General features: G+C 63.0%; 113 protein-coding genes, 4 tRNA genes and 1 pseudogene (2 of these 118 only partly in view). 62 read left to right on the top strand and 56 right to left on the bottom strand.

Features of this window, described 5'->3' with window-relative positions:
- Nucleotides 1–775, bottom strand: the start of a protein-coding gene (locus J2X15_RS17780; protein ID WP_310345348.1) for a PAS domain S-box protein. Its footprint begins 4,352 nt before the window's first position; 775 of the gene's 5,127 nt are visible here — the first part of the coding sequence; it begins with the start codon at nt 773–775; its stop codon lies off the left edge, out of view.
- A gap of 131 nt (nt 776–906) precedes the next feature.
- Here J2X15_RS17780 and J2X15_RS17785 point away from each other — a divergent pair, with 131 nt between their 5' ends.
- The 5 genes from J2X15_RS17785 to J2X15_RS17805 are packed head-to-tail and all read left to right on the top strand — an operon-like array spanning nt 907 to nt 6,097.
- Nucleotides 907–1,935, top strand: coding sequence for an ABC transporter substrate-binding protein (locus tag J2X15_RS17785; RefSeq protein WP_310345350.1), 1,029 nt, complete (start codon nt 907–909; stop codon nt 1,933–1,935).
- Nucleotides 1,936–1,938: 3 nt separating this feature from the next.
- Nucleotides 1,939–2,766: an ABC transporter ATP-binding protein gene (locus J2X15_RS17790; protein ID WP_310345351.1), complete on the top strand. Its 828-nt coding sequence runs from the start codon at nt 1,939–1,941 to the stop codon at nt 2,764–2,766.
- Between the two features lie 9 nt (nt 2,767–2,775).
- Nucleotides 2,776–3,543: an ABC transporter permease gene (locus J2X15_RS17795; protein WP_310345353.1), complete on the top strand. Its 768-nt coding sequence runs from the start codon at nt 2,776–2,778 to the stop codon at nt 3,541–3,543.
- A gap of 15 nt (nt 3,544–3,558) precedes the next feature.
- Entirely contained in the window at nt 3,559–4,389 is an 831-nt protein-coding gene (locus J2X15_RS17800; RefSeq protein WP_310345355.1) for an urease accessory protein UreD, read from the top strand.
- Nucleotides 4,390–4,429: 40 nt separating this feature from the next.
- Nucleotides 4,430–6,097 (top strand): tetratricopeptide repeat protein, encoded by a 1,668-nt coding sequence (locus J2X15_RS17805; protein WP_310345358.1) that lies wholly within the window; start codon nt 4,430–4,432, stop codon nt 6,095–6,097.
- On the opposite strand, the gene urtE is transcribed toward J2X15_RS17805, so the two are convergent.
- From urtE to J2X15_RS17835, 6 genes are all read right to left on the bottom strand, one after another.
- Nucleotides 6,094–6,786 carry an urea ABC transporter ATP-binding subunit UrtE gene (gene urtE, locus J2X15_RS17810; protein WP_310345361.1) on the bottom strand — a complete coding sequence of 231 codons (693 nt, stop codon included), beginning with the start codon at nt 6,784–6,786 and terminating at the stop codon, nt 6,094–6,096. The two genes, J2X15_RS17805 and urtE, sit on opposite strands and share 4 nt — an antisense overlap.
- 12 nt (nt 6,787–6,798) lie before the next feature.
- Complete coding sequence (gene urtD, locus J2X15_RS17815; RefSeq protein WP_310345364.1) at nt 6,799–7,680, bottom strand: urea ABC transporter ATP-binding protein UrtD; 882 nt, start codon at nt 7,678–7,680, stop codon at nt 6,799–6,801.
- Nucleotides 7,677–8,795 carry an urea ABC transporter permease subunit UrtC gene (urtC, locus tag J2X15_RS17820; RefSeq protein ID WP_310345366.1) on the bottom strand — a complete coding sequence of 373 codons (1,119 nt, stop codon included), beginning with the start codon at nt 8,793–8,795 and terminating at the stop codon, nt 7,677–7,679. The genes urtD and urtC overlap by 4 nt, the downstream gene beginning before the upstream one ends.
- Nucleotides 8,792–10,372 (bottom strand): urea ABC transporter permease subunit UrtB, encoded by a 1,581-nt coding sequence (urtB, locus tag J2X15_RS17825; RefSeq protein WP_310345368.1) that lies wholly within the window; start codon nt 10,370–10,372, stop codon nt 8,792–8,794. The genes urtC and urtB overlap by 4 nt, the downstream gene beginning before the upstream one ends.
- A gap of 96 nt (nt 10,373–10,468) precedes the next feature.
- Complete coding sequence (gene urtA, locus J2X15_RS17830; protein ID WP_310345370.1) at nt 10,469–11,743, bottom strand: urea ABC transporter substrate-binding protein; 1,275 nt, start codon at nt 11,741–11,743, stop codon at nt 10,469–10,471.
- Between the two features lie 182 nt (nt 11,744–11,925).
- Nucleotides 11,926–12,384 (bottom strand): hypothetical protein, encoded by a 459-nt coding sequence (locus J2X15_RS17835; RefSeq protein WP_310345372.1) that lies wholly within the window; start codon nt 12,382–12,384, stop codon nt 11,926–11,928.
- Between the two features lie 134 nt (nt 12,385–12,518).
- Between J2X15_RS17835 and J2X15_RS17840 the strand changes: the two genes are divergently transcribed.
- Together J2X15_RS17840 and J2X15_RS17845 are read left to right on the top strand one after the other, a co-directional pair.
- Nucleotides 12,519–13,391, top strand: coding sequence for a DUF6502 family protein (locus tag J2X15_RS17840; protein WP_310345374.1), 873 nt, complete (start codon nt 12,519–12,521; stop codon nt 13,389–13,391).
- Nucleotides 13,388–14,590, top strand: coding sequence for a DUF5666 domain-containing protein (locus tag J2X15_RS17845; protein WP_310345377.1), 1,203 nt, complete (start codon nt 13,388–13,390; stop codon nt 14,588–14,590). Before J2X15_RS17840 ends, J2X15_RS17845 begins: the two co-directional genes overlap by 4 nt.
- Nucleotides 14,591–14,644: 54 nt before the next feature.
- On the opposite strand, the gene J2X15_RS17850 is transcribed toward J2X15_RS17845, so the two are convergent.
- A complete protein-coding gene (locus J2X15_RS17850) occupies nt 14,645–15,550 on the bottom strand; it encodes a LysR family transcriptional regulator (protein WP_310345379.1) in 906 nt (301 codons plus the stop codon).
- 101 nt (nt 15,551–15,651) lie between these two features.
- Between J2X15_RS17850 and J2X15_RS17855 the strand changes: the two genes are divergently transcribed.
- Together J2X15_RS17855 and J2X15_RS17860 are read left to right on the top strand one after the other, a co-directional pair.
- The gene (locus J2X15_RS17855) at nt 15,652–16,425 is read left to right on the top strand and encodes an SDR family NAD(P)-dependent oxidoreductase (protein WP_310345382.1); all 774 of its coding nucleotides are present in this window, start codon (nt 15,652–15,654) and stop codon (nt 16,423–16,425) included.
- Nucleotides 16,426–16,463: 38 nt separating this feature from the next.
- Entirely contained in the window at nt 16,464–16,748 is a 285-nt protein-coding gene (locus tag J2X15_RS17860) for a hypothetical protein (RefSeq protein WP_310345386.1), read from the top strand.
- Nucleotides 16,749–16,751: 3 nt separating this feature from the next.
- On the opposite strand, the gene J2X15_RS17865 is transcribed toward J2X15_RS17860, so the two are convergent.
- The 10 genes from J2X15_RS17865 to J2X15_RS17910 form a co-directional block, all read right to left on the bottom strand.
- Entirely contained in the window at nt 16,752–17,555 is an 804-nt protein-coding gene (locus J2X15_RS17865; protein ID WP_310345389.1) for a DODA-type extradiol aromatic ring-opening family dioxygenase, read from the bottom strand.
- A gap of 20 nt (nt 17,556–17,575) precedes the next feature.
- The gene (locus J2X15_RS17870) at nt 17,576–18,232 is read right to left on the bottom strand and encodes an ABC transporter ATP-binding protein (RefSeq protein ID WP_310345392.1); all 657 of its coding nucleotides are present in this window, start codon (nt 18,230–18,232) and stop codon (nt 17,576–17,578) included.
- A gap of 72 nt (nt 18,233–18,304) precedes the next feature.
- Nucleotides 18,305–18,877: a YceI family protein gene (locus tag J2X15_RS17875; protein WP_310345395.1), complete on the bottom strand. Its 573-nt coding sequence runs from the start codon at nt 18,875–18,877 to the stop codon at nt 18,305–18,307.
- A 48-nt stretch (nt 18,878–18,925) separates the two neighbouring features.
- Nucleotides 18,926–19,498 carry a YceI family protein gene (locus J2X15_RS17880; protein WP_310345397.1) on the bottom strand — a complete coding sequence of 191 codons (573 nt, stop codon included), beginning with the start codon at nt 19,496–19,498 and terminating at the stop codon, nt 18,926–18,928.
- 31 nt (nt 19,499–19,529) lie between these two features.
- Nucleotides 19,530–20,108, bottom strand: a complete 579-nt coding sequence (locus J2X15_RS17885) for a cytochrome b (RefSeq protein ID WP_310345400.1) — start codon at nt 20,106–20,108, stop codon at nt 19,530–19,532.
- Nucleotides 20,109–20,230: 122 nt separating this feature from the next.
- Nucleotides 20,231–20,503 carry a VF530 family protein gene (locus tag J2X15_RS17890; protein WP_310345402.1) on the bottom strand — a complete coding sequence of 91 codons (273 nt, stop codon included), beginning with the start codon at nt 20,501–20,503 and terminating at the stop codon, nt 20,231–20,233.
- A 29-nt stretch (nt 20,504–20,532) separates the two neighbouring features.
- Nucleotides 20,533–21,378: a substrate-binding periplasmic protein gene (locus tag J2X15_RS17895; protein WP_310345403.1), complete on the bottom strand. Its 846-nt coding sequence runs from the start codon at nt 21,376–21,378 to the stop codon at nt 20,533–20,535.
- A gap of 102 nt (nt 21,379–21,480) precedes the next feature.
- On the bottom strand, nt 21,481–21,996 hold the full coding sequence (locus J2X15_RS17900; protein WP_310345405.1) for a DUF1697 domain-containing protein: 516 nt from the start codon (nt 21,994–21,996) through the stop codon (nt 21,481–21,483).
- Nucleotides 21,997–22,037: 41 nt separating this feature from the next.
- Nucleotides 22,038–23,009: a response regulator gene (locus J2X15_RS17905; RefSeq protein WP_310345407.1), complete on the bottom strand. Its 972-nt coding sequence runs from the start codon at nt 23,007–23,009 to the stop codon at nt 22,038–22,040.
- Nucleotides 22,990–26,490 carry a hybrid sensor histidine kinase/response regulator gene (locus J2X15_RS17910; protein ID WP_310345410.1) on the bottom strand — a complete coding sequence of 1,167 codons (3,501 nt, stop codon included), beginning with the start codon at nt 26,488–26,490 and terminating at the stop codon, nt 22,990–22,992. Before J2X15_RS17910 ends, J2X15_RS17905 begins: the two co-directional genes overlap by 20 nt.
- A gap of 152 nt (nt 26,491–26,642) precedes the next feature.
- Between J2X15_RS17910 and ureA the strand changes: the two genes are divergently transcribed.
- The 6 genes from ureA to J2X15_RS17940 all read left to right on the top strand — a co-directional run bounded on the left by ureA (nt 26,643) and on the right by J2X15_RS17940 (nt 31,410).
- Nucleotides 26,643–26,945 carry an urease subunit gamma gene (gene ureA / locus J2X15_RS17915; RefSeq protein WP_310345414.1) on the top strand — a complete coding sequence of 101 codons (303 nt, stop codon included), beginning with the start codon at nt 26,643–26,645 and terminating at the stop codon, nt 26,943–26,945.
- Between the two features lie 22 nt (nt 26,946–26,967).
- On the top strand, nt 26,968–27,561 hold the full coding sequence (locus J2X15_RS17920; RefSeq protein ID WP_310345417.1) for a HupE/UreJ family protein: 594 nt from the start codon (nt 26,968–26,970) through the stop codon (nt 27,559–27,561).
- A 10-nt stretch (nt 27,562–27,571) separates the two neighbouring features.
- Complete coding sequence (locus J2X15_RS17925; protein ID WP_310345421.1) at nt 27,572–27,877, top strand: urease subunit beta; 306 nt, start codon at nt 27,572–27,574, stop codon at nt 27,875–27,877.
- Between the two features lie 2 nt (nt 27,878–27,879).
- Nucleotides 27,880–29,598: an urease subunit alpha gene (gene ureC / locus J2X15_RS17930; protein WP_310345424.1), complete on the top strand. Its 1,719-nt coding sequence runs from the start codon at nt 27,880–27,882 to the stop codon at nt 29,596–29,598.
- 4 nt (nt 29,599–29,602) lie between these two features.
- Nucleotides 29,603–30,100, top strand: coding sequence for a GNAT family N-acetyltransferase (locus tag J2X15_RS17935; RefSeq protein WP_310345427.1), 498 nt, complete (start codon nt 29,603–29,605; stop codon nt 30,098–30,100).
- Between the two features lie 62 nt (nt 30,101–30,162).
- The gene (locus tag J2X15_RS17940; protein WP_310345431.1) at nt 30,163–31,410 is read left to right on the top strand and encodes a serine hydrolase domain-containing protein; all 1,248 of its coding nucleotides are present in this window, start codon (nt 30,163–30,165) and stop codon (nt 31,408–31,410) included.
- A 29-nt stretch (nt 31,411–31,439) separates the two neighbouring features.
- On the opposite strand, the gene J2X15_RS17945 is transcribed toward J2X15_RS17940, so the two are convergent.
- On the bottom strand, nt 31,440–32,756 hold the full coding sequence (locus J2X15_RS17945) for an ATP-binding protein (protein ID WP_310345433.1): 1,317 nt from the start codon (nt 32,754–32,756) through the stop codon (nt 31,440–31,442).
- A 69-nt stretch (nt 32,757–32,825) separates the two neighbouring features.
- Between J2X15_RS17945 and ureE the strand changes: the two are divergent.
- From ureE to J2X15_RS17980, 7 genes and pseudogenes are all read left to right on the top strand, one after another.
- Nucleotides 32,826–33,344, top strand: a pseudogene (ureE, locus tag J2X15_RS17950) (urease accessory protein UreE); the annotation flags it as partial.
- 9 nt (nt 33,345–33,353) lie between these two features.
- Nucleotides 33,354–34,031: an urease accessory protein UreF gene (locus tag J2X15_RS17955; RefSeq protein WP_310345437.1), complete on the top strand. Its 678-nt coding sequence runs from the start codon at nt 33,354–33,356 to the stop codon at nt 34,029–34,031.
- Nucleotides 34,032–34,089: 58 nt separating this feature from the next.
- Nucleotides 34,090–34,749, top strand: a complete 660-nt coding sequence (ureG, locus tag J2X15_RS17960; RefSeq protein WP_310345440.1) for an urease accessory protein UreG — start codon at nt 34,090–34,092, stop codon at nt 34,747–34,749.
- 120 nt (nt 34,750–34,869) lie between these two features.
- Nucleotides 34,870–34,959 (top strand) — tRNA-Ser (locus J2X15_RS17965).
- A gap of 167 nt (nt 34,960–35,126) precedes the next feature.
- A complete protein-coding gene (locus tag J2X15_RS17970; protein ID WP_310345443.1) occupies nt 35,127–35,873 on the top strand; it encodes a hypothetical protein in 747 nt (248 codons plus the stop codon).
- 30 nt (nt 35,874–35,903) lie between these two features.
- Nucleotides 35,904–37,118 (top strand): MFS transporter, encoded by a 1,215-nt coding sequence (locus J2X15_RS17975; protein WP_310345446.1) that lies wholly within the window; start codon nt 35,904–35,906, stop codon nt 37,116–37,118.
- Nucleotides 37,119–37,823 carry a type 1 glutamine amidotransferase gene (locus J2X15_RS17980; protein ID WP_310345449.1) on the top strand — a complete coding sequence of 235 codons (705 nt, stop codon included), beginning with the start codon at nt 37,119–37,121 and terminating at the stop codon, nt 37,821–37,823.
- Between the two features lie 15 nt (nt 37,824–37,838).
- Here J2X15_RS17980 and J2X15_RS17985 read toward each other — a convergent pair whose 3' ends face one another.
- The 6 genes from J2X15_RS17985 to J2X15_RS18010 are packed head-to-tail and all read right to left on the bottom strand — an operon-like array spanning nt 37,839 to nt 43,139.
- Complete coding sequence (locus J2X15_RS17985) at nt 37,839–38,522, bottom strand: CBS domain-containing protein (RefSeq protein ID WP_310345451.1); 684 nt, start codon at nt 38,520–38,522, stop codon at nt 37,839–37,841.
- A 37-nt stretch (nt 38,523–38,559) separates the two neighbouring features.
- Complete coding sequence (hemW, locus tag J2X15_RS17990) at nt 38,560–39,795, bottom strand: radical SAM family heme chaperone HemW (protein WP_310345454.1); 1,236 nt, start codon at nt 39,793–39,795, stop codon at nt 38,560–38,562.
- A gap of 6 nt (nt 39,796–39,801) precedes the next feature.
- Nucleotides 39,802–40,407 (bottom strand): RdgB/HAM1 family non-canonical purine NTP pyrophosphatase, encoded by a 606-nt coding sequence (gene rdgB, locus J2X15_RS17995; protein WP_310345455.1) that lies wholly within the window; start codon nt 40,405–40,407, stop codon nt 39,802–39,804.
- A gap of 39 nt (nt 40,408–40,446) precedes the next feature.
- A complete protein-coding gene (gene rph / locus J2X15_RS18000; RefSeq protein ID WP_310345457.1) occupies nt 40,447–41,178 on the bottom strand; it encodes a ribonuclease PH in 732 nt (243 codons plus the stop codon).
- A 39-nt stretch (nt 41,179–41,217) separates the two neighbouring features.
- Nucleotides 41,218–42,135 carry a PP2C family protein-serine/threonine phosphatase gene (locus tag J2X15_RS18005; RefSeq protein ID WP_310345459.1) on the bottom strand — a complete coding sequence of 306 codons (918 nt, stop codon included), beginning with the start codon at nt 42,133–42,135 and terminating at the stop codon, nt 41,218–41,220.
- Nucleotides 42,132–43,139: a serine/threonine protein kinase gene (locus J2X15_RS18010; protein ID WP_310345464.1), complete on the bottom strand. Its 1,008-nt coding sequence runs from the start codon at nt 43,137–43,139 to the stop codon at nt 42,132–42,134. Before J2X15_RS18010 ends, J2X15_RS18005 begins: the two co-directional genes overlap by 4 nt.
- Nucleotides 43,140–43,218: 79 nt before the next feature.
- On the opposite strand from J2X15_RS18010, the gene J2X15_RS18015 reads away from it, so the two are divergent.
- The 4 genes from J2X15_RS18015 (at nt 43,219) to J2X15_RS18030 (ending at nt 47,343) form a co-directional block, all read left to right on the top strand.
- Nucleotides 43,219–44,136, top strand: coding sequence for a YicC/YloC family endoribonuclease (locus tag J2X15_RS18015; protein ID WP_310345467.1), 918 nt, complete (start codon nt 43,219–43,221; stop codon nt 44,134–44,136).
- 38 nt (nt 44,137–44,174) lie between these two features.
- Entirely contained in the window at nt 44,175–44,795 is a 621-nt protein-coding gene (gene gmk, locus J2X15_RS18020) for a guanylate kinase (protein ID WP_310345470.1), read from the top strand.
- Nucleotides 44,796–44,812: 17 nt separating this feature from the next.
- A complete protein-coding gene (gene rpoZ, locus J2X15_RS18025) occupies nt 44,813–45,016 on the top strand; it encodes a DNA-directed RNA polymerase subunit omega (RefSeq protein WP_310345473.1) in 204 nt (67 codons plus the stop codon).
- Nucleotides 45,017–45,102: 86 nt separating this feature from the next.
- On the top strand, nt 45,103–47,343 hold the full coding sequence (locus J2X15_RS18030) for a RelA/SpoT family protein (RefSeq protein ID WP_310345476.1): 2,241 nt from the start codon (nt 45,103–45,105) through the stop codon (nt 47,341–47,343).
- Here J2X15_RS18030 and greB read toward each other — a convergent pair.
- The 8 genes from greB to J2X15_RS18070 form a co-directional block, all read right to left on the bottom strand.
- Nucleotides 47,340–47,903, bottom strand: a complete 564-nt coding sequence (greB, locus tag J2X15_RS18035) for a transcription elongation factor GreB (protein ID WP_310345480.1) — start codon at nt 47,901–47,903, stop codon at nt 47,340–47,342. The genes J2X15_RS18030 and greB overlap by 4 nt on opposite strands.
- An 87-nt stretch (nt 47,904–47,990) precedes the next feature.
- On the bottom strand, nt 47,991–48,812 hold the full coding sequence (locus J2X15_RS18040) for a diguanylate cyclase domain-containing protein (RefSeq protein ID WP_310345484.1): 822 nt from the start codon (nt 48,810–48,812) through the stop codon (nt 47,991–47,993).
- Between the two features lie 125 nt (nt 48,813–48,937).
- Nucleotides 48,938–49,014: transfer RNA gene (locus J2X15_RS18045), tRNA-Arg, on the bottom strand.
- A gap of 95 nt (nt 49,015–49,109) precedes the next feature.
- Nucleotides 49,110–49,988, bottom strand: coding sequence for a beta-keto acid cleavage family enzyme (locus J2X15_RS18050; protein WP_310345487.1), 879 nt, complete (start codon nt 49,986–49,988; stop codon nt 49,110–49,112).
- Entirely contained in the window at nt 49,985–51,955 is a 1,971-nt protein-coding gene (locus J2X15_RS18055; protein WP_310345489.1) for an acetyl/propionyl/methylcrotonyl-CoA carboxylase subunit alpha, read from the bottom strand. The genes J2X15_RS18050 and J2X15_RS18055 overlap by 4 nt, the downstream gene beginning before the upstream one ends.
- Complete coding sequence (locus J2X15_RS18060; RefSeq protein ID WP_310345491.1) at nt 51,952–52,791, bottom strand: enoyl-CoA hydratase/isomerase family protein; 840 nt, start codon at nt 52,789–52,791, stop codon at nt 51,952–51,954. The genes J2X15_RS18055 and J2X15_RS18060 overlap by 4 nt, the downstream gene beginning before the upstream one ends.
- Before the next feature lie 15 nt (nt 52,792–52,806).
- Nucleotides 52,807–53,958, bottom strand: coding sequence for an acyl-CoA dehydrogenase family protein (locus J2X15_RS18065; RefSeq protein WP_310345494.1), 1,152 nt, complete (start codon nt 53,956–53,958; stop codon nt 52,807–52,809).
- Nucleotides 53,959–53,992: 34 nt separating this feature from the next.
- Complete coding sequence (locus tag J2X15_RS18070) at nt 53,993–55,603, bottom strand: acyl-CoA carboxylase subunit beta (RefSeq protein WP_310345497.1); 1,611 nt, start codon at nt 55,601–55,603, stop codon at nt 53,993–53,995.
- Between the two features lie 155 nt (nt 55,604–55,758).
- Here J2X15_RS18070 and J2X15_RS18075 point away from each other — a divergent pair, with 155 nt between their 5' ends.
- Nucleotides 55,759–56,055, top strand: coding sequence for an SCP2 sterol-binding domain-containing protein (locus J2X15_RS18075; protein ID WP_310345500.1), 297 nt, complete (start codon nt 55,759–55,761; stop codon nt 56,053–56,055).
- Nucleotides 56,056–56,059: 4 nt separating this feature from the next.
- Entirely contained in the window at nt 56,060–56,518 is a 459-nt protein-coding gene (locus J2X15_RS18080; RefSeq protein ID WP_310345502.1) for a MerR family transcriptional regulator, read from the top strand.
- A gap of 81 nt (nt 56,519–56,599) precedes the next feature.
- On the opposite strand, the gene J2X15_RS18085 is transcribed toward J2X15_RS18080, so the two are convergent.
- The 4 genes from J2X15_RS18085 to hrcA form a co-directional block, all read right to left on the bottom strand.
- Nucleotides 56,600–58,672 (bottom strand): AsmA family protein, encoded by a 2,073-nt coding sequence (locus tag J2X15_RS18085; RefSeq protein WP_310345505.1) that lies wholly within the window; start codon nt 58,670–58,672, stop codon nt 56,600–56,602.
- Between the two features lie 82 nt (nt 58,673–58,754).
- Entirely contained in the window at nt 58,755–59,918 is a 1,164-nt protein-coding gene (cfa, locus tag J2X15_RS18090) for a cyclopropane fatty acyl phospholipid synthase (protein ID WP_310345508.1), read from the bottom strand.
- A gap of 185 nt (nt 59,919–60,103) precedes the next feature.
- Nucleotides 60,104–60,180: transfer RNA gene (locus J2X15_RS18095), tRNA-Ile, on the bottom strand.
- 34 nt (nt 60,181–60,214) lie between these two features.
- Complete coding sequence (gene hrcA, locus J2X15_RS18100) at nt 60,215–61,219, bottom strand: heat-inducible transcriptional repressor HrcA (protein WP_105261210.1); 1,005 nt, start codon at nt 61,217–61,219, stop codon at nt 60,215–60,217.
- A gap of 39 nt (nt 61,220–61,258) precedes the next feature.
- Between hrcA and J2X15_RS18105 the strand changes: the two genes are divergently transcribed.
- From J2X15_RS18105 to rapZ, 3 genes are read left to right on the top strand one after another with little or no spacing between them, the layout of a single operon-like run.
- Nucleotides 61,259–62,155, top strand: coding sequence for an NAD kinase (locus tag J2X15_RS18105; protein WP_310345514.1), 897 nt, complete (start codon nt 61,259–61,261; stop codon nt 62,153–62,155).
- Between the two features lie 16 nt (nt 62,156–62,171).
- Nucleotides 62,172–63,821 (top strand): DNA repair protein RecN, encoded by a 1,650-nt coding sequence (recN, locus tag J2X15_RS18110; RefSeq protein WP_310345517.1) that lies wholly within the window; start codon nt 62,172–62,174, stop codon nt 63,819–63,821.
- Entirely contained in the window at nt 63,822–64,715 is an 894-nt protein-coding gene (gene rapZ / locus J2X15_RS18115; RefSeq protein WP_310345519.1) for an RNase adapter RapZ, read from the top strand.
- On the opposite strand, the gene mutY is transcribed toward rapZ, so the two are convergent.
- The 3 genes from mutY to mutM are packed head-to-tail and all read right to left on the bottom strand — an operon-like array spanning nt 64,707 to nt 68,596.
- Entirely contained in the window at nt 64,707–65,750 is a 1,044-nt protein-coding gene (gene mutY, locus J2X15_RS18120; RefSeq protein ID WP_310345522.1) for an A/G-specific adenine glycosylase, read from the bottom strand. The genes rapZ and mutY overlap by 9 nt on opposite strands.
- Before the next feature lie 2 nt (nt 65,751–65,752).
- Complete coding sequence (locus J2X15_RS18125) at nt 65,753–67,726, bottom strand: dynamin family protein (RefSeq protein ID WP_310345526.1); 1,974 nt, start codon at nt 67,724–67,726, stop codon at nt 65,753–65,755.
- 54 nt (nt 67,727–67,780) lie between these two features.
- The gene (gene mutM / locus J2X15_RS18130) at nt 67,781–68,596 is read right to left on the bottom strand and encodes a bifunctional DNA-formamidopyrimidine glycosylase/DNA-(apurinic or apyrimidinic site) lyase (protein ID WP_310345529.1); all 816 of its coding nucleotides are present in this window, start codon (nt 68,594–68,596) and stop codon (nt 67,781–67,783) included.
- Between the two features lie 38 nt (nt 68,597–68,634).
- On the opposite strand from mutM, the gene J2X15_RS18135 reads away from it, so the two are divergent.
- From J2X15_RS18135 to J2X15_RS18170, 8 genes are all read left to right on the top strand, one after another.
- Nucleotides 68,635–70,374, top strand: coding sequence for a tetratricopeptide repeat protein (locus tag J2X15_RS18135; RefSeq protein ID WP_310345530.1), 1,740 nt, complete (start codon nt 68,635–68,637; stop codon nt 70,372–70,374).
- On the top strand, nt 70,371–70,877 hold the full coding sequence (locus J2X15_RS18140) for a lipoprotein insertase outer membrane protein LolB (RefSeq protein ID WP_310345532.1): 507 nt from the start codon (nt 70,371–70,373) through the stop codon (nt 70,875–70,877). The genes J2X15_RS18135 and J2X15_RS18140 overlap by 4 nt, the downstream gene beginning before the upstream one ends.
- Nucleotides 70,878–70,911: 34 nt before the next feature.
- Entirely contained in the window at nt 70,912–71,772 is an 861-nt protein-coding gene (gene ispE / locus J2X15_RS18145; protein ID WP_310345536.1) for a 4-(cytidine 5'-diphospho)-2-C-methyl-D-erythritol kinase, read from the top strand.
- Between the two features lie 39 nt (nt 71,773–71,811).
- Nucleotides 71,812–71,888 (top strand) — tRNA-Gln (locus J2X15_RS18150).
- 78 nt (nt 71,889–71,966) lie between these two features.
- The gene (locus J2X15_RS18155; protein ID WP_310345540.1) at nt 71,967–72,941 is read left to right on the top strand and encodes a ribose-phosphate pyrophosphokinase; all 975 of its coding nucleotides are present in this window, start codon (nt 71,967–71,969) and stop codon (nt 72,939–72,941) included.
- Nucleotides 72,942–73,039: 98 nt separating this feature from the next.
- Nucleotides 73,040–73,669 (top strand): 50S ribosomal protein L25/general stress protein Ctc, encoded by a 630-nt coding sequence (locus J2X15_RS18160; protein WP_310345543.1) that lies wholly within the window; start codon nt 73,040–73,042, stop codon nt 73,667–73,669.
- Between the two features lie 94 nt (nt 73,670–73,763).
- On the top strand, nt 73,764–74,414 hold the full coding sequence (gene pth, locus J2X15_RS18165) for an aminoacyl-tRNA hydrolase (RefSeq protein ID WP_310345545.1): 651 nt from the start codon (nt 73,764–73,766) through the stop codon (nt 74,412–74,414).
- Complete coding sequence (locus tag J2X15_RS18170) at nt 74,411–74,785, top strand: hypothetical protein (protein ID WP_310345548.1); 375 nt, start codon at nt 74,411–74,413, stop codon at nt 74,783–74,785. Before pth ends, J2X15_RS18170 begins: the two co-directional genes overlap by 4 nt.
- 3 nt (nt 74,786–74,788) lie before the next feature.
- Here the strand turns inward: J2X15_RS18170 and J2X15_RS18175 are convergent, their stop codons facing one another.
- Genes J2X15_RS18175 through J2X15_RS18200 form a run of 6 tightly spaced genes read right to left on the bottom strand, consistent with a single transcriptional unit; the run spans nt 74,789 to nt 79,520 of the window.
- The gene (locus J2X15_RS18175) at nt 74,789–75,040 is read right to left on the bottom strand and encodes a YfhL family 4Fe-4S dicluster ferredoxin (protein WP_310345550.1); all 252 of its coding nucleotides are present in this window, start codon (nt 75,038–75,040) and stop codon (nt 74,789–74,791) included.
- A gap of 38 nt (nt 75,041–75,078) precedes the next feature.
- Nucleotides 75,079–75,525, bottom strand: a complete 447-nt coding sequence (locus tag J2X15_RS18180) for a universal stress protein (RefSeq protein ID WP_310345553.1) — start codon at nt 75,523–75,525, stop codon at nt 75,079–75,081.
- Between the two features lie 15 nt (nt 75,526–75,540).
- Nucleotides 75,541–76,029, bottom strand: coding sequence for a pantetheine-phosphate adenylyltransferase (gene coaD, locus J2X15_RS18185; RefSeq protein ID WP_310345556.1), 489 nt, complete (start codon nt 76,027–76,029; stop codon nt 75,541–75,543).
- 25 nt (nt 76,030–76,054) lie between these two features.
- Entirely contained in the window at nt 76,055–76,684 is a 630-nt protein-coding gene (gene rsmD / locus J2X15_RS18190; protein WP_310345558.1) for a 16S rRNA (guanine(966)-N(2))-methyltransferase RsmD, read from the bottom strand.
- Nucleotides 76,685–76,693: 9 nt separating this feature from the next.
- Nucleotides 76,694–78,049, bottom strand: a complete 1,356-nt coding sequence (locus J2X15_RS18195; protein WP_310345560.1) for a M16 family metallopeptidase — start codon at nt 78,047–78,049, stop codon at nt 76,694–76,696.
- Nucleotides 78,050–78,065: 16 nt separating this feature from the next.
- Nucleotides 78,066–79,520 carry a M16 family metallopeptidase gene (locus J2X15_RS18200; protein ID WP_310345562.1) on the bottom strand — a complete coding sequence of 485 codons (1,455 nt, stop codon included), beginning with the start codon at nt 79,518–79,520 and terminating at the stop codon, nt 78,066–78,068.
- 29 nt (nt 79,521–79,549) lie between these two features.
- Between J2X15_RS18200 and ftsY the strand changes: the two genes are divergently transcribed.
- From ftsY to J2X15_RS18235, 7 genes are all read left to right on the top strand, one after another.
- Entirely contained in the window at nt 79,550–80,617 is a 1,068-nt protein-coding gene (gene ftsY / locus J2X15_RS18205) for a signal recognition particle-docking protein FtsY (RefSeq protein ID WP_310345565.1), read from the top strand.
- Between the two features lie 2 nt (nt 80,618–80,619).
- Entirely contained in the window at nt 80,620–81,813 is a 1,194-nt protein-coding gene (locus tag J2X15_RS18210; RefSeq protein ID WP_310345568.1) for an ABC transporter substrate-binding protein, read from the top strand.
- Nucleotides 81,814–81,828: 15 nt separating this feature from the next.
- The gene (locus tag J2X15_RS18215; protein ID WP_310345570.1) at nt 81,829–83,274 is read left to right on the top strand and encodes a cache domain-containing protein; all 1,446 of its coding nucleotides are present in this window, start codon (nt 81,829–81,831) and stop codon (nt 83,272–83,274) included.
- Nucleotides 83,271–84,386: an SMP-30/gluconolactonase/LRE family protein gene (locus J2X15_RS18220; protein ID WP_310345573.1), complete on the top strand. Its 1,116-nt coding sequence runs from the start codon at nt 83,271–83,273 to the stop codon at nt 84,384–84,386. The genes J2X15_RS18215 and J2X15_RS18220 overlap by 4 nt, the downstream gene beginning before the upstream one ends.
- Nucleotides 84,383–85,114, top strand: a complete 732-nt coding sequence (locus J2X15_RS18225; protein ID WP_310345576.1) for a hypothetical protein — start codon at nt 84,383–84,385, stop codon at nt 85,112–85,114. The genes J2X15_RS18220 and J2X15_RS18225 overlap by 4 nt, the downstream gene beginning before the upstream one ends.
- 61 nt (nt 85,115–85,175) lie before the next feature.
- Entirely contained in the window at nt 85,176–85,853 is a 678-nt protein-coding gene (locus tag J2X15_RS18230) for an alpha/beta hydrolase (protein WP_310345579.1), read from the top strand.
- Nucleotides 85,850–87,118 carry an Hsp70 family protein gene (locus J2X15_RS18235; protein WP_310345581.1) on the top strand — a complete coding sequence of 423 codons (1,269 nt, stop codon included), beginning with the start codon at nt 85,850–85,852 and terminating at the stop codon, nt 87,116–87,118. Before J2X15_RS18230 ends, J2X15_RS18235 begins: the two co-directional genes overlap by 4 nt.
- Nucleotides 87,119–87,137: 19 nt before the next feature.
- Here the strand turns inward: J2X15_RS18235 and J2X15_RS18240 are convergent, their stop codons facing one another.
- From J2X15_RS18240 to J2X15_RS18260, 5 genes are all read right to left on the bottom strand, one after another.
- Nucleotides 87,138–87,356, bottom strand: coding sequence for a DUF2835 family protein (locus J2X15_RS18240; protein WP_310345582.1), 219 nt, complete (start codon nt 87,354–87,356; stop codon nt 87,138–87,140).
- Between the two features lie 184 nt (nt 87,357–87,540).
- Nucleotides 87,541–87,996: a DUF3429 domain-containing protein gene (locus J2X15_RS18245; protein ID WP_310345583.1), complete on the bottom strand. Its 456-nt coding sequence runs from the start codon at nt 87,994–87,996 to the stop codon at nt 87,541–87,543.
- Between the two features lie 113 nt (nt 87,997–88,109).
- Nucleotides 88,110–88,424, bottom strand: coding sequence for a hypothetical protein (locus tag J2X15_RS18250; protein ID WP_310345584.1), 315 nt, complete (start codon nt 88,422–88,424; stop codon nt 88,110–88,112).
- 147 nt (nt 88,425–88,571) lie between these two features.
- Nucleotides 88,572–88,964 (bottom strand): BON domain-containing protein, encoded by a 393-nt coding sequence (locus J2X15_RS18255; RefSeq protein ID WP_310345586.1) that lies wholly within the window; start codon nt 88,962–88,964, stop codon nt 88,572–88,574.
- Nucleotides 88,965–89,167: 203 nt separating this feature from the next.
- Nucleotides 89,168–90,322 carry a zinc-binding metallopeptidase family protein gene (locus J2X15_RS18260; protein ID WP_310345588.1) on the bottom strand — a complete coding sequence of 385 codons (1,155 nt, stop codon included), beginning with the start codon at nt 90,320–90,322 and terminating at the stop codon, nt 89,168–89,170.
- A 327-nt stretch (nt 90,323–90,649) separates the two neighbouring features.
- Between J2X15_RS18260 and J2X15_RS18265 the strand changes: the two genes are divergently transcribed.
- Nucleotides 90,650–92,059, top strand: a complete 1,410-nt coding sequence (locus J2X15_RS18265; protein WP_310345590.1) for a DHA2 family efflux MFS transporter permease subunit — start codon at nt 90,650–90,652, stop codon at nt 92,057–92,059.
- 13 nt (nt 92,060–92,072) lie between these two features.
- On the opposite strand, the gene J2X15_RS18270 is transcribed toward J2X15_RS18265, so the two are convergent.
- Nucleotides 92,073–92,348, bottom strand: a complete 276-nt coding sequence (locus tag J2X15_RS18270; RefSeq protein WP_310345591.1) for a hypothetical protein — start codon at nt 92,346–92,348, stop codon at nt 92,073–92,075.
- A 136-nt stretch (nt 92,349–92,484) separates the two neighbouring features.
- Between J2X15_RS18270 and J2X15_RS18275 the strand changes: the two genes are divergently transcribed.
- Entirely contained in the window at nt 92,485–92,805 is a 321-nt protein-coding gene (locus J2X15_RS18275) for a plasmid stabilization protein (protein ID WP_310345592.1), read from the top strand.
- Between the two features lie 31 nt (nt 92,806–92,836).
- On the opposite strand, the gene J2X15_RS18280 is transcribed toward J2X15_RS18275, so the two are convergent.
- The 3 genes from J2X15_RS18280 to J2X15_RS18290 all read right to left on the bottom strand — a co-directional run bounded on the left by J2X15_RS18280 (nt 92,837) and on the right by J2X15_RS18290 (nt 94,831).
- Nucleotides 92,837–93,340: a pyridoxamine 5'-phosphate oxidase family protein gene (locus tag J2X15_RS18280; RefSeq protein ID WP_310345593.1), complete on the bottom strand. Its 504-nt coding sequence runs from the start codon at nt 93,338–93,340 to the stop codon at nt 92,837–92,839.
- Nucleotides 93,341–93,586: 246 nt separating this feature from the next.
- The gene (locus J2X15_RS18285) at nt 93,587–94,351 is read right to left on the bottom strand and encodes an N-acetylmuramoyl-L-alanine amidase family protein (RefSeq protein WP_310345594.1); all 765 of its coding nucleotides are present in this window, start codon (nt 94,349–94,351) and stop codon (nt 93,587–93,589) included.
- Nucleotides 94,352–94,378: 27 nt separating this feature from the next.
- Complete coding sequence (locus tag J2X15_RS18290; protein ID WP_310345596.1) at nt 94,379–94,831, bottom strand: lysozyme inhibitor LprI family protein; 453 nt, start codon at nt 94,829–94,831, stop codon at nt 94,379–94,381.
- A 139-nt stretch (nt 94,832–94,970) separates the two neighbouring features.
- On the opposite strand from J2X15_RS18290, the gene J2X15_RS18295 reads away from it, so the two are divergent.
- The 5 genes from J2X15_RS18295 (at nt 94,971) to J2X15_RS18315 (ending at nt 98,846) form a co-directional block, all read left to right on the top strand.
- Complete coding sequence (locus J2X15_RS18295; RefSeq protein ID WP_310345599.1) at nt 94,971–96,065, top strand: hypothetical protein; 1,095 nt, start codon at nt 94,971–94,973, stop codon at nt 96,063–96,065.
- A gap of 185 nt (nt 96,066–96,250) precedes the next feature.
- On the top strand, nt 96,251–97,183 hold the full coding sequence (locus J2X15_RS18300) for a class I SAM-dependent methyltransferase (RefSeq protein WP_310345601.1): 933 nt from the start codon (nt 96,251–96,253) through the stop codon (nt 97,181–97,183).
- A 6-nt stretch (nt 97,184–97,189) separates the two neighbouring features.
- On the top strand, nt 97,190–97,870 hold the full coding sequence (locus J2X15_RS18305; protein WP_310345604.1) for a hypothetical protein: 681 nt from the start codon (nt 97,190–97,192) through the stop codon (nt 97,868–97,870).
- Between the two features lie 9 nt (nt 97,871–97,879).
- Nucleotides 97,880–98,125 (top strand): hypothetical protein, encoded by a 246-nt coding sequence (locus J2X15_RS18310; protein WP_310345608.1) that lies wholly within the window; start codon nt 97,880–97,882, stop codon nt 98,123–98,125.
- Nucleotides 98,126–98,192: 67 nt separating this feature from the next.
- Nucleotides 98,193–98,846 (top strand): peroxiredoxin, encoded by a 654-nt coding sequence (locus J2X15_RS18315; protein WP_310345610.1) that lies wholly within the window; start codon nt 98,193–98,195, stop codon nt 98,844–98,846.
- A 9-nt stretch (nt 98,847–98,855) separates the two neighbouring features.
- Here J2X15_RS18315 and J2X15_RS18320 read toward each other — a convergent pair whose 3' ends face one another.
- Nucleotides 98,856–99,815, bottom strand: a complete 960-nt coding sequence (locus J2X15_RS18320) for a phytanoyl-CoA dioxygenase family protein (protein ID WP_310345613.1) — start codon at nt 99,813–99,815, stop codon at nt 98,856–98,858.
- 124 nt (nt 99,816–99,939) lie between these two features.
- On the opposite strand from J2X15_RS18320, the gene J2X15_RS18325 reads away from it, so the two are divergent.
- From J2X15_RS18325 to J2X15_RS18365, 9 genes are all read left to right on the top strand, one after another.
- Nucleotides 99,940–100,803: an AraC family transcriptional regulator gene (locus J2X15_RS18325; RefSeq protein ID WP_310345616.1), complete on the top strand. Its 864-nt coding sequence runs from the start codon at nt 99,940–99,942 to the stop codon at nt 100,801–100,803.
- An 81-nt stretch (nt 100,804–100,884) separates the two neighbouring features.
- Nucleotides 100,885–102,540 (top strand): ABC transporter permease family protein, encoded by a 1,656-nt coding sequence (locus J2X15_RS18330; protein ID WP_310345619.1) that lies wholly within the window; start codon nt 100,885–100,887, stop codon nt 102,538–102,540.
- Nucleotides 102,541–102,576: 36 nt separating this feature from the next.
- Entirely contained in the window at nt 102,577–102,978 is a 402-nt protein-coding gene (locus J2X15_RS18335) for a Rieske (2Fe-2S) protein (protein WP_310345621.1), read from the top strand.
- Nucleotides 102,975–103,604 (top strand): ATP-binding cassette domain-containing protein, encoded by a 630-nt coding sequence (locus tag J2X15_RS18340; protein WP_310345624.1) that lies wholly within the window; start codon nt 102,975–102,977, stop codon nt 103,602–103,604. Before J2X15_RS18335 ends, J2X15_RS18340 begins: the two co-directional genes overlap by 4 nt.
- A gap of 48 nt (nt 103,605–103,652) precedes the next feature.
- Nucleotides 103,653–104,258: a CDP-alcohol phosphatidyltransferase family protein gene (locus tag J2X15_RS18345; protein WP_310345626.1), complete on the top strand. Its 606-nt coding sequence runs from the start codon at nt 103,653–103,655 to the stop codon at nt 104,256–104,258.
- Entirely contained in the window at nt 104,255–106,438 is a 2,184-nt protein-coding gene (locus tag J2X15_RS18350; protein WP_310345628.1) for an FAD-dependent oxidoreductase, read from the top strand. The genes J2X15_RS18345 and J2X15_RS18350 overlap by 4 nt, the downstream gene beginning before the upstream one ends.
- The gene (gene selD / locus J2X15_RS18355; protein ID WP_310345630.1) at nt 106,439–108,727 is read left to right on the top strand and encodes a selenide, water dikinase SelD; all 2,289 of its coding nucleotides are present in this window, start codon (nt 106,439–106,441) and stop codon (nt 108,725–108,727) included. It abuts the gene before it with no gap.
- A gap of 12 nt (nt 108,728–108,739) precedes the next feature.
- Nucleotides 108,740–109,867, top strand: coding sequence for an FAD-dependent oxidoreductase (locus tag J2X15_RS18360; RefSeq protein ID WP_310345633.1), 1,128 nt, complete (start codon nt 108,740–108,742; stop codon nt 109,865–109,867).
- A 135-nt stretch (nt 109,868–110,002) separates the two neighbouring features.
- Nucleotides 110,003–110,914 carry the 5' portion of a mechanosensitive ion channel family protein gene (locus J2X15_RS18365; protein WP_310345636.1) on the top strand. The gene runs 717 nt beyond the window's last position, so the window shows 912 of its 1,629 coding nt (coding positions 1–912); the start codon lies at nt 110,003–110,005; its stop codon lies off the right edge, out of view.

The following is a 110,914-nucleotide window of genomic DNA, read 5'->3' on the forward strand; positions in this document are numbered from 1 at the left end:
GGTAGCGGTAGTCACGGTCAAGTGCCCAAACGCTCACGTCGGATGCGCTTTCCATCACAGAATGCAGCAGATTGCTTTGGGCACGGTAGCGCGCTTCGCGCTCCTGATCCGTCGACGTCAATTCCTTGTTCTGGTGGTTCGACACCACGTAAGAAAGCACGGCGTCATGAACTTGGTGCGAAAGCAGCAGCATCAACCCCAGATAAACCAGCGCGATCAAAGTCATGCTGTGCTGGTCAAATAAAAATAACCACAGAGCAACTGGCAACAAAGAAGACAGCATGAATGCGCTGGATGCCTGTGGGATCGATGCCATGGTCGCGCTGGCAAATGCGCTGACCCCCGCAATCACGAAGACCAGCAGAAGGGTGGTTTGATCCCGCGGCGACTCGGGGAAGCAAAAGACAGTGAGCCCCCAGCACAACCCCGTGGCGGCCGCCCCGATCACGTAGCCAGTGATCCACTTGTTCGGTTCGGCGCTGGCGCTTGGGCCCAGCTTCAAAAAGCGACGGGCGAACAGGTAGCGAACCCCCAGGATCGACCACAGGACAAAAAGCCAGGTCAGTAGCCCCTGCCGGGCAACGGCCGGCCACAAGGCGACCACCACTAGCGATGACACCAGCAGACTGGAAACTATAGAAAGCGTTACCCGTTGGTACGCCATACGCAGCCGCGTCAGGACCAGATGCCCGACGTCACTTTGCATGCTTGCGCTGATCATCCATTCATCCTCTGTATTGCTGAGTCTTCGGGCTGTTTTGATCAGTCGGTTCAAAAGTCGCCAAAATGTTCAAACTTAGCATGCCCCTGAAGATTGTAGGGGTCAAGTTTTTTATGAAGAGATGCCCCTGAATTGGGCATCCTTCTTGCGTGTTAACTTCTGTCTGTTGAACCCAAGGAACCTTCATGAAAAAGCGCTATTTCTTGCACGCCGTGGCCCTCGCGGCAGCTGCCCTGACAGCCGGCACGGCCCTGGCCCAGGTCACCCCCATCAAGTTCCAGCTGGACTGGCGCTTTGAAGGCCCCGCGGCTTTGTTCCTCACCCCCGCCGCCAAGGGCTATTTCAAGGACGCCAAGCTCGACGTCACCATTGATGCGGGCAACGGCTCCGGCGGCACCGTGACCCGTGTGGCATCGGGTGCTTACGACATGGGCTTTGCCGACCTGGCAGCGCTCATGGAATTCCACGCCAACAACGCCGATGCACCCAACAAGCCTGTGGCCATCATGATGGTCTACAACGACACGCCCGCATCCGTCATGGCTCTGAAAAAGTCGGGCATCAAGAGCCCAGCGGACCTGAATGGCAAGAAGCTAGGTGCTCCGGTGTTTGATGCCGGCCGCCGCGCCTTCCCTATCTTTGCCAAGGCCAACAACATCAGCGGCGTGCAGTGGACCGCCATGGACCCGCCCCTGCGTGAAACCATGCTGGCCCGCGGCGACGTGGACGCCATCACCGGCTTCACCTTCACCTCACTGCTGAACCTGGAAGCCCGTGGCGTCAAAGCTACAGACGTGGTGGTGCTACCCTACCCTGACTATGGCGTGAAGCTGTATGGCAACGCCATCATTGCCTCGCCCAAGATTCTGAAAGAAAACCCCGCCGCGGTGAAAGCCTTCCTGGCCGCGTTTGCCAAAGGCATGAAGGATGTGATTGGCAACCCCGCCGCGGCCATTGAGGACGTGAAGGCCCGTGACGGCATCATCAACACCGAACTCGAAACCCGCCGCCTGAAGCTGGCCATCGACACCGCCATCAACAGCGCCAATGCACGCGCCGAAGGCTTTGGCCAGATCAACGGCCCCCGCCTGTCCTTGATGGCCTCACAGGTATCGGACGCGTTCAACACCAAGAGCCGCGTGAACCCCGACGTGGTGTGGAACGGCAGCTTCCTTCCCTCCAAAGCGGCCCTGGATGTCCTGCCTAAGAAATAAGTCATGAGCGCATCCGTCTCCCCCTGGTTTGTCGATTTTCAGGATGTATGGCTGGCCTACAACGAGGAGTTGCTCAAGCAGAGTCACTTCGCGGTCGAGGCCATCGACCTGAAGGTGCGCAAGGGCGAATTCATTGCCATCGTCGGCCCTTCGGGGTGTGGCAAGTCCACCTTCATGAAGCTCACTACCGGCCTGAAGATGCCGTCCATGGGCAAGATCCTGATCGACAACCAGCCGGTGACGGGGCCACTCAAAATTTCGGGCATGGCGTTTCAGGCACCCTCGCTGCTGCCGTGGCGCACCACGGTAGACAACGTGCTGCTGCCACTGGAAATCGTGGAGCCCTACCGCAGCAGCTTCAAGGCCAAGCGCAAGGAATACGAAGAACGCGCCCGCAAGCTGTTGCAAAAGGTAGGCCTGGCGGGTTACGAAGACAAATTCCCCTGGCAGCTCTCGGGTGGCATGCAGCAGCGCGCCAGCATCTGCCGCGCGCTGATCCACGAGCCCAAGATGCTGCTGCTAGACGAGCCCTTTGGCGCGCTAGATGCGTTCACGCGCGAGGAGCTGTGGTGCATCCTGCGCGACCTGTGGACCGAGCAGCAATTCAACGTGATTCTGGTCACGCACGATCTGCGTGAATCCGTATTTTTGGCCGACACGGTGTATGTGATGAGCAAGAGCCCAGGCCGCTTTGTGGTGAAGAAAGAGATTGAGCTGCCGCGCCCGCGCGACCTGGAGATCACCTACACCAAAGAATTTACCGACATCGTGCACGAGCTGCGCGGGCACATTGGTGCCATGCGCAAGACTGGCGCTGCCATTCACCAATAAAGCCTCTCCATGAACCATAAAAAAGTAGAACAATGGTCGCCTTGGTTGCTCTTGGTGACCGTGGTCGTGCTGTGGCAAATCCTGTGCTCGGCCTTTGATGTGTCTGAATTCATCTTCCCCAGCCCCTGGCGCATCTGGACCCAGTTCTGGGAATTCAAAGGCATCATCGCGGCCCATGCTTGGCGCACGTACTGGGTCACCATGGCTGGGTTCGGTATCGCCATCGTGGTTGGTGTCATGCTGGGTTTTTTGATTGGCAGCTCGCGCCTGGCGTATGCCGCGGTGTACCCGCTCATGACGGCCTTCAACGCCCTGCCCAAGGCGGCTTTTGTGCCCATCCTCGTGGTGTGGTTTGGCATTGGTGTGGGCCCGGCCATCCTCACCGCTTTCCTCATCAGCTTCTTCCCCATCATGGTCAACATCGCCACCGGCCTGGCCACGCTGGAGCCGGAACTGGAAGACGTGCTACGCGTGTTGGGTGCCAAGCGATGGGACGTGCTGGTGAAGGTCGGCCTGCCGCGCTCCATGCCCTACTTCTACGGCTCGCTCAAGGTCGCCATCACGCTGGCCTTTGTGGGCACCACGGTGTCCGAAATGACCGCCGCCAACGAAGGCATTGGCTACCTGCTGATCAGCGCGGGCTCGGCCATGCAGATGGGCCTGGCGTTCTCGGGTCTGGTCGTGGTCGGGGCCATGGCCATGGTGATGTACGAGCTGTTCAGCGCGATTGAAAAACACACCACCGGCTGGGCACACCGCGGCTCGCAAAACACATGATGGTGGCGCACTAGGATGGTGTGGCACGCCCAGCTCGATCTGCGCTACCGTCTGGAGTCGGGTCGCACTGTGGCCCGCCATGTGCACAACGGCCCGCTGCGCATTCTGCAAAGCCTGTACCCCGAGGGCGACGCCACCTGCCATAACGTGTTGGTCCACCCCCCTGGCGGTCTGGTCGGTGGAGACACGCTGTCCATCACCGTGCATGCCGAGGCCGGTTCGCACGCCCTCATCACCACGCCCGGGGCCACTCGTTTCTACCGGTCGGAGGGCCCTTGGGCCACGCAGCACAGCCGTCTGACGCTGGACGACGGTGCGCGCCTGGAATGGTTGCCCCTGGAGGCCATCTGCTACGACGCCTGCCAGGCCCGCAACCAGCTGCAGCTGCAGCTGGCCCCCAGCGCCGAATGCATGGGCTGGGACATCACCGCGCTGGGCCTGCCCCATGCGAATCTGCCGTTCACGCGGGGCCAGCTGGAGCAACACATCGAGATCCCCGACGTCTGGCTGGAGCGCGGGCGCATTGACGCACAAGACCAGCGCCTGATGCAAAGCCCTGCCGGGCTGGACGGCCAACGCTGCCTGGCAACCCTATTTTTTGCCAGCGGCAGCCCGCTAACACGACCGCGTAAGGAAGCCTTGCTGGACATTGCGCGGCACGCCACCGAAGGCCACCCGTTGGCACGCAGCGTGGGCACCACCAGCCCCAACCCGCGCGTGGTGGTGGTGCGCGCCCTGGCCCCCACGGTAGAACCCGCCATGCAGCTGCTGCGCGGCATCCGCCGCGCCTGGCGCGCCGAGGCCTGGGCGCTCAGCGCCGCAGACCCCAGAATCTGGTCCATGTGACAGCGCCCATTCCGGGTGCACTGCGCCCATAATGGGAGCGATGGCAGAGCTAGATACTGACTTTTCTGAATGCACCGCCCTGGTCGTGGATGGCAACCCTACGTCGCGTTCCATCTTGGTATCGCAGTTGCGGGACTTTGGTGTTGCCACCGTGGCCCAGGCGGCCCGCCCGATCGATGCGCGCAAGCAACTGGAATACCGGGGCTTTGACTTTGTGCTGTGTGAACAGCACTTCGCCACCGATGAAATGTCGGGCCAGGACCTGCTGGACGACCTGCGGCGCAACCAGCTGTTGCCGTTCTCCACCATCTTCATCATGATCACCGGCGAGGCCACCTACGCCAAGGTGGCCGAGGCGGCCGAGTCCGCGCTGGACGGCTACCTGCTCAAGCCCCACAAAGCCATCCACCTGGGCGAACGCCTGGCTGCGGCGCGCACCCGCAAGGTCTCGCTGCAGGGCATTTTCAGCGCCATCGAGGAAGAGCGCTTTGAAGAAGCTGCCGCCATGTGCATGGACCGTTTCGAGTCCCGCGGCCAGTTCTGGCTGTACGCCGCCCGCGTGGGCGCCGAACTGCTGCTGCGCCTAGGGCGCCATGGCGAAGCACAGGTGCTGTACAAGGCCGTGATTGCGGCCAAAACCCTGCCCTGGGCGCGCCTGGGCGTGGCCCGCGCGCAGCTGGAGGCAGGCAATATCAACCAGGCCACGGGCACGCTGGAAAACCTCATCAACGACGACCCCAGCTACGCCGATGCCTATGACGTGATGGCCCGCGCCTACTTCGAGCTGGGCCGTTTTGACAAGGCGTTGGAGACCTACAAGATGGCCTCCACCCTGACACCGGCCTCCGTGAGCCGCGTGCAAAACCTGGCCATGATGACCTACTACTCAGGCAACCACGAAGATGCCGAGCGCCTGCTGGACAAGACGGTGCGCCTGGGTATCGAGTCCAAGATGTTCGACAGCCAGAGCCTGGTGCTGCTGGCCTTCACGCGCCTGGAGAGCAACGACCGCAAAGGATTGCAGCGCTGCCAGGATGATTTTTTGCGGCTCATCGACAAGGACCCGGACAACGTGCGGCTGCTACGCCTGTCGGCCGTGGTGGATGTGCTCAGCCTGATCCAACAGCAGCAGTTTGGGCCCTCGCTGAACGCGGTGCGGGACATGGCCCGGGCCGTGCAGACACCGCAGTTTGACTTTGAGTCCGCCAGTAACCTGGTCACCCTGGTGTCCCACCTGGCGCGCAAGGCCATCCAGCTCGATGAGGTGGCCTCCGTGGTAGAGGCCCTCGCCAAGCGCTTCTGCAGCAACCGCTCCATCACGGAGCTGCTGGCCGCCAGTGCACTGGCCTACCCCCCGTACCAGGCCGTCATCCGTACGGCCCAAACCCAGGTGCTGGAGTACACCGAAGCGGCCATGACGCTCAGCCTGGCTGGCGACCCCACCGCTGCGGTCAAAAACCTGATCTTGCATGGCAAGGAAACCATGAACGCGCGTCTGGCCGAGAACGCCTACCAGCTGCTGCAAAAACACAGCGGCAAGGTCAAGGAAGAGGCGCATTTGCAGGGCCTGGTCAACGAGTTGCGGGTCTTGTGCGGCCCGGTCATCAGCCGCGCATCGCTAGGCGAGCAGCGGCGACAGGCCGGTGGCCTGGCGCTGCGCACGGGCAAGCGGGTACCACCCGAAGCGCCTCCGCCTATCCTTACCTAGATGGCCACGAGGGCACGCACGCCGTCAATTTCCATGTTGTCGCCCTTGCCGCGTGCCAACACCGCACCCCGCTCCATCACCACGTAGTCGTCAGCCAAGTCCTGGGCAAAGTCGTAGTACTGCTCCACCAGCACGATGGCCATGTCGCCGCGGTCCGCCAGCATGCGAATCACGCGACCGATGTCCTTGATGATGCTGGGCTGGATGCCTTCGGTGGGCTCATCCAAAATCAGCACCTTCGGGCCAGCCGCCAAAGCACGTGCAATGGCCAGCTGCTGCTGCTGTCCGCCTGAGAGGTCGCCCCCACGGCGGTTCAACATTTGTTTGAGCACCGGAAACAGCTCAAACAACTCGGGCGGGATGGGCGTGCCGGCGCTCCTGTAGGCCAAGCCCATGCGCAGGTTTTCTTCCACCGTCAGGCGCGCAAAGATTTCGCGGCCCTGCGGCACAAAGCCCAGGCCCAAGCGCGCCCGCTCGTAGGGCGTGAGCTTCTGGATGGGCTTGCCATCGAACTCGATGCTGCCGGACTTGATGGGCACCAGACCCATCATGGACTTGAGCAACGTAGTCTTGCCCACACCGTTGCGGCCCAGGACGACCGTGACCTTGCCGATTTCGGCCTCCAGGCTCACATCGCGCAGGATGTGGGAGCCGCCGTAGTACTGGTTGACGTTTTGAATCTTCAACATAGCGGTGCAGCCTTAGCGGCCTAAATAAACTTCAATGACGCGTTCGTCCGACTGCACCTGGTCCAGCGTGCCTTGCGCCAGCACCGAGCCGTCGCACAGCACGGTGACGATGTCGCTGATGGTGCGGATAAAGCTCATGTCGTGCTCCACCACCATCAAGGAGTGCTTGCCCTTGAGCGTGAGGAACAGCTCGGCCGTGCGCTCGGTTTCTTCGTCGGTCATACCGGCCACGGGCTCGTCCAGCAACAGCAGCTTGGGGTCTTGCATGAGCAGCATGCCGATCTCCAGCCATTGCTTTTGCCCATGGCTCAGGTTGCCCGCCAAGCGGCCCACGCTATCGGCCAGGTGGATGGTGTGCAGTACCTCGGCCAGACGGTCGCTCTGCGCCGAGTCCAGCTTGAAGAACATCGAGGCCTTCACGCCTTTGTTGGTCTTCAGCGCCAGCTCCAGGTTTTCAAACACGGTGAGCTGCTCGAACACCGTGGGCTTCTGGAACTTGCGGCCAATGCCCAGCTGTGCAATCTCGGCTTCCTTGAAGCGCAGCAAGTCAATGGTGCTGCCAAAGAACACGGTGCCCGAGTCAGGCCGTGTCTTGCCGGTGATGATGTCCATCATCGTGGTCTTGCCCGCGCCGTTGGGCCCGATGATGCAGCGCAGCTCGCCAGGTGCAATGTCCAGCGACAGCTTGTTGATGGCCTTGAAACCATCAAAGCTCACGCTCACGTCTTCCAGATACAGGATGCGGCCGTGGGTGACATCCACCTCGCCGGCCTTGGCCACGCGCGAAAAGCCCGCCGCGCGGCCACCCGATTCGGTTTGGCCGGACTGGGCCGCCAGCGCGGCCATATGTTCTTGCACGCGCTTGGCGCCTTGTTCCAACAGGTCGGGAGTCATGCTTTGCCCCCCTTGAGTTTCTTGATCAAGCCCACCACCCCATCAGGAAGGAACAGGGTCACACCGATGAACAGCGCGCCCAGAAAGTACAACCAGAACTCGGGGTAGGTCACGGTCAGCCAGCTCTTGGCACCGTTGACAATAAAGGCCCCCACCACCGGGCCAATCAGCGTGGCCCGCCCACCGACTGCAGCCCAGATGGCGATCTCGATCGAGTTAGCAGGGCTCATTTCGCTGGGGTTGATGATGCCCACTTGCGGCACATAGAGCGCGCCGGCCACGCCGCACATCATGGCCGAGATGACCCAGATGGTGAGCTTGTAGCCAATCGGGTTGTAGCCGCTGAACATCACACGGGTTTCCGCATCGCGCACGGCCTGCAGCACACGGCCAAACTTGCTGTTCACCAGCCAGCGTGCCATCAGGAAAAAACCTAAGAGCGTGGCGGCCGTCAACACAAACAGTGTCATGCGCATGCTGGTGGTGGCAATGGGGATGTCCAGAATGCGCTTGAAATCGGTGAAGCCGTTGTTGCCGCCAAAACCGGTCTCGTTGCGGAAGAACAGCAACATGGCCGCAAACGTCATGGCCTGGGTGATGATGGAGAAGTACACGCCCTTGATGCGTGAACGGAATGCGAAGAAGCCGAAGATCAGCGCCACCAGGCCGGGCACCAGCACCACAAACAGTAGCGTGGCAACAAAGCTGCCCGAGAAGGTCCAGTGCCAGGGCAGGGTCTTCCAGTCCAGAAACACCATGAAGTCCGGCAAGGCACTCTTGTAGTTGCCGTCCAGGCCGATCTGGCGCATGAGGTACATGCCCATGGCGTAGCCACCCAGCGCAAAGAACACGCCGTGGCCCAGACTGAGAATGCCGGTGTAGCCCCAGATCAGGTCCATGGCCAGCGCGCAGATGGCGTAGCACATGATCTTGGCCACCAGGCCCACTGCAAAGTCGCTCAGGTGGAACACACTGCCCACCGGCACCAGCAGGTTGAGCACCGGCACCAGCGCGCACAGCACGACCAGGGCACCCAGCCAAGCACCCCAGCCGCTGCGGCTCAGCAGGGGTTGGGGCGACGGTAGAACGAGAGTAGGAACGGGGGAGGTACTCATGCTTCTGCGCTCCGGCCCTTCATGGCAAAGATGCCTTGGGGACGTTTCTGGATAAAAATAATGATGAAGACCAGCACGGCGATCTTGGCCAGCACGGCACCGGTCCAGCCTTCCAGGAATTTGTTGAGCACACCCAGACCCAGCGCGGCATACACCGTGCCAGCCAACTGGCCCACCCCACCCAGCACCACCACCATGAACGAGTCCACGATGTAGCCCTGCCCCAGGTCAGGCCCCACGTTGCCCACCTGGCTCAGCGCGCAACCGGCCAGGCCCGCAATGCCGCTGCCCAGCGCAAACGCATAGGTGTCGATGCGCGCCGTGTTCACGCCCATGCACGAGGCAATGGGGCGGTTCTGCGTGACGCCGCGCACAAACAGGCCCAGCCGGGTTTTCTCAATCAAAAACCACACGCCCAGCAACACCGCAAAGGCAAAGCCCACGATGACCAGGCGGTTGTAGGGCAGGGACAAGTTGCCCATGACCTGCACGCCACCACTCATCCAGCTGGGGTTTTCTACGCCCACGTTCTGCGCGCCAAAGATCGTGCGCACCAGCTGCATCAGCATCAGGCTGATGCCCCAGGTGGCCAACAGGGTTTCCAGCGGCCGGCCGTAGAGGAAGCGAATCACCCCGCGCTCCAGCGCTGCACCCACCAGGGCCGAGGCCATGAAAGCCACGGGCAAGGATGCCAGCAGGTACCAATCAAACGCACCGGGCAGGTATTTCTGGAACAGGCCCTGCACCACGTAGGTCGCGTAAGCGCCAATCATCATGAGTTCGCCATGGGCCATGTTGATCACGCCCATCAGCCCATAGGTAATGGCCAGGCCCAGCGCCACCAGCAGCAGAATGCTGCCCAGGCTGATGCCGCTGAAGATGGCGCCCAGGCGGTCGCCCCAGGCCAGGCGCGATTCCAGCGCGCGCAGGCTCTTGTATAGCGCCGCTTTCACCGCACCGTCAGTCTCGACCGCCAGGCGCTCCACCAGCAGCGTCTTGGTGGCGGCCAGCGCACTCTCGCCCAGCGAGCCGGCGGCCTCCAGGCGCTTGGCCGTGTCGGTGCTGCCCAGCAGCGCGGCTGCGCGCAGCAGGGTGATTTGTTCCTTGATGTCGGGCACGGTCTCGGCGGCCAGCGCCTTCTCGATCAGTGGCAGCTTGCTCTCGTCCACCTCGCCCTGCAGGGTCTTCACCGCATCGCGGCGCACTTTCACATCGGTAGAGAGCAGCTTCACCGCGGCCAGCGCGGTGTCCAGCTCACCGCGCATGCGGTTGTTGTTCATCACATCTTCGGCACTGTCGGTCAGCACTACTTCGGCGTTGGTCACGGGGTCCACGCCCATGCCATCCACCACCAACACGGGGCGGTCGCCCATCACCTTCACGGCGTCGTCAGCCAGCGCCTGCAAAAAGCGCACGGTGTTGGCATCGGCACCTGCCACGGCGGCGCGCAGGGCTTCGATGCGCGCATCGCCCTCGCCCACTGCCATGGCTTTTGCCTCGTTGGCCGTCAGCGCCTGGGCGCGGGTAGCTATCAAAACAATAGCGATGGCCAGCACATGAAATAGTCGTTTTGGCATACGCCAACTTCTCCGGGTAAATAAAACAAGCCGCCACGGCCCGAACAGGCAGTGGCGGCTTTGGCTAAACAAACTTAGCCTCTTCCTGCCTTCGCCTTACTTCTTGACAGGCTCATCAGGCTTGACGTCATTGCCTTCGATGTAGGGAGACCATGGCTTGGCTTTCACAGGGCCGGGCGTCTTCCACACCACGTTGAACTGACCATCGGCTTTGACTTCACCGATGAACACCGACTTGTGCAAATGGTGGTTTTTTTCGTCCATCTTGGAAACGATGCCACTTGGTGCCTTGAAGGTCTGTCCAGACATTGCAGCAATGACCTTGTCCACGTCGGTGGACTTGGCTTTCTCCACCGCTTGCTTCCACATGTTGATACCGATGTAGGTCGCTTCCATCGGGTCGTTGGTCAGAGGCTTGTCTTTGTGACCGGCGATGCCCTTGGCCTTGGCGTAGTCAGACCACTTCTTGATGAACTCGGTGTTGGTCGGGTTCTTGATCGACATGAAGTAGTTCCAGGCAGCCAGATGGCCCACCAGCGGCTTGGTGTCCACGCCGCGCAGCTCTTCTTCACCCACGGAGAAGGCAACGACTGGTACGTCCTTGGCCTTCAGGCCGGCGTTGCCGAGTTCCTTGTAGAAAGGCACGTTGGAGTCACCGTTGATGGTGGACACCACAGCGGTCTTGCCACCAGCGGAGAACTTCTTGATGTCAGCCACGATGGTTTGGTAATCGCTGTGGCCAAACGGTGTGTACTTCTCGTCAATATCCGTGTCCTTCACACCCTTGCTGTGCAGGTAGGCGCGCAGGATCTTGTTGGTGGTACGGGGGTACACGTAGTCGGTGCCCAGCAACACCCAACGCTTGGCGCCGCCGCCTTCTTTGCTCATCAGGTAGTCCACAGCGGGAATGGCCTGCTGGTTAGGCGCTGCACCGGTGTAGAACACGTTTTTGGACAGCTCTTCACCTTCGTACTGCACGGGGTAGAACAGCAAGCCGTTCAATTCTTCCAGCACTGGCAAAGCGGATTTGCGCGATACCGACGTCCAGCAGCCGAAGATCACGGCAACCTTGTCTTGCGTCAGCAGTTGCTTGGTTTTTTCAGCAAACAGGGGCCAGTTGGACGCGGGGTCGACCACCACAGGCTCCAGCTTCTTGCCGAGCACGCCACCTTTGGCGTTGATTTCGTCAATGGCCATCAGCACCGTGTCTTTCAACACGGTTTCCGAAATGGCCATGGTGCCGGACAGGCTGTGCAGGATACCGACCTTGATGGTGTCTGCGGCGAACGCAGGCACGGCGGCCAAGGTGGTCAGGGCGACGGCAGCGGTAAGTGCCTTCAGGGTAAAACGGCGAGAGTTCTGGCGTTGCATGTGGGCTTCTCCGAGGGTTAAAAATCGACTCACGTCCCGCAGAACCATCCTTTTGAAGACGCTCTGCGGTCCGATGGGTCAACTGTAGAGATGCCCCTGAAATGCGGAAATACGCCTAGTGGCGTACACCCTGTGCACGCCCCGCCCCGCAGGGGCGCGATGGCCCCTGCATAGGCCCCACTTTACTGGGTCGTCGTTGTTGTGGTAGCGGTGGAATCAGCCGCGGTGGTGGTTGTGCTCACGGTAGTGTCGGTCGCAGTGCTATCTGCTGGCGCTGCAGGTGGCAGATCACCAGGGCCGCGGCGCATGTGCAGGGGCTCATCCCCACGAACACGTGGCTCACGCGGCGCATCGGATGCCTGCTGGGTGCCGGATTCAAGTCCATTGGACTCTGCCCCTTGCTCGCGTCCCATGGGCTTGGGGGGCTCCTGACGAACCGACGTTGCCGCAGTATTGGTCGTGGTGGTCGATCCAGCAGCAGTGGTGGTGGCCGTTGCGCTGGTCGCGGTGCTGGCGGAAGCACTGCTGCTATTCGTGGGACTGTTGGCCGGACCACCTCTGTGGGCCATGGCGGGCGAGGCCAGCACACCGATCAGTACGGCGATGGATGAGGCAATGGCAGGTTTGTAGAACGATTTCATGGTTATTTCCTTTGGTTAAAAAGTTTTAAACTTGCGTGTGATTTTTTCCCACGCAAACGAACTATAAGTGGGAAATTTTCCCTCGTCAAGAATTTTGTGTAAATTTTTCCCACAAATACGTTACATTTCTTTCTATGGACTCCGTTAACGCTCCTTCAGCCAGCCCTACACCTGCCTTGGTACGGGCGCTACGGCGCGTGCTGCGGCCACTGGTCCGATTGATGATGGCGCAGGGCATGACCTATCCCTACCTCACGGAATTGCTTAAGAGCATCTTTGTGGATGTGGCCGAAGCCGAATTTCGGTTGGACACCAAGCCTCCCACCGACAGCCGCATCAGCGTGATGACGGGCGTGCACCGCAAGGACGTGAGCCGCTTGCGAACAGAGCTCAGAGAGACCTCAGACGGCATGCCTGATGTGGTGTCCCTGGGCGCTCAGCTAGTAGCCTTGTGGCTGGGCACCCCCCGCTACCTGGACAACGACGGCAACCCCCTGCCACTACCGCGATTTGCCAGCGAGGGCGGGGAGCAGTCTTTTGAAACTCTGGTTGCCAGCGTGAACAGCGATATCCGGTCGCGAGTGGTGCTTGACGAGTGGCTGCGTCTGGGCGTGGCCCATCTGGACGACAGCAGTCACGTATGCCTGAATACCAGTGCCTTTGTGCCAAGTGCAGGCTTTGACGAAAAAGCTTTCTATTTGGGCCACAACCTGCACGACCATGCTGCCGCAGCCACACGCAACCTGCTGGGCCTTCAGCCGCCATTTCTGGAACGCAGCGTGCAATACGACGCGCTTAGTCTGGAATCCATCGCGCAGCTAAGCGCCCAGACGCGCGAAGCCGGCATGAAGGCCCTCCTGGACATCAACCAGTCCGCGTTGGAGCTCGAACGCCAGGATGCACAGCGCCAGGTGGCGCGCCAGCGCATGACCTTTGGTGTGTACTTTTATACCGAGCCAGCGGAGTCCGTCGATATCGGTGCGGCTCCCACGACACCACAACCATGAGACGAACGTTAAATCTACTGCTGCGCGACATGCTGCTGGCTGCCGTGTGCATGCTGGCGCTGCCGGGACTTGCGGCGAATGTATGTGGCCATGGCGACTCTCTACTCAACCCCCAGGCGATCGCTCCGGGCCTGGGCGGTACCGGCAATCTGGCGATCCGGCCGGGCATTGGCGGCACAGGGAATTTGGCACTGGAGCCCGGCATAGGTGGTACCGGCATTGTGGGTGTAATCACTGGATTCGCCAGCATCTGCGTCAATGGTGTAGAGGTGCATTACGACGATGCAACACCCATCAGCGACAACGGGATCGCAATCCGCGCAGGGGTGCTCGAAGTGGGACAACTCGTAGTGGTCCAGGCCCTGGGGAATGGGGACGAGCTGCAGGCGCGGCGTGTTGCACTGCTGCACTTGGCGGAGGGCCCCGTGGACGAGGTGGACATGGTGCGCGGCGAACTCCGCATCCTGGGTCAAACAGCGCACTGGTCTGCCAGACCGGATCAATGGGCCTCCATGCGGCCCGGTGCCTGGGTGCGGGTCAGTGGCTACCGCCTGGGGAATGGAGAACTGCTGACCACCCATTTACAGCCGGCCTCTGCCCAAGCTCAGGTGCAGTTGACCGGCGTTGCAGAGGTACGCGGAGGCAACATCCGCATCGGAACAGCGGTGATCAGTACCTCCGCGTTGGGCTTCTGGGAGGTGCTGCGCACTTGGTGGGCCGCCGCCGGCGGCAAGGAGTTGCATGTTCAGGGCGAGTGGAATGGGGAACGCATCCTCGCCAACAATGTGCGCATTCAACCCACACGTGCGCTGCTGGGAACCATGGGCAGGGTCGTGCTGGAAGGTTATGCCCGGAATGCCGGCAACGACCACATCGACCTGGGCCAAGGCGCCATCGCCTTGGGTGGTACGGTCAGTGCCGCACAACGCGAGGCTTTGCTACGTGACCCTGAACAACGCATTCGGGTGTTTGGCAGCGTCGACGCGTCAGGTCATTGGATTGCCGAGCGCATTGAAATCCGTGACACCCCGGCGGCCCACGTTGGCAGAGCATCAGGCCCAGCCACGGGCGGTCCTGGGGACCCGCGCAATGGCACGGCCCCATCGCCTGGAAGCATGCCAGAACCCATGGGCACAACAGAGACCGCCAAATCGCCGGGCGAGCCGAGCGGTTCGAGCGGAAAACCACGCGCCAAGTGATTCACTGCTATTTTTGTAGCACACAAGTCAATCAGTGAGAGGACTTAGGGGGTTTTAGTCACGAACATAGTCACCCACCACCTCGGCCAGCCAATCCATCACCACGCGCACGCGCTTGGACAGGTTGCGCCGATGGGCGTACAGCAGGGTCTGCGGCATGGGCGGCGCCACATGCTGGGGCAGCACTTCCACAAGCAGCCCTTGTTTGAGCAGCAGGTGTACGCCCACCGTCGGCGCCTGGATGATGCCTAACCCGGCCAGACAGGCAGCGGTATAGGCACCCGCGTTGTTTACGGTGATGGCGCCCTGCATGGGCAGGCTGCGCATCTCACCATTCTCGGAGTAATCGAAGCCACCGGGCTTGGCGCCCAGGGTGCTGGCGTAGTGCACCAGATGGTGCTGCGCCAAATCGGCCAGCGTATGCGGCGTGCCATGCGTCTGCAGGTAGGACGGGCTGGCCACATTCACCATGCGCAGCGGCGGCAGCGGGCGCGCGATCAGGCCACTGTCCCCCACCGGGCCCACGCGCAGCACACAGTCAAAGCCCTCGCGCACCAGGTCCACCCGGCGCTCGGTGCTGCTGATCTCCAGCTCCAGCAGCGGGTGTTGGGCCAGCAGCTCGGGAAGGCGCGGGATGATGGCATTGCGTGCCATCACCGTACTCATGTCGATGCGCACCCTGCCCCGCAGGTTCTGCGCGCCCTGCTGCTGGAACATGGTTTGCACCTCTTCCACATCGGCCAACAGATCCTTGCAGCGCTCATAAAACGCCTGGCCATCCTGTGTGGGCTGCACCTTGCGTGTGGTGCGGTGCAAGAGGCGGGTGCCCAGCTCGGCCTCCAACTGCTGCACGGCGGTGGACACACTGGCCTTGGGCAGACCCAGCGCGTCGGCCGCCTGCGTGAAGCTGGCCAGCTCGGCCACGCGGGTGAAGATCAACATGCGGTCCAGAGTGCTCATTGTTTAATTATTACGAACAAACCAATCAATATCTAGATATTTATCAAATCAAAACCGCTCAATAGACTCGCTTCCATCACCAACCCACGAAGGAAGTCTCCATGTCTACCACCCCCTCCTCCACCCCCATCGCGCTCGTCACCGGCGGCAGCCGCGGCCTGGGCAAAAACACCGCATTGCACATTGCCAAGAACGGCAGCGACGTCATCCTCACCTACCGTAGCCAGGCCGCCGAGGCACAAGCGGTGGTCGCTGAAATCACGGCACTGGGCCGCCGCGCCGTGGCGCTGCAACTCGACACCGGCGACAGCGCCAGCTTTGCGGCCTTTGCAGAGCAAGTGAAGGCCGCACTGGCCACTACCTGGCAACGTGAACGTTTCGACCACCTGGTGAACAACGCCGGTGTGGGCATCCACGCCAGCCTGATGGAGACCACCGAGACCCAGTTCGACACGCTGATGAACATCCACCTGAAGGGCGTGTTCTTTCTCACCCAAAAGCTGCTGCCCCTGATGAACGACGGCGGACGCATCGTCAACCTCTCCAGCGGACTGGCCCGTTTTGCTTTACCTGGCTACGCGGCCTACGGCGCCATGAAAGGTGCGATTGAAACGCTGACCCGCTACATGGCCAAGGAACTGGGCCCGCGCGGCATTGCGGTGAATGTGGTGGCCCCCGGCGCGATTGAGACCGACTTTGGCGGCGGCGCCGTGCGCGACAACGCGCAGCTCAACGCCTTTGTGGCCGCCAACACCGCGCTAGGCCGCACCGGCGTGCCGGACGACATTGGCGCCATGATCGCCTCGCTGCTGACACCCGCCAACCGCTGGGTCAACGCCCAGCGCATCGAGGCGTCGGGCGGCATGTTCCTGTAAGCGCCCGCTGCTACCATGGCCTCCTCCGAGGAGACCTTATGCACACTGGCCCTGCCCCCACCCCTTCAACCCGCATCCAGCGCTGCCTTGCCGGGCTGGTCTGCGGCTTAGCTCTCACCTTGTTGGGCGGTTGCGCCGATGTGCACTGGGAGCGCGCGTTTTACGACGGCTTCCAGCGCTGCCCACCAGGCCGCGGCGCACAGAACGAGTCCTGCGGCAAAGGTCCGGCATATGACCGCTACGAGCAGGAACGGGAGCGCCTGCAATCGGACAAACCCAAGCCCGCTGCCGACAGCAACCCCATCGAAGAAAAGCAGCTCTAGGGCTTAGGCTGCGTCGAAGCGGAAGCTGGACGCGGTGACGCCGCCGAAGATTGCGTCCTCATGGTAGACGCAGGTCGCGGTGTCGGCCTCAGCCGCCCCCAGCGCCACCATCAGCGGCAACAGGTGCTCTTCACGCGGATGGCACAGGCGGGCCGCAGGGGCCTGTTCCCAGTCCAACAGGTACTGGGTGCGTTGTGCAGGCGGGGCGACCAGCGCAGCTTGCAGCCAATCGTCAAACGCCTTGGAAGGTGCCTTGGCCTGCGGACCAAAGGCGCGCAGGTTGTGATAACTCAGGCCACTGCCCACGATGAGCACGCCTTCGTCACGCAGCGGTGCCAGGGCACGGCCCAGCGCCAGATGTTCGGCCGGGTCCAGCCCGGTGCGCAGAGACATTTGCAACACCGGCATCTGGGCCTCGGGGTACATCACGGCCAGTGGCACAAAGGTGCCGTGGTCGTAGCCACGCTGGCTGTCCAGCGCCGCGGGCAGGCCTACGGCCTCCAACAACCCCTGCACGCGCCGCGCCAGCGCAGGCGCACCTGGTGCGGGATAGACGATTTGGTAAGTGTGGGGCGGAAAGCCACCGTAGTCGTACACCATGCCGGGCGCAGGGCTGCTGCCCAGCGTGAAGGCACGGCCCTCCCAGTGCGCGGTGACCATCAAGACGGCCTTGGGTGTTTGGCCCAGTTGGCGTGGAATGTCGGACAGCGACTGGGCCAGCGGTTGCATGGCCGCGGCCATCTCCGGCATATAGGGCCAGGGGCCACCACCGTGTGAGATGAAGTAGGTAGGAAGGCGTTGGGACATGGTGGGTCTCCTTCAAAAATTCAATCGCCCAGATCGATGGTCTGGGCCAGCGGCACTTCGAAAGGCGCCTCGTAATCGGCCACTACCCAGGCACGGCGCGGGTGGGCAGCAGCCTCTTGCAACAGCGCCAGCACACAACGGATGGACGCCTTGTCCAGCGCCGCAAACGGCTCGTCCAACAGCGTGAGCATGGCCCCCGAGGCCAGTGCCGCGGCCAACCACACCTTGCGCTTGGAGCCGGTGGACAGCATGTACATCGGTTTCTCACGGTGCGGCATCAGCCCCAGCGCATCGGTCATGTCGGCCAGCAGCGCATCGTCCCAATCCGGGTACCGTGCGGCGGTGGTTTGGAAAAATTGGGTGGCACTGACTTGGTCAAACGCCCCACTGCGCGGATCCATCCACGCCACCTGCTGGCGGTAGGCCGCGGGCTGGGCATGCAAAGACACGCCACCCAGCTGCAGGCTGCTGCCTGGTGCCAACAGATCACCCGCCAGCAAGCGCAGCAGGCTGGTCTTGCCCCGTCCCTCGCCACCGCCTAGCCAGGTCACGCCCGGCGGAATCTGCAGCTGCGCAGGCAGCGGCAACCACTGCCCAGCGAAACCAAAGCGCAGGTCCTGCGCCTGCAACACGCAGGGCGTGGCATCGGGCGAAGTGGGATGGGCGAAGAAGGTCATGACGCAAGACGGAAAGAATGCATAAAAAAAGCCAGCCACAAGGGCTGGCTTGTGGCTGGCGCCGCGCAGGACTTACTGCTTGACGGCTTCCAGTGCAATGGTAATCGTCACATCGTCACCCACGTAAGGTGCGTACTTGCCAGCATTGAACTCAGTGCGCTTAATGGTGGTGGTGGCTTCCGCGCCAATCACGTCCTTCTTCATCATGGGGTGGACGGTGGACACAAAGTTCACGATCTTCAGAGTCGCAGGCTTGGTCACGCCCTTGATGGTCAGGTTGCCTTCCACGCTGGCAGGCTTGTCGCCATCAAACACCACCTTGGTGGACTTGAAGGTGGCGGTGGGGAACTTGGCAGTGTCCAAGAAGTCTTCGCCCTGGATGTGGCCGTTGAAGGCTGTGAACCCGGTGTCCACAGCCTTCATGTCGATCACCACGTCCACAGAACCGGTCTTGGCAGCCTTGTCAAAGGTCACGGTGCCAGTGGTGTTGTTGAAGCGGCTTTGTTGCGTGGACAGACCCAGATGGCTGTACGAGAAGCGGGGGAAGGTGTGCGAGGGGTCCAGGTTGTAGGTCGCGGACTCGGCGCTGGCAGCACCGGCGAAAGCAGACAGCGCCAGGGCGGCAGCGATGAAGGATGTACGCATGGAAAACTCCTGATTTGCGGGATGGTTGAAAAAGAAACGAAAGGAAACTTAGAGCTTGCCCACGCCAGTCAACGCGAGCTTGAATTTGACCTGCACGTCGTCGGCCACCATGGAGGTGTCGGCCCACTCGTTCTCGCCAATCTTGAAGGCCAGGCGCTTGAGCGGGAACGTACCGGTGACGGTGGTGGTAGGGCCGCTTTGGGCCAGCGCCACAGGCACCACCACGTCGCGGCTGGCACCCTTGATGCTGAGCTTGCCGCTTACCTCAAACTTGCCGCCGCCCAAGCCTTTGACGGCCGTGGACTGGAAGGTCGCTTGCGGGAACTTGGCGGTGTTGAACCAGTTGGGGCGTGGCAGTTCGGCGTCGCTCTCGGGCACTCCCAGCGTGGCGCTGGCGATGTCAACCGTGAACGCGATCTTGCTGGTGTCGGGCTTGGCGGGGTCGAACGCAATCTGTGCATCAAACTTCTTGAAGCGGCCTTCCACGGGCACGCCCATCTGCTTGCTCACAAAGACGATTTCGCTTTGGGCGGGCACCAGCTTTTGCTCGGCAAACGCGGCAGATGCGCCCAGCGCGGAAACAGCCAATACAGCGGATAGGAGTAGTCGAGAGGTGTTCATACAGGTTCCAGAAAACAAAGGAAAAAGCGACTCAACCGCGGCCAGGCAGCATGCGGTGAATCAGGCCGTCGCGGTCAAACCACTGGTGCTTGAAGGCGGCGGCGGCATGCACCACCGCCAGTGCCACCAGCGCAAAGGCGCTGATCTCATGCCAGGGCTTGATGAGCTCGGACAGGGCCTTGTCGGCTGGCACAAAGTCGGGCAAGGGCAGTACGCCAAACGCCACGATGGGGAAGCCTGCGGCCGAGCTGTAGGCCCAGCCAATCAAGGGCACGGCAAAAAACAGCGCGTAGAGCGCGTAGTGGGTGGCGTTGTGCGCCCAGTGCTGCCAGGTTGGCATGGCCTGGGCGATGCTGTCAGGCAGCGCGGGTGGGCGGTGCGTGAGGCGCCACAGCAGGCGCAACACCGACAGCATCAACAGGGTGATACCCGCCCACTTGTGCCAGTTGTACAGCTTCAGGCGCATGGGCGAGAACGGCAAATCTGCCATGTACAGGCCCACACCGAACAGGCCAAAAATTGCCAGCCCCAGCACCCAATGCAGCACGATAGCCGTGAGGCTGTAACGCTGAATTGCGGGGACGTCGTTGGAAGTGGAGGAGATTGCCATGCCCCTGAGTCTAGAGGGCATTGGTTTTTTAATTTTGAATTGGATTGACGATCAATTCCAAAATATTTGAATGAAAAAGTTCCCGTACCAGTCCGAATGGGCAGGCACGGGCCGATGAGCGGTCAGGGTTTGTAGCCTGAGCGGCGCATCTCACGCAACATGAACAGATACAGGCCCTCTACCTTCTCGCGCGCCCAGGGTGTTTTGCGCAAAAACTTGAGGCTGGAGCCCACGCTGGGCTCAAAGGTAAAACAGCGCACGGGAATGCGCTCACCCAGTCCATCCCAGCCATAGCAATCGGCCAGCTCGGTCACGATGGCTTCCAGCGTCTTGCCGTGCAGGGGGTTGTTGGCTTGCTTGGTGACGGGGGCTGGTTTGGGCGAATCGGTGCTCATGCGGGGATTGTCGCAGTGTCAGCATCCATTCATGGCAAATCAGGATTCGTCTTGCGCACATCAGGGCCAGCGAGGTATTTGTTGAATATCGCGTCGTAGGTCCCGTCTTTTTTCATCGACCGGAGCGCCAGGTTGTAGGCACTGATGACCTTGGCGTAATCCTTCTTGTTGGTAAACGCCAGATAGCTGGGTATGGCCGCGATGGCCGGGGACAATTCCTTGATCGATCCGGCGAGACCGAGCGTTCTGGCCGAATCGAGCGCCACGTGGCGATACGACGGGACCACGTCAACACGATCAACCAGAAGTTTTTTAATACTGGCCGACACGTTATTGGCGACATCCACTTTTTTGAACACCCCTTTTTCCAAAGCCGAATCAAGACGGGGGCCATAGCTGGTTTGGTTGATGATCCCAATGCGCAGCTCTGAAAGCTTGTTCAAATCGCCATCAAAGGTAATGGCCGAGTCTTTGCGAACAAAGAATGCCTGCACCTGGGTGATCAAAACTTCTTCTGCGTAGGTCAAAAACTCCTGACGCTCGCGTGTCTGGTACACCGAAAAAATGCCATCGATCCGGCCCGCCTTGACTTCAGCAAGGCAACGCGCCCAAGGCATGATGGCAATCTCAACCGAATAACCAGTTCGCTTGAATACTTCATTGACGACGTCGACCAGCAGTCCGACTTGTTTTCCGTTTTCAACGTAGGCCGTCGGAACACTGTCTGCGGCAGCCAGGACCAGCGTTTGTGCATGGGCCGCAGAAATGCCCATCGGCGCAAGACATGTCAACCATAGGCCGCGCCACAACCATGGCAACACCAAGCGTTTTATTGTCCTGATGGCAGATTGAGAAAAGAAACGAATTGCACCCATTTGCTTCTTCTAATGAGGTAACGGAAGGACATATATCCAGCCGCATGAGTCCTCGCATGGTACGCTGGAACGTCGGCAAAAACACACCCCAGCCGCTACCCCTCAGGCGGCCGCACACTTTTTCACGCTCTCCCAGGTCCGTGTGGTGATGTTGCTCCCAAAGGTTTTTTCAATGAGGCGCATAAATACCGGCCCCGTGTCGCCGGGGACATAGGCCGAAAAGACTTCTCGGCCCAGCGCGCTCACAATCTGCGCATCTTCGAGTACCACCGGCAGCCTGAACACGGCCTGCGGGGCTTCGCGCAGAAAGCTCACCACGCGCTTAGCCTGTGGTGGCAACGCAGCGGCGGCATACGGGTCGGTCTGCAGCAGTTGCTCCAGGGCACTGACCGGGCGAACGAGAGTGTAGAAGCTGCGGCCCAGCGCCTGCTGCATGGCGGCTTCGGCCTTGCGCTCCAGAGCCGCCTCCGAAGTGTTGCGTGCATCGAACACCACATTGCCGCTGGAGAGCACGGTTTTGACGTTGGTGAAACCTGCCGCCTCAAACGCCCGCTTCAACTCGGGCATCTTGGCATTCATGGGGCTGACCCCGCGCAGGAAGGCGACGTATCTGGGCATGCGGGTGAAGGTGTTTGCGGCCCATTCTAGGCGTTCATCGACTACCCCTCAAACTGCGGATGCAACTGCCGTATGCGTGACATCGCCATGCCTGCCGCGGCCGTGCGCGTCTCCACACCCAGCTTCACAAACACGCGCTCCAGGTGTTTCTTCACAGTCATGGGGCTGCTGCCCAGGATGTCGCCAATGTCTTTGTTCGTCTTGCCCTTGACGACCCAGTAGAGCACCTCGGCCTCCTTGGCCGTGAGCTTGAAGGACAGGCTCATGGCCTCAATGACGGCGGTGTCAGAGACCTCACGCATGACGATGAGCCAATCACCACCCGTATCACTGTCCCCAATCTGTTGGTGCAGGCGGAAGGTCAGGCGCTTGGGGCCACGCTCCAGGCTCAGTTTTGCGGGCTCGCCACCGCGCTCCAGCGTTTGCACGCAGCCCTGCAGCCAAGTGCGCAACTCGGGTGGGGTCTGAGGTGCGTGGGTGCCGCAGTAGCGCTCCAGCAGGTCCCGCGCCAGCGGGGTTTGCCACATCAGGGCGCCGTCGGCCGCGCGCACGGTGATGGTGGCGTAGCCAAAGGCGTCCAGCGCGTTGCGCGTCTGGCGCCGCTCGCGCGCGCCGGCCAGGTGCACGCCCATGCGCGCCAGCACTTCCTTGGGCTTGATGGGCTTGGTCACATAGTCCACGCCGCCACTCTCCAGCGCAGCCACCAGGTACTCGGTCTCGGTCAGCCCGGTCATGAAGATGATGGGGATGTGCGTGGTGTGCGGTGCGGCTTTGAGGCGGCGCGCCACTTCAAATCCATCCATGCCGGGCATCATCGCGTCCAGCAAGATCACATCGGGCAGGCCCTGGGTGGCACGCTGCAGCGCGGCCTCGCCCGAGGTGGCGATGAGCACGGTGTAGCCGGACTCGTCCAGCGCATCGTGCAGCACCGACAGGTTATCGGGCACATCGTCCACGATCAACACCACGTCGCTGTTGGCGCGGTCCAGGGAGTCAATGGGTGGGGCTTGCATCCAGCGCTTTCTGTAGTTGGGCGGCAATGGACTCGAACTGGTACTGCCGCGCCAGCGCCGCCATGGACTGGGTGAACGCAGCACATTCGGGGTGGGCCGCATCGATCGCGTCCAGCTTGTTCATGATGCCGCGGTAAAAGCCCAACCGCACCAGCTCCTGCAAGGCCAAGCATTCTTCGCGCGGGGGCAGCACCGCAGGCGCAGCGGCCAGTGGCACGGGCGCTGCGCGTACCGGGCTCGCAGCCACGTCCTGCCACTGCAGCGCCAGTCGCCGCTCCAGCCAGTCCAGCAGCTCGGAGTGCCGCACGGGCTTGACGATGAAATCTTCGGGCGGCAGGCCCAGCCCGTTGTCCAGCCCGCGGTCAAACGCATTGGCCGACACGATGGCGACCTGCGGCTGCGCGCCACCCAGCGCGGGGTTGGCGCGGATGCGGCGCAGGGTCTCCCAGCCGTCAATGCCGGGCATGGCCAGGTCCAGCAGCACCACATCGGGCTGCAGGCCGGCGGCCAGCAGGTCCAGGCAGTCATGGCCGCTGGCCGCAGTGCGCACCTCAAAGCCCAAGGGCTGCAACAGGCTGACCAGCAGCTCGCGGTCGGCCTCTTCGTTGTCCACCACCAGCACCTTGCGGCGTGTGCCCAGGTAGCCAAGCCGCGGCTTGCGCGTGACCACGGCAGCAGCGGTGTCCGCAGCACCCGCCGGCAAATGCAGCTCAGGCAGGAACAGCCGGACCTGGAACACCGAACCTTCGCCCAGTGCCGTGGTGGCCGACAGCTCGCCGCCCATCAGATCGGTCAGCATCTTGGCAATCGTCAGGCCCAGGCCGGAACCTGCCGTACCGCCCGCCGCGCTGGCGCCGCGCGTGAAGGGCTCAAAGATGCGGTCCAAGTCCTCTTGCGCCATGCCAGGGCCTGTGTCGCGCACCTCCACCTGGGCCATCTCGCGCGCATAGCGCAGGCGCAGCGTTACGCTGCCCTGCTGCGTGAACTTGATGGCATTGCCCAGGAGGTTGAAGAAAATCTGGCGCACGCGCTTCTCATCAGCCCGCACCCATTCGGGAATGGTGCCCTGCACCTCGAAATGGAACTGCAGGCCCTTGGCCGCGGCCTGCAGTTCAAACATGCCCGCCATCTCATGCATGCCGCTGGCGAACTGCATGGGTTTCACATTCAGCGTGAGCTTGCCGCTCTCAATGTGGGCCATGTCCAGCGTGCCCTCGATGAGCGACAGCAAATGCTCCCCACCGCGCTTGATGACACTCACCGCCTGTTTGCGGTGCGCAGGGATGGACGCGTCTTCGCCCATGAGCTGCGCGTAGCCGAGGATGCTGTTGAGTGGGGTGCGCAGTTCGTGGCTGATGGCGCTGATGTAGCGACTCTTGGCCTGGTTGGCGGCTTCGGCGGCTTGCTTGGCGCGCTCGGCCAACAGCTTGGCGTCTTGCAAGGCTTCGTCGGTCTGGCGGTGCGATTCGATTTCACGCATCAGCAAATGGGTTTGCCGGTTCGACTCTTCCTGCGCCACCTGCCGGCTCTTGTGCGCCAGCACCAGCCACCACGCCACGATGCCCGACATCAGCATCAGCGCGGCAAATGCCTTGGTAAAGCCCGAGCGCAGCGCAGCCTGCAATGCGGCCTGATGCTCCGTCATGGCGGCCAATGCGCCCAGTTCCTGCGTGTAGAACATGCCAAACACGGTGGCCAACAGCGGCACGATGATGAGCATGAGCAGAATGAAATGGCCCAGCCCCGTGTCCAGAAATGGCCACACCGGCTTGGGCAGCAGCCAGCGCAGCGCGGCCGACCACTGGGTGGACAGGTTGGCGTGCGGTTTGCAGACATCGCCACAGCGCGCGTCCAGCGTGCAGCACAGCGAGCAGATGGGGCCTTGGTAGGCCGGGCAGTGGGCCATGTCGGGGCCCTCGTACTCGCGCTCGCAAATGACGCAGCGGCGCACGGCCAGGCGTGCGTAGCTGCCTTGGCTGGATGCATCGGTGGGCTGGCGGGCCAGGTAGTACTTGCCCTTGGTCAACCAAGCGATCAAAGGTGCTGTGACCATGGCGGTGACCAGCGCCACCACCGCGGAGAACGCCTTGGCCAGTTCGCCAAAAAATCCCAGGTAGGCCGCGATAGAGAGGCCAGACGCCAGCGCCATGGCGCCTACGCCCACGGGGTTGATGTCAAACAGATAGGCCCGCTTGAACTCGATGCCCTTGGGTGACAGGCCCAGCGGCTTGTTGATCACCAGGTCGGCCACCACGGCCATGATCCAGGCGATGGCGATGTTGGAGTACAGCCCCAGCACATCACCCAGCGCCTGGAACACATTCATCTCCATGAGCATGAAGGCAATCACGCTGTTGAACAGCACCCACACCACACGCCCCGGGTGGCTATGGGTCAGGCGCGAGAAGAAGTTGCTCCAGGCCAGCGAGCCGGCATAGGCATTGGTCACATTGATCTTGAGCTGCGACACCACCACAAACACCGCCGTGGCCGCCACCGCCCAGCCCAGCGTGGGAAACACGTACTCATAGGCCGCCAGGTACATCTGGTTCGGGTCCACCGCGCGGTCTATGGGCACGCTGTGCTGGATGGCCAGGTAGGCCAGGTAGGCGCCACCCAGCATCTTGATGACACCCAGAATCACCCAGCCCGGCCCGCCCACCAGCACCCCCAGCCACCAACTGCGGCGATTGGCCGCGGTTTGCGCGGGCATGAAACGCAGGTAGTCAGCCTGCTCCCCCATTTGGGTAATCAGGGCGATACCCACCGTCAATGCCGCACCAAACAAGTGCAAATTAAAGACACCACCCCGCCCAAGCTCACCACCATAGTGCGTTATGCCACTAAACACGGCCGGGTCGCGCACCAAAACAAAGCCAAACGGCACCACCAGCATCACCAGCCAGAGCGGCTGGGTCCAGATCTGCAGCCGGCTAATGGTGGACACGCCGTGGGTGACCAGGGGAATGACGACCAGCGCGCAGATCAGGTAACCCCAGGTGGGCGGTATGTCCAGCGCCAGCTCCAGCGCATAGGCCATGACGGCGGCCTCCAACGCGAAGAAGATGAAGGTAAACGATGCATAGATGAGCGAGGTGAGCGTGGAGCCGATGTAGCCAAAGCCTGCGCCACGGGTCAGCAGGTCCATGTCCACCCCGTAGCGCGCAGCGTAGACGCTGATGGGTAAGCCCGCCAGAAAGATCACCAGCCCTGTGGCCAGAATGGCCCACAGCGCGTTGACAAAGCCGTACTGCACCAGCAGCGTAGCGCCCACGGCCTCCAGAATCAGGAAGGACGAGGCGCCAAACGCCGTATTGGCCACCCGGAAGGTCGACCACTTGCGGAAGCGCTGCGGGGCGTAACGCAGCGCGTAATCCTCCATGGTCTCGCTGGCCACCCAGTTGTTGTAGTCGCGGCGAATTTTCACCACCCGCTGGGCGGGGGCTTCGGCAGGCAGCGGCAAGGGTGGAGGGGTGTGCACGGCACTTGGGGTGCAGATTTCATGCCACACGCGCCTGGGCCACCCTGTGGCCGCCACGCCACTGCGTCATTTGGCGTATGGACACCCACAGGGGCACGCGGATTGCTTACAGTGCAGTGTCCCGATTACCGAACAGCCACCATAAGACCGCCATGGAACTTACTCCCAGAGAAAAAGACAAGCTGCTCATCTTCACCGCCGGCCTGTTGGCCGAACGGCGCAAGGCCCGCGGCCTGAAGCTCAACTACCCCGAAGCCATCGCCCTGATCAGCTGCGCCGTGATGGAGGGCGCCCGCGACGGCAAGACCGTGGCCCAACTCATGAGCGAAGGCCGCGCGGTGCTGACCCGCGACGATGTCATGGACGGCATCGCCGAGATGATTCCCGACATCCAGGTGGAAGCCACCTTCCCTGACGGTACCAAGCTGGTCACCGTCCACCAACCCATCATCTGACCCCCCAGCCCACGGAGACCGTATGCGACCCTCGTTAAAAAATGCTCTTCTTTTGATAGCTGCTTGCGCAATATCTACGGGGGCTAGCGCCCATACAGGCCATGGAACTGCGAGTTTCATGGAAGGTCTGGCGCATCCCTTTGGTCTGGACCACCTGCTGGCCATGCTGGCTGTGGGCGTCTGGTCGGTGAGCGCCCCGCCCGCCCAGAAGACCTGGCAAGGCCCCGCAACCTTTCTGCTGGCGCTGATGGCAAGCGCCGTGCTGGGCGCCAGCGGCGTGACGCTGCCTTTCCTGGAGCATGCCATCGCGTTGTCCGTGGTGCTGTTTGGCGCCATGCTGATCGTCGCTGCCAAGCCCATGCCCAAAGCCTTGGGCCTGGGGTTGATCGCCGCGGCTGCCGCGCTGCACGGCCTGGCCCATGGCGCCGAAACACCGGCGACCGGCTTTGCCGGATACGCCGCTGGCTTCCTGCTGACCACCGCTGCGCTGCACCTGGGTGGTGTAAGCCTGGGCCTCGCCATACGCCGCTGGCTGGCTGCGCGCAGCGCCGTGGCGCTGGGCGGTCTGGGCACGCTGCTGGGCTTCGCCGGCGTCTACCTCTTCAACCACGTCTGAGGGCCGCAGCATGACCCCCGGCGAAATTCTTTGCGACGAGGGCGAGCACGCCCTCAACACCGGCCGCCGCACGCTCACGGTGGTCGTGCAGAACACGGCGGACCGCCCCATCCAGGTCGGCTCGCACTACCACTTTGCCGAGACCAATGGCGCGCTGGGTTTTGACCGCGCGGCCGCGCAAGGCATGCGCCTCAACATCCCGTCGGGCTCGGCCGTGCGCTTTGAGCCTGGGCAGCAACGCACCGTGGAACTGGTGGACCTGGCCGGTGAGCGCGTGGTCTATGGCTTTCGCGGCCTCGTACAAGGAAAGCTCTGACTATGGCAACGATTGGACGCCGCGCCTACGCGGAAATTTTTGGCCCCACCACGGGTGACCGCGTGCGCCTGGCCGACACCGGCCTGCTCATCGAGGTGGAGAAGGACTACACGCTGGCGGCAGGCGCCTATGGCGAAGAGGTGAAGTTCGGCGGCGGCAAGACCATCCGCGACGGCATGGCGCAGTCGCAAAAGACGCGTGCCGAAGGCGCCGTGGACTGCGTGATGACCAACGCGCTGATCCTGGACCACTGGGGCATCGTCAAGGCCGACATCGGTTTGAAGGGCGGGCGCATCGTCGCCATCGGCAAGGCCGGCAACCCCGACACCCAACCCGGCGTGGACATCATCATCGGCCCCGGCACCGAAGTCATCAGCTGCGAGGGCAACATCGTCACCGCGGGCGGTATCGACAGCCACATCCACTTCATCTGCCCGCAGCAGATTGAAGAGGCACTGGCCAGCGGCGTGACCACCATGCTGGGCGGCGGCACCGGCCCGGCTACCGGCACCTTTGCCACCACCTGCACGCCCGGCCCCTGGAACATTGAGCGCATGCTGCAGGCGGCCGACGCCTTCCCCATGAACCTGGGCTTTCTGGGCAAGGGCAATGCGAGCCTGCCCGCCGCGCTGCACGAGCAAATCAACGCGGGCGTGATTGGTCTCAAGCTGCACGAAGACTGGGGCACCACGCCCAGCGCCATCAGCAACTGCCTGGACGTGGCCGACGAAACAGACACGCAGGTCGCCATCCACTCCGACACGCTCAATGAATCGGGCTTTGTGGAGGACACCATTGCCGCCACCAAGGGCCGCGGCCTGTGCGCTTTCCACACCGAAGGTGCGGGCGGTGGCCACGCACCCGACATCCTGCGTGTAGTGGGCCAGAACAACTTCCTGCCCAGCTCCACCAACCCCACCATGCCCTATACGCAGAACACACTGGACGAGCATGTGGACATGCTGATGGTCTGCCACCACCTGGACGCGGGCATTGCCGAAGATCTGGCCTTTGCCGAGAGCCGCATCCGCAAGGAAACTATCGCGGCCGAAGACATCCTGCACGACATGGGCGCCATCAGCATGATGAGCAGCGACAGCCAGGCCATGGGCCGGGTGGGCGAGGTCATCATCCGCACCTGGCAGACCGCCGACAAGATGAAATCGCAACGCGGCACGCTGCCCGAAGACTCCGTGCGCAACGACAATTTCCGCGCCAAGCGCTACATCGCCAAGTACACCATCAACCCGGCCATTGCCCACGGCATCAGCCACGAGGTGGGAAGCATCGAAGTCGGCAAGTGGGCCGACCTGGTGGTGTGGAAGCCGGCCTTCTTCGGCGTCAAACCCGCGCTTATCCTCAAGGGTGGCTTCATCGCCTTTGCGGCCATGGGCGACCCCAACGCCTCCATCCCCACACCGCAGCCCGTGCACTACCGGCCCATGTTCGGCGCCTTTGGTGGCGCGCTGCACAAGGGCTCGTTCACCTTCGTGTCGCAGGCCGGTCTGAATGCCGGCGTGAAAGAGCGCTTTGGCCTGGCAAAGAACGTGGCCGCGGTGAAAAACATCCGCGGCGTACGCAAGCAGCACATGGTGCACAACAGCTACCTGCCCACCATGGAGATCGACGCGCAGACCTACACCGTGCGTGCCGACGGCCAGCTGCTGACCTGCGAACCTGCGGTCAAGCTGCCCATGGCGCAGCGCTACTTCCTGTTCTGAGTGCATGCAGCCAAAGCCATTGCATATCCGGCTGGATGACCTGAGCGACCCGCGCATTGCCCGTTTCCTGGAGGAGCACCTGCAGGACATGCGCGCCACCTCGCCACCCGAGAGCGTGCATGCGCTGAACCTGGACAAGCTGCGCGACCCCAGCGTGCACTTCTGGTCGGCCTGGTTGCCCGCAGACGACACGCCAGGTGGCAGCGATGGCGTGCTGGTGGGCACTGGCGCCATCAAACGCCTGGATGCGCGCCATGCGGAACTCAAGTCCATGCGCACCACCAGCGTGTTTCGCGGCCAGGGTTTTGCCAAACAAGTCCTGCTGCACATCCTGGCCCAGGCACGTGCGCTGGGGTTTACGCGCATGAGCCTGGAAACTGGCACCCAGCCCTTCTTTGCACCGGCCCACCAGCTCTACCTGGCACAGGGTTTCGAACCCTGTGGGCCTTTTGGCAGCTACACGCTGGACCCCAACAGCCGCTACCTGACGCGGGCGTTGTAGCGCGCAGGGCCCTGCGGCCCGTTGCGCCACAATCAGCCATCTTCCCTGCCTCGCCATCGACCATGCATTTGCGACACCACACTTGGCCCATCTTTGCTGCCGCGTTGGTCTGCGGCGCAAGCCTTGCCGCCCCCGACGAAGACCTGCTGGGCAAAGCCGCAGGCTACCCCGTGGCCCCCCGGCTGGGCCAGGCGTTTCAGGAGGCCTACCGTGTGGGCTCCTTCAGCGCCATGGACACACTGTCGCCCCACTGCATGCTGGAGCCTTCGGCCCAGCCACAGCCGCTACCCAAGGCCGCCAGTGAGCCCGCCTTCCGCTACCAGTTTGACGGCAAGACGCTGACGCTGGACGACTACATGCAGCGCCAGCGCGCCACGGCTGTGCTGGTTTTGCACGACGGGCAGATCGTGGCAGAGCGCAGCAACTACGACCGCAAGCCCGAACACCGCCTGCTGTCCAATTCCATGGCCAAAACCATCGTGGCGCTGGGCTTTGGCAAGGCGCTGGAGGAAGGCCGCATCCGCTCGCTGGAAGACACCGCCGCCACCTATGAACCCAAGCTGGCCGGAACGCTCTATGGCGAAACCAAGATCATCAACCTGATGCGCATGGCCTCGGGTGCCAAGTTTGTCGAAGATTATTCGGGCAAGGACGACCTGGCCCGCTTCAACCAGACCACGCGCACACAGGGCAACGCAGCAGGCGCCCAGGTCATCACAGAGCGTGTGGCGCCAGAGGGCACGCTGTTCAACTACGCCAGCGCCGAGACGCAGATGCTGGGTCTGGTGCTGCGCGGAGCCACGGGCCAGAGCCTGTGCCAGTACATCGGCGAGAAGGTCTGGCAACCGTTGGGCGCCGAGTCCGCCGCCACCTGGCTGACGAATGCCGTGGACCAGACCGAGCTGGCGGCGGGCAACTTCAACGCCACCGTGCACGACTACGCCCGCCTGGGCCTGATGCTGGCCAATGACGGGCAGCGCGATGGCAAGGCCATCATCGCCCGCGACTACCTGCTGCGCATGACCGAAGCCAGTCAGCAGCCCCTGGCCTTTCGCCCCGGCACCATGCAGAACAAGGGCAGCACCTACATGGGCTACGGCCTGCAGACCTGGTTGCTACCGGGCAGCCACCGTCGTTTTGTGTTGCTGGGCATTTACGGCCAAGCCATCATGGTGGACCCGGACCTCAAGCTCGTCGTCGTGCACATGGCGGTGGCCAAGGACGCTTCGGGCGACGCCAGCGGCACCCGCATGGGCCAGGAACGCAATGCACTGTGGCGCGGCATCGTTGCTGCGTACGGCACTTGGTAAGGAATAGTCGCGCTTCAGCAGGCCGACAACTACGTCCCTTCAGCCCATTTGATGGGCAAGTTCACTCTGAAAGAACTGCCCTTTCCAGGTTCGCTGGATACATCGATGCTGCCGTGATGACGTTGAATAATCCCGTAGGAAAGCGACAAGCCAAGCCCCGTTCCTTTGCCCACGGGTTTTGTCGTGTAGAACGGATCGAAAATCCGCGGCAAATGCTCCTTGGAAATGCCACTCCCGGTATCACTCACTTCCACCCAGACCTGTTGCTGGTTGATGCCAGTGCGCACCGTGATCGTGCCATGATCCTCAATCGCATGGGCGGCATTAACAATGAGGTTCATGAAAACCTGGTTGAGCTGAGAGGGCATGCATTCGATCTCGGGAATGCCCGCATATTCTTTGACTACTTCCGCTTTGTACTTGATCTCATTTCTCGCCATGTTGAGCGTGCTGTCCAAGCCACGCTCCAAATTCGCCCACTGCCTCTCGGATTCGTCCACATGCGAAAAATTCTTGAGGTCCTGGACAATGCGCTTGACCCTTTGCATGCCGTCCATGGATTCGGCCAGCAGAGTGACAACGTCCTTGCGTAAAAAGGAGATGTCAATTTCCTGCTTCAGCTTGTCAAGGTCGGCCAGGGTTTCCGCCTTCAATTCACCCTCTCGAGCTTCATAGGCGGACAACATTTGGAAGAGCTCCTCCACATAGCGCTGTAAGCTGCCCAGGTTGGAATTGACGAAACCGATGGGGTTGTTGATTTCATGGGCCACGCCGGCAGCCAACTGGCCGAGGGAAGCCATTTTTTCCGATTGCAAGAGTTGCTCTTGCGCCTGAAAGAGTTTCGCGTTGACCTCGGTAAGTTCCTTGTTGCGGTTCAGCAACTCGGCGTCGATTCGTTTTCGTTCTGTGATGTCCCGCGCGAGGCCCACAAGCCCGATCACGTTTCCTTGCGGATCACGCAGATGTACTTTCGTAGTCTCCAACCATCCTGGCTCACCCGTGCTCAAATTCGGCACAAACTGTTCACACGCAATCAATGATTCGCCAGAGTGGATCAACGCCTGTTCAACCGCAAAATACTCGGATGCCAATTCCTTGGAGTAAAAGTCGAAATCTGTTTTCCCGATCATCTCTTCCGGCGTGCTTTTGCCCATCAGGTTGGCCACAGCTTTGTTGGCCAAAATGAATCGGCCTTGCGTGTCTTTCGCGTAGATCCGATCAGGCATGATGCCAATGAGGGTACGAAACACCAAGCCCTGAATGTCCTGCGATGCGTCAGTTGGGCCGCGCTCACTGTCGGTTGGCTCCATATGTCGGCTCCCATCGTGAATTTTGTCCGTCGTCATGGAATACCTCTCGTCCATTGCATTGTGCAGTTAATCTCTATAACCACCATCTCCGCCATCGACAAGCCCATGTTTCAAGTCTCCAAATGCATTCCCCAAGGCCAGGGCCTGGCCGCAGTACTGCTCAAACGCGCCGCCACCGTCGAACTCGACTGGGACGTGCGCCAGAAAAGCCGCTTTGACGCCATGGATTCCCAAGGCCGCACGCTGGGCGTGTTTCTGCCACGCGGTACCGCCGTGCGCGGCGGTGATGTGCTGGTAGCCGAAGACGGCTCACTGATCCAGGTGATCGCGGCACCACAGGCCGTGCTGAAGATCACGCACTGCAACGCACACGGCACCCCATTTGACCTGATCCGCGCGGCCTACCACCTGGGCAACCGCCATGTGCCCATCGAGCTCAAGCCCGACCACCTGAAGATCGAACCCGACCATGTGCTGGCCGACATGCTGCGCGCCATGCACCTGATCGTGAACGCGGTGGATGAGGCTTTTGAGCCTGAGAACGGCGCCTACGCCACAGGCGGACATACGGGTGGCCATGGCCACAGCCACGCGCATGACCACGACCACGACAATCACCACCACTGAACCGCCATGCTTGATTCGAGCCTGATGCAACTGATGTGGCTGGCCTCACCGGCCTTGCCCATTGGCGGGTTTTCTTACTCAGAATGCCTGGAAGCCGCCGTAGACACTGCGCGAGCCGCTACAGAAAGTGAAGCATCTGTCTGGCTGGTGGACCAGCTGCACCTGACGCTGGCGCGCTCGGACCTGCCCGCCGTGGCCCAGGCCATTACTGCCTGGCGCGCCGACGATATGCCGCGCGTGGCCCAACTCAACGCCTGGGTGCTGCAGACAAGGGAGAGCGCAGAACTGCGCGCCCAGACCGAGCAAATGGGCAAGAGCCTGCTGGAATGGCTGAAGAACCACACCACGGCCACGCCTGCGCAAATTGCCGTGCTGGCGGGGCAGGAGCCCACCTATCCCATCGCCTACGCGCTGGCGGCCAGTGCCACGCAAGCCCCGGTACGCGAATGCCTGCTGGCCTACGCTTTTGGCTGGGCCGAGAATATGACCCAGGCCGCCATCAAATCAGTTCCCTTGGGCCAAAGCGCTGGCCAGCGCATCCTGTCCGCGCTGACCGCTGCTATTCCTGCTGCCATCGACCATGCGCTGGCGCTGGACGACGACAGTCGCCAGGCTTTCTCCCCCATGCTGGCCATCCTGAGCAGCCAGCATGAAGTGCAGTACTCACGCCTTTTTAGATCGTAATCTGCCTCTAGCCCCCGTATCCATTGCGCAAGCAGCTCCTTTATTAATAGCAACCACCATGTCCAACCTACACCACATCGCCAACCGCACCAAGAACCTTCCCCCCCTGCGCGTGGGCATAGGTGGCCCGGTGGGCTCCGGCAAGACCACACTCTTGGAGATGCTGTGCAAAGCGATGCGCGAACAGTACGACCTGGTCGCCATCACCAACGACATCTACACCAAGGAAGACCAGCGCCTGCTGACAGTGAGCGGTGCCTTGCCAGCCGAACGCATCATGGGCGTGGAAACCGGCGGCTGCCCGCACACCGCCATCCGAGAAGACTGCTCCATCAACCTGGAAGCCATTGACCGCATGCTGGTGGACTTTCCCAACGCCGACATCGTGTTTGTGGAAAGCGGCGGCGACAACCTGGCCGCCACCTTCAGCCCCGAGCTCAGCGACCTGACCATTTACGTGATCGACGTGGCGGCGGGCGAGAAGATTCCACGCAAAGGCGGCCCCGGCATCACCAAGAGTGACCTCTTCGTGATCAATAAGACCGATTTGGCCCCCCACGTAGGGGCCAACCTGGACGTGATGCGCAGCGACACCGAACGCATGCGCAACACCGCCAAGGGCATGAAACCTTTTGTCATGACCAACCTGAAAGACCTGACCGGCCTGCAAGACGTGATCGCCTTCATCGAAACCCGCGGCATGCTCAAGGCCGCTTGAAGGCCACGGCTTCACCGCCGGGCCGCCCCAAGGTGAAGCGCGGCCCCCTTGGGGGGCAGAGAGCACACGCAGTGCACGAACGTGGGGGCCATTGGCGGCGCAGTTAGAATACGCAGCTCTGGAAGCTTGGCCGAGCGGTTTAAGGCACCGGTCTTGAAAACCGGCGAGGGTTTATCCCCTCCGTGAGTTCGAATCTCACAGCTTCCGCCACACCCTCCGCGCCAGCCATTCATACGGCAAACAGCCCCACTGGTCGCCAATTCCTACCCCCTCCAGCAAAAAATTCCGCCTGAAATAGCCCGGACTTCCTATACTTATTTACGGACAGCGCCAGCAAAATAGGGCCATAGTCTGTGAACTGACTAAGGAGGAACGGTATGACACTTCCGACCAGCCGTACGGCGCGGCACCTTACCTTCACCCTCCTCGGCCTGTGCGCAGCACTGGCAGCCTCTTCTGCGTGGGCGCAACCCGACTGCGATCACACGTGCGCCATTCGATTGGACGCGCGCGGCGGTATCAGATACTTGGGCGGCTCATTGCAGGTGCGTCCCTTCTCTACAACCGACAGCCTCGCGATCAGCAACTCCTCCTACCGCGATGCGACCGGGCTGAGCGCTGACTGGCGTTATCCGATAGACGGCGGCAACCAGCTCTCTCTGGGCGGAACCACCAGCAACCGGGCCCAATACCCCACGCTGGGAGGTCAAAACCAAGCCACGCAAACCAATACCTTGTCGGTAGGCTGGCTCACTGCTTTAGGAGACGGCAGCACCCTCTTCAGTCTGACTGCGGCAGGGGGGATGGAATTGGCCCCCAGCGGGCGGGAGGACGGTGACAAACAGTTTTTTGGTCCCCGCGCACTGCTCCAGCGCAGCTTCAATGACCGGTGGGGCGCCTACGTCACCTTTGGGGCTACGCGTGCCAGGTATGTGGGCACCAACAGCCTGTACGGCTTTGCGCGAGAAGAATCCCTCTATGACCTGTCCCTGGGGGTCACCTGGGCGGTGAGCAAGGGCATTTCGGTACGGCCCCAACTGAGCTATATGCGCAACATTAGCAATGCCGAGCTATACGGCTACGACAAATCGGACGCCTCCATCAAAGTTCGCCTGGACTACTGACTACCCTTGGCCGGGGATAATTGGGCGTCCATGACCCAAGAAGCCCCGCGACTCTCCCAACAAAGCGCTTTCATTCGTTACTGGCTGGCCCGGCTGGCGGGCATCATGGGCAACCAAATGCTCATGGTAGCGGTGGCATGGCATATGTATGACCTGACCTCCAGCCCCTGGGATTTGGGTCTGGTCGGTCTCTTCCAGTTCGTTCCCGCCCTGGTCATGACCTTGCCCGCCGGCCATCTGGCAGACCGGCTGCACCGTGGCCGCATTTTTGCGGCCTGCATGTTGGTGCAGGCGCTGGTGGGCGCCACGTTGGTCAGCGCCACAGCGGGGCACTTTGCGTCGCGCGAACTGATCCTCGGCATCTCGGTGGTACTGGGCTTGACGCGCGCCTTTCAGATGCCCGCACAACAGGCCCTGGTGCCGCTGCTGGTGCCGCCCAGCTTGCTGGCGCAGGCGGTGGCACTCAGCTCCACGGGCATGGAGATCGCGGTCATCAGTGGTCCGGCCTTGGGCGGTTTGCTGTACGTCACGGGTGCCATCCATGTCTACATTTGCTGCACCGTGCTCATGCTCACCGCGGGGCTGCTGATATTGGCCGTGCGCTACGAACACCGGCCCTCGCACCTGGCGGCCACCTGGGCGTCGCTGTTTGCGGGCGTGGCCTTTGTCTGGCAGCGCAAGCTGATTCTGGGCGCCACCTCGCTCGATTTGTTTGCTGTGCTACTGGGCGGTGCCACGGCGTTGCTGCCCATTTATGCACGCGACATCCTGCACACCGGCCCCGTGGGCCTGGGCCTGCTACGCGGTGCACCCGCCGTGGGTGCGCTGCTCATGTCGCTGGCCGTAGCCCGCTGGCCACTGCGCCGCTATGTGGGCAAGCGGCTGCTGATTGCGGTGGGCATCTTTGGCTTGGCCACAGTGGTCTTTGGGCTGTCGCAGTACTTCTGGCTCTCGCTCATGGCCCTGGCTGTCACAGGGGCGGCCGACTGTATCAGCGTGGTGACCCGCAGCACGCTGGTACAGCTGGAAACGCCGGATGAGATGCGCGGCCGCGTTTCGGCGGTCAACTCGATTTTCATTGGGGCCTCCAACCAGTTGGGCGAATTTGAATCGGGTGCCACAGCGGCTTTGTTCGGGCCGGTGGGCTCGGTGGTCGTCGGCGGTGTGGGGACGGTGCTGGTGGCAGGCCTGTGGTTCAAGCTGTTCCCCGCGCTGGCCCAGCGCGACCGCATGGAAAAGGACTGAATGCCGCCTGTTGCCATCGTCCAGCACCTGGCCGACGACGGCCCTGCGTTCTTTGCCACGTGGTTGCAAACCCGTGGCATTCCCTTCACCCAGCACCGCATGCACCTGGGCGAGGCCTTGCCAGCCGACATCCTCGCCCATTCCGGCCTATGCATCTTGGGTGGCGCCATGAGCGCCAATGACCCGCTGCCTTACTACCCACGCTTGCTCGAACAGATTCGCCAAGCCATGGCTACCGATATTCCCGTCATCGGTCATTGCTTGGGTGGCCAGCTCATGAGCCGCGCGCTGGGCGGCACAGTGCAGGCAGCCGAGCAGACCGAGATTGGCTGGACCGACCTGGAGCTTGCCGACCCCGAAGGTGTGACGTGGGTGGGCCCGCACAGCCCTCTGCGCCAGTTCCAATGGCACAGTGAATCCTTCAGCATCCCCGCTGGCGCCATGCCGCTGCTGCGAGGTGCGTGGTGTGCCAACCAGGCCTTTGTGGTCAACGATATGCATCTGGGCATGCAGTTCCATTGCGAAGTGGACGAAGCCAAATTGCTGGAATGGCTGCGGGATGGCGCAGACCTCATGCTCCGTACCTCTGGCCCCGCGGTGCAAACGCCGCAAGCAATCCTGCGCACACTGCAGCAGGATCTCGCCCACAGCCAGGCGATTGCCAGTAGCCTCTATGCACGCTGGGCGCAAGGCCTGCGCCGCTGAGCCAACAGGCCGCTCTCAGGTCCACAGGTCCAACGGCGGGTCGGCCACCACGGCACGCAGGATGTCGGAGCGCGAGACAAACCCGGTCACCATGCCTTGCTCATCCACCACGGGCAGGCCAGGCAAGCCGGTGTCCAACAGTACGCGCGCCACGCGGCGGATATCGGTGTCCTCGGCCACGCTGGGCACGGGCGTCCACATCAAGTCCACCACGCTTTGTGCCAGCAGCGCCCGCCACACCAGTGGGTGGCTGTCGGCCTTGGGCAGGCGGTCCGGGCGCATCAGCTCGGCCCGTGACAGTAACCCCACCAGCACCCCAGCTACAGAGACCACAGGCGCCTGCCCAATGCCATGCTGGCCCAGCAGCGCCCAGGCTTGCTCTACGTTGAAACTGTCGGGCACGGTGACCACTTTGGCGCTCATGATGGCATCTACCCGCGTCAGCGGCTGGCGTGGCAGCTCCGGTTTGCGCACCTCTTCGTAGGCGGCCAATGCACTGCGGTGGGCGAGGTCGGTGGGGGGCTCTGCGGGCGGTGCGGCCAGCAGGTCGCCAAAGTGGGAGGGGCCGTGGTCCTGCGCGTCCTGTTCGATGGGGGCAACGCTGCGCGTGCGTGCCAAACCAGTGGTGGCGCCCACGCGCCGCAGTTCTTCCAGCGTGCCGCGAAATACCCGCCCTGCCGTGCCGTAGACCGAAAACATGGCGTTCCCCTTGTGTTGCCTTGCCGCAGCGTGGGGCCTATTCTTGCAGGAAAAGTTCCTGCAAGTCACTCAAAAAGTCAAAGCCCCGCACCGTAGGCCGCACGCGCGCAAAGTCGCGTTCGATCAGGCCCTTGCGCTCGGCTTCCTGCAGGCCCGCCTCGATGGCCGTGATGGCCAGACCGGTTCGCTCGGTAAAGTCGCGCAGACCAAAACCATTGCGCAGGCGCAGCGCGTTGAGCATGTACTCAAACGGCAGGTCGGCGCGCGCCACCTCGTTGTCCTGCGCCAGTGCGTTGCCGGCCAGCGCCTGCTGCATGTAGCGCGCCGGGTCGCGAAACCGCACCTGGCGCACCACGCGGTGGGCAAAACTGAGCTTGCTGTGGGCACCTGCGCCAATGCCCAGATAGTCGCCAAACTGCCAGTAGTTGAGGTTGTGAAAACAGCGGTGCGCGGGCCTGGCGTAGGCCGACACCTCGTAGCGCTCCAGTCCCGCCACCCCCGTCAGCTCGGTGATGTGGTCCAGCATGGCGTAGGCCGTGTCGTCCTCGGGAATCTGCGGCGGGAACTTGGCGAAGTAGGTGTTGGGCTCGATGGTCAGGTGGTAGATGGAGATGTGCGGCGGCGCGAACTGCAGTGCGAGCTTCACATCGGCGTCGAGTTGCTCCAGCGTCTGGCCGGGCAGCGCATACATGATGTCCAGATTGAAGGTACCGAAGGACTGTGCCGCCTCTTCGACCGCGGCCAGGGCCTGGGCACGGTCATGTACCCGGCCCAGGGCCCTCAGGTGGTCGTCGTTGAAACTCTGCACGCCGATGGACAGGCGGGTGACACCGGCACTGCGGAAGGCCTTGAAACGGTCCTTCTCAAACGTGCCGGGGTTGGCCTCCATGGTGATCTCGCAGTTGGCCTCCAACCGCAGACGGGCTCGGATGTCGGCCAGCAAGCGATCGATGGACTGCGGCGAGAACAGGCTGGGCGTGCCGCCCCCAATGAAAATACTGTGCACCGTGCGACCCCAGATCAGCGGTAGCGCGGCTTCCAGGTCGGCAATCACGGCATCGATGTAGCGCTGCTCCGGCAGGCCTTGCGCACTCTGCTCATGGGAGTTGAAGTCGCAATACGGGCATTTCTTCAGGCACCAGGGCAGATGCACATACAGCGACAGAGGCGGCAGCGCAGCCAGTTGCAACGTGCCGGGGCGCATGTAGTGCTGGATGTCATGCTGTACGGCGGCTTCTGCAGCACCCTCATTGACCGGCGTGATGGGGATCATGGCCGCTCAGGCCCCCAGCCAGTTGCTGCGGATCAGCGCTACCATGGCCTGCGCCGCACGGCCACGGTGGCTGTGGGCGTTTTTTACTTCCACGGGCAGTTGGGCAAAGGTTTGGCCAAACTCGGGAATCCACATCACCGGGTCAAAACCAAAGCCGTTGGAGCCCAGCCGCTCCCGCGCCACCTCACCCACCACACGGCCCACCGCAATCAACGGCTCGGGGTCTTCGGGCGAGCGCACCGCCACTAGCGTGCTGACCATGGCCGCGCGGCGGTTCTCAATGCCCTGCATCTGCTCCAGTAGAGCGGTGACGTTGTTGTCGTCGCCCTTGGCATAGCCGTGCTGGGTGGCGTAGTAGGCCGTGTCCACGCCCGGCAAACCACCAAAGGCGTCTATGCACAGGCCCGCATCGTCTGCCAACGCGGGCAAACCGGTGTGCTGCGCCGCATTGCGTGCCTTGGTCAGCGCGTTTTCCACAAAGGTGCGGTAGGGCTCAGGTGCCTCGGGCACGCCCAAGTCACCCTGGCGCACCAGCGTGCAGCCCAGCGCGCCAAACATGGCCTGCAGTTCGACCAGCTTGCCCTGGTTGTTGGATGCGAGAACAATTTTCATGAAATTCGCCTCTAGCCCCCGTCACTATTGCGCAAGCAGCTATTCATTTGATAGTGCTTGCTGCTGCAACGCCATCAACTCGGTGACGCCTTTTTCCGCCAGGCCCAGCAGTTGGTCCATCTCGGCGCGGGTGAACGCCACGCCTTCGGCCGTGCCCTGCACTTCCACAAAGTGGCCGGCACCCGTCATCACCACATTCATGTCGGTGTCGCAGGCCGAGTCTTCGGTGTATTCCAGATCCAGCAGCGGCGTGCCCTGCACGATACCCACGCTGATGGCGGCCACAGCGGCAGTGATCGGTGACTCGGCGATCTTGCCGGCCTTCAGCAAGCCGTTCACCGCATCCTGCGCCGCCACAAAGGCCCCGGTGATGGCGGCCGTGCGGGTACCGCCGTCGGCCTGGATCACATCGCAGTCCAGCTGGATGGTGCGTTCGCCCAGCTTCTTCAAATCAAAGATGGCGCGTAGCGAGCGGCCAATGAGGCGCTGGATTTCCTGCGTGCGCCCGCTTTGCTTGCCTTTGGCAGCTTCACGGTCGTTGCGGCTGTGGGTGGCGCGCGGCAACATGCCGTACTCAGCGGTCACCCAGCCTTCACCACTGCCACGCTTGTGCGGCGGCACGCGCTCTTCCACCGACGCGGTGCAGAGCACCTTGGTGTTGCCAAACTCGATAAGCACCGAGCCTTCGGCGTGCATGGTGTAGTGGCGGGTAATGCGCACCGGGCGCAAAGCGTTGGCTGCGCGCGCACCGCTGCGAACGAAATCAGTCATGGCAGTCCTTCAGGAAATGGCAATGCCGCAGCGCAGGCCTCAGGCCTTGCGTGCAGCGGAACGGCGAATCGCCTCGTTGATTTCGGCAATGGAGCGTTCGATGGCCGCATCGTCCAGGTCGTCGACATCGGAGTCCAGCCAGCCGGCCTGCACTGTAGAGGCAAACACACCGTCCTCGATGTTGTCGGTGGAGATGCTGCCGCGCGTGGATTCGAAGCTGTCAGGGGTTTCCCACTCCATGGCGATCAAGGTCACGTTGTCGCAATGCGGACCGCCATTGACCAGCGCCATTTCCACCAGATCGGGGGCCGCCACAGGCACGGGCTTCTGCGCCATCTGGTAGACGATGTTGGAATCATCCACCGTGCCCCAGAGTCCGTCGGAACACAGCATCATGCGGTCGCCCTGCTGCAGCGGCACCGGGCCGGTGATGTCAAACACGGGTTTGGTCGGTGACCCCAGGCAGGTGTAGAGCACGTTGCGGTTGAACACCGCGGCCGCAGACGCCAAAGGGCGTTCCTCGCCTTCGCGCTGCTCCATGTACGAATGGTCCCGCGTGCGGGCCAGCAGTTCGCCCTGGCGCACAAAGTACAGGCGCGAATCGCCACAGTGCACCCAGTGCGCAGAACCGTGCTGCACCACAGCTGCCACCAGCGTCGTGCGCGGTGTATCGGCCAGGTGCTTCTCAGCCGCATAACGCAGAATTTGCCGGTGCGCGGCCATCACCGCACGGTGAAAGAACGCATTCACGTCCTCAATCTCGGGCGAGGCTTCCTTTTGATACAGCGCAGAGATGACCTGCAAGGCCATCTGCGCGGCGACCTCGCCCTCAGGGTGCCCACCCATGCCGTCGGCCAGCAAAAACAGGCCCGACGACTTGGTATAGCAATACCCCATGCGGTCTTCGTTTTTTTCGCGGCCGCCCTTGCGGCTGATCTGGAAGACAGAAAATTTCATTTGGGTTTGCCCGAGGCGGCCACGGCGCCCTGGACTGTTTTCTTGGTGTCGGCCACCATGGAGTCAAACTGCATGCGCACTTTCTCGCCCACGGTGAGCTTGGTGTAACGGCGCTCGCCCTCGCGGGACAACTCCTTCTGCAAGGCGAACACCGACTGCGGACGCGACAACGGGTCCAGCGACATGCACCACTCCACCACCTCAATCAGGTTGTCAGAGTACACGCCGCGCAGGCGCGCCAGCGCCGTGGTGATCCGGTCTTTTTCCAGGCGCTGCGGTGCCTCATTGGGCGGGTAGCCCTGCATGCAGGCGTAGATACAGGCGCCAATGGCGTAGATATCGGTCCATGGGCCCATGGAGGCATCGCGCCGGTACATCTCGGGGGCGGCAAAGCCGGGCGTGTACATGGGACGGATGAAGTTGCCTTCTTTGCTCAGCACTTCGCGCGCGGCGCCAAAGTCGATGAGAACCGAGCGGTTGTCGTCGGTAATAAAAATGTTGGCCGGTTTAATGTCCAAGTGCAGCATCTTGTGCTGGTGCACGATACGCAGCCCGCGCAGGATCTCGTCAAACAGCGAGCGGATGGTGGATTCGCGGAACACCTTGCTCTTCTTCAGGTCGCGCGCGGTGACGATGAAGTCCTGCAGGGCTGCGCCCTCCAGGTAGTTCATCACCATGTAGACGGTTTCGTTCTCACGAAAGAAGTTCAGCACGCTCACCACCGAAGGGTGGGAAATTTGTGCCAGCGAACGGCCTTCTTCAAAAAAGCTTTTCAGGCCCAGGCGGTACAGCGAGAGTTTTTCGGGCTGGACCTGGGGCAACAGCTCGCCCGGTGCGCGGCTGGCCAGCGACGACGGCAGGTATTCCTTGACGGCCACCTGCTGGCCTTCCGAATCGAGCGCCAAGTACACCAGCCCAAATCCCCCGGCGGCAACCTTGCGAATGATGCGATAGCCGCCAATGATGGTCTCGGGGGGAAGGGGCGCTGGCTTGACCTTTGACATAAATTGCGGGGTATGGGCTCGTCGGTTGCATGGGAACCGGGTTATTCTCGGGGCCGTTTCAACGCAGCGAGAACCCGTGATGCCAGTTTACAGCATGACTGGCTATGCCAGTGCCCAGCACAGCACAGCCACCAGCGCCTCGGAAAGCGAGCCCAAAAACCAGCCCATCACCCAGCTCGGGTTGGAGATCCGCTCGGTCAACAGCCGCTTCCTGGACCTCACGTTCCGCCTGCCCGAGGACCTGCGTCAATTCGAACCGGCCCTGCGCGAACTGCTGGGCGCCAAGCTCAAACGCGGCAAGATTGAAGTACGCGCCTCGGTGGAAACGACCAGTGCCAGCAATATCCCCGACCCCACGCCCAAGCTGCTGCAACGCCTGAACGCCGCGCAAGACAGCATCCGCGCGTGGCTGCCCAACGCCAACCCGCTCAGCGTGGCCGACGTGATCCGCCTGGCCGCCGCCGAGCAAGGCAGCCAGCGCGACTGGAGCGCCGATGTGATGCCGCTGGCAGAAAAAACGCTGAAGGAACTGCTGACCGCCCGCCAGCGCGAAGGTGCTCGCCTAGCCACCATGCTGCTGAGCCACATCACCCAGCTGCGCACCCTGGCCGAACAGGCCGGTCCGCTGGTGCCCAAGCTGGTGGAGCAGCAGCGCATACGCTTTATGGAGCGCTGGAAAGAGGCCATGGCCCTGACCGATGGCGCCACCCTGCCCGAAGCGGCCCAAGACCGCGCACTGACCGAGGCCACCGCTTTTGCCATCCGCATCGATGTGGCAGAAGAAATCACCCGCGTGAACTCTCACCTGGACGAGCTGGAGCGCCTGATCAAAAAAGGCGGTGAGATCGGCAAACGGCTGGACTTTTTGATCCAGGAGCTGCACCGCGAGGCCAACACCATGGGCTCAAAATCAGCGGCACTGGAGCTGACGCATATCTCGGTGGACATGAAGGTGTTGATCGAGCAAATGCGCGAGCAGGTTCAGAACTTAGAATAAGGCGACTTCAGCCACCCGCTTTATCGGAGCCAATGTCAATGGACTACCCCGGAAATCTCTTTGTCGTCGCAGCCCCCAGCGGGGCGGGTAAGTCCAGCCTGTGCAAGGCGCTGCTGGAGCTGGATTCGCGGCTGCAGCCCTCGGTATCGCACACCACGCGCCCACCGCGCGGCCAGGAAAAACATGGTCGCGAGTACTTCTTCGTCTCCCAGCCAGAGTTTGACGCCATGGTGGCTGGCGATGCCTTTGTCGAGTGGGCCCATGTGCACAGCCAGCGCTACGGCACCTCGAAAAAGGCCATTGAAGACCGCATGGCTCAGGGCGCAGACGTGATCCTGGAAATCGACTTCCAGGGTGCGGTGCAGATCAAAAATGTGTTTGCCAATGCCATCTGCATCTTCATCCTGCCCCCCAGTTGGGAAGAGCTGCGCTCACGGCTGGAACGCCGCGGCGAGGACTCGCCCGAGGTGATCGACATGCGCATGAAAAACGCCCAGATCGAGGTCGCCCAGGTCGCGAAATTCGACTTCGTTATAATCAATGAGTTATTCGACCGTGCGCTTTTTGACCTGAAAGCCATCGTCCACTCTCAGCGGCTCAAGATTTCGGCACAGCGCCGCGCCCGTGCCGAGACATTCCAAGCGCTGAACATCCTGTAGTTTTCCCGGAGATTTCCATGGCCCGCATCACTGTTGAAGACTGCCTCGAGCAGATCCCCAATCGCTTCCAACTGGTTCTGGCAGCCACCTACCGTGCGCGCATGCTGAGCCAAGGCCACACTGCCAAGATCGAAAGCAAGAACAAGCCTGGCGTGACTGCCCTGCGCGAAATCGCCGCTGGCAAAATCGGCATCGAGATGCTGAAAAAAGTGCCTCTCTGAGCTTTCGCTCCTTCAAAAAAGCACCGCTTGCGGTGCTTTTTTTCGTCTGTACAGCAGCGCTCTGATCTGCACGCTACATTTACGCCATGGGTAGCACTCCACATCTCACATCCCCCGCCGCGGCTGCCAACGCAGTAGCTGCCAGTTTTGCCGGACTAACGGCCAAGCTGGACTACCTGAGCCCCAGCGACGTGGAACAGGTGCGCCTGGCCTACCGGTTTGCCGACGAGGCCCACCTGGGCCAGATGCGCAACAACGGTGAGCCCTACATCACCCACCCGATTGCCGTGGCCGCCCAATGCGCCGAATGGAAACTCGATGCGCAGGCCCTGATGTCCGCCCTGCTACACGATGCCATCGAAGACTGCGGTGTCACCAAGACCGAGTTGATCGAGAAATTTGGCTCCCCCGTGGCCGAGCTGGTGGATGGCCTGACCAAGCTGGACAAGCTGCAGTTCAACACCCGCGAAGAAAACCAGGCCGAGTCCTTCCGCAAGATGCTGTTGGCCATGGCGCGCGATGTGCGTGTCATCCTGATCAAGCTGGCCGACCGTTCGCACAATATGCGCACACTGTCGGACATGCCGCGTGCCAAGTGGGGGCGCATTGCCTCCGAGACGCTGGACATTTACGCCCCCATTGCCCACCGCCTAGGCCTGAATCAGACCTACCGCGAGCTGCAGGATCTCTCGTTTCGCCACCTACGGCCTTGGCGCTATTCCATTTTGGCCAAGGCCGTGGCCAAGGCGCGCAGCCGCCGGCGCGACCTGATCCAGAAGGTGCAAAAAGAAGTCGAGACCGTGTTTGCCACCGCCAACATGCCGGTGCGCATCGCGGGCCGCGAGAAGACGCTGTACTCCATCTACAAGAAAATGGATGACAAGCACTTGAGCTTTGCCCAAGTCACCGACATTTACGGCTTCCGGGTGCTGGTACCCAATGTGACCGACTGCTACACGGCTCTGGGCCTGCTGCACCAGCTCTACAAGCCTGTGCCCGGCAAGTTCAAGGACCACATTGCCATTGCCAAGGTCAATGGCTACCAGTCGCTGCACACCACGCTGGTCGGCCCGGCCGGCATCAACGTGGAATTCCAGATGCGTACCGAGGCCATGCACGTGGTGGCCGAATCGGGCGTAGCCGCCCACTGGCTGTACAAGGTCAACAACCCCGAAGATGCGTCGAACGACCGCCTGGGCACCAAGTGGCTGCAGTCCCTGCTGGACATTCAGGACGAAACACGCGATGCGGCCGAGTTCTGGGACCACGTGAAAGTGGACCTGTTTCCCGACGCGGTCTATGTGTTCACCCCCAAGAGCCAGATCATGGCGTTGCCCCGCGGTGCTACGGTGGTGGACTTTGCCTACGCCATCCACAGCAATGTGGGCGATCGCACGACGGCCGCGCGCATCAATGGCGAACAGGTGCCTCTGCGCACCGAGCTAAAGAACGGCGATGTGGTGGAGGTAGTCACAGCCCCAGTGTCCACACCCAACCCGGCCTGGCTGGGCTTTGTGCGTACGGGGCGTGCACGTTCCAAGATCCGCCACCACCTCAAGACGATGGCGCAAACGGAGTCCGAAAGCCTGGGCAGCAAGCTGCTGACCCAGGCCCTGCGCGCCGAAGGCATCGAAGGCTTCCCCGATGACGACCCCAGCTACAGCGCGCTGTGGGACAAGCTGCTGCGCTTCACCGGTAACAGGACACGCGAGGAGCTGCTAACCGATATCGGCCTGGGCAAACGCATTGCCAATATCGTGGCCAAGCGCCTGGTAACCCTGCTGGCCGACACCGGAGAGCGCCCCGACGCGCTGCTGCTCACGCGCGAGCGCTTCACAGCGCACGAATCCACCTCGCTGGGCTCCATCACACTGGATGGCAGCGAAAATGCTTCGGTGCAGTTTGCGCCCTGCTGCCGCCCCATCCCCGGTGATGCCATCGTTGGCTATTTGGGCCGTGGCGAGGGCTTGGTGGTGCACCGGGAAGAGTGCCAGGTGGCGCGCAAGCTGCAGAACAAGGACAGTGAGCGCTTCATTGGCGTGGAATGGTCCGATGAGCCGATCCGCCCGTTTAAAACCGGCGTGGTGGTGACCGTGAACAATGGCAAGGGCGTGCTGGCCAAAGTGGCTGCAGCGTTAGCATCGGCCGAGGCCGACATCCTGCACATCGACATGGGGCAGGACGGCGTGCAGGACGCCTCGGACTTGCGGTTTTTGGTGGCCGTGCGCGATACGGCGCACCTGGAGACCGCATTGCGCAACCTGCGCCGTACGCCCTCGGTATTGCGCGCAGAACGCAGCAGCAACACAGCAACCAACAACAGTTAGCTGGATGCAGGTGCCGGGTAGACCACCCGCAGCACCTCAATGTCGCCCACGCGGTCGGGCATCACCAGCTTGAGTTCATCGCCTACGCGCGCCTTGAGCAGGGTGCGGGCGACGGGGGAGATCCAGCTCACCTCACCCAACGCGCTGTTGGCCTCGTCAATGCCTTTGATAGTGACGGTGCGCTCCACGTCCTGGTCATCCACATACGTAACCGTGGCGCCAAAGAACACCTGGTCGTTGCCATGGTGCACGGTGGGGTCGGTTACTTCGGCAATTTCCAGGCGCTTGGTCAAAAAGCGGATGCGGCGGTCAATCTCGCGCAAGCGCTTTTTGCCATACAGGTAGTCGCCATTCTCGGAGCGGTCACCATTGCTGGCCGCCCAGTGCACTACTTCCACGATCTTGGGGCGCTCGTTGTCGATCAGGTCGAGTAACTCGTCGCGCAGTACGGCATAGCCTTGGGGGGTGATGTAGTTTTTGCCACCCGACGGCAGCGCAGGCAGTTGCAGCTCCTCGTCGTCGGTGCCCGTGTCAGACTCTTTGGTAAAGGCCTTGCTCATGATTCCGTTCAATGCAATCCACGGCACTCCGCGGCTGGTTTCATTCTATCGATGACAGCCTGTGCATTGCGACGGATCCATGCCCTGTTACTTGGCAAATGCGTAGCCCGTGCGGTCACGCTTGGCCGCATACATCGCGGCATCTGCCTCTTTGATGAGTGCATCCGCTGTTACCCCGTTTCTGGGAAACAGTGAAATACCAATACTCGTCAGCACACTGATGTTGCCGGTACTGAGCTGGCATGGAAGCTGGACCCGATGGATGGTTTTTTGGGCGAGATTGGCAACGGTCTGCTCATCTGCTGCCCCCATCAACAGGTACAAAAACTCATCGCCACCCAGCCGACTGACGGTGTCGTCATTCCGCGTGTTTTCCTTAAGTCGCTCTGCGATCGTCTTCAACACCACATCGCCCACATCGTGTCCATAAGTGTCATTGACTTGCTTGAAGCCATCGAGGTCCAGAAACATGACGGCCAACGCCAAGTCGTGCCGCCGCGCCTGTGCCAAGCTATGCTCCAGGCGGTCGTTGAAAAGTGTGCGGTTCGGCAACCCCGTCAGAGAGTCGTGCAGGGCCGCGTAGCGCGCCACTTCTTCCTGCTGGGTGACCAAAGCCAGCTCCGCATCGAGGGCCTTGCGCTCCTTGATCTCGCCTTCCAGCGCCTGGGTGACCAGAACCAACTTGTCCGACGCGTCTTGCACCTTTTCTTCCACGGCTTGGCTCTGCGCCAGGGCCTGCTTGACCTCTTGGGACTGGGCCTGCGCACTTTGCTGTCCCAACACGGAATTGAGGGTGGACAACGCCAAGGCGCTCTCGTCTACCAACGCCTGCACATGCTCCGCCTGACCCAACACGGCGCTGAGAGAGTCGCTGGGTATGGCGGGCTGCGGCGCAGAGGAAGGGGTCATGGGGGCTTACCTGAACGGAACGTACCCCAGCCTAGCGCTTCGACAAGGATCAGACTGTGCGGCGGCGCACACAATGTGCAGAAACGAAAAAACCCTAGAACATTGCTGTTCTAGGGTTTCACGTTTGGTGCGGCTGGCAGGAATTGAACCCACGACCCCTTGGTTCGTAGCCAAGTACTCTATCCAACTGAGCTACAGCCGCTAAGCTTCGTATTCTAGCACGAAGTTTTTTGGGCTTTCTGGAAAACCCGTAGAAACTTTTGCAACCCCGCTTCCCGGGGGCGCTAGCCCCCAAGTTTACGCGCTGCGCAGGCCCAGCACACTGCGCGCCTCCGTCGGGCTGGCGATGGCACGGCCCGCACGCTGGGCGCAGATTGCCAGTTCGGTAATGAGCGCGCCGTTGCCTGCTGCACGCTCACCGTTGGGCAAATAGAAGGTGTCTTCCAGACCTGTGCGCAACATGCCGCCCAGCTCGGCCGTCTTCTGGTGCACGGGCCAGATCTCGGTGCGGCCGATCAGCGTGGTCTGCCAGACGCTGTCCGCGGCCATGTACTTGGGCAGCAGCGACAGCAGATCCGCATCGCACGGCATGCCGGAGGCCACGCCCATCACCAGGTTGTACTCGGCCCGGCCCATGGCGGGCTTGAGCATGCCGTTCTTCAGGTACATGGTGACCGAGCGCACGATGCCCACGTCAAAACACTCAAACTCGGGGTGCGTGCCCGCCTCCTCCATCACGTCGAGAAACTGCTGCACCTTGGCCACCGGGTTGTCGAACACCATGGGCGGCCAGGCCCAGCTGCCGTCCTCCTTGAGCTTGAGGTAGTTCAGGCTGCCTGCATTGCAGGCCGCGATCTCGGGCTTGACGCGGCGGATGCAGGCGAGCGGGCCGCTGATGTCCTTGCCCACCACACCCGTGGTCAGGTTGATGATGACGCCGGGACAGGCTTCGCGGATGGCGTTGACGATGCTTTCGGCCACATCTGGGTCCCACGAGGGCATGTGGCCCATGCCTTCTTCCTGGCTGCGCATGTGGATGTGCATGATGCTGGCCCCGGCGTTGAAGGCGTCGCGCGCCTCGGCGGCCATTTGCGCCGGGGTGACAGGCACGGGATGCTGCTTGGGGTTGGTGAGCACGCCGGTCAGCGCGCAGGTGAGTATGGCTTTGTCCATCATGCGTCCTTCTTGATCTCAAGTTCAACCAACAGTGCACCGGATTCCACCTGGTCGCCCGCCTTGGCGTGCACGGCCTTCACCGTGCCCGCGTTTTCGGCACACAGCCACATTTCCATCTTCATGGCTTCCACGCAAACAAGCTGCTGGCCCTCCTGCACCTCGTCGCCCGGTACCACTAGCACCTGGGTGACCTTGCCCGCTACCGGGGAGCGGGCACGGCTCGCGTCCTTGAGTGCATCGGCATTCGGGAAAGCTGACACCTCGGTAAACACATGGCAGTGGCCTGCGTGGGCGAGGTGCAAGTCGGCGCCTACAAACACCGCGATGGCGGTCTGCGCAACGCCGGTGATTTCGAGCCGCAGCACTCCTTCGGCAAACTGCAGCACGCGTGCAAATGTGGTGTGCCCATCCATCGTGACTGCCACCGCACCTTGGCGGTCTGGCAGCACGCGCACCGCACGCACCATGTCACCCGTCTGCAGCTGAAAGCCGTAGGCTGCCACGCTGTTGGCGCGCCAGCCTTCCGCGGGATCTTTGCCATGCTGCATCGCCGATGCCACGGCCGCCACCGTCCAGGCTGCATCGCTAGCCATAGGCGCCTGCAACAGCGGCTCACCCTGCTCCAGCCACTGGTCGATCAGCGTGGTGGTCATCTCGGCTTTGCGGAAGGCCGGGTGGTCCACCAAGTCGCTCAGGAAGCGGCCGTTGTTCTTCAGGCCCAGCAAGGGCGTGTTGGCCAGCGCGGCACGCAGACGGCGGATAGCATCGTCCCGGTCGCGGCCATGCACGATGATCTTGGCGACCATGGGGTCGTAGAAGGACGAGATCACACTACCCTGGCGAATACCGTCATCAATACGGACGCCGTCGTACAAGGCCCGCTCAGGCTGCCACCAGGCCACGGTGCCGGTCTGTGGTGCAAAGCCGGTGTAGGGGTCTTCCACATACAGGCGTGCCTCGATGGCGTGACCTGTCAGCGTGATGTCTTCCTGCCTCGCGGGCAGCACATCGCCGGCTGCTACCTGCAGCTGCCACTCCACCAGGTCATAGCCGGTGACGCATTCGGTCACCGGGTGCTCCACCTGCAGGCGCGTGTTCATCTCCAGAAAGTAGTGGTTGCGCTTGTCATCGACGATGAACTCCACCGTGCCCGCGCCCCGGTAACCCACGGCCAGTGCAGCGGCCACGGCGTCCTGACCCATGGCAGCACGCATCGCGGGGCTGACCACGGGCGACGGTGCTTCTTCAATCACCTTCTGGCGGCGGCGCTGGGCGGTGCAATCACGCTCGCCCAGGTAGACCGCATTGCCATGCGCGTCGGCAAATACCTGGATCTCGATGTGGCGACCGTTGTCGATCAACCGCTCCAACATCAGCGTGCCATCGCCAAACGCGCTGGTCGCTTCACGGCGTGCGCCATCAATGCCCTGCTGCAACTCGGCATCGCTGCGTACCAGACGCATGCCACGCCCGCCGCCACCGGCTACGGCTTTCACTAGCAACGGGTAGCCCAGCTTCTTGGCCTCGGCTGTCAATGCCACGTCGCTCTGGTCCCCGCCCAAGTAGCCGGGCGCACACGGCACACCCGCTTCCAGCATGCGACGTTTGGCCAGGGCCTTGTCGCCCATGGCTGTGATGGCGCTGGCAGGTGGACCAATGAACACCACGCCCGCATCGGCGCAGGCCTGCGCAAACGCGGCGTTCTCGCTGAGGAAGCCATAGCCAGGATGCAGCGCATCAGCACCCGTTTTGCGCGCGGCGTCCAGAATCGCGTCGATCTTCAGATAGGACTGCGCGGCGGGCGAAGGTCCGATATAGACGGCCTCGTCGGCCAGAGCCACATGCGGTGCGTCGCGGTCGACATCGCTGTACACGGCCACGGTGGCGTAGCCCAGCTTGCGCGCAGTACGAATCACACGGCAAGCAATCTCTCCGCGATTGGCGATCAGGATTTTGGAGAAGCTCATGTCACGGCCCACGTGGGTTTGCGTTTCTGGATAAAGGCGGCCATGCCCTCTTGCCCCTCGGGGCCTTGAGCGGCGCGGGAGAAGATGTCGGCGGCTTCATCTACCAAATCAGCCGCAGCGGTAAAGCGTGCCTTGCACATCAGCGCCTTGGTGGCAGCCAGTGCGCCGGGTGCGCAGGCCAGGATGTCGGTTAGCACCTTGTCCAACGCGGTGGCTATGCCTTCGCTGCTTGTCACTTCATGCACCAGCCCCACGGCGAGTGCGCCCGCCGCATCAAGCCGGCCACCGGTGACGGCCAGGCGCTTGGCCTGCGAATAGCCCAGGCGCTCCACCAAAAAAGGCGCAATCTGCGCAGGCACCACACCCAGCGAGGTCTCGGGCAAACGGAAGGCCGCGGTGTCGCTGGCAATCGCCACGTCGGCCACACAGGCCAGGCCAAAGCCGCCGCCCATGACTGTGCCCTCCAGCACCGCCACCACGGCCAACGGGGTGTTGGCATAGGCCGCGCACAGGTGGCCAAAGGCGGCGTTCACCTCCGCAATCGGGTCGGGCGCACCTTCTGCGCGTTGCATGGCGCGCATGCGTGCACCGGCCATGTCTTTCAAGTCGGCCCCGGCGCTGAAGTGCCCGCCCTCGCCGCGCAGCACCACCACGCGCACCGCGTCCGGCCCGCCCGCCGTGGCCTCCGCCGCGTGCAGCACCTGCTGCAGCTCAGCCACCATCTGTTGCGACATCGCGTTGCGCACCTCGGGTCTATTCAAGTAAATATGCAGGCTAGCTCCCGTGGACACTGCGCGAACAGCTCCTAATTGCATAGCATCGATGGCGTGTTGCATGGCGTACCCCTGGGCTCAGGCCTTTCCCGGCAACGTACCTTCGAGCTTGCAGATGATGCCCAGCATGATCTCGTCGGCGCCGCCACCGATCGAGATGAGGCGACTGTCGCGGTAGGCCTGCGAGATGGGGTTGTCCGCCGTGAAGCCCATGCCGCCCCAATATTGCAAACACGAATCTGCCACTTCCCGCGAGAGCCGCCCGGCCTTGAGCTTGGCCATGGATGCCAGCTTGGTCACGTCCTTGCCACCTATATACGACTCCACCGCGCGGTAAGTCAGCGCACGAAGGCACTCCACCTCGGTGCGCAACTCGGCCAGGCGGAAGTGCACCACCTGGTTGTTCAGAATCGGCTGGCCAAAGGTTTTGCGCTCGCGCGTGTAGGCAATGGTCTGGTCGATCAGGTTGTCCAGCGAACGCAAGCTGCCGGCGGCGCCATACAAGCGCTCTTCCTGGAACTGCAGCATCTGCAGCGTGAAGCCCATGCCTTCCTGGCCGATGAGGTTGCGCTGCGGCACGCGCACGTTGTCAAAGAACAGCTGCGCCGTGTCGCTGCTGTGCATGCCGATCTTTTCGATCTTCTGGCGTGTGATGCCGGGCGCGTCCATGGGCACAATGATGAGCGACTTGTTCTTGTGCACCGCGCCTTCGCTCGTGTTGGCCAGCAGGCAGCACCAGTCGGCCTGCATGCCATTGGTGATCCACATCTTGGAGCCGTTGATGACGTAGTCGCCTCCATCCTTGCGCGCCGTGGTCTTGAGTGCGGCCACGTCGGAGCCTCCGCCCGCCTCGCTCACCCCAATGCAGCCCACCATGTCACCCGCAATGGCGGGGGCCAGATACATGGCGCGCAGCTCATCGCTGCCAAAACGGGCCAGTGCGGGCGTGCACATATCGGTCTGCACGCCAATGGCCATGGGCACACCGCCCACATTGCAGTCGCCCAGCGCCTCGGCCGACACCATGGAATAGCTGAAGTCCAGCCCCATGCCGCCAAACTCTGTGGGGTACTTGATACCCAAGAGGCCCAGGTCGCCCATCTTCTTGAAGAGTTCGTGCGCCGGGAAGATGCCGGCCTTTTCCCATTCGGCGGTGAAGGGGTTGATCTCGTTGGCGACGAACTTGCGCACCGTGTCAGAGATCTGGGTGTGTTCAGGGGTGAATTTCATGGATGTCTTCTCGGGTCATTTTTAGGGGGAGTGATCAGAAGCGCGCCACACCAAAGGTGTTGGCGCGCAGCGTGCGCTGGTCGGCCTCGGCGGCCAGCGCCAGGCACAGGCCCAACAGGCGGCGCGTGTCGCGCGGATCGATGATTCCGTCGTCCCACAGGCGGGCGGTGCCAAACAGGGCCGCACTCTCTTTGTCCAGCCGCAGGCGCAGGCCGTCGGACATGGCCTTGAGGGCGTCTTCATTCACCTCGGCACCCATGCGCTCCACCTTGGCGCGGTTCACGATGTCCATGACCTTGGCCGCTTGCGCACCGCCCATCACCGCGGTGCGCGCCGTGGGCCAGCTGAAGATGAAACGCGGATCAAAGCCGCGCCCGCACATGCCGTAGTTGCCCGCACCAAAGGAGCCACCCAGCACGACGGTGAATTTGGGCACGCGAGCATTGGCCACAGCCTGGATCATCTTGCTGCCGTGCTTGATGGCGCCGCCGCGCTCTGCCACCGAGCCCACCATATAGCCCGTGGTGTTCTGCAAAAAAATCAGCGGTGTGCCGCTCTGGTCACACAGCTGGATGAACTGCGCCGCCTTGGTGGAGCCAGCGGGTTGAATCGGCCCGTTGTTGCCCAGGATGCCCACCAGCCGCCCCTCCATGCGCGCGTGGCCACACATCATCTCGGGCGCGTAACTGGCCTTGAATTCCAGAAAGTCCGAGCCATCCACCAGGCGTGCAATCACCTCGCGCACGTCATAGGGCTCACGCTCGTCGGCAGGGACGATGCCCATGAGTTCCTGCTCGTCAAACAGCGGCGCGGCGAACGGTGCGGCCGTGGGCGCGGTGTCCCAGTTCAGCTTGTCCATGAGCTCGCGCGTCATGGCGATGGCGTGGGCGTCGTCCTCGGTCAGATACTCGCCCAGGCCGGTAACCTGGGCGTGCATTTCGGCGCCGCCCAGCTCGTCGTCCGTGCAGTCTTCGCCCATAGCGGCCTTCACCAGCGGCGGACCCGCCAGGTAAATGCTGCTGCGCCCGCGCACCAGCACCACGTAGTCCGACAGGCCAGGCAGATAGGCGCCGCCCGCCGTGGACGAGCCGTGCACCACCGCGATCTGCGGAATGCCTGCGGCCGACATGCGCGCCTGGTTGGCAAAGCTGCGCCCGCCTTCCACAAAAATCTCGGCCTGGTACATGAGGTTGGCGCCACCGCTCTCCACGAGGTAGATGACGGGCAGCTTGTTCTCCAGCGCAATCTCCTGCGCGCGCAGTGCCTTCTTCAGGCCCATGGGCGCCACAGTGCCACCCTTCACCGCGCTGTCGCTGGCGGAGATAAGACAGCGCCGCCCCGCCACCACGCCAATGCCGACGATAGAGCCACCACCCAGCACGGCCTTCTTGCCATCGTCGTCGTGCATGTTCAGCCCGGCCAGGCGGCTCAGCTCCAGAAAAGGGCTGCCGCGGTCCAGCAGGCGGGCCACGCGTTCACGTGGCAGCAGCTGGTTGCGCTTCTCAAACTTTTCGCGCTTGGACTCGGACTCGGCAATCACCAGCCCCTCCAGGCGCTGCACCTCGCCCAGCAGCTCGGCCATGCGCTGGGCGTTGGCCGCAAAGCTGGCCGAGCGGGGGTTGATCTTCGAGCGGAGAGCGGGCATGGCAACGGGTCCTTCAAACGTCTTGCGGCATTAGAGGCCATGGTGACGTTAACGTCAATCTGTTGCCGTATAGGTATTTTCACTATGCTTTACGGTATGCTGCCCGGATACCATCCAGCCCGAACCCCTTTCTCCAACCTGCATAAGGAAACGCCATGTCCCTCGCCTCTGCAACCGAAGCCATCCGCGCCAAAGTGGGCGCCGACAGTGGCCTCAACGCCACCCTGAAGTTCGACATGGGCGCCGACGGCGTCATCGTGATCGACGGTGCCAGCACGCCCAACAGCGTGGGCAACGACAACACCGACGCCGACTGCACTGTGGGCATCACGCTGGAGAACCTGAAGGCACTCATCGACGGCGACCTGGAGCCCGCCACCGGCTTCATGGCCGGCAAGCTCAAGGTCAGCGGCGACATGGGCGTAGCCATGCGCCTGCAACGTGTCATTTGAGCCCGTGGCCACCGACGCAGCGGTGGCAGACGCGCAGGCGTTTGTCGCCTCCCACCGCGACGAGGGCACGGCCGAGCTGTTCGGGATCACCGAGTTGTGCCGGGAGTTCGGCATCACGCTGCGCGCGCTGCGCTTTTATGAAGACAAGGGCCTGTTGGCGCCCCGCCGGGTCAACGGCGCGCGCGTCTACACCCGGCGTGACCGCGCACGGCTGACGCTCATCCTGCGTGCCAAGGCCATTGGCTCACCGCTGGCCGAGATCAAACGCTACCTGGATTTGTATGGCGACCACGGCGAAGGCCGCACCCAGCAGCTGCAGTACGTCATAGCCCGTACCGATGCCGAAATTGCCGACCTGGAAAAAAAGCGCGCCCAGATTGACGCCACGCTGGCCGAGTTGCGGGTGATCAACACCAGTTGCCGCGGCCACCTGGCTGAGCGCGAGCGCACGGGGAAGAATTAAGCCAAATTAGCCTCTAGCCCCCGTAGACATTGCGCAAGCAGCTCCTAAAACAGGAGCGCACTGCGCAATCCACCAATCGGCTTACTTGCCCAGCAAGCCCTTGAACAAGTCCTTGGCCTTGTCCTTCACGGCCTCTTCGGCCTTGGCCTTGATCTCCTGCTTCTTCTCTTCCACCTTGGCCTTGGTGGCGTCTTCCAGCATGGCGCCGAATTCGATCTTGTAGCTCAGAGCTTCAAAGGGGCCAGTCAGGCGCACGGGCACGGTCAGTCCTTTGAGGTCGCCCAAATCCTTGCCGCCCTGGCCTTCGCCGCTGGCCACCACCGCGGCCTTGGCCAGGTAGTTCATCTGGCCGACGCCCACGTCAATGTCGCCCGCGCCGCCCAGGCGGATGAAGGGGGACTTCATCGCCAGGTCCTCGTTGTGGGCCACGCCATTGGCAATCTTGAAGCTGCCGGTCAGCTCCGAGAAGTCGGTCTTCTGGCTCGCGTTGGCGGCTTGCGTGCTGTCCGCCTGACCCAGCTTGGCTTTCAGGTCGCGCAGGCTCTGCGCCAGGTTGATGCCCTTGATGGCGCCATCTTTGAGCGCCAGCGATGCGCTGCCGCCCAGCGCCTTCTTCATCGCCGTGACCGTGTCGCCATGGGTGCTGACGTCCAGCGTCACATTGCCGCGGCCTTCCAGCAGGTCCTTGGCCACCAGGTCTTTCATCAACGGGTTGATGCTCACGCCCACCAGGGCTTGCTTGATGGCCACCGCGTTGCCATTGGCGTTCACCGACAGGCTACCACTGGTGCTGCCCTCGTACAGGTTCAGCGACAAGGGCGCCACCTCCAGCTTGCCACCGGCCAGGGCCAGCTTGGCGTTGATCTTTTCCAGCTTCAGGTTGGACACCTGCAGCGCGCCGATGCGAATGGTGCCGTTCACCGTGTGGCCCTTGAGCGCGCTCAGGTCAATCGGCGCCTCTTTGGCCACAGCCGCCTCTTTAGCGGCCACCGTGGTGGGGGCGGGCTTGGGCGGCAGGTATTTATCCACGTTCAGCTTGTCCACGTCCAGGTCAAACGCCAGCACCAGCGGCGCAAACTTGGCCACCTTCACGCTGGTGGCGATCTTGGATTCGTCAAACTGCGTGGCCAGCTCCAGCGCTGCGGTCTGCTGCTGCGCGTCCACCTTCAGGCTGCCGTTGATGGGCAGGGTCACGCTCTTCATAGGCATGCTGGGGTGGGCCAGGTCCAAGCTGCCGCTCAGCTTGGCCAGCGCCACACTTTGCCCGGCCACGTTCACCGCCACGGGCGAACTCAGCTGGCCCTTCACGGCCGCATCGCCCGCCTTGGCATCCAGCTTCAGTGCCAGGCTGGCAATCTTCAGCGCGTCGGCATTGCCCTCCACGCCGTTCAGCACCAGGTTCACCGTCGCATTGCGGTCCGCCCCCTTTAGCGTGGCCGAGAGCGTGATGGCCTCACCACCCGACTTTTCAGGCGACAGGCTCAGCTTGGGCGCGTCCAGCGTGAGCGCAAACGCATCGGCACCACTCTGGCCCTTGGCCGACAGACTGAGCTTATCCACTGCAGCAGTCTTCTTGCCCGTGTCAGCCAGCACATGGCCGGTGGATAGGCTGAGGTTCGACAGCGCCGTTGTACTGCCCGCCTTCTCGTCGCGCCAGGTGAGCTGGGCATTGGCAATGCGAATGCTGTCAATGTCCACCTGCAGGGGGGCTGCTGGCTTGGCGGGTTCTGCGGGCTTGCCGATCTCCGGCGCTGTGGGTTCGCCCAGCAGGTCGGCAATGTTCAGCGTGCCGTCTTTTTTCTTCACCAGAGTGACCTTCAGGCCCTCTATATCCAGCGCACTCACCTGCACCTGCTTGCTCAGCAGCGGCATCAGCGCCACAGAAATACGGGCCGAGTCCAGCGCGGCGAATTCGGTTTTGCTGGCGTGCTCGGACAACGTCACCCCGTTGAGCTGAATGCCCAGGTTGGGCCAGACCGAGAGCTTGGGCTGGCCCACGATCACCAGCGTGCGCTGTTTTTGCTCCAGCACCGTGCGGCTAATCTCGGCCTTGATCTTGTCGCCGTCAAACAGGGCGTAGAGCACGCCCACCGCCAATACCACCAAACCCAGCAGCGCGGCGGCTGCAATACCCACTATGCGAAGCACCTTCATGAAACTCCCTTTTTGTGTTTCTTGCCCAGAGGCCTAATAGATGCGAGCCATTCTAGAGGGCCATCGTTGCAGCACACCCCCATCAGGACGCCAGCCGCGGGTACACCCCAGAGCGCCCCGGCTTGGACAGCACCCACTGCCACACCTGGATGTCGCGCGCGCGGAAGGCGCCCGCGCAGCACAGCAGGTAGTAGCGCCACATGCGGCGGAAGCGTTCGTCCAGCTGGCTTGCAAACCGCGGCCAGGCCTGGGCAAAGTTGTGGTGCCAGGCCATCAGCGTGCGGTCGTAGTCGGCGCCAAAGTTGTGCAGGTCTTCCATCACAAAGCGGTCTTCGCAGGCACGCCCCACCTGCGCAACGGTGGGCAGCTCGCCATTGGGGAAGATGTAACGGTGCATCCACGGGTCGGTGCCATGGCCGTGCTCGTTGCGGCCTATGGTGTGCAGCAAAAACAGGCCATCGTCCGCCAGACAGCGTTGCGCCACATCCATGTAGGTGGCGTAGTTCTTGTGGCCCACATGCTCAAACATGCCAATGCTCACGATGCGGTCAAAGCGCTCGTTCAGCGTACGGTAGTCGGCCAGGCGAAATTCGATGGGCAAGCCCGCGCAACGCTGCTGTCCCAGCGCCATCTGCTCGGCCGAGATGGTGACACCCACGCACTGCACGCCATAGCGCTCGGCCGCAAACTGCATGAAGCTGCCCCAGCCACAGCCAATGTCGAGCACGCGCATGCCCGGCGCCAGGCCCAGCTTGCGGCACACCAGGTCCAGCTTGTGCTCCTGCGCTGCGTCCAGCGTGCCCGCGTTTTGCCAGAAGGCGCAGGTGTAGGTCATGCGCCGGTCCAGCATGGCAGCGTAAAAGTCATTGCCCAGGTCGTAGTGGGCGCGGCCCACCTCCCAGGCGCGGTCCTCCGTCTGCAGGTTAAACCAGCGCGCCCGCAGGTGGTGCCAGGCCACCGCCCACAGCCGCACACGCGAAGGAATATCGGCGCGCAGCAGGCGGTCAAAAAACTGGTCCAGGTGGTCACAGTCCCACCAACCGTCCATGTACGACTCGCCCAGCCCCAGGCTACCCTGCGCCAGGATGCGCTCGGCCACGCCCGCGCGGCGCAGCCGCATGTCCCAGGGTCGGGAGCCGTCAAGCTGAATACCGGCTTCGCTCAGCAGCGATTCCAGGTACCGATACGCCGCGCTGTGGCCTGCACCGGCCTCGCGCGGAAGACTTTGAATGCTTTGGGGTTCCATCCTTCACGTCCTCCTCTGCCCAGATGGTGAAAGGAAACCCTATTGAAAAACGTGCGGTGCCGCACAGTCCAATTGATTTTGGGGGTGGGGGGATATAGATTTTGGTTATGGCCGCTGCGGTTCCACAGAGCCTCCAGAAACAGAAAAGCCCGCAGTCCAGATAACTGCGGGCCTGGCATATGAATTGGTAGGGCGTCACGGACTTGAACCGTGGACCAAAGGATTATGAGTCCTCTGCTCTAACCAACTGAGCTAACGCCCCAAACCAATCCATGATTGTACCGGGCCGCGCAGGCCTATTTGTGGTGGCTTAGCGCGTTGCTCACCAGCTTGGAGGTGATGTCCACGATCTGGATCATGCGGTCGTAGGCCATGCGTGTGGGGCCGATGACGCCCAGCGTGCCCACCACCTTGCCGTCCACCTCGTACGGGCTGCTGACGATGGACAGGTCTTCAAACGGTACCACCTGGCTCTCGCCGCCAATGAAGATGCGCACGCCTTCGGCCTGGCCGGTCACGTCCAGCAAGCGCATGAGTTGGGCTTTTTGCTCGAACAAATCAAACGCGCGGCGCAGGTGGCCCATGTCGCTGGAAAAGTCGGACACTGAGAGCAGGTTGCGTTCGCCCGAGATCACCACTTCGTCTTGCGACTCATTGATGGCCTCGGAGCTGGCGTGCACGGCGGCCTGCATCAGCGTGGCAATCTCGCCGCGCAGGCTGTCCACCTCGTTTTGCAGGCGCTTGCGCACTTCTTCGATCTCCAGCCCGGCATAGTGGGTGTTCAAGAAGTTGGCGCCCTCCACCAGTTGGCTTTGGGCGTAGTCCACCTCGGTGTAGATGACGCGGTTTTGCACATCGCCATCGGGCGAGACGATGATGACCAGCAGGCGCTTCTCCGACAGGCGCAAGAACTCGATGTGGCGAAACGCCGAGGTGCGGCGCGGCGAGATGACCACACCCACAAACTGCGACAGGTTGGACAGCAGGTTGGCCGCATTGGACAGCACGCGCTGCGGCTGGTCGGGCGCCAGGCTGTGCGCCTGGAACTGGCCGGGCTGCACGGTGAGCATGGTGTCCACGAAGAGGCGGTAGCCGCGCGCGGTGGGGATGCGCCCAGCCGAGGTGTGGGGGCTGACGATGAGGCCCAGCTCTTCCAGGTCCGACATGACGTTGCGGATGGTGGCGGGCGAGAGCTCCAGGCCCGAGGCCTTGGACAAAGTGCGGCTGCCAACGGGCTGTCCATCGGCGATGTAGCGCTCTACCAGCGCTTTCAACAACAACTTGGAACGATCATCGAGCATCGGTCCATTCTAGTGATCTATTTGGTGTCTAATTTGCGGATGTTGTCCAAATTCCGACAGGTCGCGCTCATTGGCAAGTACCAATCCACGGGGGCCCGCGCCGTCGGTGCCTCATCGCGCGAGTCGCTGGATGCGATAGCCCATTTCCTGATGGACCAGGGCTGCGAAATCGTCATCGAGGCCAACACCGCCGCCAACACCGATCTGACCGGCTACACCACCATGGACGTAGCCGGCATTGGCGCCAGCTGCGACCTGGCATTGGTGGTGGGCGGAGACGGCACCATGCTGGGCATAGGCCGCCAATTGGCGCAGTACAAGGTGCCGCTGATCGGCATCAACCAGGGGCGGCTGGGGTTCATTACCGACATCCGCTTCGAGCAATACAAAACCACCCTGCTGCCCATGCTGGCCGGCCACTACGAGCTGGACGACCGCAGCCTGATGCATGCCCGTGTGATGCGCGACGGGCACTGCGTGTTCTCGGCGCTGGCCATGAACGATGTGGTGGTGAACCGCGGCGCCACCTCCGGCATGGTGGAGCTGCGCGTGGAGGTGGATGGCAACTTTGTGTCCAACCAGCGGGCGGACGGCCTGATCATCGCCACCCCCACGGGCTCCACGGCCTATTCCATGTCAGCCGGCGGGCCGTTGCTGCACCCCGCCATTCCCGGCTGGGTGATGGTGCCGATTGCCCCACATACATTATCAAATCGGCCGATAGTCCTCTCCAACACTGCGCGGATAGCTATCGAAATCGTAGCAGGACGCGATGCCAGTGCCAACTTTGACATGCAGAGCCTGGCCAGCCTGATGCACGGCGACCGCATTGAGGTGACGCTGTCGGAGCACCGGGTGCGCTTCTTGCACCCCAAGGGCTGGACCTACTTTGACACCCTGCGCCAGAAAATGCATTGGAATGAAGGCGTGGCCTGAAGCCACGTGGTGAGATATGGCACTCAAACGGATTGTTCTTAGAGACTTTGTGATCGTCAGCGAGCTGGAGCTGGACCTGGAGTCCGGCTTCTCGGTGCTGACGGGCGAAACCGGCGCGGGCAAGTCCATCCTGATCGACGCGCTGCAGCTGGTGACCGGCGCGCGCGCCGACACCGGCGTGATCCGCGAGGGCGCCGCCCGCACCGATGTGTCGGCCGAATTCGACACCGCCCCTGGCGTGCAGACCATCTTGGACGACGCCGGCTTTGAGGGCGGCGACACCCTGCTGCTGCGCCGCACGGTGGACACGCAGGGCAAAAGCCGCGCCTGGGTCAACGGCAGCCCCGCCACCGCCCAGCAGCTGCGCGCCATTGGCGAACAGCTGCTGGACATCCACGGCCAGCACGCCTGGCAAAGCCTGACCCGGCCCGAGGCCGTGCGCGGCCTGCTGGACGCCTACGCCAAGGTGAACACCGCGACGCTGACCCAGCTGTGGGCCGCCTGGCGCCACACCCAAGCCGCACTGGCCCAAGCCACCGAGGCACAAGACTCCTTGCAGCGCGAACGCGAACGCCTGGCTTGGCAAATTGGCGAGGTGGACAAGCTGGCGCCCCAGCCTCATGAGTGGGACGAGCTCAACACCAGCCACAGCCGCCTGTCCAACGGCCAAGCCCTGCTGGATGCGGCCGAAGGCGCGGTCACCTTGCTGGAAGACGACGACAGCAGCGCCCTGCGCCCGCTGCACGCTGCCCTGCAGCTGCTGCAGGCCCAGGCGCACCTGGAAGCCGAATTCAAAGACCCCGTGGAGGCGCTGACCTCCGCCCTGGCGCAGGTGGAAGACGCGGTGCACACCCTGCGCAGCTACGCCCGCCGCACCGAGCTGGACCCCGAACGCCTGGCCGAACTGGACCAGCGCATGGCACTGTGGGTGGGCCTGGCGCGCCGCTACAAGCGCCCACCCGAAGAGCTGGTGGACGTGCTGGCCGCGTGGAAGACCGAGTTGACCGCGCTGGACGCCGCCGCCGACCTGGAAGGCCTGCAGGCCGCCGAACGCAAGGCCCAGGCCGCCTACCTGGCCGAGGCCAAGAGCATTTCCAAACACCGCACCAAGGCCGCCCCCCTGCTGGCCCAAAGCATCACCCAGGCCATGCAAGGCCTGGGCATGCAGGGCGGGCAGTTTCAGGTGGCGCTGGAGCCGCTGGCCCAGCCGCAGCAAAGCGGGCTGGAGGACGTGCAGTTTCTGGCCGCGGGCCACGCCGGCAGCACACCGCGCCCCGTGGGCAAGGTGGCATCGGGTGGCGAGCTGTCGCGCATGGCGCTGGCCATTGCGGTCACTACCAGCCAGCTGGGCACTGCGCAAACGCTGATTTTTGACGAGGTGGATTCCGGGGTGGGCGGCGCTGTAGCCGAGACCGTGGGCCGCCTCATGCAGCAGCTGGGCACCGACCGCCAGGTGCTGGCCGTAACCCACCTGCCGCAGGTGGCCGCCTGTGCGGACCACCACCTGGTGGTCTCCAAAACCCTGCAGGGCAAGGCCACGCTGAGCACCGTGGCCACCGTGCACAGCGAACAGCGCGTGGGCGAGATTGCCCGCATGCTGGGTGGCGAAAAACTCTCCAGCACCACCCTGGCCCACGCCAAGGAAATGCTGCAGGCGGGAAGCTGAATGGCCACCGCCAACACCATGGAGATCGTGCTGATCACCGGCATGTCCGGCTCTGGCAAATCGGTGGCGCTGAATGCGCTGGAAGACGCGGGCTTTTACTGCGTGGACAACCTGCCGCCAGAGCTGCTGCTGCCGTTTGTGGAGCTGGAGCAAAAACACCAGGCCCAGCGCGTGGCCATTGCCATGGATGTGCGCAGCGCCACATCCCTGCCCCTGGTGCCACAGCAGTTGCAGGCCTTACGCCAGCTGGGCGTGGTGGTGAAGTCGCTGTTTCTGGACGCCACCACCGACACACTGGTGCGCCGCTATTCAGAAACCCGGCGCAAACACCCGCTTTCCAAGGTCGAAGCCGCGGGGGACGAGCGCCGTGCGCTGGTCGACGCGATCGAGCTGGAGCGCGAGCTGCTGGCCGACCTGCGCGAGCAGGCCCATGTGATTGACTCCAGCATCATCCGCCCGTCGCAGTTGCAGGGTTACGTCAAAGAACTGATCGCCTCACCCGGCGGGCAACTCACGCTGGTGTTCGAGTCGTTTGCGTTCAAGCGCGGTGTGCCGACGGATGCGGACTACATGTTCGACGTGCGCATGCTGCCCAACCCGCACTACGACCCCGAGCTGAAGCACCTGACCGGGCGCGACCAGCCGGTCATCGACTTCCTGAAAGCGCAGGCCGATGTGGACCTGATGCTGAACCACATCAGCCAGTTTCTGGAAAGCTGGCTGGACGCCCTGGTGCGCGACCACCGCAGCTATGTGACAGTGGCCATTGGCTGCACCGGCGGGCAGCACCGGTCTGTGTACCTGGTGGAGCAGCTGGCCAAACGCTTTGGCAGCAGCTGGAGCACGCTCAAGCGCCACCGCGAGATGGATGCACTTCAGTCCGGCTTAGGCTGATTTTTCCAGCAGCTTGCGCACCGGCGCAGGCAAGCCCGCCGCGGCCCACTCGGCCGGCAAAAACCAGGCACCCGCTCCTAAATTTATAGCTACTTGCGCAATGTCTACGCGGGCTGCATGCATAAAAAGGTCTTTGTGTGTGAGTACATGGGTGAACACGGGCAGCATCTCCACACCCTTGGCCATCTGCGCTGGCAGCGCCGCGCGCAAGGCTTCTTCGCTGTCAAACAGCGGAAAGCACTGCAGCCCCGCCCAGACACCGGGCGTGGGCCGCTTGGCCAGCCACACCGCACCATCGGAGCGCTGCGCCCACAGCAGCCACAGGCTTTGGCTGCTGCGCTTGAGCTTGCGGGTGCGCACGGGGTAGCGTTCGGGGTCGCCCGCCCTGGCGGCGGCGCAGTGGCTCAGCACGGGGCAAAGCAGGCAGCTGGGCTTTTTGGGGCTGCACACGGTGGCGCCCAAATCCATCATGCCCTGGGTATAGCGCGGCATGTCGGCCACCGCATGTTTGGCGGCGGGCAGCAGGCCGGTGGCCGCATCCCAGAGTTTCTTCTCGTTGGCAGAAGACGCCAGATCGGCATCAAAACCCAGCACGCGGGTGACCACGCGCTTCACGTTCGCATCCAGAATCGCCACGCGCTCGCCAAAGCACAGCGAGGCAATGGCCGCGGCGGTAGACCGGCCTATGCCGGGCAGCGTGGTCAACGTGGCCGCGTCGCGCGGGAACTGGCCACCGTGCAACTCCACCACCAGCTGCGCGCAGCGGTGCAGGTTGCGGGCGCGGCTGTAATAGCCGAGACCGCTCCACAGACCCATCACCTCGTCGCTGCTGGCCGCGGCCAAGTCGGCCACCGTGGGGCAGCGCTCCAGAAATCTGGCGAAGTAGCCCATGACCGTGACCACCTGCGTTTGCTGCAACATGATCTCGGACAGCCACACGCGGTAGGGGTCTTGGGTGTTTTGCCAAGGCAGCGTGTTGCGGCCATGCTGGCGCTGCCACGCCACCACCTGCGTGGCAAAGTTGCTGTCAGCCACGCTCAGGCGACGGCGACGTCTGCTGCGGCAGCAGCCACCGCCAACAGCTTGGCAGCGTCTTGGGCGGCAATCAGGTAGGCAGTCAGTTCGGACAGCTTGGCGTCCAGTTGGTCCAGCGCCGTTTCCTGTTGCTGGATCTCGCCAATGCGGTCATCCAAGCCACCCGCGGCCTGCGAGATGCGGTCGATGGCTTCAATGCGACGGGCAAAGTTGCGACGGCGCTCGCGCAGCTGGGCGTCCAGTTGGGCCGCAGCCGACTTGCTCCACAGCTCCACATCGGCGAGCGCGTTTTCGTGCACCGAGCGCAAGCGTGTGGACAGCGCGCGCACCAGCCGATCGGAGAACTCGGGCTGGGCCAGCTTGAAGGCATTACCCACACCCAGGTACTGCAAGTGGTTGCGTTCAATCGTGTCCAGCTCGGCCATGAAGCGGCCCATGTCGGGCTCACCCGGCGCCTGCAGCGAAAAACCATATTCGCCGTTGAGCAGCTTGAAGCTGGCCACCAGCATGGACTGGATTTCGGCGCACAGGGTTTGCACTTTTTGCAGGTTGCCGCGCAGGCGGTCAAAGGTGTCGCCATAGGCGCGCTTCACGCCCAGCTTCAGGCCCTTTTGCATCAGCGTGTCGGTCAGCTGCGCCATTTCTTTCTTCAGCGCGCCTGAGCCCAGAATGCCAAACACCTCACGCAGCAGGCGCAGGTGCACCGAGCGCACTGCGTGGATCTTGGCACCACCCTGGTCAAACTCAGCCTGCTCTTGCGAGATGCGGTTGCGCATGTGCTTGATGACGGTGGCGTTCTTGCCCTGCAAGCCCTTGAGCTCCATCATCTGCTCGGTCAAATCGCGCTTGCGGATATTGATGACGCGGCCGGTCTCCACGCGCAGGCCCGTGATGCCATCGGCCATGGCCGAGCCCAAAATCTTCTGGCGCTTGCCCATCATGCCGCGGCCCAGCACGTCTTCGAGCACGGGCAGGCAGCTGCGCTTGAGCAGCTCGTCGTCTTCGGTCACCTTGGCCACCAGGCCCTTTTGGGCAGACACGGCAATCACCTTGTCTTTGGGCAGGCCCAAAATCTCGGCGGTGCTGGCCTTCTGGCGCTCGATCTGGGCCTGGATTTGCGCGGGCGTGCTCAGCGCGTCCCACAGCGTGTCAATCTTGTTCAGTACCACCAGGCGCGCGTCGGGGTCGGTGGACTCGGTGATCAGGTGTTCGCGCCAGATGGCCAGGTCGGACTTGGTAACTCCGGTGTCGGCGCCCAGCATGAACACCACAGCATGCGCCTGCGGAATCAGACTCACGGTCAGTTCGGGTTCGGCGCCAATGGCGTTCAGCCCTGGCGTATCCAGAATCACCAAGCCCTGCTTGAGCAGCGGATGGGCAATGTTGATCAGGGCGTGGCGCCACTTGGGCACTTCCACCATGCCCTGGGCGTCGACCATGGGGTTGTCTTCAGGGGCCTGGGTGTGCCAGAAGCCCAGAGCGCGGGCTTCGTCCTGCGTGACCTTGCGGGTCTCGGCCACTTTTTCCAAGGCCTTGGCCAGTTGTTGGGGGTTGTTCACATCGAGATCGATGCGGGTCCACTTCTCGGGCGCCATGCGCCATTCCATGAGCGCTTGCGGTTGCAGGCGTGTCTCAATCGGCAGCAGGCGCAGGCAGGGTGGCACATCGGCGTCGTAACCCATTTCGGTGGGGCACATGGTGGTGCGGCCAGCGCTGGCCGGCATGATGCGTCGGCCATACCCTGCGAAGAACAGGGCGTTGATCATCTCGGACTTGCCGCGCGAGAACTCAGCCACAAAGGCCACCATCACCTTGTCGGAGCGCACTTGTGCTTCCAGGCGGCGCAGGCGCTCTTCCACCGCGGCGTCCAGCAGCTCGTGGTCTTTCATCCACTCGGCCAGCAGTTTCAGCCGCAATGCGAACTCGCGCCGCCACGTGCCGTGCTGGTCAAACTGATCGTTAAATGAAGTAGCCAAGAGCAGGAGTCCCCCGTGAATAGTTCAATATAGCATCGCCAGCGGCCGCACCCCTCAGGGTTTTTGGCAAGTTGGGCAGAAAAACGTGGACCGTTGGCCCTGTCGGATCGACTTGATGGGCGTCGTGCAGACCCGGCAGGGCTGGCCCTCGCGGCCATAGACCGTAGCCTCCAATTGGAAGTAACCGCTCTCTCCTTGGGCATTGGAAAAATCGCGCAGTGTGCTGCCGCCCTTGGCCACGGCACGCGCCAGCACATCCTGAATGGCGCCATGCAGCTTTTTAAGCCGTGGCTTACTCACCTTGCTGGACGCCGTGGTGGGCCGGATTTGGGCCAAAAACAGCGCCTCGGACGCATAGATATTGCCCACGCCCACGACCACCTCACCGGCCAGCAGCACCTGCTTGATGGGCGCCTTGCGCTGCGCCATGCCCTGCTGAAACGCCAGCAGGTCAAAGCCGCCGTCCAGCGGCTCCATGCCCAGGTGACCCAGCAGTTTTTGTGCGACCGGGTCGGTCTCGCCAGCGGCGAACACCACAGCGCCAAAGCGGCGCGGATCGTTCAGGCGCAAGGTGCCGCGGGTGGTGACCAGGTCAAAGTGGTCATGTACGCCGGGCGGTGGCATACGCCCCCCAAAGGCCACGCTGCCCGACATGCCCAGATGCACTAGCAACAGGCCGGCGTCAAGATCCAGAAGTAAATATTTACCGCGGCGGCGCACCTGCAATACACGCTGGCCCACCAGGTGATCGGGGTCGCACTGCAGCGGCCAGCGCAAGGGCTTGCCCACATGCACCGCCTGCACCTGCGCGCCCGCAATGCGGTCGGCAAAACTCAGGCGCGTGACTTCAACTTCGGGCAATTCAGGCATGGGGCCTCAGCTTCATGATGTTGGATTATTATGGTCTGATGACAAGCCCCAAACGCCTCATCTCCGCGACCCTGTTGGCGGCCTGTATCGGCCTGTGCGGCACCGCCTTTGCGGCCGAGCCCGACGAGCCCAAAAACTCCGACCTGAATCGCGAGCTTTTTTACCAATTGTTACTGAGTGAGATCTACGCCAACAGCGGTGAAATCGGCGATGCCTACCTGGGCATGCTGGACGCCGCGCGCAAGGCAAACTCGGCCAAGCTGTACGAACGCGCCGTTGAAATGGCGCTGCGCGCCCGCAGTGGCGAGTCCGCGCTGGATGCGGCACGCGCCTGGCAACGGGCCTTTCCAGCCTCCAAAGACGCCAACCGCTATGTGCTGCAAATCCTGCTGGGCCTGAACCGCGTGAGCGACACGCTGGAGCCGCTCAAGAAAGAACTGGTAGGCACCACGGGCAAGGAACGCATCACCGCCATCGACCTGCTGCCCCGCTATTTCAGCCGCGTGACCGACAAACCGCTGGCCGCCAACATCGTCGAACAGGTCTTGGCAACCGACCTCACATCGCCCGAAACCGGCCCTGCCGCCTGGTCGGCCGTGGGCCTGCTGCGCCTGAATGCAGGCAGCGTGCCCGGCGGACTGGAAGCAGCCCAGCGCGGCGCCGCCCTGAATGCCCGCGCCGAAGAGCCTGCGGTGCTGGCACTGAACCTGATGGAAGCCAAGTCCCCCGGCGCCGAGGCCCTGGTGCAGCGCTACTTGGCAGGCCAGCCTCTGCCTGAGGTGCGCATGGCCTATGCGCGCCGCTTGATCGACACCATGCGCTACTCCGAGGCGCTGGTACAGATGCAGACCCTGAACACACAAGCCCCCAGCTTTGCCGATGCCTGGCTGGTGCGTGGTTCGCTGGAGCTGCAGGACCGCAACAACGTCGCGGCCGAAAGTTCGCTCAAGCAGTACACCCAGTTGGTGGCCCCCAATGAAGCGCCCGCGGCGGATGGCAACGAGACTTCACGTGGCATGGTGCAAGCCTATTTGCTGCTGGCCCAGATTGCCGAGCAACGCGGCCAGCTGGACGAGGCCAATGCCTACCTGCAGCGCATCAACAGCCCGCAGGATACGCTCAAGGTACTGACCCGCCGCGCCATGATTTTGGCGGGCCAAGGCAAGATGGCCGAGGCGCGCGCCCTGATCCGCTCCGCACCCGAGACCCAGGCCGAGGATGCACGCGCCAAGATTTCCGCCGAAGTGCAGCTGCTGCGCGACCACAAGCAACTGGACACCGCCTACCAGGTGCTGGCCGCTGCGCTCAAGCAATATCCCGACGACACCAACCTGATGTACGACCAGGCCATGATTGCTGAGAAGCTGGGCAAGCTGGACGACATGGAAAAGTTGCTGCGCCAGGTGATTGCTGCCAGCCCCGACTACCACCACGCCTACAACGCACTGGGCTACTCGCTGGCTGATCGCAATGTGCGGCTGCCCGAGGCGCGCAAGCTGATCGAGAAGGCGCTGGAGTTTGCGCCCAATGACCCGTTCATCGTGGACAGCCTGGCGTGGGTAGAGTTCCGCAGCGGCAATGCCGCCGAGGCGAAGCGCCTGCTGGAGCAAGCCTATGCCAGCCGCCAGGACGCCGAGATTGCGGCCCACCTGGGCGAGGTGCTGTGGTCCCTGGGCCAGCGTGACCAAGCCAACACCATCTGGGGCCAGGCGCTGCAGCAGCAAAAAGACAACGAAACCCTGCAGGAAACCGTGCGCCGCTTGCGTGCCAAACCATGAGGGAACTGCTGCGCCGACTCGGCCTGCTGCTCAGCCTGTTGATTGCTACGCTTTTCATAGCTGCTTGCGCAACTACCACGCGGGCTAGCGCTGACTTTGCATCCCAAACCCGATGGGAAGGTCGTCTGGCGCTCAAGGTCTACGCCACGCCAGTGCAGGCGTTTGCATCCAACTTTGCGCTAGAAGGCAATGGCGAGGCCGGCAGCCTGTCGCTGCACACGCCGCTGGGCAGCACACTCGCGCTCATGCAATGGGCGCCGGGCGTCGCCAAGCTCACCACCACGGGCGAGCCACAGTCCTTCGATTCGCTGCAGGCTCTGGTGCTGCATGCCACGGGCGCCGAACTGCCCGTGGCCGCACTGTTTGACTGGCTGCAAGGCACGCCCACCGCCGCCCCTGGCTGGGAAGTTGACCTGAGCCAGCTGCCCGAGGGCCGGCTGAACGCGCAGCGCAAGGCAGCAGAGCTGCCCGCGGTGGACCTGAAAATCATTCTGCAAAACTGAGCCGGCGCTGCCCCGCGCCGATAATGCCGCCACCATGCAGTCGCTCTACGACATCCCCGCCCCCGCCAAGCTGAACCTGTTTTTGCACATCACCGGGCGGCGGCACGATGGCTACCACCTGCTGCAGTCGGCCTTCATGCTCATTGACTGGTGCGACACCCTGCACTTTTCACTGCGCAGCGATGGCCAGATCAGCCGCGAAGACCTGAATGTGCCGTTGCCCGCAGACGACCTGAACGTACGTGCCGCCCGCGCACTACAGCAAGCCACGGGCTGCACGCAAGGCGTGCACATTGGCGTCCTCAAATCCATTCCGGCACAGGCCGGCATGGGCGGTGGCTCATCGGATGCGGCTTCCACCTTGCTGGCGCTGAACCGTCTGTGGGGCCTGAAACTATCGGTACAGCAGCTCTCGGCCATCGGGCTGGCGCTGGGGGCGGATGTGCCGTTCTTCCTGAGCGGGCGCCACGGCTGGGTCGAGGGCATCGGCGAAAAAATCACGCCACTAGCACTGCCGGAGTCGCGCTGGGCAGTAGTGAAACCGGATGCTGGACTCGAAACTAAATTGATTTTTTCTGACCCAGAGTTGAAACGCGATTCAGAACCAGCTATAATCACAGGCTTCGCTGCAGACGCACTCGGAAAGACATTTAGTTTTGGCCGAAACGACTTGCAAGCCGTTGCCCAGAAGCTGTGCCCCGGTGTGAATCAAGCCCTTCAGTGGCTCGATGACAAGGGTTTAAGTGGCAGGATGACAGGCTCTGGAAGCGCGGTATTTGCGCACTTGCAGCACGACATCGATGTGAATGACGCGCCAATCGCGTTTCAGGTCAAGTTGTGCAGCAGTTTGGATGTTCATCCCCTGTTAGGGTGGGCAGACAGCGACGAAAAATGAAGGTTTAGCGGTGGGCAGCATTGCGCTGTCAACCTGTGTAGGGGAGTCGCCAAGTTGGTTAAGGCACTGGATTTTGATTCCAGCATGCGAAGGTTCGAATCCTTCTTCCCCTGCCAAATTGCTGTTCGGGCCGGTCCCGCTTCAGCATGCGCATAGTGACGACATAAACCCAAATTCTCTTCGCTGGATTCCACATGCAGGCCTTCACTCCCCCTGATTTCATGGTTTTCACTGGCAATGCCAATCCTGGCATGGCTGCTGACATTGCCAAGCACTTGGGCATCTCCCTGGGCGCCGCCACCGTGGGCCGCTTCTCGGACGGTGAAGTCACCGTAGAGATCAACCAGAACGTGCGTGCGCGTGATGTGTTCGTGGTGCAAAGCACCTGCGCACCCACCAACGAGAATTTGATGGAATTGCTGATCATGGTGGATGCGCTCAAGCGCGCATCGGCCGAGCGCATCAGCGCCGTGATTCCTTACTTTGGTTATGCGCGGCAAGACCGTCGCCCCCGCTCCAGCCGCGTGCCCATCACGGCCAAGGTGGTAGCCAACATGCTGCAGACCGTGGGCGTGGCCCGCGTGCTGACCATGGACTTGCATGCCGACCAGATCCAGGGCTTTTTTGACATCCCGGTGGACAACATTTATGCGTCCCCCGTGCTGCTGGGCGATCTGCGCCAGAAGAATTACGAAGACCTGATCGTGGTCTCTCCCGACGTGGGTGGTGTGGTGCGTGCCCGTGCGCTGGCCAAGCAGCTGAATTGCGACCTGGCCATCATCGACAAGCGCCGCCCCAAGGCCAACGTGTCCGAAGTGATGCACGTGATCGGCGAGATCGAGGGCCGCAACTGCGTGATCATGGACGACATGATCGACACCGCAGGCACGCTGGTGAAAGCCGCCGAGGTGCTGAAGGCCCGTGGCGCCAAGAAGGTCTATGCGTATTGCACGCACCCCATCTTCTCCGGCCCCGCCATTGAACGTATTTCCAGCGGCGACGCGCTGGACGAAGTGGTGGTGACCAACACCATTCCTTTGAGCGCTGCCGCTGCGCAGTGCACCAAGATTCGCCAACTCTCTGTGGCACCGCTGATTGGGGACACCATCCAGCGCATCGCCCGTGGAGAGTCGGTCATGAGTTTGTTCTCGGATCAAGACAGCCTTTGATCGGGACAAAAAGCCGACGCCGCTGACCCACAGGGTTGGCAGGCGTCTTTTTAAATCGGAGTCACACTGGTCGCGGTGGACTCTTACTGGAGTTAGATATGAAATTTGTCGCTTTTGAGCGCGCTAAGCAGGGCACGGGTGCGAGCCGCCGTCTCCGCATCACTGGCCGTACCCCCGGCATCGTTTACGGCGGTTCCGCCGAGCCCTTGTTGGTCGAACTGGACCACAACGCTCTGTGGCACGCCATCAAGAAGGAAGCGTTCCACGCCTCCATCTTGGACATGGAATTCGCTGGCAAAGAAAGCAAGGTTCTGTTGCGCAACGTGCAAATGCACCCCTTCAAGCAACTGATCCTGCACATTGACTTCCAACGCGTGGAAGCCAACACCAAGCTCAGCATGAAGGTGCCTTTGCACTTCAGCGGTGAAGAAAACTCTCCCGCCGCCAAAGTGGACGCTTGCCTGATCAACCACGTCGTGACCGACCTGGAAGTGGCTTGCCTGCCTGCCGATCTGCCCGAGTTCATCGCCGTGGACCTGTCCGGTCTGGTAAAGGGCAAGTCTCTGCACGCTGCGGATCTGACTTTGCCCAAGGGCGTGACTGTCGTCACCCACGGCAAGGCAAACCCCGTGATCGTGGCCGTGGTGGCTCCGGTGGAAGAAGTGGCTGCTCCCGTAGCCGCTGCCCCCGCTGCTGACGCCAAGGGCAAGGGCAAAGGCAAGAAGTAATTCTTCTGCCCTGCGCTAGTTCGCTGCAAACGGCCCACTTCGGTGGGCCGTTTGCTTTTCGGCTCCCCGCTTTTTGTAAGCCATAATTTTCCCGATGATCAAACTGTTTGTTGGCCTGGGTAACCCCGGCCCCGAATACGACGCCACCCGCCACAACGCGGGCTTCTGGTGGGTGGATGCGCTAGCGCGCGAGCTCAAGGTATCGCTCTCCATGGACCGGGGCTACCACGGCCTCATGGCGCGCACCACGGTGCAGGGCAACACGGTGTGGCTGCTGGAGCCACAAACCTTTATGAACCTCTCGGGCAAGTCGGTAGGGGCCTTGGCGCGCTTCTTCAAAATCCAACCCGATGAGATTCTGGTGGCGCACGACGAGCTAGACATTGTCCCGGGAGAGGTCAAGCTCAAATTCGGCGGCAGCCATGCGGGCCACAACGGCCTGCGCGACATCCATGCCCAGCTGGGCACCGGCGACTACTGGCGCCTGCGCCTGGGCGTGGGCCACCCCGGCGTGAAGTCGGAGGTGGTGAACTGGGTGCTGAAGAAACCCTCGCTGGACCACCGCATTGCGATCGACCAGTGCATCGACCGCTCTATGAAGGCCCTGCCCCACCTGCTGGCCGGCGAGATGGACAAGGCCACCATGCTGATCCACACCAGCAAACCACCGCGCCCCAAGCCGCAACGGCCGGTGGCCGAGGCTACGGTTGTCCCTGCAGAACCACCACCCCGGAGTGACGCATGACCTTTTTCTTTAAATACGCTCTCGTTTTGATAGCTGCCAGCGCACTGTCCACGGGGGCTATGGCCCAAAGAGTCTACAAATGTGGTTCCAGCTACAGCCAGATCCCCTGCCCGGGCGGTGTGGCCCTGCAGGCCGGGGACGGCCGCACGGCAGCGCAGCGGGCCGCTGCCGACAAGACCACGCGGGAACAAGCGGCCCAGGCCAAAGAACTGGAAAAAATCCGCCAGAAGGACGACGCTCAGGCCACAGCGGTCAGCAAGCCTGCCAAGGCCGAGGCCAAGCCGGTGAAAGACAAGGCCGCTACGGCCAAGAAGAAAAGCAAGGAACCCGAGTACTTCACCGCCAAGGGGGTGGCAGAACCCAAAAAGTAAGTGCTAGACCGTGCCCTGCAGGCGGCGGTACTTCTGCCACAGCGTTTCTTTGTCTTCAATAAAGTTGGGGTTCACGGGAATACAGGCCACAGGGCACACCTGCACGCACTGGGGCTCGTCAAAATGGCCCACGCACTCGGTGCACTTGTGGGGGTCGATCTCGTAGATCTGCTCGCCCAGATAAATCGCCTCGTTCGGGCACTCGGGCTCGCACACATCGCAGTTGATGCATTCGTCGGTAATTAACAGTGCCACGGCAGTTCACGCTCCATGGCCCAATTATCGCCGCTGGGCTAAGAACCCTCTTCCTCTTGTGGGGGTTTGACGATGACCACGGGCACCCCGCTGGCGTGCAGCACCTCGTTGGACACCGACCCCAGCATGGCACTGCGCGCCGCGCTGGCGCCCCGAGCGCCCATGACGATCATCTCGCAGCCAAAGCGCTCGCAAATATCGATCAGCGTGTGCGCCGGGTCGCCCTTGGCCACCTCGCACTCGTAGTCCACGCCGTCCGCATCGAGCAGCCCCATGGCGGTGGACAGGGCGTCCATGCCGGCTTCGGCGCTCACGCGGTCAATCATCTCGGGGTCGTGGGCCACCAGCAGCTCATAGAGGCTGGCGGGCTCCTGCACATTGGCCAGCACGGCGGATATCAGCAATCCGTCCGCTCGCAATCGCAGTGCATGGCGCACCGCTTCCAATGACAACTCCGATCCATCGACTGGCAGCAGAATCTTCATGGCAGCCTCCTCAGGTTAGGGGCGTAACTTGTCCATCAATCGCGTGTGGACCACCGGCGCCACAAACTGGGTCACATCCCCCTTCAATGTGGCGATCTCGCGCACCAGCGTACTCGAGATGAACTGAAAACGCGAATCGGGTGTCAAAAACACGGTTTCCACCTCGGGCGCCAGCGCCTTGTTCATGCCTGCTAGCTGGGCTTCGTAGTCAAAGTCGGTGACCGAGCGCACGCCGCGCACCATGACGCCTGCGCCATGCAGCACCGCAAAGTCGCGCACCAGGCCGGTAAAGCTTTCCACGCGCACGTTGTCCAGCGGCTGGAACACCTCGCGCACCGCGTCCAGGCGTTCGTCCAGTGTGAACATCGTCTTCTTGTGGTGGGCCGCGGCCACGGCCACGATGACGGTGCCAAACAGGCGGGCCGATCGGCGTATCAGGTCCTGGTGGCCCAGGGTGATGGGGTCAAAGGTGCCGGGAAACACAGCGATCACGGACTTGCTCATGGGCGCTCCAGAAAGAGGTCTGAAATTATGCGGCGGCCAGCGCCAGCAAATGGGCGTGCACGGCGCCGGCCTTCAGGTAGCGGTGCACCACCAGCCCCATGGGACTCAGCAGCTCGTCGGTCCACTTGGTGGGCGACTCCAGGTAGACCAGACCGTCCGGGGCCAGCGCACGCGCGCAGGCGCCCAGCGCGGGCTCGAACAGCGGGGCGTCAAACGGCGGGTCGATGAAGATCACGTCCAGGCTGGCGGGTGCAGCCTGGCGGATGGCGGAGACGCCATCACCGCGCAGCACATGCACGGCCGTAGCCTGCAACTGGGTCTGCGTCTTCTTGAGCTGCTCCACCAATGCGCTGTCCTGCTCCACCACCAGCACATCCTTGGCACCGCGCGACGCGGCCTCAAAGCCCAGTACGCCGGTGCCGGCAAAGGCGTCCAGGCAGCGCAGACCGGTCAGGTCCTGGTTGAGCCAGTTGAACAGGGTCTCGCGCACGCGGTCGGGCGTGGGCCGCAGGCCAGGCTTGTCGGCAACTTTCAGCTTGGTGCGCTTCCACAGCCCACCAATGATGCGGATCTCGTGGGTCTGGATGGCGCGGGGGCGCGGCGGGCGCTTGGGCGCACCTGTGGCACTGCGCGAAGGAGAGGGTTTGGCTTTCATGCAGGGAGCTTAACGCAGCCCGGCCTCCTCCGCCCCCAGCACCACGGTGGCCAGGGTGTCGGGCTGCACTTTGCGGGCAAAGGCCGCGCGCACATCGGCCACTGTGAGCTTGTCCACCTGCTGCGTCCAGGTATCCAGGTAGTTCAGCGGCAGGCCGTTCCAGGCGATGTTGGCCACGTTGTCCAGTAGCTTCTTGTTGCTGTCCAGGCGCAGCGCAAAGCCGCCGATCAGGTTGTCCTTGGCGGCCTGCAGCTCCTTCTCGGTCGGGCCCTGCTCCACAAACTTGGCCAGCACCTCGCGCACAAGACTCAGCGCCTGCGTAGTCTGGTCCGGCCGGGTTTGCAGACCGATGGTGAACGCGCCTGCATGCAGGCCGGGCGAGAAGTAGCTGTACACGCTGTAGGTCAGGCCACGCTTCTCGCGCACCTCTTCGGTCAGGCGTGCGGTGAATCCACCACCGCCCAGAATGTGGTTGCCCACGGTGAGCGCGAAAAAGTCCGGGTCATTGCGCTTGTAGCCCGGCTGGCCCAGCAGTACCTGGGCCTGGGCCGAAGCAAAGGCAATGCGTTGCTCAGACGCCTGGGTCAGCGGCTGTACTTCTGGCACGTCAGGCTGTGGCGTACAGGCGGTCTTGGGCAGGCGCGACAGCAGGCGGGTCACCAGTGCATCGGCCTGCGTGCGGGTCAGCGCCCCCACGATGCTCACGCGTGCGTCACAGGCGCGCACGGCGCGGGCGTGCAGCGCGCGCAGGTCCTCCACGCCGATGCGCAGTAGGCTCTCTTCGGTCATCTCCCAGCCGTAGGGGTGGCTGCCGTACACCGCACGGTTAAAGGCGCGCCCGGCCAGCGTGGCGGGCCGCGTGTTGGCCTCTTTCAGGCTGGCAATCATCTTGGGCCGGTCGCGCAGCCAGGGCGCTTCGGGAAACGACGGCTCCCCCAGTTGGCGCGCCGCCAGCACCACGGCTTTGTCCAGCAGGTCCGGATAAGTCAGCGAGCGCAGAGAAAAGCTCATGCGGTCGCTGCCCGCGGCGCCGCCAAACGAGGCTCCCAGGTCGGCCCAGGCCTCAGACAGCGCATGCTCATCCAGCGCAGGCTCGGTGGCCGTAGCACGTACACCATTCGCTGTCATGGAGGCCATGAGGTTGGCCAGCCCCGGCTTGTCGGCCGGGTCGCGGCGCCCGCCGGCGTCCAGATCGATCTGCACATCCACCATGGGAATGGCAGGGCTCTCCACCAGGTAGACACGCACGCCGCCGGGCTGCGTCCAGTGCTGGATGGGGATGCCCGCCCAGGCAGAATTTATAAAAAACAGGGCTGTAGCCCCCGTCAACATTGCGCGAGCAGCTACTGATTTGATAGTAATCATGGTATGGGTCCGTGGCTTAGTGGCGAGAACCGGCCACAAGCTGGCGGGGTTTGCGGGTCTTGTCCACGGGCTGGGGCAAGAGCGTGGCCACGGTGAGGGCGTCATCGCCAAAGTATTTGGCCGCCACAGCCTGTACCTGGGCTGCCGTCACGGTGCGCAGGCGCTCCAGCAGGCGCTGGTCGCTGCCCAGCGGGTAGCCGTTGATCCAGTTCACGCCCAACAGGCGCGCCTGGTTGAACACGCTGTCCTGCTTGTACACCTCGCCCGCCACCCAGCGGTTTTTCACACGGGCCAGCTCGGCCTCGGTGATGCCGTCCTTGGCGACCAGGGCCACCTGCGCGCGCAGGGCCTTCTCCACCTCGGCTGTGGTCTTGCCCGCGGCGGGCACGCCCGAGAGCGTGAACAGCTGCGGGCCGCTGCGGGCGGTGAGGCCGTAGTAGGCACCCACGTCATCGGCCACGGGGTTGGCCTCCAGCGTCAGCGCACGCGGCAGGCGCGCACCGTCGTAGCCACTGAGCACGGCGGACAACACGGTCAGCGCCATCGCCTCTTCGCTGGCAGCGTCGGGCTCGTTGGAGCCGCTGGCGGCCAGCCCCTCGGCCGACAGGCCCGGCACCTTGAACGCCAGCGCCACATAGGCCTGCTCGGCCGGTGCCTTGAAGTCCAGCCGGCGCTGGCCCAGTTGCTCAGGCTCCTCGCGCGGCTTGCGGGCCGGGGTGGAGCGGGTGGGCAAGCCTCCGTAGTATTTTTCGGCCAGGGCCCGCACCTGGTCCACATCCACATCGCCGGCCACCACCACGGCGGCATTGTTGGCGATGTACCAGCGGCGGTAGAAGTCACGTGCGTCGCGCGCCGTCATCGCGTCCAGGTCGCTCATCCAGCCCACCACGGGGCGGCGGTAGGGTGCGGCCTGGTAGACCATGGCGTCCATGGCCTCATGCAAGCGGGCGTGGGGGTTGTCCTCGGTGCGCATGCGACGCTCTTCCTTCACCACCTCCAGCTCTTTGGCGAACACCTCGTCGCTCCACTGGTTGTTGGCAAACCGGTCCGACTCCAGGCGCATCACGTCTTCGAGCTTGTTCGCCGGAATCTGCTGGTAAAAGCCCGTGTAGTCCTTGGCCGTGAAGGCGTTTTCACGCCCGCCCAGCGCGGCCACCTGGCGCGAGAAGTCACCCGCCTTCACAGTGGGTGTACCCTTGAACATCATGTGTTCCAGCACATGGGCCACACCGCTGGTACCGTCCACCTCGTCCATGGATCCCACGCGCACCCACAGCATGTGCACGGCCGTAGGGGCGCGCCGGTCGGGTTTGACGATCAGCGTCATGCCGCTCTTGAGCGTGAATTGCTGGACCCCTGCGGGCTCTGCCGCCAGAGCGGCGGAGGGCAAAAGAGGGAGGGAGAAAAAGGCCAGAAGGACCGCGCCAACAGCGACAAAGCGCTGTCCCGGCCAGGGGAATGGGTGTTTCATAGAATGGTGTGATTCTAAGAACGCCCCAAATGTTCAGCTTTTTCAAGAAAAAAACTCCCCCCTCCGCTCCCGCAGTGGCGCCCGCCGCTGCCCCCGCCCCGTTTGACGCCCCTGCAGAGGCCCTGCCCGCAGGCTCCCTGATAGGCAGCGCGCTGGTCGCACCCATCGCCATTCCCGAACCCAGTGCCACGCCGCCCGAGCGGCAAAAGTGGCTAGACAAGCTCAAGGCTGGCCTGGGCAAAACGGCCAGCAGCATCTCGGGCGTGTTTGGCGGCAGCCAGATCGACGAAGCGCTGTACGAAGACCTGGAGGGCGCGCTGCTGATGGCCGATGCCGGTGTGGCCGCCACCGAGCACCTGACCAACGCGCTGCGCAAGAAGGTGAAGGCCAGTGGCGTAACGCACCCCATCGCTCTCAAAAACATCCTGATCGCCGAGTTGACCGAGCTGCTGCAGCCACTGCAAAAGCCGTTGGTCATTGGGCAGCAGCAGCCCACCGTCATCATGGTGGCCGGCGTGAACGGCGCGGGCAAGACCACCAGCATCGGCAAGCTCACCAAGCACCTGGCCGACAGCAACGCCAGCGTGCTGCTGGCCGCGGCCGACACTTTCCGTGCTGCGGCGCGCGAGCAGCTCACCGTCTGGGCCGACCGCAACACGGTGGAGATCGTCAGCCAGGAAGGCGGCGACCCCGCGGCCGTGAGCTTTGACGCGGTGACAGCCGGCAAGGCGCGCAAGAAAGATGTGGTCCTCATCGACACTGCAGGCCGCCTGCCCACGCAGCTGCACCTGATGGAAGAGCTCAAAAAAATCAAGCGCGTGATCGCCAAAGCCGATGGCACGGCCCCGCACGAAGTGCTGCTGGTCATCGACGGCAACACGGGCCAGAACGCCGTGGCCCAGGTCAAGGCCTTTGACGATGCGCTGGGCCTGACGGGCCTGATCGTCACCAAGCTGGACGGCACCGCCAAGGGCGGTGTGCTGGCCGCCATCGCGCGCGAACGGCCTATCCCCGTGTACTTTATTGGCGTGGGTGAAAAGCTGGATGAGCTGGAGACCTTCAACGCGCGGGAGTTTGCGCAGGCTTTGTTGGCATAACCATGAACATCACACGCCGCCACCTGCTGGCACTTTCCACTTCATCGTTCGCGGCCCCCGCCTTCGCCCAAACCACCCCTGCCTGGAGCGCCATCGAAGCCAAGGCCAAGGGCCAGACGGTGTACTTCAATGCCTGGGGTGGGGCCGAGACCATCAACGCCTACATCCAATGGGCGGCCGGCGAGGTGGAGAAGCGCTTTGGCGTGAAGGTGGAGCATGTGAAGGTGACAGACACGGCCGATGTGGTGAAGCGCGTGCGCAACGAGAAGGCTGCGGGCAAGGCCAATGGCACGGTCGACCTGGTGTGGATCAATGGGGAAAACTTTCTGACCATGAAACGCGAGGGCCTGCTGTTTGGCCCGTTTGCGGAAGGCCTGCCTTCATACGCGCTGGTGGATGTGCACGGCAAGCCCACCACGCGCCTGGACTTCTCAGAACCCACGGAAGGGCTGGAAGCGCCCTGGGGCATGGCCCAGCTGACCTTCATGGCCGACAGCAAGCGCACGCCCAAGCCTCCGCGCAGCCTGGCCGAGCTGCTGGCCTTTGCCAAAGCCAACCCCGGCCGCGTGACCTACCCGCGCCCGCCCAACTTTCACGGCACCACGTTTTTGAAACAGCTGCTGGTGGACAGCAGCGAGTACCGCAGCACCTTTTACAAGCCGGTGGCCATGGAGTCATTTGCCAAGGCCACGACGCCGCTGTGGGCCACGCTGGACCAGTTGCACCCCCACCTGTGGCGTGCGGGCAAACAGTTTCCGCAAAACGCCGAGGCCATGCGGCAGATGCTGGCTGACGGTGAACTGCAGCTGGCACTGACCTTCAACCCCAACGATGCGGCCAACGAAATCGCCGCCAACCGGCTTCCTGCCAGCGTGACCAGCTACCAATTCAATAGCGGCACGATTGGCAACACGCACTTTGTCGCCATTCCCGTGAACGCATCTGCCAAGGAAGGCGCGCAGGTGTTTGCCAACTTCCTGCTCAGCGCCGAGGCGCAGGCGCGCAAGGCCGACATTGCCGTCTGGGGCGACCCGACGGTGCTGGCGCTGGACAAGCTGAGTAACGCAGAACGCGCGCGCTTTGCCGCCAAGCCCTTGCCCGGCCAAGTGGAGAAGAGCGCCCCCGCCATCCCCGAACCGCACGGCAGCTGGGTGGAACCGATCGAGAAGGAATGGGCCCGGCGCTACGGCGCTTAGCCCACAATGGCGGTCATGTCCGATACCGTCCCTTTCCAGGAGCCGCCGGCTCCCTCGGCCCGGCAACTGCAGCGGCGCCACACCCTTACGCTCACCGCCATCGTGGCCGTGCTCACGCTGGCCATGCTGGCCTTTGGCTGGAGTGTGTATGCGCGCCAGCGCAGCACGCTGTGGTGGGGCCTGAGCACCCAGGGCGAGCAACTGCAGCTGGCGCTGAACACCAGCCTGGACGTGGCACGCACCCATGTGGCGGCCATGCGCCAGTCAACCGAACGCAACCTGCGCCAGCCCGCGCTGGCCGATGCGAGCCTGGCCGACCGCGTGGAGCGGCGCAACCTGGCCCCCCTGCGCGATGCGCCCTGGGACCGGTTGCCGCAAGACCTGGTGAAAGACGTGGGCGCGGTGCATGTGGACCCGTCCTCCGGTGCCGACTACCGGCGTGACCTGACCGGCCCCCTAGGTGCCCTGGCGCAAGTGACCGCCGCACACGCCCAACACAAAGGCTTGCTGTGGAGCTATTTTTACGACGCCCAAAAGCAATGGCGCTGGGTCTTCCCCTCGCAGTCGCGTGACGAGGTGCTGACGGCCACCGGCAAGCCCGACATGGGGGCCGCGCTGCGCGTGCTGTGGGACGCCGCTGGCACCACGCCGCTGGAAACCGCTGGCCCCGCCAGCAACCCACAAAAAGAACTGGTGTGGACGGCACCACACACCGAGCCGCTGAAAAAAGTGTCGGTGGTGTCGGTGCTGGCGCCGGTCTACAGCGGCAATGGCTATGTGGGCGTGGTGGGCACCGATCTGGCGCTCAGCACGCTCAGCGATGTGCTGGTGCAGCACCCGCTGCAGCTGGGCCACGCCTGGGTGGTCGATGGGCAAGGCCGTGTGCTGGCCAGCAGCAATCCCAAGGCGCAGGACGCATTGCCCGCAGGCCCCTACACGGCGGATACCGGCTGGCTGCGATTTGCGCTGCGCGGCACCGACTGGGCGCTGCTGGTGCAAGCCCCGTCTGCCCTGATAAGCCGCCAGGCCTTGACCCAGATGCTGCCCTTCATCGGCCTGGGTATCGTGGCCCTGCTGGCGCTGGCGGGCAGCTGCCTGTGGCTGGGCCAGCGCTTCACCCAGCCCGCGTTGCAGCTGGCCGACTATGTGCAACAGACCGACGGCCCCAACATCAAGCGCGCGCCACCGGTGCCCCTACTTTGGAAGCCCTGGTTTGACCGTGTGACCCGCCAGGCCTTGCAACGGCGGGAGCAGATGCTGGGCGTGCACCAGCGCACCACCCAGCTGGAGGCCCAGGTGGCCCAGCAAGTGGCCGCCTTGCACACCGCCACCGCCGAACACGAAGCCCAGCTCAACGCCCGGTCCGCGGAATTGCGCGGGGTCTATGCGCAGCTCAGCGCGGCGCTGGCCGACCTGCAAGCCACCCAGAGCGCACATAAAAAAACGGGAGACACGCCATGAAAAAAGCCATGCCGGGCGTTGTCGCCCTGCTGGCGTTGGGCGCCCTCTACCTGCTGGTCTGGCCCGTGCCGATTGCCCCGCTGGCGTGGGATGCCCCTAACGCACCGGGCTACACGGGCCCGCATGCCGTCAACACCAAGCTGGCCAACCTGCAGATGATCGACCTGAAGGGTGAAGTGGGCCCCGAACACATCCAGTTCGGGCCGGACGGCAAGCTCTACACCACCGTGGCCAGCGGCAACATCCTGCGCATGAACGCCGATGGCTCTGACCAACAGGTGTTTGTCAACACCGGCGGACGCGTGCTGGGCTTTGACTTTGATGCCAAGGGCAATCTGATTGCCGCGGACGCCATGAGGGGGCTGCTCTCCATCGCGCCCGATGCCAGGATCACGCTGCTGAGCGAGAACGTGAATGGTGACCCGATTCGCTACGCGGACGCCGTGGTGGTGGCCAAGAGCGGCAAGATGTACCTCAGCGATGCCTCGGCCCGCTTTGCCCCCAAAGACTGGGGCGGCACCTTTGAGGCCAGTGTGCTGGACATTCTGGAGCAGGCTGCCACTGGCCGCATTCTCGAATTTGACCCCGCCACACGGACCACGCGCGTGGTGGCCAAGGGCATCAGCTTTGCCAACGGTGTGGCGCTGAGCCAGGACGAAAAAAGCCTGTTTGTGAACGAGACCGGCAAATACCGCGTTTGGAAAATTGCTGTCACTGCGAACAATCTGGACTTGGGCACACTGGCCCACGAGCCCAGCGCGCAAGCCAGCGTGCTGCTGGACAACCTGCCGGGCTACCCCGACAACCTGATGCGCGGCCTGAACGGCAAGATCTGGCTGGGCCTGGCGAAACCGCGCAACCCCACCATTGACAAGCTGGCGCAAAAGCCCTGGCTGCGCAGCCTGACGCTGCGCCTGCCGCGCGCACTGTGGCCTATCCCCAAGGCCTACGGCCATGTGATCGCGTTCACCGAAGATGGCAAGGTGGTGGCCGACCTGCAAGACCCCAGCGGGGCCTACCCCGAAACCACTGCCGTCACCGAAACCAACGACCGGCTGTATGTGCAAAGCCTGCACGCGCATGGCCTGGGCTGGCTGGCCGCCCCCCAGTGACCGTGCTGCGGCGCGCCACGCTGGGCCTGGCCATGGCGGTCTTGCTACCCGTGGCGCATGCCCAAGCCCCCAAGCCCGCGCAGCCCATGCACCACCAGAACATCCATGACGCGGCTGTCGCCGAGGTGCTGCGTTTCTATGCCCCCTTTGGCAACCCCCTGGATACAGCACGCTGGCGCGTGTCCATCGAAGACTTTGAGTGGCAGGACGCGGTGTACCGCATCGACGTGGCGGTGGATGAGTACCCTACCCTGGTGCCATGGAAGTCTGCCTACGTGATGGCCCATCGCATCTGGATGACGGCCACTGGCCGCGTCGTGCAGACCGAACCGATCTACGACCGCCCGAACTTGGCGAATGGTGGGCGCTCGGACGCCGTGCCTGCGAGTCGGCGCGGCTTCTACCCGGGCAATGCCCAATTTGCAGCACAACTGGATTTTCTGCACACCGCCCTGAAGCTGGCGGGGACTATCGAAGCCCCCATGGACCGGCCCTTGCCGGGCACCGTGCTGCGCTTCCGGTTCCCCTTGGGCACGCAAGACCTGGCATCTGGCCGGGCCGAGGTGGTGGAGACGGAAACCCACTACCAAATCCACATGCTGCCACCGCAAGATGCCACAAACACCGCGCTGGGCCACGGCTATCAGCTGCACTTTCGGGTGCACAAAGGCACGGGCCAGGTAGCAGACCCACAATTGATTCTGGTGATGCCCCCAGCGCTGATGTAGGCGCGGGCCTGCTTTCGCGGACAATCCCTATCCCGCACCGCATTGTTGACCTGACCCCGCCATGACCGCCCTCCTCCCCCGCATCGAACTCGAATCCGCCCCCAACCCCACCGCCGCCGTCATCTGGCTGCACGGCCTGGGGGCCGATGGCAATGACTTTGCGGGTCTGGTGCCCGAGCTGGACCTGGCGAGTTGCCAGCCCATCCGCTTCGTCTTTCCCCACGCACCCAGCATTCCCATCACCATCAACGGCGGCTATGTGATGCCTGCCTGGTACGACCTGTATGGCATGGACCTGGTGAGCAAACAGGACGACCGCGGCATTCAGAAGTCCGAATGGGCGATCAACGCCTTGATCGAGAACGAAGTGGTGCGCGGCATTCCGTATGAGCGCATCGTGCTGGCCGGCTTCAGCCAGGGCTGCGCCATGGCACTGCACACGGCCTTGCGCCTGCCCCACAAAATTGCCGGTGTGATGGCCTTGTCTGGCTACCTGCCGCTGGCAGACCGCTTTCCGTCGGAGCGCCACGCGGCCAACGCGCGCACACCCATCTTCATGGCGCATGGCACCCAAGACCCCGTGGTCGTCATCCAGCGCGGCGAGGAGTCGCGCGACGCACTGGTCAAGCTGGGCCACCCCGTGCAGTGGCACACCTACCCCATGCCGCACAGCGTGCACCCCCGTGAGATTGCAGACATCTCCGCCTTCCTCACCCAGGTGCTGGGCATCGCCGCGTGAGCGGGGAGCAGAGTCGCCCCCTCGTTCTGGGCATTGACTTCGGCACCTCCAACTCCGCCGCTGCACTGATAGACGCCAGCGGCGTGCTGCAGGTGATTCCGCTGGACGGGACCCGGGCCGAGATGCCCACGGCCCTGTTCTTTGCCAGCGAGACACACACCGTGCTCTACGGCGCCGCCGCCATGCAGGCCTACCTGAACGGTACCGAAGGCCGCCTGCTGCGCTCGCTGAAAAGCCTGCTGGGCAGCCGCCTGATGGACGAATACACGGCCGTAGGCGACAAGAGCATCCGCTTCTTTGACATCGTGGTGCTGTTTTTCAAGGAACTCAAACGCCGCTGTGAAGCCCATGTGGGCCAGCCCCTGACCCATGCCGTGCTGGGTCGCCCCGTGCACTTTGTGGACGACGATGCCGAACGCGACCTGCTGGCACAAGAGACCCTGGGCCGCGCTGCGCTGGAAGCTGGCTTCACCCACATCGCCTACCAGATGGAGCCCATTGCCGCGGCGCTGGACTATGAGCAGCGCGTGGTGCAGGAAACCACGGCGCTGGTGGTGGACATTGGCGGCGGCACATCGGACTTCACCGTCATCCGCCTCAACCCCGTACGCAGCACGCAGAGCGACCGCAGCGCCGACATCCTGGCCACCACGGGCGTGCACATCGGCGGTACCGACTTTGACCGCTTACTTGACCTGGGCACCGTGATGCCCCACCTGGGCTACAAGCACGTGGGCACGGGCGGGCGCATTGTGCCCAACAGCGTGTTCTTCGACCTGAGCACCTGGCACCTGATCCACCAGGCCTACACGCGCAAGGCACTGCACTTTGCCAAAGAGCTGTGGACCGACTACACCGACCAGACCCTGCACCGCCGCCTGATGGACGCGCTGGAAGAACAGCATGGCCACCGCATGCTGGCGGGCGTGGAGGCGGCCAAGATCGCCTGCTCCATCAGCGGGGACAGCGCCTTGGTGGACCTGGCCTTTCTGGACCACACGCTCACCCTCACCATCGATGCGCACAGCATGGAGCTGGCCCTGCACACGTCCATCGCCCAAGTGGTGCGATGCGCGCAAGACTGCGTGGCCGCCGCGGGCCTGCAGGGCGTGGATGCGGTGTACCTGACGGGCGGCTCATCCGCACTGCGCACGCTGATCGAAGCGCTGCGCCAGGCCATGCCGCAGGCCTCGCTGGTGGAAGGCAACCGCTTTGGTGGCGTGGCCGCCGGACTGGCCTGGGCGGGGGCCGTACAGCAGTTTTAGCTTGCTACTTTTTTAGTAGCTACTGGCGCAAGAGCCGTGACCCTTTGCCTTCGTCGTCACACGTCAACACAAAGCTGCCATGGATACCCCGGCCCGTCACAAATGGCGTGAGCAGCGTGGCGGGGAACTGGATGGTGCGGCCATCTTGGCATCTGGCCAGGACATTTCTCACTTCACCCCGGTAGTACTGGAGATAGTCCTGGGCCGAAATGCTGAGTCCGAATTCGAAGCGGCGCATGGTGGACCGGTCTACTCAATGGCCTAGCCGATCCAGCCATGAGAGATCACAGCAGTTTGAAAACATGTCGCTCATGAAATACACCAGCACACCACAGAAAAGCACGGAGAGCGCGCAGGCAACGAGCAATCGGCCAAACCGTGGCGTGATGTCTTTCGGTGCATCGGTATTTTGACCATCCATTTCAACGTCCCCAATAAGTGCCCAGCGCCATACACACGCATGCAACCACAGTGATTTGAAATCGCAGAGGCAAGTACCAGGGCGGCAAAAATCCGTCATTGTGCAGCCGCGTGTCCTGCCAATAGTGCGTTGCAAATCCGAGGATCAGTACATAGCCGGTGGCCACACCGTCAAACATCAGCGCCACCCACGCCACCAGAGCAGGGACCACGCTCCAGATCAGGACAGCGTCCCGTTGCTTGTCAGGGATACCGGGTATCGCCAATGCAAAGCCCCAGTGCAACGCCCCCACAAATGTGAGGATGACCGAACCGTAAGAAAACAGCCCCTGGCTCCAGAAGACCACATTGTTTTTGTCCACCGCTGTTGCAACAGTCAACAGCACAAAGGGCAGCAAACCGCCGTAGCCCAGCCAGGCAATGGTTCGTATCACGGGAGGTGGAATGGGAGATGCCAATGGGGAACCCTCTGTCGTCTGGGGGACTGTAGCAGTTGCGATATCCCATAAAAAAGAGGCCATCCAAAGGATGGCCTCTTGAACCGGCGCTACGGGAGCGCGCGGGTGTCGGATTACTGTTTGGCAGGCGCTGGAGCGGCAGCTTTGGCAGCCTGGGCTTCAGCACGTTTGGCTTTCTTGGCTGCGCGTTCAGCCTTCTTGGCTTCACGCTTGGCTTTGGCCTCTTCCAGCTTGGCCGCCTTGGCGTCTGCACTGGCCTTGGGTGCGGCTACCGGTGTCTCTTTCGTCGCATCTGGTGTCTTGGTGGCCGCAGGGGTTGCGGCAGCAGCTGTTGCTGCAGGTGCTGCAGGTTTTGCAGCTGGCGCTTGTGCGGAAGCACCCAACGCAGAGATGACCAAGGCAGTAGCGATGAGAGATTGTTTCAACATAGAGACTTTTCGATGCATGGCGATATTGCCATGCACCCTTAACCCCAAGGGCCTCGCCCCGGTTTACCCCGTCTTGGTAAACCTTTGTAAAGCGCCCACATAACGGACCCGCAGCGGCTGCGCACCGCTGCAATGTCCATCACTGGTTTAGCTGGCAGTTTTTACGGAGAGACCGGATACATCCACACTGTGGACGCCCTGCACACCCTCTGCGATCTTCTGCACCAGATCTGCCGCATCTTGCGTGGGCAATGTGCCCTTCAGCGATACGACACCGCTCTTGGTGGTGACGCTGACCTTGAACGCCTTGGCGGCGCTGTTCGCCAGTATTTCGGATTTGACCTTGGTGGTGATCCAGCTATCGGAAACGGCCTTCTCGACCTTGGTCTCAGCTTTTTCGATCTTCTCCGTGGTGGTGGTCGGCTCGTTGGTGGCGGCATAAGCCACGGCTGCACAAGCCATGAGTGCCACCGCAGCCAAGGCGGGGCGCAAGAGATTGCCGTAGGGGGAAAAAGTGCGGGGAGATGTAGAAATTGACATGGTGTGCCCTCAGTCAGATTGAAAATGCATGGTCAAGACCAAGTGAATGGGCTCGGCATGCAGCGGAATCCCAAGAATGCCGCAGCGGGCTTGGCGCTTCGGTGCGCACACGCACACACGGGGCCATCTGCGCAGCATCAAGTGTGAAAAAACGTAACCTTCGAGCCGCTCACGGCGCGCACCAGCACGGGTAGATCGCGCGTTCATGGGACAGGAGACTCGCCAAACGCCCGGATAAACCGGTGCACAAAATGCAATTTGGTGATGGCAGACTTGCTGAGCACAAAGGGATAGAAGTCGGGCAGCCCCATGCCCAGCGAAAACTCGTTGAGTACGCTGGTCAACCCGACCCATGCGTTGAAGAACGCCAGAAACTCCGTATCCACCGCGTCATCCTCGCCAGCCAAGCGGTACAGCACATCCGTTTCGAACGGGTCTTTCAACAGATCCACCTGATCGTGCGCCATGCCGGCGCCCACGGCGGTATCCAGGGTATCCACCATGTGCAGGTAGTGCGCCCAGGTTTCGGCCCAGTCTTCCCACGGATGGGAACTGGCGTAGGCGCTGACACTGTTGTCCGCCCAGGCGGGGTCGGGGCCATTCGCATAGTGCTGTTGCAGCGCCGCTGCGTAGTCCTGCTGCTCGTCGCCAAATAGCGCACGAAAGGGCTCGTGCCACAGGCTTCCCTCCAGCAGGCGACTCCAGTAATAGTGGCCCGACTCATGCCGCACATGCCCGAGCACAGTGCGGTACGGCTCATGCATGGCAGACCGGATGGCTTCGCGCGCCGCATCGTCCGCCTCATTGACGTTGACGGTGATGATGCCGTCCCGGTGGCCCGTGGTCACCGGCAGAGGTACCGCGTCGACCAGGAGGTCGAACGCGAGTCCCCTTGCGGGGTCCTCATCAATGCGGGAGGCCACCGGCAGGCCCAAGGCAATCAATGACGAAACCAGCCTGCGCTTGGCAACCTCTACCGCGTGCCACAGCGGCACGTTCTCCGCAACGCTCTGGTCCGGAACCATGCGGTTGAGTCGGCAGCACCGGCACAACGTCTGCTGCGTCCCCTGCGACACCGGGATAAGCCAGTTGCACTGCGGTGCCAGGCTGAAGTTGGCACAGCGGCGGTAGTCACCAGTCTCTGCAGACGCGGCAACGGCACGCCAGTTGCCCACCTCGTCCAGCGCCTCCAATGACAGGATGGTGGCCGTGTCAGGCTCATAACCCAGCGCCCTGCCGCAGTGCAAACACAGATGGTTGCGAAAAAAGACTGGATACCCGCACTGGCACTGGCCGATGCGGTGTGTCAGGGGCTGCCGGTGCCCGGATGCTGTGTCCTGCGGACGTACCATTTCCATGGCGGGATGCTATCCAGACGGGGGGCGTTCGTCCGTGCGCTCGCGCACGGTGGTCAGGGGGTGGCGGGCACAGGCATGGCAAAGACGTTCACCCGGCTTCCATCCGGGTCCCGCAAAAGTAGCGAGCGGTTGCCCCAGGGCATGACCGTCGCGGGCATCACGATTTCCGTGCGCACTTCAGGGGCGACGCAATGGCGACGCGGGACCAGCAAAAGGCTCAGAAGACGCTCGGATCTGGACATGCAGGGATGATATTCCCGGCACGACACGGCTATTCGCCCGGGTGTATTCTCGAACGGCCCCCCGTCAAAACCTGCAAAGAGCTACATGGACACTGCTACCGTCAAACGCTACCTGCCATGGGTGGTAGCCACTACGCTCTTCATGGAGCAACTGGACTCCACCATCGTCAACACGGCGGTGCCGGCCATGGCAGCGAGCCTGAATGTGTCGCCACTCAGCCTCAAGGGGGTGGTAGCGAGCTACATACTGAGCTTGGCGGTGGGCATTCCCATCAGCGGATGGATGGCAGACAAATTCGGAACCCGCAAAGTGTTTGCTTGGGCGGTGGCCATCTTCACCGTGTCCTCGATTCTGTGTGGCCTGTCGGTGAACGTTCCGATGCTGATCGCGGCACGCATTCTGCAGGGCATTGGTGCCGCCATGATGATGCCCGTAGGACGGCTCACCATCATTCGCACCTTTGCCAAGTCCGAACTTCTGGTGGCGATGAATTTTGTGGTGATACCCGCCTTGATCGGACCACTGCTCGGCCCCACCATTGGCGGACTCATAGTTCACTGGCTGTCCTGGCGGGACATCTTCTTTGTCAATGTCCCCGTCGGTCTGGTTGCGTTGTGGTTGATCCATCGCTACATGCCGGACTACCGTGACCCCCACCGCGGATCGCTAGACGTTATCGGCCTGCTGCTCTTCAGCTCGGGGACCGCACTGTTGTCCTGGGTGCTGGAGGTGTTTGGCGAACACCAAATTGACGGCGCCACGGCGTCTTTGCTGGTGGTGATTTCGGTTGTCCTGTTGTTGGGCTATGGTTTTCATGCGGGGCACACCAAGTTCCCGCTGCTGCGCCTCACGCTATTCAGGGTGCGCACCTTCCGGATCTCCGTGCTTGGTGGGTTTGTGACCCGGCTCGGCCTGGGAGGCATGCCGTTCTTGTTGCCCCTGCTGTACCAGGTGGGTCTGGGCCTATCCGCCTGGGAATCGGGTCTTTTGATGATGCCTGCGGCGGTGGCGGCCATGGGCATGAAGCTCGTGGCGTCCAAAGTGCTGGCGCGCTTTGGCTACCGCCAGGTGCTCATCGTCAACACGGTATGTATTGGCCTCACCGTGTCCATGTTTTCAGGGGTCGCGGCCAGTACGCCGCTGTGGCTGATTGCCTGTCTGGGTTTGGCCCAGGGCTTCTTCAATTCCCTGCAATTCACCAGCATGAACTCCATGGCCTATGCCGACATCGAGGCCAAGGACTCCAGCATGGCCAGCACCATTGGCAGTTCCATGCAACAACTTTCCATGAGCTTTGGCTTGGCCTGCGGCTCCCTGGTGACAGGGTGGTACCTGGGTAACGTACCGCAAACTGACAGGCTGGCGGTAACTGGCGCATTGCACCACGCGTTCCTGACGCTGGGTGCCATCACCATCGTCTCGTCGCTGTCCTTCTGGGCGTTGAAGGCGGGTGACGGGGATGCAGTGAGCCAGGGGTCCACGCCATCGACCTGACAGCCCCCAGCGCTCAGCGGTCCTTGTTGGTGATGATGCGGTCGTTCTTGCGTGGCCGACCCGCGCGCCCGGCCTTGGACCAATCGTAGTCCTGCCCATCGGGCGTCTTCCCGTCGACGATGGTGTCCACACCGGGCTTACCGGCGTGCTGCGGGTTTTCGCTGACCATCGTCACAAAGCTGTGGCCGGCATCGCGCTTTTCTTTGGTGATCTGGAGCGCCTGGACGAGCTCCGTGGTCTCCTGCCCATGCACCTGCTGCGCTTCGTCGGTCCAGTAAATCTTGAACATTGGCTCTCTTTCGTGTTGAGGCCTCGCATCCTACCTGCCAACAGGGTCACGGGCTTGGCGACAGCGTGCGGCTGCGCACCAACAAGACGCGTTTGCCCAGATCCAATGGCACCACTGACACCCTGGAGGAGCCCTCATGCCCAAATCTACCTGGAGCGCCAAACGCGAACGTCAATACTTGCACGTCAAGGAAAGCCTGTTGGCCCGTGGCAAACCGGTACCTTTGGCCAAGGAAATCGCTGCGCGCGTGGTCAACAAGGAGCGCGCCCAACATGGCGAATCAATTGAGGCCAGTCCCTCGTCCGTCAACGACATGTCTTCTTCGCGGCGCGGGGGCTTGCGCTCACACCGAGGCGCCGGTGGGCGGACGGTGCAGCAGCTTCGCAATGAAGCACGCCAACGCGGCATCAAGGGACGCTCCCGCATGAACAAGGCGCAGCTGGAACAAGCCCTGTAGGCCTGACCGGCGCGAACTGCGCCGCACGGTCTCAGGGGCTTTCGAGCAGGTCGATAGTTCCGTGTTCGCCCATGCCTATGGGTTTGCTGGCAACGACGGAGGCCGCCATTGCGAACAGGCGCACCATCTTGCTGTGGCCAGAATCCCAGTATTCGGCCGTCTGCGCCTGGATCTTCAGCAACGCAAGGTTGGGGGATTTCTCTCCGTCCGGAAACCAGGGCTTCATGAGCGGCGACCACAACGCATGCACCAGCGAGCGGTCTTCGCTCACCTCGCCATGGCCGGCGATAGACACGTAGGTGGAGTCCTCTTCATCGGAGAAGCTCAGATTCACCCGATCCAGCTCATTCACCGTGGTGGAGTTCGTGTCGGCAAAGAGCCAGAACACGCCCTCGCTGTCCATCTTCAGAACAGACATGGGGCGGCTTACCAGCCGGTCATCCGCATCAATGCTGGTGAGCATGGCAATATGCATGCCTTCAATCAGGTCGCGAATCTTCTGCAAATCTGGCGCGGTTTGGGGATCAATTTTCATGCTTCACTCCTGTTCCGTGAGAATCCCCTATGAAGGGTTGATCAGTGAAGCTCCATCGTGCGTCGCCCGGCCCTCACGGTCTGTGTTCTGTCCAACACAGCGCGCGGGCACGCCACCGACACTCACAGCCACTGTTTACCCCCTTGCAAGCTCAAGTCGGACCGGTGGCCTTACAACTATTAATTTGTAGCCGCAAGCCCAGTCTGCATATGGGCTAGAAGGCAATGCGGCGTTTGAGCAGGAACGTCAGTGCTGGAATCTTTCGGCGGCGGCCACAATCGCCTGCACGATGGCGTCTTGCTTGGCGTTGTCGGCGACGTACTTTTCGTCCTCCGCGTCCACGATCACACCTACCTCCAGTAACACCGCGGGCACCGTGGTTTTTCGCAAAACCAATAGCTCGTCAAATTTGTAAATGCCCAATTTGGCATCGAGCAGTTCGCGGTTTTCACCTGCAATAGGTTCGGCGTGGTGCAGCGTGGGATGGCGACCCAGCGCGAGCAATTCCTGCCCCAGTAGCTTGGCAAACTGCTGGCTTTGCGCAAACCTGGGATTGAGTTGGGACACAAAGATCGAATAGCCGGCAATCGGCCGAACGGTCTGGTATGCGGGCGTGCCGTTGATTTCGGTCTTGGTCAGGTATTTCAGTTGCGCCGAGTCGTGGTGCAGTGCCAAAAATAAATCTGCCTGTCGGACATTTGCCAATTCGGCGCGTCCGTCCAGGCTGATTTCTTCTGAGGGCGCGCGCGTAAGCACCACTTGCACGCCGGGGCCTTGTAAAGCCTTGGCCAGTTTTGCGCTCAGTGCATCGTTGTAGGTGACTTCGTGGATACCCTTGACGCCCAAAGCACCGGGTTGCTTGGGGGTGTGGCCGGGGTCTATGACGATGACGAATGGTTTGTCTGCGGTGCGCGGTACTTCCGCTGCATCACAGGGTGCGGCGCCTATGAAAAAAGCGCACAGACACAAAAAGGCCTGTGCGCTGCGTGCTTGCAAATAGCGCGGCAACATGTGTTTCCGTCTATTCGTTCAAGCGGCTCATTCCCACGATTTTTTGGCGATAGCGGTGTCGTTGCACGTGCCGGTTTTGCACTCGCGGGCACGGTCGCGCAGGTATTCGGCGCGCTCACGGTTGAGTTTGTAGTTGCAACTGACGTCGATGGAGCCAGAGCGCTCGCAAGACGCATCCCGGTATTTGATCCAGTCGCGTTGTGTCGCAGTCAGTTGCTGTTTGACATTGTCTTTGAGCGGTTTGCGCAGCTCGGTGTACACAGCATTCAGCTCTTTGTCGGATTCTAAAAACAACTTGGCGACGCAATAGGTTTTGTCATAGCTGGTCTTGAACTTGTCGCAGCTTTCCGTGTCTTCCGCGTGGGCAAATTGCGCTGAAAAGGCCAAACCCGCAGCCACCGAAGCCAAAGTCAAAAATTTCATAAATTCTCCGAATGTTGGATTGGGAATTATGGACGAGGCGCACATGATGGAAGCCACTCGCCTTTCCCGTCTGTCACATCTTTATCAGTGATACTTCGACTGTCCGGGTCGGTTCTTGACTGCGTTTCACGATACCGGCCCTTCAACTTGCAGACATTGTTCGCCTGTTGTTTAAACACGTACACCCATCTGGCCCATGAATTTTTCCACTTTGTCCAAGACCAAAAAGACTTTGGCAGTGCTTGCATTGCTTGTGTTTGTGCTCGTTTGTTTCTTTGCCAAAAACGATTTTCAATATTTCAAATACTACGTCTACGACTTTACGCACGAAAGCGATAGATTCGCAGCGTTAGTGAATGCGCAGTTAGTGAGTCCGCAAGGAGATACGGCGGCAAGTGCCGTCGCCGAGTCAAAAACAATGGCCATCTTTACCGGTGATACAGGTCATATCACCAAGGGCAAGCTTCTGAATGCAAGCTACAAAAAAGAGTACGACCAGCTTCCTGAAAAACTTTACGCCCTCAGTTTTGGTGAAACCATTTACTGCGTTACCTGCACAGACGACAAAGGCAAAAAGCACTCCGGGTACTCCGTGATTGAAACGAATACGCCTCAGGATCTGGAAAAGTATTCGCCGAAGCTTGGTCAGGAAAACTGGATAGCGTATTTGAAACTCGCCATGAAGGGCGCTGTTGAATACCCCACGCTGCTGCCCACCCTACTTAACGACAACTACCTGGTCTCGGCAGAAGACTTCAGCAGAAAATATGGTCACAACTTTGATACGTTTTATCTCAAGGAATTGCCGTATGGCGTCAAAAAGAAACTCGTTGAGTTTTACTTATCCGACGAAGGAACGAATTATCGGTTCATGAAATCCGGAAATCTCAAATACTCAAGCCTGTTACGAGCAGGAAATTTCAGCGGGCAAGATAAAAAAGAATTCGCAATTCTGCTCAAGAACACGCGAGAAGAACTGAACGACACCTACATCCTTCTGGTTTTTCTTAGGAAAAATGATCCCTCCCTTCATCCGGAGTACTACATCGCATTTAACGAAGTTTTTCAAGGCAAGGTCATCCTTGAAACTGTGTATCCCGATCCGGAGGAGCGGTGGGATCACAAGGTATTTATGAATACGGAGGAGAAAGTGGAAACCAAGTACGACAGCTTGCGAATTCTCCAGCCTGAACAGGAGGACAACGTCCTGGTTTACGATGAAAAATTCGACGGAATGAGGAAGTACGTACAGCTACCAAAGTCCGAGATAAAAACAAGATCTAGTAATTAGCAAATAGGGACATCTGCAAGCATCGCCACCACCTTCACCCAAGCGTGACCGCGAGATCTATGAGCTTGTTCAGCGGAATGTTCAATGAAGCCACATCGCGCGTCGCCTCCCCGCAGTCTATGCACTGTCCAACGTAGCACTCCACCTACACTCACTGCCTTCCCACTGTCTACCCCGCTCACCCCTTGCAAGCCTTGCTCGACACCATCGCCACGATGGACCTGCCCGCTGACGCCCAGCGTATCTTCCACGGCCGTGGTGGCCTGCACCCCGGCTGCGAACACTGGACGCTGGATGCCTACCCACCGGTGCTGGTGCTCACCAGTTTTCAGCCGGTGGACGACGCCGCACTTGCCACCATTGGCACCGCGCTGGCCGCACGTTGGGCTCAGAGAGCGCCCGGACAAGCGCTGAACTGGGTGTTCCAATGCCGGGCCGAAGGCCAGACGGATACCCGGCTGATGGCCGGCGCTGTGCCCGACCCGCATGTGGTTTCTGAAGCCGGCACGCTGTACAAGGTGTACGTGCTGCGTGGGCAAAACCATGGCCTGTTTCTGGACATGGCCGAGGGCCGGCGCTGGGTGCGCCAGCATGTGGCCGCGCATCCCAAGACGTATGCGTTCAAGGTGCTCAACCTGTTTGCCTACACCTGTGCGTTCTCGGTGGTGGCGCTACAGGCGGGCGCCAAGCAGGTGGTCAATGTGGACATGGGCCAGGGCGCGCTCGCCATTGGCCAGCAAAACCACCGGCTCAACGGCTTCAACACTGGCGCCAGCTTCCTGGCGCACGACATCTTCAAGACCTGGGGCAAGATCACGCGTGGCGGGCCGTACGACCTGGTCATCGTGGACCCACCCAGCTACCAAAAGGGCAGCTTTGTGGCCACCAAGGATTACGCCCGCCTGGTGCGCCGCCTGCCCGAGCTGCTGGCGCCCGAAGGCCATGCGCTGGTGTGCCTGAATGCACCTGAACTGGACACGGCCTTCCTGCAAACCCACCTGCAAGAACAGGCGCCCACACTGCGCTTTGTGCAGCGCCTGCCCAACCCGGCCACATTTGCCGACGCATCACCCGAGCGCGCGCTCAAAGTGCTGCTGTACCAAGCCCCTCCGCTGTAACCGGGTATGGACCTCCACCGCGCGCGCTGGTATCACCTTGCTGCACTGGCCTGGCTGCTAGTGGCACGGGGCGCATGGGGCGCGCCGTGGGACGCGCTGCGGGCGCAGGAAATTGCCGAGTGCCGCCCCGGCGAAGTAGCCACCTGGGGCGATGCCGCAGACCGTCCGGCAGTCGCCACGCCGCTGGTGTTTGCGTACAGCCACGCGCAAGCCCCTTCGTGGTTTCCGGAATCCCTGGTGCTGGCCACCCTGGAGCGTGCCGCCACCGCATGGTCCGCGTGCGGCATTCCGGCCAAGGTGCTGCTGGTGCCGCCGGGGGAGCCCGTGCCGCCCAATGCCATCCGCGTGCACTGGAGTGAAGCAGGCAGCCAGCACAACTTTGGCCTGGCCAACCTGGGTCTGAAAACCATCGCCCTGGGGCCTTCGGCGTTTCAGCTGCTCAACACCCGCAACCCGGCGCACGACGCGCGCGAGACCTTGCAGATGGTGATCTCGCATGAGATGGGCCACCTGTTTGGCGTGGTGGCGCATTCCCGGCGCTGTGTGGACGTGAGCTCGTACTACAACAATGCACAGGGCGAGCAGTGCAGCATCCGCGGCGGCCAAGCCCGACCACCGGGCGTAGAGTACCGATCTGCACTGCCCACGGCCTGCGACATCCAGCGCTGCCGGGCCGCCAACCCCTGAAAGACCCCTATGCCCGCCACCGAAATCCAGGTCACCACCGCCGGCACCGTTGCCGGAAAATCCCTGCTCATCCCCACCGGACAGCACGGCCCCACGCTGCCCCATGTGCAGGACTGGGTCACCGCCAAGCTCAAGGCCAAACAGCCCGTCAAGGACGTCAGCAACACCGTGCTGGTCAAGGGCATCAAGCAATGGTCGGCCTATGAGGAAAAGGCGGGGGGCAAGAAAGTGCTCACGGTCTTCAAAATCACCTGACCCTGCCAGCGGCATGCCCGGCGAACTTCTGGCAAACTGCCTCTCCCTTATCAACCGGAGGAAAACCATGGCTCTGCGCATCAACGATCTCGTCCCCAACTTCACGGCCGATACCGACCAGGGTCCCATCACATTCCACGAATGGATTGGCTCCGGTTGGGCGATTCTGTTTTCCCACCCCAAAGACTTCACCCCCGTGTGCACCACCGAGTTTGGTGCCGTGGCCCAGTTGGCCGACGAGTGGGCCAAGCGCGGCACCAAGGTGATTGGTGTGTCCGTGGACGGCGTGGAAGCCCACAAAAAGTGGAAAGGCGACATCGAGAAATTCGCCAGCACCAAGGCCGGCTTTCCCATCATTGCGGATGAAGGACTGGCCGTGTCCAAGTTGTTTGACATGCTGCCCGCCGAGGCTTATCTGCCCGATGGCCGCACCGCGGCCGACACGGCCACCGTGCGCTCGGTCTTCATCATCGGACCGGACAAGAAACTCAAGCTCTCTATGACCTACCCCATGTCGGTGGGCCGCAACTTTGCAGAAGTGCTGCGCGCGCTGGATGCCTTGCAACTCACCTTCAACGTGCCACTGGCCACGCCGGCCAACTGGGCGGTCGGCCAGGATGTGATCGTTGCCCTGTCGCTCAATGACGACCAGGCCCGCGAAAAGTACGGCAACCTCGATATCAAGCTGCCCTACCTGCGCACCACCCACGCGCCCAAGTAAGGCCCGGGCTCAGGCCCAGTCGGCCAGCCCCAGGATGCGTTCACCCAGCGGGGTGAGCGTGGCCGTGGGGTACTTCTTCTTTTCCCACTCGCGCGGGTCACCCGGAAAGGCATAGCCCTGCGGAGCTTCGCGCTCGCGCCAGGACGTGACTCGTGCATCGCGCAGCATGGCGTCCCCCTCGTTGGCGGGGGTGAAGGCGATGTACTGTGCGGCGCGCACCAAATGGTCGCTGGTGTTGGGGCGGATGCCGTGGGCCAGCAGGCTGTTGAAGATCAGCAGGTCGCCCGCTTGCATAGAGATGAACTGCACCGGCCAGGGCAGGCTGTCCACATCAGGGCGCCAGGGGTTGCGGTCGGCGGGTGCGGTCTTGCGCCACTCCGTGAAGTTTTTGAACAGCTCGGGGATGCACTGGAAGCCGCCACTCTGCGGGCTGGTGTCTGACAGTGCCAGCACGCCCTGCACATTGACGGGCAGCGGGTCCAGCGTGGTGTCAGCGTCCCAGTGGATGAAGCCGGTGAACTGGCGCGCGCCGCGGTTGGGCGTATTGAGGTTGGCGCGGTCGATGCTGACCCACAGGTCTTCACGGTCCCAGATGTCGACAAACGCGTCGTACACGCGCGGTGTCTGCCGGTTGTCCCACAGGGTCTGGTGCTGGTAGGTTTCCACCATGCCCGAGCCGTTGAGCTCTTTCATCTCGTGGCCACGCCGCTCGATCTGGTTCCAGGTGCTGGGGTCGTTCGGGTTCCAGTCCTGAAACGCCCACAGAAAGTCGGTGCTGGTCTTCACCTGCTCGGGCGAAATGGCCTGTTTGATCACCACATAGCCATAGGTTTGCCAGTGGGCAAAGTCGGCCTCGGACAGCACGCGCAGTGGCAGCTGCTTTCGAATGTCGCGCAGCTGTTCGTTGGCGGTGTACGAGAGGGTGGGGTTGCCCGGGCGTTGGTCGCCGTAGCGGTAGCGGTCGTTCATGGGGGTCTCCTGCAGTTTTTGCTTGGTTGGGATGTAGGGAATTGTGGAAACACGCGCGCTTTGGCGGTACCTGCGGACTGCCGGATACTGGTACGATTCTGACCAAATCATCCTACCGAAGGTCATGAAACCACAGTTTGAACAGGTCACCGTGCCGGTGGGCGAGTCCTGGAGCCTGCTGTGGCGCGAGCTGCCGGAACTGCCGTTTCTGTGGCACTACCACCCCGAGTTCGAGCTGACGCTGACCCTGAACGCGCAGGGCCAGCGCTATGTGGGCGACAGCCTGGAAGACTTTGCCTCCGGCGACTTGGTGCTGACCGGCCCCAACCAGCCCCACACCTGGGCCGCCACCGAGCGGCCCGATGCCAGCCAGCCCATGCTGGCCGTGGTGATGTGGTTCACCACCGACTGGCTGGAGCGCGCCCTGGCCAGCTGGCCTGAACTGGCGGCACTGCAGGCGCTGTCCGCCCAAGCCGGGCGCGGACTCAAGTTCTCGGACACGGCGCGTGCACAGGTAGAGCCGCTGATCCTCGCGCTGCAGGCGCAAGAGCCGGCGCTGCGGCTGCCCGCGCTGCTGCATATCCTCACGCTACTGGCCAAGGACACGGCGGCCCGGCCGCTGGCCACCCATGCCTACACGCCCGCCGGCGACAAGGTGGGTGCACGCATCGGCAAGATATTGCACCGCCTGCATGCCCAGCCAGCGGACACGGTGTCGGCCTCCGCGCTGGCGCAGGAGGTGGCCATGTCGGTCGGTGCCTTTCACCGCTTCTTCAAACGCCACACCGGCATGACGGTGCTGGACTATGTGGCCCAGCTGCGCATCGGCCAGGCCTGCCAGCTGCTGATCAACACCCCGCTGCCCATCAACGTGATCGCCAGTGACGTGGGCTACAGCACGCTGGCGCATTTCAACCGCCAGTTTTTGCAACGCAAGGGTATGACGCCGCGGACGTTCCGTGCCAACTACCATGTGGCAACGCCCTAGCCCGCGTTAGTTGCTATATTTTTGGTAGCTTCTTGCGCATATTCCACGGGGGCTAGAGGCCTATTTGATTATTATTCGCCCATGCAGCTCCCCCACCCGCCCCACAGCCACCCGGCCGCACTCGCGCTGCTGGCAGCGGCGCTGTTGCCGCTGGCCTGGAGCCTGTGGGGCGCTGTCGCCGCCGGGCTGGACGCCGGGGCCTGGGTCGCACTGGCACAGGCCCCGCACACCGGGGCGGCGCTGGCCGCCAGTGTGTGGACTGGCCTGGCCGCCACGCTGCTGGCCACCGCAGCCACGGCAGGAATATTGGCGGCCACGGTGGGCCAACTGCACAGCGTGGCACACAGCAACCGGCTCACGCGCCTGCTCTCGCCCTTGCTCGCCGTGCCCCACGCGGCCTTTGCCATCGGCCTGGTCACGCTGCTGGCGCCCAGCGGCTGGCTGCTGCGCATTGTCTCGCCCTGGGCCACCGGGCTCAGCGCGCCCCCGCCCTGGCCCACCACGCAAGACCCCTGGGGCCTGGGCCTGATCGTCGTGCTGGTGTGCAAGGAGATTCCATTTTTACTGTGGGCTGCACTGGCGCACCTGCAGCGGCCTGATGTGGCGCGCCGCCTGCAGCAGGAGCTGCGCCTGGCCCACACCCTGGGCTACAGCGCGCGTGCCGCCTGGTGGCGCGTGGGCTGGCCGCAGTTGCTGCCACGGCTGGCAGCGCCCCTGCTGGCGGTGCTGGCCTACAGCCTAGCCGTGGTGGATGTGGCACTCATCATCGGCCCCGGCTCGCCCCCCACGCTGGCGGTACTGGCCTGGCAGTGGCTGCAGGACGCAGACTCCGCAAAGAATGCACAAGGCGCGGCGGCAGCCTGGCTGCTGGCAGCCACACTGGCCTTGTGCGCGGCGCTGGCCTGGAGCCTGCACCGCGCACCGCTGTGGCGCCAGCGGTGGACAGGCGGTGCCCAGCCCACGGTGGGAACAGCGGCGCGGGCCACCAGGCGCATGCCTTGGCTACTGGCCGCGCTGGTACTGGCCTACGGCGCGGTGATGCTGGCGCTGCTGCTGGGCAGCGTGGTTGGCGGCTGGCCCTTCCCGCAACTGCTGCCCGACAGCTGGACCTGGGCCGCGTGGCGCAATGTGCTGCAGAGCACCACCACGCTGTGGACCACGGTATGGCTGGCGCTGGCCAGCAGCGTGGCGGCACTGCTGTGGACGGTGGCCTGGCTGGAGTGGGCACCCGGACGCTGGCAACGGCTTGCACGCCCCCTGCTCATGCTGCCGCTGGTGCTGCCCGCCGTGCTGTGGGTGGTGGGCCTGCACCGGCTCAGCCTGACGTGGGGACTGGATACGACGGCCACCGGACTGTGGCTGGCCCATACGCTAGCGACACTGCCCTACGTGCTGATTGCGCTGCAGGGGCCGTACCAGGGGTTTGACCCGCGACTGCGCCAGGTGGCGGCCTCACTAGGCCATGGGCGCTGGCACTTTCTGCTGCGCGTGAAGTGGCCCCTCTTGCGCAGTGCCCTGGCGGCCAGTGTGGCCATTGGCTTTGCGGTCAGCGTGGCGCAGTACCTGCCCACGCTCTACGTCGGCGCGGGCCGCTTTGCCACGGTGACCACCGAGGCCGTGAACCTGGCCGCAAGCGGCCAGCGTTCACTCACGGCGGCCTACGCCTGGCTGCAGTGGCTGCTGCCGGTGCTGGTGTTTGCGCTGGCCGCGCGGCTGGGGCGGGCGCGCAAGTTCTGAGGCGCTGCACCCACCACCACCCGATACCATTGCACCATGGACACCCCATCGCCCCTCACACACCACACGCCCGCCGCCGGCACGGTGCTGGGCCGGCTGGACGCGCTGGCCGACGGCAGCGCCACCATGGGGGAGCTGCCCGCACCCGATGCGCTGACCCACAAACCCTTTCGCTACCTGCTGCTGCGCAGTGGAGACACGGTCAAGGCCTATGAAAACCGCTGCGCCCACTTTGGGGTACCACTGGCCGCACGACAAGACCTGCTGATCTTCCAACCCCACGCCAGCATCAGCTGCAATGTGCACTACGCGCGCTACCGCTGGAGTGACGGCGTCTGTGAGTCCGGCGACTGCGTGGGCGAAGCCCTGCCCGCCATTGCGGTGCAACTGGATGCGCAGGGCAACATCTGTATGGTCGGCGATGGGCCCGCACCATGAGCCTGCAGATCCACATTGCCCGACTGGCTACGCCAAGCGCTACGCTGGTGCAAGACCTGCATCTGCAGATTGCACCGGGCACGGTACACACGCTGATGGGCGACAGCGGCTCGGGCAAGAGCAGCGTGCTGGCCGCGGTGTGCGGCACGCTGGACGCAGGCCTACAGTGCGAGGCCGAAGTCACGCTGCACGGCCAGCGCATCGACACCCTGCCCACGCAGGCGCGGCGCTTGGGCATCCTGTTTCAGGAAGACCTGCTGTTCGCCCATATGACGGTGCGCGAGAACCTGCTGTTTGCCGTGCCCGCCGGGCCGCAGCCCGCACGCGAAGCGGCCGTCGTCGCTGCCCTGGCCGATGTGGAGATGACGCCCGCCCTGCACGCCAACCCCGCCACGCTGTCAGGCGGCCAGCGTGCCCGCGTGGCGCTGGCGCGCGCCCTGCTGGCCCAGCCCCAGGCGCTGCTGCTGGACGAGCCGTTTTCCAAGCTGGACGCCGCGCTGCGTGGCCGCATGCGTTCACTGGTATTTGGTCTGGTGCAGGCGCGCCAGATACCGGCGCTGCTGGTCACCCACGACGCGGCCGATGTAGCCGACTCGGCCCGGGTCACCCAGCTCACACCGGCATAAGAACTTAGACTCTGGCATGACACCTCGTCGCCTGCCCTAGGAGCCCCCATGCTGGACCGCTACCTCACCACCCTGGTTCGCCCGCCCCTGAAGGCCGTGGCCCGTGTGCTGGTGCGCGCGCGGGTGGGGGCCAACACCATCACTTTTGTGGGGTTTGGCGTTGGCATAATTGCTGCAATTTTGACAGCTAATGGCGCCTATTCCATGGGGGCTGCAGCCCTATTAGTCTCTCGATTCTGTGACGGACTGGACGGCGCCGTGGCGCGCGAGACCCAGACCACCGATGCAGGGGGCTTTCTGGACATCACGCTGGACTTTCTGTTCTACGCCAGCATTCCGCTGGGCTTTGCGCTAGCCAACCCGGCCGAGAACGCGCTGGCCGCGGCCACGCTGCTGGCCACCTTCATGGGCACGGGGTCCAGCTTTCTGGCGTTTGCGGCGCTGGCCGCCAAGCGCGGCGTGCAGGACCTGGCCACGCCGGGCAAGTCGTTCTACTTTCTGGGCGGCCTGACCGAGGCCACCGAGACCATCGCCTTCTTCGTCGCCATGTGCCTGTGGCCGGCGCACTTTGCGCTCCTGGCCTACCTCTTTGCCGGGCTGTGCGCAGCTACCATCGTCACCCGCATCTGGTGGGGCTGGGAAGCGTTTCAGTGAAGCGCAGCCAATGGGTGTTGCTGCTGGGCTTTGCGGCACTGGTGGCCGCCTTCTTTGCGCTGGGCCTGGGGCAATACCTCAGCCTGGACGCCTTGCAGCAGAGCCACGCCGCACTCGAAGATTTTTACGCCGAACACCGCTGGGGCGCACGTGCGGCCTACTTTGCGGTGTACGTGGCGGTGGCTTCGCTCTCGCTGCCCGGCGCGGCAGTGCTCACACTGGCCGGGGGCGGCGTGTTTGGCCTGGGCTGGGGGCTGCTGCTGGTGTCGTTCGCCTCCAGCATCGGCGCCACGGTGTCGTTTCTGGCTGCGCGCTTTGTGCTGCGCGATGCCGTGCAGGCGCGCTTTGGCAAGCGGCTGGCGGACACCAACCAGGGCGTGGCGCGCGACGGCGCGCTCTACCTGTTCAGCCTGCGCCTGATCCCGGTCGTGCCGTTTTTTGTGATCAACCTGCTCATGGGGCTGACCGCCCTGCGGCCCTGGACCTTTTACTGGGTCAGCCAATTGGGCATGCTGGCGGGCACTGCGGTCTATGTGAACGCGGGCACGCAGCTGGCCAGCATCCAGTCGCTGCGCGACGTGGCCAGCCCCAGCATCCTGGGTGCGTTCGTGCTGCTGGGCCTGTTTCCATTGGCCGCCAAGGCGGTGATGAACGCCATCCAGAAGCGCAAGGTGTATGCGCGCTGGAACAGCGTACGGCCCAAGGCGTTTGACCGCAACCTCATCGTCATCGGCGGGGGCGCAGGCGGCCTGGTGTCGGCCTTTATAGCGGCCGCCGTCAAGGCCAAGGTGACGCTGGTGGAAGCGCAGCAAATGGGCGGCGATTGCCTGAACTTTGGCTGCGTACCCAGCAAGGCGCTGATCCGCAGTGCCACCCTGGCACACCAGATGCGCCATGCAGAACGCTATGGTTTACATAGCGCCTCGCACAATGGCGACGCGGGCCAGCAGCATTTTTCATTCAAAACCGTGATGCAGCGCGTCCAAACCGTGATTGCCGCCATTGCGCCGCACGACAGCGTGGAGCGCTACACCGCGCTGGGCGTGGAGGTGCTGCAGGGCTACGCCAAGATCGTCAACCCGTGGACCGTAGAGATTGCGCTGAACGGCGGTGGCACGCAGACGCTGACCACGCGCAGCATCGTGATTGCCGCGGGCGCGCAACCCATCGTTCCGCCCCTGCCCGGTCTGGCCGAGGTGGGCTATGTGACCAGTGACACGCTGTGGGAGCGCTTTGCCCAGCGCGATGAGATTCCCCGGCGTCTGCTGGTGCTGGGCGGCGGCCCTATAGGCTGCGAACTGGCCCAGGCCTTTGCCCGCCTGGGTGCGCAGGTCATGGTGGTGGACAGGGCGCCCCGCCTGCTGCTGCGCGAGGACGAAGACGTGTCCGCCCTGGCCACCCAGGCCCTGCAGGCCGATGGCGTGCAGGTGTTGTCTGGCTACCAGACGCTGCGCTGCGAGCAGGTGGACGGCGAGAAGGTGCTGGTGGTGGTACACGGTGGCGTGGAGCAACGCATTGCCTTTGACGAGCTGCTGTGCGCGGTAGGCCGCAGCGCACGCCTGGACGGCTACGGCCTGGAAGAGTTGGGCATCCCCACCGACAAGACGGTGCAGACCAACGAGTACCTGCAAACCATTTACCCCAACATCTACGCCGCGGGCGATGTGGCCGGGCCCTACCAGTTCACCCACACCGCATCGCACCAGGCCTGGTATGCCGCAGTGAACGCACTGTTTGGCGATTTCAAAATGTTCAAGGCCGACTACCGCGTCATCCCACGCGCCACCTTCATCGCCCCCGAAGTGGCCAGCGTGGGCCTGAACGAACAAGACGCCAACGCACAGGGCACGGCCTTTGAAGTGACGCAGTACAACATCGACGACCTGGACCGCGCTGTCTGCGACAGCGAAGCCCAGGGCTGGGTGAAGGTGTTGACAGTGCCGGGCAAGGACACGATTTTGGGCGTGACCATTGTGGGCAGCCACGCGGCCGAGCTGTTGGCCGAGTACGTGCTGGCCATGAAGCACGGCCTGGGGCTCAACAAGATTCTGAACACCATCCACACCTACCCCACGTTTTCCGAGGCCAACAAATACGCCGCGGGAGAATGGAAGCGCGCCCACCAGCCCGAGCGCCTCCTGGCCTGGGTGCGCCGGTTCCACGCCTGGAGGCGCGGCTAGGTGCAAACACCCACTACGCCCATCAGCCGCGATATTGTTTTGGTCGGCGGCGGCCACAGCCATGTGGTCGCTCTGCGCCACTTCGGCATGCACCCGCTGCCCGGCGTGCGCATCACCCTCATTTGCACCGACGCGCACACGCCCTACTCAGGCATGCTGCCCGGCTACATCGCGGGCCACTACACGTATGACGAGGTGCATATCGACCTCTGCCGCCTGTGCGCCGCGGTGGGTGCCCGCTTCATTCAGGCCGAGGTCACCGGACTGGACCGCAGCGCCCGTACCGTGCAGCTGCGCGGGCGCCCCGACGTCGCCTACGACGTGGTGTCCATCAACACCGGCTCCACCCCGCAGACCCACAGCGTGCCGGGCGCCACCGAACACGTGGTGCCCGTCAAACCCATCACCCGGTTCAACCAGCGCTGGCTGGCGCTGCTGGCCCGCGTGCGCGACCACGCGGGCCGCACCACCCTCGCGGTGGTCGGCGGTGGCGCGGGAGGCGTGGAACTGTGCCTGGCCCTGCAATACCGGCTGCGCGAGGAACTGCGCGGGTGGGGCCGTGAGCCCGACGCGCTGGCATTTCACCTGTTCAGTGCGGAAGGTCTGCTGCCCACGCACAACGCGGACGTGCAACGCCGCTTTGCCCAGGTGTTGGCGCAGCGTGGCGTGCAGGTGCACGCGCATGCCGCAGTAGCCGAGGTAGAGAGTGGCCGCTTGCGCACCGCCGATGGGGCGTGGTTCGATGCCGATGAAGTGGTCTGGGTCACGCGCGCCGTGGGCGCCGCCTGGCTGCAGGGCACCGGCCTGGCACTGGATGCACTGGGGTTTGTGCAGGTCAACAACTGCCTGCAGTCCCCCACGGACCCGCGCGTGTTCGCCGCGGGCGATGTAGCCAGCCTGCCGCAGGCACTGGAGAAAGCCGGTGTATTTGCCGTGCGCATGGGCATGCCCCTGGCCAAGAACCTGGCGCGTGCCATCCAGGGCCAGGCGCTGCAGCCCTATCGCCCGCAGCGCCGCTGGCTGGCCCTGATCAGCACCGGTGACCGCTACGCCGTGGCCTCGCGTGGCGCGCTGGGCTTTGCCGGCCGCTGGGTCTGGCGCTGGAAGGACCTGATCGACCAGCGCTTCATGCGCCGCTTCAACGACTACCAGCCGCGCCCTGGCATGGCGGCCACGGCCTCCCCGGCCCTGCCTCTGAGCGCCGAAGAATCCCAACAGGCCATCTCGGCCATCGCCATGCGCTGCGGTGGCTGCGGGGCCAAGGTGGGCGCCACGGTGCTGTCGCAGGCGCTCAGTGGCCTGCAGCCCGTGGCGAATGCAGATGTGCTGATAGGCCTACACGCGCCCGACGATGCGGCCGTGGTGCGCGTGCCACCGGGCCAGGCGCTGGTGCACAGCGTGGACTTCTTCCGCGCCTTTGTAGACGACCCCTATCTGTTTGGCAAGATTGCCGCCAACCATGCACTGGGTGACCTGTTTGCCATGGGTGCCCGGCCCCACACCGCCACCGCCGTGGCCACGGTGCCACCCGGGCTAGAGCGCCAGGTGGAAGCTGTGCTGCGCCAGATGATGACGGGGGCCGTGGAAGTACTGAACGCCGCGGGTTGCACGCTGGTAGGTGGCCACACGGGCGAAGGTGCTGAGCTGGCCCTGGGCTTTGCCGTGAACGGCCTGGTGGACGTGGCGCCCGACGGCAGTCTGCCCGGCGTGCTGCGCAAGGGCGGCATGCAACCCGGTGACGTGCTGATCCTGACCAAGCCACTGGGCACAGGCACGCTGATGGCGGCCCACGCGCAGCTGCAAGCCAAGGGCCGCTGGGTCCAGGCGGCGCTGGCCCACATGGTGCACAGCAACCAGCAAGCGGCACACACGCTGCGCGCACATGGCGCCACCGCCTGCACCGATGTCACCGGCTTTGGCCTCTTGGGCCACCTGGTGGAAATGACGCGCCCCAGTGGGGTGGACGCGCACCTGCGGCTGGACCAGCTGCCCCTACTGGACGGCGCACAAGACTGTGTGGCACGCGGCATCGTCAGCTCCTTGCAAAGCGCGAATGTGCGGCTGCGCCGCGCGCTGCGCGACCAGGAACAGTGGGGGGGCCATCCCCGCTACCCCCTGCTGTTTGACCCGCAAACCGCCGGCGGCTTGCTGGCCAGCGTGCCCGCCGCTCGGGCCAGTGCCTGCGTGGCCGCGCTGCAGGCCCAGGGCTACGCGCAGGCTTGCGCCATCGGCCATATTGCCGCCCAGGGCGATGCGCTGGCACCGGTGGTGCTGGCCGCCCACTCATGAAACAATAGCGCCATGAACGCTCTGGCTGCGCATCTCAAAGACCATGCCGATTCGGCCCATGGCACCGACGCCCATGGCTACCAGCCGCGGCAACTGGTGCTGCTGGGCGGTGGCATGGCGAATCTGCAGCTGCTCTCCAGCCTGGCGGCCAAGCCATTGGCCGAGATGCGCATCATCCTGGTGGCGCCCTACCCGCGCAGCATCTACCCCGGCATGCTGCCCGGCTTTGTGGCGGGCCGCTATGCGCTGGACGAATGCGCCATCCCACTGGAGCCGCTGGTGCGCCGCGCTGGCATTCGCTGGCTGCCTCGCACCGTGCGTGCGCTGGACGCGGTGACCCAAACATTGGAACTGGACGACGGTAGCCGCCAGCACTACGACTGGCTGTCGGTCAACACCGGCCCGGTGCAAAACCGTGAGCAAATTGAACACGACATTCCGGGCGCGCGGGAGCACGGCCTGTTTGTACACCCCATGGAAACCTTTGCCGCCCTGTGGCCCCGCGTGTGCGAGCTGGGCCAGGCGCGCGCGCTGCGCGTGGCGGTGGTAGGCGGCGGCACGGCCGCCATGGAGCTGGCCCTGGCGGTGCGCCAGCGCCTGACGGACAGCGCCGTCACACTGGTCGCGCCCCCGCAGCCCGGCGATGGCCGGGTGCCCAGCCCTACCGAACTGCGGCTGATAGCCGCCATGAAAACCCAGCGCATCACCGTGCTGCACGACACCGCCGTGGGCCTGAAAGCGGACGAAATCAAACTGGGCTGCGGCGCGCGTCTGGCCTGCGATGTGCCGCTTCTGGCCATCGAAGGGCAAACCCCGGCCTGGCTGGCCCGCAGCGCCCTGGCGCTGGATGCGCAAGGCCAGATTGCCACCGATGCCTACCAGCGCAGCACCAGCCACCCCCAGGTGTTTTCGGTGACCGACGGCAGCCTGGCCCTGGCGCACAACCTGCCGGCCGCCACCACAGGCAAGCACTTGCACCCACCGCGTCAGGCGTCGCAAGCGCTGCAACTGATGTTTGGTGGTGCCCACCAGGCCGTGGCCAGCTGGGGCACCTACAGCGCCCAGGGTCGGCCCATCAGTTGGCTCAAAGAGTGGGCTGACCGGCGCTTTGTGGCACGCTATCTGCAAGGCAGTTCCTGAGCGTTTTCTTGGTAACCGGTTGATCACACTGCTTTGGTGCGCTGGCCCACACAGGGGCTGCGGCTGAGCGACAATGGTTTGCAAAGGCGCAGACCGCAACACCGTTGTTGCACCCCAACCCCTACCGCAGTTGCCATGAATTTTTTGTACTCCCTGTGCTTGGTCGCATTGGGCCTGGTGGCCAGCATTTCGCCGTCCCTCGCGGACGAGACCACCAAAGATGGTGCATCCGACGCCGCACTGCGGGCCACCACCCTCAACTTTTATAACCGCCCGGTCTTCATCTTCCGTGCGCCGCTGGCTGGGGTGTCCGCGGCCGATCGGACCAAGCGCGCGAGTGACCGCCTGAAGGCCCAGCTAGCGACAGCCGGCACCCACCACGTCAGCCAAAAGGCCGATGCGCAGGGCGTACTGGTGCAGATTGACGGCGGCACCACCTTTGTCGTGACCGCGGCCGATGTGGATGTGCTGCAGCAAGAAACCCTGAATGAAGCTGCCGAGCGCGCCGCGGCGGCGCTGCAAGTGGCCATTGCGGAGAGCCAGGAGAGCCGTAACCTGGAGACCATGGCATGGGCCTTGGGACTCAGCCTGTTGGCCAGTGCCATCGTTGCCGCACTGGTCTGGGTGCTGGCGCGGGTGCACGCTGCGTTGTCCCGGCGCCTGATCACGTTGTCCGAATGGCATTCGCGCAAGCTGCAACTGGGCGGCATTGAGCTGCTGAACCGGGACCGCGCAGCCGCCGTGGTACGCGGCGCACTGACCGGTGTGTACCGGGTGCTGGTGTTTGTGTTGCTGTACGAGTGGCTGAGCTTTGTGCTGGCGCGCTTTCCTTTCACCCGTGTCTGGGGCGAGACGCTCAACAGCTATTTGCTGGACCTGGTGTCACTGCTGGGTGGTTCGGTGGTGCGGGCGATTCCGGGTCTGTTCACCGCGGTGGTCATCTTCTACCTGGCACGCGCATTCACCGGCATGCTGGACCGCTTCTTTGTGCGTATCCAGCAAGGCGAGCACACGCTGGCCTGGCTGGACGCCGATGTGGCCGTACCC

The sequence above is a fragment of the Rhodoferax saidenbachensis genome (assembly GCF_031457975.1).
Lineage (GTDB): Bacteria > Pseudomonadota > Gammaproteobacteria > Burkholderiales > Burkholderiaceae_C > Allorhodoferax > Allorhodoferax saidenbachensis_A.

What these genes read in the sequence shown, in the direction of transcription:
- urtE (WP_310345361.1), bottom strand. Translation starts at nt 6,786, where the DNA reads ATGTTGAAGATTCAAAACGTCAACCAGTACTACGGCGGCTCCCACATC.
- J2X15_RS18105 (WP_310345514.1), top strand. Translation starts at nt 61,259, where the DNA reads ATGTTGTCCAAATTCCGACAGGTCGCGCTCATTGGCAAGTACCAATCC.
- J2X15_RS18050 (WP_310345487.1), bottom strand. Translation starts at nt 49,988, where the DNA reads ATGATGGACAAAGCCATACTCACCTGCGCGCTGACCGGCGTGCTCACC.
- J2X15_RS18065 (WP_310345494.1), bottom strand. Translation starts at nt 53,958, where the DNA reads ATGAAATTCACCCCTGAACACACCCAGATCTCTGACACGGTGCGCAAG.
- mutM (WP_310345529.1), bottom strand. Translation starts at nt 68,596, where the DNA reads ATGCCTGAATTGCCCGAAGTTGAAGTCACGCGCCTGAGTTTTGCCGAC.
- J2X15_RS18010 (WP_310345464.1), bottom strand. Translation starts at nt 43,139, where the DNA reads ATGTCAAAGGTCAAGCCAGCGCCCCTTCCCCCCGAGACCATCATTGGC.
- J2X15_RS18275 (WP_310345592.1), top strand. Translation starts at nt 92,485, where the DNA reads ATGCCCAAATCTACCTGGAGCGCCAAACGCGAACGTCAATACTTGCAC.
- J2X15_RS18040 (WP_310345484.1), bottom strand. Translation starts at nt 48,812, where the DNA reads ATGACCCCTTCCTCTGCGCCGCAGCCCGCCATACCCAGCGACTCTCTC.
- J2X15_RS17835 (WP_310345372.1), bottom strand. Translation starts at nt 12,384, where the DNA reads ATGAAATCGTTCTACAAACCTGCCATTGCCTCATCCATCGCCGTACTG.
- rsmD (WP_310345558.1), bottom strand. Translation starts at nt 76,684, where the DNA reads ATGAAAGCCAAACCCTCTCCTTCGCGCAGTGCCACAGGTGCGCCCAAG.
- J2X15_RS17870 (WP_310345392.1), bottom strand. Translation starts at nt 18,232, where the DNA reads ATGACCTTCTTCGCCCATCCCACTTCGCCCGATGCCACGCCCTGCGTG.
- J2X15_RS18005 (WP_310345459.1), bottom strand. Translation starts at nt 42,135, where the DNA reads ATGAAATTTTCTGTCTTCCAGATCAGCCGCAAGGGCGGCCGCGAAAAA.
- J2X15_RS18320 (WP_310345613.1), bottom strand. Translation starts at nt 99,815, where the DNA reads ATGAACGACCGCTACCGCTACGGCGACCAACGCCCGGGCAACCCCACC.
- coaD (WP_310345556.1), bottom strand. Translation starts at nt 76,029, where the DNA reads ATGAGCAAGTCCGTGATCGCTGTGTTTCCCGGCACCTTTGACCCCATC.
- ureC (WP_310345424.1), top strand. Translation starts at nt 27,880, where the DNA reads ATGGCAACGATTGGACGCCGCGCCTACGCGGAAATTTTTGGCCCCACC.
- J2X15_RS18055 (WP_310345489.1), bottom strand. Translation starts at nt 51,955, where the DNA reads ATGAGCTTCTCCAAAATCCTGATCGCCAATCGCGGAGAGATTGCTTGC.
- J2X15_RS18340 (WP_310345624.1), top strand. Translation starts at nt 102,975, where the DNA reads ATGAGCCTGCAGATCCACATTGCCCGACTGGCTACGCCAAGCGCTACG.
- J2X15_RS17865 (WP_310345389.1), bottom strand. Translation starts at nt 17,555, where the DNA reads ATGTCCCAACGCCTTCCTACCTACTTCATCTCACACGGTGGTGGCCCC.
- J2X15_RS17885 (WP_310345400.1), bottom strand. Translation starts at nt 20,108, where the DNA reads ATGGCAATCTCCTCCACTTCCAACGACGTCCCCGCAATTCAGCGTTAC.
- J2X15_RS18345 (WP_310345626.1), top strand. Translation starts at nt 103,653, where the DNA reads ATGCTGGACCGCTACCTCACCACCCTGGTTCGCCCGCCCCTGAAGGCC.
- J2X15_RS18360 (WP_310345633.1), top strand. Translation starts at nt 108,740, where the DNA reads ATGAACGCTCTGGCTGCGCATCTCAAAGACCATGCCGATTCGGCCCAT.
- J2X15_RS17975 (WP_310345446.1), top strand. Translation starts at nt 35,904, where the DNA reads ATGACCCAAGAAGCCCCGCGACTCTCCCAACAAAGCGCTTTCATTCGT.
- J2X15_RS18270 (WP_310345591.1), bottom strand. Translation starts at nt 92,348, where the DNA reads ATGTTCAAGATTTACTGGACCGACGAAGCGCAGCAGGTGCATGGGCAG.
- J2X15_RS17785 (WP_310345350.1), top strand. Translation starts at nt 907, where the DNA reads ATGAAAAAGCGCTATTTCTTGCACGCCGTGGCCCTCGCGGCAGCTGCC.
- J2X15_RS18255 (WP_310345586.1), bottom strand. Translation starts at nt 88,964, where the DNA reads ATGTCAATTTCTACATCTCCCCGCACTTTTTCCCCCTACGGCAATCTC.
- gmk (WP_310345470.1), top strand. Translation starts at nt 44,175, where the DNA reads ATGGACTACCCCGGAAATCTCTTTGTCGTCGCAGCCCCCAGCGGGGCG.
- J2X15_RS17970 (WP_310345443.1), top strand. Translation starts at nt 35,127, where the DNA reads ATGACACTTCCGACCAGCCGTACGGCGCGGCACCTTACCTTCACCCTC.
- J2X15_RS18155 (WP_310345540.1), top strand. Translation starts at nt 71,967, where the DNA reads ATGCAGGCCTTCACTCCCCCTGATTTCATGGTTTTCACTGGCAATGCC.
- rpoZ (WP_310345473.1), top strand. Translation starts at nt 44,813, where the DNA reads ATGGCCCGCATCACTGTTGAAGACTGCCTCGAGCAGATCCCCAATCGC.
- J2X15_RS18060 (WP_310345491.1), bottom strand. Translation starts at nt 52,791, where the DNA reads ATGCAACACGCCATCGATGCTATGCAATTAGGAGCTGTTCGCGCAGTG.
- J2X15_RS18265 (WP_310345590.1), top strand. Translation starts at nt 90,650, where the DNA reads ATGGACACTGCTACCGTCAAACGCTACCTGCCATGGGTGGTAGCCACT.
- J2X15_RS18015 (WP_310345467.1), top strand. Translation starts at nt 43,219, where the DNA reads ATGCCAGTTTACAGCATGACTGGCTATGCCAGTGCCCAGCACAGCACA.
- ftsY (WP_310345565.1), top strand. Translation starts at nt 79,550, where the DNA reads ATGTTCAGCTTTTTCAAGAAAAAAACTCCCCCCTCCGCTCCCGCAGTG.
- J2X15_RS17980 (WP_310345449.1), top strand. Translation starts at nt 37,119, where the DNA reads ATGCCGCCTGTTGCCATCGTCCAGCACCTGGCCGACGACGGCCCTGCG.
- urtA (WP_310345370.1), bottom strand. Translation starts at nt 11,743, where the DNA reads ATGCAACGCCAGAACTCTCGCCGTTTTACCCTGAAGGCACTTACCGCT.
- J2X15_RS17800 (WP_310345355.1), top strand. Translation starts at nt 3,559, where the DNA reads ATGGTGTGGCACGCCCAGCTCGATCTGCGCTACCGTCTGGAGTCGGGT.
- J2X15_RS17925 (WP_310345421.1), top strand. Translation starts at nt 27,572, where the DNA reads ATGACCCCCGGCGAAATTCTTTGCGACGAGGGCGAGCACGCCCTCAAC.
- rdgB (WP_310345455.1), bottom strand. Translation starts at nt 40,407, where the DNA reads ATGAAAATTGTTCTCGCATCCAACAACCAGGGCAAGCTGGTCGAACTG.
- J2X15_RS17920 (WP_310345417.1), top strand. Translation starts at nt 26,968, where the DNA reads ATGCGACCCTCGTTAAAAAATGCTCTTCTTTTGATAGCTGCTTGCGCA.
- urtC (WP_310345366.1), bottom strand. Translation starts at nt 8,795, where the DNA reads ATGAGTACCTCCCCCGTTCCTACTCTCGTTCTACCGTCGCCCCAACCC.
- J2X15_RS17955 (WP_310345437.1), top strand. Translation starts at nt 33,354, where the DNA reads ATGCTTGATTCGAGCCTGATGCAACTGATGTGGCTGGCCTCACCGGCC.
- urtD (WP_310345364.1), bottom strand. Translation starts at nt 7,680, where the DNA reads ATGACTCCCGACCTGTTGGAACAAGGCGCCAAGCGCGTGCAAGAACAT.
- J2X15_RS18310 (WP_310345608.1), top strand. Translation starts at nt 97,880, where the DNA reads ATGCCCGCCACCGAAATCCAGGTCACCACCGCCGGCACCGTTGCCGGA.
- J2X15_RS18160 (WP_310345543.1), top strand. Translation starts at nt 73,040, where the DNA reads ATGAAATTTGTCGCTTTTGAGCGCGCTAAGCAGGGCACGGGTGCGAGC.
- J2X15_RS18220 (WP_310345573.1), top strand. Translation starts at nt 83,271, where the DNA reads ATGAAAAAAGCCATGCCGGGCGTTGTCGCCCTGCTGGCGTTGGGCGCC.
- J2X15_RS17935 (WP_310345427.1), top strand. Translation starts at nt 29,603, where the DNA reads ATGCAGCCAAAGCCATTGCATATCCGGCTGGATGACCTGAGCGACCCG.
- J2X15_RS18215 (WP_310345570.1), top strand. Translation starts at nt 81,829, where the DNA reads ATGTCCGATACCGTCCCTTTCCAGGAGCCGCCGGCTCCCTCGGCCCGG.
- J2X15_RS17790 (WP_310345351.1), top strand. Translation starts at nt 1,939, where the DNA reads ATGAGCGCATCCGTCTCCCCCTGGTTTGTCGATTTTCAGGATGTATGG.
- J2X15_RS18135 (WP_310345530.1), top strand. Translation starts at nt 68,635, where the DNA reads ATGACAAGCCCCAAACGCCTCATCTCCGCGACCCTGTTGGCGGCCTGT.
- J2X15_RS18330 (WP_310345619.1), top strand. Translation starts at nt 100,885, where the DNA reads ATGCAGCTCCCCCACCCGCCCCACAGCCACCCGGCCGCACTCGCGCTG.
- J2X15_RS17855 (WP_310345382.1), top strand. Translation starts at nt 15,652, where the DNA reads ATGTCTACCACCCCCTCCTCCACCCCCATCGCGCTCGTCACCGGCGGC.
- hrcA (WP_105261210.1), bottom strand. Translation starts at nt 61,219, where the DNA reads ATGCTCGATGATCGTTCCAAGTTGTTGTTGAAAGCGCTGGTAGAGCGC.
- J2X15_RS17890 (WP_310345402.1), bottom strand. Translation starts at nt 20,503, where the DNA reads ATGAGCACCGATTCGCCCAAACCAGCCCCCGTCACCAAGCAAGCCAAC.
- J2X15_RS17880 (WP_310345397.1), bottom strand. Translation starts at nt 19,498, where the DNA reads ATGAACACCTCTCGACTACTCCTATCCGCTGTATTGGCTGTTTCCGCG.
- J2X15_RS18295 (WP_310345599.1), top strand. Translation starts at nt 94,971, where the DNA reads ATGAATTTTTCCACTTTGTCCAAGACCAAAAAGACTTTGGCAGTGCTT.
- J2X15_RS18230 (WP_310345579.1), top strand. Translation starts at nt 85,176, where the DNA reads ATGACCGCCCTCCTCCCCCGCATCGAACTCGAATCCGCCCCCAACCCC.
- J2X15_RS17940 (WP_310345431.1), top strand. Translation starts at nt 30,163, where the DNA reads ATGCATTTGCGACACCACACTTGGCCCATCTTTGCTGCCGCGTTGGTC.
- rapZ (WP_310345519.1), top strand. Translation starts at nt 63,822, where the DNA reads ATGGCCACCGCCAACACCATGGAGATCGTGCTGATCACCGGCATGTCC.
- J2X15_RS18315 (WP_310345610.1), top strand. Translation starts at nt 98,193, where the DNA reads ATGGCTCTGCGCATCAACGATCTCGTCCCCAACTTCACGGCCGATACC.
- pth (WP_310345545.1), top strand. Translation starts at nt 73,764, where the DNA reads ATGATCAAACTGTTTGTTGGCCTGGGTAACCCCGGCCCCGAATACGAC.
- J2X15_RS18085 (WP_310345505.1), bottom strand. Translation starts at nt 58,672, where the DNA reads ATGAAGGTGCTTCGCATAGTGGGTATTGCAGCCGCCGCGCTGCTGGGT.
- ureG (WP_310345440.1), top strand. Translation starts at nt 34,090, where the DNA reads ATGTCCAACCTACACCACATCGCCAACCGCACCAAGAACCTTCCCCCC.
- J2X15_RS17850 (WP_310345379.1), bottom strand. Translation starts at nt 15,550, where the DNA reads ATGAGCACTCTGGACCGCATGTTGATCTTCACCCGCGTGGCCGAGCTG.
- J2X15_RS18075 (WP_310345500.1), top strand. Translation starts at nt 55,759, where the DNA reads ATGTCCCTCGCCTCTGCAACCGAAGCCATCCGCGCCAAAGTGGGCGCC.
- recN (WP_310345517.1), top strand. Translation starts at nt 62,172, where the DNA reads ATGGCACTCAAACGGATTGTTCTTAGAGACTTTGTGATCGTCAGCGAG.
- J2X15_RS18200 (WP_310345562.1), bottom strand. Translation starts at nt 79,520, where the DNA reads ATGAAACACCCATTCCCCTGGCCGGGACAGCGCTTTGTCGCTGTTGGC.
- J2X15_RS17900 (WP_310345405.1), bottom strand. Translation starts at nt 21,996, where the DNA reads ATGCCCAGATACGTCGCCTTCCTGCGCGGGGTCAGCCCCATGAATGCC.
- J2X15_RS17860 (WP_310345386.1), top strand. Translation starts at nt 16,464, where the DNA reads ATGCACACTGGCCCTGCCCCCACCCCTTCAACCCGCATCCAGCGCTGC.
- J2X15_RS18030 (WP_310345476.1), top strand. Translation starts at nt 45,103, where the DNA reads ATGGGTAGCACTCCACATCTCACATCCCCCGCCGCGGCTGCCAACGCA.
- J2X15_RS18285 (WP_310345594.1), bottom strand. Translation starts at nt 94,351, where the DNA reads ATGTTGCCGCGCTATTTGCAAGCACGCAGCGCACAGGCCTTTTTGTGT.
- J2X15_RS18240 (WP_310345582.1), bottom strand. Translation starts at nt 87,356, where the DNA reads ATGCGCCGCTTCGAATTCGGACTCAGCATTTCGGCCCAGGACTATCTC.
- J2X15_RS17945 (WP_310345433.1), bottom strand. Translation starts at nt 32,756, where the DNA reads ATGACGACGGACAAAATTCACGATGGGAGCCGACATATGGAGCCAACC.
- J2X15_RS18280 (WP_310345593.1), bottom strand. Translation starts at nt 93,340, where the DNA reads ATGAAAATTGATCCCCAAACCGCGCCAGATTTGCAGAAGATTCGCGAC.
- J2X15_RS17795 (WP_310345353.1), top strand. Translation starts at nt 2,776, where the DNA reads ATGAACCATAAAAAAGTAGAACAATGGTCGCCTTGGTTGCTCTTGGTG.
- J2X15_RS18170 (WP_310345548.1), top strand. Translation starts at nt 74,411, where the DNA reads ATGACCTTTTTCTTTAAATACGCTCTCGTTTTGATAGCTGCCAGCGCA.
- J2X15_RS17895 (WP_310345403.1), bottom strand. Translation starts at nt 21,378, where the DNA reads ATGGGTGCAATTCGTTTCTTTTCTCAATCTGCCATCAGGACAATAAAA.
- J2X15_RS18335 (WP_310345621.1), top strand. Translation starts at nt 102,577, where the DNA reads ATGGACACCCCATCGCCCCTCACACACCACACGCCCGCCGCCGGCACG.
- rph (WP_310345457.1), bottom strand. Translation starts at nt 41,178, where the DNA reads ATGACTGATTTCGTTCGCAGCGGTGCGCGCGCAGCCAACGCTTTGCGC.
- ispE (WP_310345536.1), top strand. Translation starts at nt 70,912, where the DNA reads ATGCAGTCGCTCTACGACATCCCCGCCCCCGCCAAGCTGAACCTGTTT.
- J2X15_RS17905 (WP_310345407.1), bottom strand. Translation starts at nt 23,009, where the DNA reads ATGCAAGCCCCACCCATTGACTCCCTGGACCGCGCCAACAGCGACGTG.
- ureA (WP_310345414.1), top strand. Translation starts at nt 26,643, where the DNA reads ATGGAACTTACTCCCAGAGAAAAAGACAAGCTGCTCATCTTCACCGCC.
- J2X15_RS18260 (WP_310345588.1), bottom strand. Translation starts at nt 90,322, where the DNA reads ATGGAAATGGTACGTCCGCAGGACACAGCATCCGGGCACCGGCAGCCC.
- J2X15_RS17845 (WP_310345377.1), top strand. Translation starts at nt 13,388, where the DNA reads ATGAGACGAACGTTAAATCTACTGCTGCGCGACATGCTGCTGGCTGCC.
- cfa (WP_310345508.1), bottom strand. Translation starts at nt 59,918, where the DNA reads ATGGAACCCCAAAGCATTCAAAGTCTTCCGCGCGAGGCCGGTGCAGGC.
- hemW (WP_310345454.1), bottom strand. Translation starts at nt 39,795, where the DNA reads ATGATCCCCATCACGCCGGTCAATGAGGGTGCTGCAGAAGCCGCCGTA.
- J2X15_RS17875 (WP_310345395.1), bottom strand. Translation starts at nt 18,877, where the DNA reads ATGCGTACATCCTTCATCGCTGCCGCCCTGGCGCTGTCTGCTTTCGCC.
- J2X15_RS18325 (WP_310345616.1), top strand. Translation starts at nt 99,940, where the DNA reads ATGAAACCACAGTTTGAACAGGTCACCGTGCCGGTGGGCGAGTCCTGG.
- J2X15_RS17985 (WP_310345451.1), bottom strand. Translation starts at nt 38,522, where the DNA reads ATGTTTTCGGTCTACGGCACGGCAGGGCGGGTATTTCGCGGCACGCTG.
- greB (WP_310345480.1), bottom strand. Translation starts at nt 47,903, where the DNA reads ATGAGCAAGGCCTTTACCAAAGAGTCTGACACGGGCACCGACGACGAG.
- J2X15_RS17805 (WP_310345358.1), top strand. Translation starts at nt 4,430, where the DNA reads ATGGCAGAGCTAGATACTGACTTTTCTGAATGCACCGCCCTGGTCGTG.
- J2X15_RS18140 (WP_310345532.1), top strand. Translation starts at nt 70,371, where the DNA reads ATGAGGGAACTGCTGCGCCGACTCGGCCTGCTGCTCAGCCTGTTGATT.
- J2X15_RS18250 (WP_310345584.1), bottom strand. Translation starts at nt 88,424, where the DNA reads ATGTTGAAACAATCTCTCATCGCTACTGCCTTGGTCATCTCTGCGTTG.
- J2X15_RS18210 (WP_310345568.1), top strand. Translation starts at nt 80,620, where the DNA reads ATGAACATCACACGCCGCCACCTGCTGGCACTTTCCACTTCATCGTTC.
- J2X15_RS18195 (WP_310345560.1), bottom strand. Translation starts at nt 78,049, where the DNA reads ATGATTACTATCAAATCAGTAGCTGCTCGCGCAATGTTGACGGGGGCT.
- urtB (WP_310345368.1), bottom strand. Translation starts at nt 10,372, where the DNA reads ATGCCAAAACGACTATTTCATGTGCTGGCCATCGCTATTGTTTTGATA.
- J2X15_RS17840 (WP_310345374.1), top strand. Translation starts at nt 12,519, where the DNA reads ATGGACTCCGTTAACGCTCCTTCAGCCAGCCCTACACCTGCCTTGGTA.
- J2X15_RS18070 (WP_310345497.1), bottom strand. Translation starts at nt 55,603, where the DNA reads ATGCCCGCTCTCCGCTCGAAGATCAACCCCCGCTCGGCCAGCTTTGCG.
- J2X15_RS18305 (WP_310345604.1), top strand. Translation starts at nt 97,190, where the DNA reads ATGGACCTCCACCGCGCGCGCTGGTATCACCTTGCTGCACTGGCCTGG.
- J2X15_RS18180 (WP_310345553.1), bottom strand. Translation starts at nt 75,525, where the DNA reads ATGAAGATTCTGCTGCCAGTCGATGGATCGGAGTTGTCATTGGAAGCG.